Annotated in this window: 64 protein-coding genes and 2 pseudogenes; 50 read left to right on the plus strand and 16 right to left on the minus strand. The window is 71.5% G+C overall.

Going from position 1 to position 86,020, the window contains the following annotated elements; genetic code table 11:
- The 3 genes and pseudogenes from ACLQ24_RS05290 to ACLQ24_RS05300 all read left to right on the plus strand — a co-directional run.
- Positions 1-375 (plus strand): annotated as a pseudogene (locus ACLQ24_RS05290) (IS5/IS1182 family transposase); the annotation flags it as partial.
- Between the two features lie 33 nt (positions 376-408).
- Positions 409-729, plus strand: coding sequence for a hypothetical protein (locus ACLQ24_RS05295; protein WP_425889238.1), 321 nt, complete (start codon positions 409-411; stop codon positions 727-729).
- On the plus strand, positions 726-2,243 hold the full coding sequence (locus tag ACLQ24_RS05300) for an aldehyde dehydrogenase family protein (protein WP_425889239.1): 1,518 nt from the start codon (positions 726-728) through the stop codon (positions 2,241-2,243). Before ACLQ24_RS05295 ends, ACLQ24_RS05300 begins: the two co-directional genes overlap by 4 nt.
- A gap of 242 nt (positions 2,244-2,485) precedes the next feature.
- Here ACLQ24_RS05300 and ACLQ24_RS05305 read toward each other — a convergent pair whose 3' ends face one another.
- Complete coding sequence (locus tag ACLQ24_RS05305; protein ID WP_425889240.1) at positions 2,486-4,009, minus strand: alpha-N-arabinofuranosidase; 1,524 nt, start codon at positions 4,007-4,009, stop codon at positions 2,486-2,488.
- Between the two features lie 547 nt (positions 4,010-4,556).
- On the opposite strand from ACLQ24_RS05305, the gene ACLQ24_RS05310 reads away from it, so the two are divergent.
- From ACLQ24_RS05310 to ACLQ24_RS05335, 6 genes are all read left to right on the plus strand, one after another.
- Positions 4,557-5,552 carry a LacI family DNA-binding transcriptional regulator gene (locus tag ACLQ24_RS05310; protein ID WP_425889241.1) on the plus strand — a complete coding sequence of 332 codons (996 nt, stop codon included), beginning with the start codon at positions 4,557-4,559 and terminating at the stop codon, positions 5,550-5,552.
- A 231-nt stretch (positions 5,553-5,783) separates the two neighbouring features.
- Positions 5,784-7,124, plus strand: a complete 1,341-nt coding sequence (locus ACLQ24_RS05315; protein WP_425889242.1) for an ABC transporter substrate-binding protein — start codon at positions 5,784-5,786, stop codon at positions 7,122-7,124.
- A gap of 69 nt (positions 7,125-7,193) precedes the next feature.
- Positions 7,194-8,135: a carbohydrate ABC transporter permease gene (locus tag ACLQ24_RS05320; protein WP_425889244.1), complete on the plus strand. Its 942-nt coding sequence runs from the start codon at positions 7,194-7,196 to the stop codon at positions 8,133-8,135.
- Positions 8,136-9,020, plus strand: coding sequence for a carbohydrate ABC transporter permease (locus ACLQ24_RS05325; RefSeq protein ID WP_425889245.1), 885 nt, complete (start codon positions 8,136-8,138; stop codon positions 9,018-9,020).
- 42 nt (positions 9,021-9,062) lie between these two features.
- Entirely contained in the window at positions 9,063-10,790 is a 1,728-nt protein-coding gene (locus tag ACLQ24_RS05330; protein ID WP_425889246.1) for an IlvD/Edd family dehydratase, read from the plus strand.
- A gap of 90 nt (positions 10,791-10,880) precedes the next feature.
- Complete coding sequence (locus tag ACLQ24_RS05335) at positions 10,881-11,696, plus strand: substrate-binding domain-containing protein (RefSeq protein WP_425889248.1); 816 nt, start codon at positions 10,881-10,883, stop codon at positions 11,694-11,696.
- Between the two features lie 75 nt (positions 11,697-11,771).
- On the opposite strand, the gene ACLQ24_RS05340 is transcribed toward ACLQ24_RS05335, so the two are convergent.
- The 3 genes and pseudogenes from ACLQ24_RS05340 to ACLQ24_RS05350 form a co-directional block, all read right to left on the minus strand.
- Positions 11,772-13,106 (minus strand): ricin-type beta-trefoil lectin domain protein, encoded by a 1,335-nt coding sequence (locus ACLQ24_RS05340; RefSeq protein ID WP_425889250.1) that lies wholly within the window; start codon positions 13,104-13,106, stop codon positions 11,772-11,774.
- A gap of 202 nt (positions 13,107-13,308) precedes the next feature.
- Positions 13,309-13,401 (minus strand): annotated as a pseudogene (locus tag ACLQ24_RS05345) (non-reducing end alpha-L-arabinofuranosidase family hydrolase); the annotation flags it as partial.
- Positions 13,380-13,628 carry an RICIN domain-containing protein gene (locus ACLQ24_RS05350; protein WP_425889252.1) on the minus strand — a complete coding sequence of 83 codons (249 nt, stop codon included), beginning with the start codon at positions 13,626-13,628 and terminating at the stop codon, positions 13,380-13,382. The pseudogene ACLQ24_RS05345 and the gene ACLQ24_RS05350, both read right to left, overlap by 22 nt.
- Before the next feature lie 533 nt (positions 13,629-14,161).
- Here ACLQ24_RS05350 and ACLQ24_RS05355 point away from each other — a divergent pair.
- Complete coding sequence (locus tag ACLQ24_RS05355; protein ID WP_425889338.1) at positions 14,162-15,586, plus strand: class I adenylate-forming enzyme family protein; 1,425 nt, start codon at positions 14,162-14,164, stop codon at positions 15,584-15,586.
- A gap of 43 nt (positions 15,587-15,629) precedes the next feature.
- Here the strand turns inward: ACLQ24_RS05355 and ACLQ24_RS05360 are convergent, their stop codons facing one another.
- Positions 15,630-16,190 (minus strand): 4'-phosphopantetheinyl transferase family protein, encoded by a 561-nt coding sequence (locus tag ACLQ24_RS05360; RefSeq protein ID WP_425889254.1) that lies wholly within the window; start codon positions 16,188-16,190, stop codon positions 15,630-15,632.
- 84 nt (positions 16,191-16,274) lie between these two features.
- Here ACLQ24_RS05360 and ACLQ24_RS05365 point away from each other — a divergent pair, with 84 nt between their 5' ends.
- Genes ACLQ24_RS05365 through ACLQ24_RS05395 form a run of 7 tightly spaced genes read left to right on the plus strand, consistent with a single transcriptional unit; the run spans position 16,275 to position 21,747 of the window.
- Complete coding sequence (locus ACLQ24_RS05365) at positions 16,275-16,562, plus strand: acyl carrier protein (protein ID WP_425889255.1); 288 nt, start codon at positions 16,275-16,277, stop codon at positions 16,560-16,562.
- Entirely contained in the window at positions 16,559-16,807 is a 249-nt protein-coding gene (locus ACLQ24_RS05370) for a hypothetical protein (RefSeq protein WP_425889257.1), read from the plus strand. The genes ACLQ24_RS05365 and ACLQ24_RS05370 overlap by 4 nt, the downstream gene beginning before the upstream one ends.
- A complete protein-coding gene (locus ACLQ24_RS05375) occupies positions 16,804-17,919 on the plus strand; it encodes a beta-ketoacyl-[acyl-carrier-protein] synthase family protein (RefSeq protein ID WP_425889259.1) in 1,116 nt (371 codons plus the stop codon). Before ACLQ24_RS05370 ends, ACLQ24_RS05375 begins: the two co-directional genes overlap by 4 nt.
- Positions 17,916-18,473, plus strand: coding sequence for a beta-ketoacyl synthase chain length factor (locus ACLQ24_RS05380; RefSeq protein WP_425889261.1), 558 nt, complete (start codon positions 17,916-17,918; stop codon positions 18,471-18,473). Before ACLQ24_RS05375 ends, ACLQ24_RS05380 begins: the two co-directional genes overlap by 4 nt.
- Position 18,474: 1 nt before the next feature.
- On the plus strand, positions 18,475-19,776 hold the full coding sequence (locus ACLQ24_RS05385; protein WP_425889263.1) for a beta-ketoacyl-[acyl-carrier-protein] synthase family protein: 1,302 nt from the start codon (positions 18,475-18,477) through the stop codon (positions 19,774-19,776).
- A 10-nt stretch (positions 19,777-19,786) separates the two neighbouring features.
- The gene (locus ACLQ24_RS05390) at positions 19,787-20,716 is read left to right on the plus strand and encodes a phytanoyl-CoA dioxygenase family protein (protein WP_425889265.1); all 930 of its coding nucleotides are present in this window, start codon (positions 19,787-19,789) and stop codon (positions 20,714-20,716) included.
- Entirely contained in the window at positions 20,713-21,747 is a 1,035-nt protein-coding gene (locus ACLQ24_RS05395; protein WP_425889267.1) for a phosphatase PAP2 family protein, read from the plus strand. The genes ACLQ24_RS05390 and ACLQ24_RS05395 overlap by 4 nt, the downstream gene beginning before the upstream one ends.
- Here ACLQ24_RS05395 and ACLQ24_RS05400 read toward each other — a convergent pair.
- Entirely contained in the window at positions 21,668-22,507 is an 840-nt protein-coding gene (locus ACLQ24_RS05400; protein ID WP_425889269.1) for a thioesterase II family protein, read from the minus strand. The two genes, ACLQ24_RS05395 and ACLQ24_RS05400, sit on opposite strands and share 80 nt — an antisense overlap.
- Before the next feature lie 59 nt (positions 22,508-22,566).
- On the opposite strand from ACLQ24_RS05400, the gene ACLQ24_RS05405 reads away from it, so the two are divergent.
- The 6 genes from ACLQ24_RS05405 to ACLQ24_RS05430 are packed head-to-tail and all read left to right on the plus strand — an operon-like array spanning position 22,567 to position 44,368.
- Complete coding sequence (locus ACLQ24_RS05405) at positions 22,567-30,696, plus strand: type I polyketide synthase (protein ID WP_425889271.1); 8,130 nt, start codon at positions 22,567-22,569, stop codon at positions 30,694-30,696.
- A 1-nt stretch (position 30,697) separates the two neighbouring features.
- Complete coding sequence (locus tag ACLQ24_RS05410) at positions 30,698-37,393, plus strand: thioester reductase domain-containing protein (RefSeq protein WP_425889272.1); 6,696 nt, start codon at positions 30,698-30,700, stop codon at positions 37,391-37,393.
- A 5-nt stretch (positions 37,394-37,398) separates the two neighbouring features.
- A complete protein-coding gene (locus ACLQ24_RS05415) occupies positions 37,399-39,138 on the plus strand; it encodes an NAD(P)/FAD-dependent oxidoreductase (RefSeq protein ID WP_425889273.1) in 1,740 nt (579 codons plus the stop codon).
- A gap of 20 nt (positions 39,139-39,158) precedes the next feature.
- Positions 39,159-40,922, plus strand: coding sequence for an NAD(P)/FAD-dependent oxidoreductase (locus tag ACLQ24_RS05420; protein WP_425889275.1), 1,764 nt, complete (start codon positions 39,159-39,161; stop codon positions 40,920-40,922).
- A 21-nt stretch (positions 40,923-40,943) separates the two neighbouring features.
- Positions 40,944-42,611 (plus strand): NAD(P)/FAD-dependent oxidoreductase, encoded by a 1,668-nt coding sequence (locus ACLQ24_RS05425; RefSeq protein ID WP_425889277.1) that lies wholly within the window; start codon positions 40,944-40,946, stop codon positions 42,609-42,611.
- 8 nt (positions 42,612-42,619) lie between these two features.
- On the plus strand, positions 42,620-44,368 hold the full coding sequence (locus ACLQ24_RS05430; RefSeq protein WP_425889279.1) for an NAD(P)/FAD-dependent oxidoreductase: 1,749 nt from the start codon (positions 42,620-42,622) through the stop codon (positions 44,366-44,368).
- Here the strand turns inward: ACLQ24_RS05430 and ACLQ24_RS05435 are convergent.
- Positions 44,346-44,936, minus strand: a complete 591-nt coding sequence (locus ACLQ24_RS05435) for a TetR family transcriptional regulator (protein WP_425889280.1) — start codon at positions 44,934-44,936, stop codon at positions 44,346-44,348. The genes ACLQ24_RS05430 and ACLQ24_RS05435 overlap by 23 nt on opposite strands.
- A gap of 151 nt (positions 44,937-45,087) precedes the next feature.
- On the opposite strand from ACLQ24_RS05435, the gene ACLQ24_RS05440 reads away from it, so the two are divergent.
- From ACLQ24_RS05440 to ACLQ24_RS05460, 5 genes are all read left to right on the plus strand, one after another.
- Positions 45,088-46,224, plus strand: a complete 1,137-nt coding sequence (locus ACLQ24_RS05440; RefSeq protein WP_425889282.1) for an acyl-CoA dehydrogenase family protein — start codon at positions 45,088-45,090, stop codon at positions 46,222-46,224.
- Positions 46,225-46,255: 31 nt separating this feature from the next.
- Positions 46,256-47,815 (plus strand): amino acid adenylation domain-containing protein, encoded by a 1,560-nt coding sequence (locus ACLQ24_RS05445; RefSeq protein WP_425889284.1) that lies wholly within the window; start codon positions 46,256-46,258, stop codon positions 47,813-47,815.
- 5 nt (positions 47,816-47,820) lie between these two features.
- Positions 47,821-48,366, plus strand: coding sequence for a flavin reductase family protein (locus tag ACLQ24_RS05450; RefSeq protein ID WP_425889286.1), 546 nt, complete (start codon positions 47,821-47,823; stop codon positions 48,364-48,366).
- A 9-nt stretch (positions 48,367-48,375) separates the two neighbouring features.
- Positions 48,376-49,809: an MFS transporter gene (locus tag ACLQ24_RS05455; protein ID WP_425889288.1), complete on the plus strand. Its 1,434-nt coding sequence runs from the start codon at positions 48,376-48,378 to the stop codon at positions 49,807-49,809.
- A gap of 622 nt (positions 49,810-50,431) precedes the next feature.
- On the plus strand, positions 50,432-50,845 hold the full coding sequence (locus ACLQ24_RS05460; protein ID WP_425889290.1) for a hypothetical protein: 414 nt from the start codon (positions 50,432-50,434) through the stop codon (positions 50,843-50,845).
- Between the two features lie 123 nt (positions 50,846-50,968).
- Here the strand turns inward: ACLQ24_RS05460 and ACLQ24_RS05465 are convergent, their stop codons facing one another.
- Positions 50,969-51,487, minus strand: a complete 519-nt coding sequence (locus ACLQ24_RS05465; RefSeq protein WP_425889291.1) for a methyltransferase family protein — start codon at positions 51,485-51,487, stop codon at positions 50,969-50,971.
- A gap of 233 nt (positions 51,488-51,720) precedes the next feature.
- Between ACLQ24_RS05465 and ACLQ24_RS05470 the strand changes: the two genes are divergently transcribed.
- The 7 genes from ACLQ24_RS05470 to ACLQ24_RS05500 all read left to right on the plus strand — a co-directional run bounded on the left by ACLQ24_RS05470 (position 51,721) and on the right by ACLQ24_RS05500 (position 59,097).
- Complete coding sequence (locus tag ACLQ24_RS05470) at positions 51,721-52,275, plus strand: TetR family transcriptional regulator (protein WP_425889293.1); 555 nt, start codon at positions 51,721-51,723, stop codon at positions 52,273-52,275.
- A gap of 204 nt (positions 52,276-52,479) precedes the next feature.
- Positions 52,480-52,758 (plus strand): phosphopantetheine-binding protein, encoded by a 279-nt coding sequence (locus ACLQ24_RS05475; RefSeq protein ID WP_425889294.1) that lies wholly within the window; start codon positions 52,480-52,482, stop codon positions 52,756-52,758.
- Positions 52,759-52,779: 21 nt separating this feature from the next.
- A complete protein-coding gene (locus tag ACLQ24_RS05480; protein WP_425889295.1) occupies positions 52,780-54,135 on the plus strand; it encodes an NAD(P)/FAD-dependent oxidoreductase in 1,356 nt (451 codons plus the stop codon).
- Between the two features lie 45 nt (positions 54,136-54,180).
- Positions 54,181-55,260, plus strand: a complete 1,080-nt coding sequence (hppD, locus tag ACLQ24_RS05485; protein WP_425889297.1) for a 4-hydroxyphenylpyruvate dioxygenase — start codon at positions 54,181-54,183, stop codon at positions 55,258-55,260.
- 5 nt (positions 55,261-55,265) lie between these two features.
- Positions 55,266-56,429, plus strand: coding sequence for an alpha-hydroxy acid oxidase (locus tag ACLQ24_RS05490; protein WP_425889339.1), 1,164 nt, complete (start codon positions 55,266-55,268; stop codon positions 56,427-56,429).
- A complete protein-coding gene (locus ACLQ24_RS05495) occupies positions 56,417-57,748 on the plus strand; it encodes a PLP-dependent aminotransferase family protein (protein ID WP_425889298.1) in 1,332 nt (443 codons plus the stop codon). The genes ACLQ24_RS05490 and ACLQ24_RS05495 overlap by 13 nt, the downstream gene beginning before the upstream one ends.
- Complete coding sequence (locus ACLQ24_RS05500) at positions 57,745-59,097, plus strand: cation:proton antiporter (protein ID WP_425889300.1); 1,353 nt, start codon at positions 57,745-57,747, stop codon at positions 59,095-59,097. Before ACLQ24_RS05495 ends, ACLQ24_RS05500 begins: the two co-directional genes overlap by 4 nt.
- 30 nt (positions 59,098-59,127) lie before the next feature.
- Here the strand turns inward: ACLQ24_RS05500 and ACLQ24_RS05505 are convergent, their stop codons facing one another.
- The 3 genes from ACLQ24_RS05505 to larB are packed head-to-tail and all read right to left on the minus strand — an operon-like array spanning position 59,128 to position 62,421.
- Positions 59,128-60,414, minus strand: a complete 1,287-nt coding sequence (locus ACLQ24_RS05505) for a glycosyltransferase (RefSeq protein ID WP_425889301.1) — start codon at positions 60,412-60,414, stop codon at positions 59,128-59,130.
- A gap of 8 nt (positions 60,415-60,422) precedes the next feature.
- Entirely contained in the window at positions 60,423-61,733 is a 1,311-nt protein-coding gene (gene larC, locus ACLQ24_RS05510) for a nickel pincer cofactor biosynthesis protein LarC (RefSeq protein WP_425889303.1), read from the minus strand.
- Positions 61,726-62,421, minus strand: coding sequence for a nickel pincer cofactor biosynthesis protein LarB (gene larB, locus ACLQ24_RS05515; RefSeq protein ID WP_425889304.1), 696 nt, complete (start codon positions 62,419-62,421; stop codon positions 61,726-61,728). The genes larC and larB overlap by 8 nt, the downstream gene beginning before the upstream one ends.
- Between larB and larE the strand changes: the two genes are divergently transcribed.
- The 5 genes from larE (at position 62,402) to ACLQ24_RS05540 (ending at position 69,514) form a co-directional block, all read left to right on the plus strand.
- Positions 62,402-63,295, plus strand: coding sequence for an ATP-dependent sacrificial sulfur transferase LarE (gene larE / locus ACLQ24_RS05520; protein ID WP_425889305.1), 894 nt, complete (start codon positions 62,402-62,404; stop codon positions 63,293-63,295). The two genes, larB and larE, sit on opposite strands and share 20 nt — an antisense overlap.
- A 67-nt stretch (positions 63,296-63,362) precedes the next feature.
- Positions 63,363-65,687 (plus strand): HAD-IB family hydrolase, encoded by a 2,325-nt coding sequence (locus ACLQ24_RS05525; RefSeq protein ID WP_425889306.1) that lies wholly within the window; start codon positions 63,363-63,365, stop codon positions 65,685-65,687.
- Positions 65,684-66,946: a zinc-dependent alcohol dehydrogenase gene (locus ACLQ24_RS05530; RefSeq protein WP_425889307.1), complete on the plus strand. Its 1,263-nt coding sequence runs from the start codon at positions 65,684-65,686 to the stop codon at positions 66,944-66,946. Before ACLQ24_RS05525 ends, ACLQ24_RS05530 begins: the two co-directional genes overlap by 4 nt.
- 50 nt (positions 66,947-66,996) lie before the next feature.
- Entirely contained in the window at positions 66,997-68,574 is a 1,578-nt protein-coding gene (locus ACLQ24_RS05535; protein ID WP_425889309.1) for a lactate racemase domain-containing protein, read from the plus strand.
- Between the two features lie 13 nt (positions 68,575-68,587).
- Entirely contained in the window at positions 68,588-69,514 is a 927-nt protein-coding gene (locus ACLQ24_RS05540; RefSeq protein ID WP_425889310.1) for a lysophospholipid acyltransferase family protein, read from the plus strand.
- Positions 69,515-69,523: 9 nt separating this feature from the next.
- Here the strand turns inward: ACLQ24_RS05540 and ACLQ24_RS05545 are convergent, their stop codons facing one another.
- Complete coding sequence (locus tag ACLQ24_RS05545; RefSeq protein WP_425889311.1) at positions 69,524-69,976, minus strand: hypothetical protein; 453 nt, start codon at positions 69,974-69,976, stop codon at positions 69,524-69,526.
- 231 nt (positions 69,977-70,207) lie between these two features.
- Here ACLQ24_RS05545 and ACLQ24_RS05550 point away from each other — a divergent pair, with 231 nt between their 5' ends.
- From ACLQ24_RS05550 to ACLQ24_RS05580, 7 genes are read left to right on the plus strand one after another with little or no spacing between them, the layout of a single operon-like run.
- Positions 70,208-71,746 carry an aldehyde dehydrogenase family protein gene (locus ACLQ24_RS05550; RefSeq protein WP_425889313.1) on the plus strand — a complete coding sequence of 513 codons (1,539 nt, stop codon included), beginning with the start codon at positions 70,208-70,210 and terminating at the stop codon, positions 71,744-71,746.
- Positions 71,743-72,873: an acyl-CoA dehydrogenase family protein gene (locus tag ACLQ24_RS05555; protein WP_425889315.1), complete on the plus strand. Its 1,131-nt coding sequence runs from the start codon at positions 71,743-71,745 to the stop codon at positions 72,871-72,873. Before ACLQ24_RS05550 ends, ACLQ24_RS05555 begins: the two co-directional genes overlap by 4 nt.
- Before the next feature lie 9 nt (positions 72,874-72,882).
- Positions 72,883-74,163 carry an aspartate aminotransferase family protein gene (locus ACLQ24_RS05560; protein ID WP_425889316.1) on the plus strand — a complete coding sequence of 427 codons (1,281 nt, stop codon included), beginning with the start codon at positions 72,883-72,885 and terminating at the stop codon, positions 74,161-74,163.
- Position 74,164: 1 nt separating this feature from the next.
- Positions 74,165-74,653, plus strand: a complete 489-nt coding sequence (locus ACLQ24_RS05565; RefSeq protein ID WP_425889317.1) for a type II toxin-antitoxin system RatA family toxin — start codon at positions 74,165-74,167, stop codon at positions 74,651-74,653.
- 2 nt (positions 74,654-74,655) lie between these two features.
- Positions 74,656-75,186: a hypothetical protein gene (locus ACLQ24_RS05570; protein ID WP_425889319.1), complete on the plus strand. Its 531-nt coding sequence runs from the start codon at positions 74,656-74,658 to the stop codon at positions 75,184-75,186.
- The gene (locus ACLQ24_RS05575; protein ID WP_425889321.1) at positions 75,186-78,005 is read left to right on the plus strand and encodes an FAD-dependent oxidoreductase; all 2,820 of its coding nucleotides are present in this window, start codon (positions 75,186-75,188) and stop codon (positions 78,003-78,005) included. Before ACLQ24_RS05570 ends, ACLQ24_RS05575 begins: the two co-directional genes overlap by 1 nt.
- Positions 78,006-78,023: 18 nt before the next feature.
- Positions 78,024-79,019, plus strand: coding sequence for a bifunctional lysylphosphatidylglycerol flippase/synthetase MprF (locus tag ACLQ24_RS05580; protein ID WP_425889323.1), 996 nt, complete (start codon positions 78,024-78,026; stop codon positions 79,017-79,019).
- A gap of 156 nt (positions 79,020-79,175) precedes the next feature.
- Here the strand turns inward: ACLQ24_RS05580 and ACLQ24_RS05585 are convergent, their stop codons facing one another.
- Positions 79,176-80,672, minus strand: a complete 1,497-nt coding sequence (locus ACLQ24_RS05585; protein ID WP_425889324.1) for an FAD-dependent monooxygenase — start codon at positions 80,670-80,672, stop codon at positions 79,176-79,178.
- A gap of 121 nt (positions 80,673-80,793) precedes the next feature.
- Positions 80,794-81,414 carry a TetR family transcriptional regulator gene (locus tag ACLQ24_RS05590; RefSeq protein WP_425889326.1) on the minus strand — a complete coding sequence of 207 codons (621 nt, stop codon included), beginning with the start codon at positions 81,412-81,414 and terminating at the stop codon, positions 80,794-80,796.
- Between the two features lie 23 nt (positions 81,415-81,437).
- Between ACLQ24_RS05590 and ACLQ24_RS05595 the strand changes: the two genes are divergently transcribed.
- The gene (locus ACLQ24_RS05595) at positions 81,438-82,655 is read left to right on the plus strand and encodes a cyclase family protein (protein ID WP_425889328.1); all 1,218 of its coding nucleotides are present in this window, start codon (positions 81,438-81,440) and stop codon (positions 82,653-82,655) included.
- On the opposite strand, the gene ACLQ24_RS05600 is transcribed toward ACLQ24_RS05595, so the two are convergent.
- On the minus strand, positions 82,633-82,767 hold the full coding sequence (locus ACLQ24_RS05600; RefSeq protein ID WP_425889330.1) for a hypothetical protein: 135 nt from the start codon (positions 82,765-82,767) through the stop codon (positions 82,633-82,635). The genes ACLQ24_RS05595 and ACLQ24_RS05600 overlap by 23 nt on opposite strands.
- Positions 82,768-82,964: 197 nt before the next feature.
- Between ACLQ24_RS05600 and ACLQ24_RS05605 the strand changes: the two genes are divergently transcribed.
- Both ACLQ24_RS05605 and ACLQ24_RS05610 read left to right on the plus strand, forming a co-directional pair.
- Complete coding sequence (locus ACLQ24_RS05605; protein WP_425889332.1) at positions 82,965-83,675, plus strand: ThuA domain-containing protein; 711 nt, start codon at positions 82,965-82,967, stop codon at positions 83,673-83,675.
- Entirely contained in the window at positions 83,645-84,751 is a 1,107-nt protein-coding gene (locus ACLQ24_RS05610; RefSeq protein WP_425889334.1) for a Gfo/Idh/MocA family protein, read from the plus strand. The genes ACLQ24_RS05605 and ACLQ24_RS05610 overlap by 31 nt, the downstream gene beginning before the upstream one ends.
- A gap of 36 nt (positions 84,752-84,787) precedes the next feature.
- Here ACLQ24_RS05610 and ACLQ24_RS05615 read toward each other — a convergent pair whose 3' ends face one another.
- Positions 84,788-85,627, minus strand: a complete 840-nt coding sequence (locus ACLQ24_RS05615) for an IS5 family transposase (RefSeq protein WP_425889336.1) — start codon at positions 85,625-85,627, stop codon at positions 84,788-84,790.
- Positions 85,628-86,020 lie beyond the last annotated feature (393 nt).

Below are 86,020 nucleotides of genomic sequence, written 5' to 3' on the forward strand. Positions count from 1 at the left end.
CTGCTGCGCGACACCTTCGAGCAGTGCAGCGCCCAACTGCGCCATCACTGGCCGCAGCAAGTCACCGCCCACCTCGATCGCGGCTACGACAGCAACCGCACCCGCGAGTTGCTCGAGGAGATCGGCTTCGACGCCGAGATCGCCCGCAAGGGCGTACCCGCCCCGATCCAAGTCGGCAAGCGGTGGGTGGTCGAACGCACGAACTCGTGGATGAACGGCTTCGGCAAGATCCGCCGCTGCACCGACCGCAACGCCGCAATCATCGACTTCTACCTCTACCTGGCCGCCGCGATCGTCACCGTACGTCAACTCATCCACCGAGCCCGCACGCTCTATCGCTGGGACACCCGACCGACAACCCGCCGACTCAAGTGACGCCTATTGCCGGTCGCTCTAAAGGTCCACGGTGTGGACGGTTTCCGGCTGGAGGCGGTCTCGGAGATGACGCGGATGTCGCGCGACCCGGAGGACCTGGTGCGGCAGGTGATCGGCCCGCACCACCACTATCCCGACGGTGCCGCCCTGATGCTCGGCACCATGTTCGCGCCGGTCCAGGACCGGGGCCGCCCCGGCGAGGGCTTCACCCACAAGGTCGACGACGTGGTACGGATCAGCTGCCCGGCGCTCGGCACCCTGGTCAACCGGGTGCGGCACGCCCAGGAGTGCGAACCCTGGCACTTCGGCATCCGCGACCTGATGGGCAATCTGGCAAGGAGAGGACTGCTGTGAACGTGGTCAGCACCGTCGATCCGCGCGACGGCCAGCGTCGCGCGACGGATCTCACCGAGACCGACGAGTCCCGGCTGGACGTGGTCGCCGGCCAGGCGTCCCGGGCGACGCACTGGTTGGCGGGTCTGGGGAGGCTCGGCAGGGCGGAGCTGATGGACGCGGTCGCCGCCTCCCTCCAGGCCCGCCGGGTGGACCTGGTCGCGGCCGCCGAGGCAGAGACGGGGCTGGCCCACGCGCGGCTGGACTCCGAGCTCACCCGGGCCGCGGTCCAGTTCCGGATGTTCGGCGACGTGCTGCGCGACGGGGCGTACATCGAGGCGGCCATCGACCACGCCGCCGACACACCACTCGGACCCGGTCCGGACGTGCGGCGGATGCTCGTACCCCTCGGGCCGGTCGCCGTCTTCGGGGCCAGCAACTTCCCGTTCGCCTTCTCGGTCGCCGGCGGTGACACGGCCGCCGCGCTCGCCGCCGGCTGTCCCGCGGTCCTGAAGGCCCACCCGTCCCACCCGGTGACCTCGCACGCGTCCGCCGCCGCGATCTTCTCGGCCGTCCGGGACCTGGGCGGCCCCGAGGGCGTCATCGCGGCCGTGTACGGGGAGCAGGCCGGTCGCTCGCTGGTGCGGCACCCCGCTGTCCGTGCGGCCGCCCTCACGGGCTCGGTCAACGCCGCCCGCGCCATCCAGGCTGCCATCGACGAACGACCCGATCCCATTCCCCTGTACGCCGAACTGAGCAGCGTGAACCCGATCGTCGTCCTGCCCGGGGCGGCCGTCGACCGGGCCGAGGAGATCGCCGAGGGTCTGTTCGCCTCCTTCACGGCCTCCGGCGGTCAGCTCTGCACCAAGCCCGGCCTGGCGTTCGTCCCGGCTGGTCGGGGCGGTGACCAGTTGGTGGACGCCCTGCGGCAGAGGGTTGTCAGCTCGGGCGGCACGATCCTGCTCAACGAGCGCATCCGGGACGCGTTCGAGAGCCGGGCCACGGAGTTCGAGCGGGCCGGTGCTCGGGTCTCGGCGCGGGCCCAGGTCGACCCCGGAACGGGCTTCGCCGTCGCACCGAGGCTCCTGGAGGTCGAACTGCCGGGCCTGACCACCGAGATCGCCGACGAGTGCTTCGGTCCGCTTATGGTCGTGGTCCGGTATCCCGACGCTGCCGCACTGGACGCCGCGCTGGACGCCGTCCCGCCGTCGCTGACCGGTTCCGTCCACCGCGGTCCGGAGGACGACGGCGACGTCGTACGCCGGCTGGTCGACGTGCTCTCCGCCCGCGCGGGCCGCATCGTCTTCGACGGCTATCCCACCGGCGTCCGCGTGTCGTGGGCCCAGCACCATGGTGGACCCTGGCCGTCGACGAACGCCGTGCACACGTCGGTGGGGGCCACGTCGATCCGACGGTTCCTCCGGCCGTTGGCATGGCAGGACGCTCCGGCCTGGGTGCTTCCCGAGGAGTTGCGCGACGATTACACCGCCATTCCCCGGCGGGTCGACGGGAGGTTGACGCCCGCGGTCGAATAATTGCGTCCACCGCTCGCTCGGGTACGTTCTGACGCCACCTGCGGGTGACGCGCGAATTCCTCTGCGGAAATGACCCGGGAAGGAATTCGCGCGCCAGTTGCGCAGGTGCTCCCAGCGCCATTTTCCGACGCGATTAATCGGTCCTGGTCTGACCGTCGACGCGATTCGCCGTACTCCCTGTGGTGGGGAAAACCCCGGCCGCGCGCCCCCGGTTGTAGCCGGGGTCGCGCGGCCGGGGCGGCCTACGGGGTCGCGTCGGTGGCGCGCAGCCGCAGCATGGTCCAGGACGCGGGCGGCAGGGTCAGCCGGACGCTGGCGCCGCCCGCCTGGGCCGTGTCGTTGGGGCGCGGCTCGGCGTGGTCGGGACCGCCGGCGGTGTTCTTGGCACCGAGGTCGGCGCCGCCGACGGTGACGCACTCGATGATGCCGCCCACCTGGGCGCCGGCGAGGTCGATGGTCATCTCGGCCGGGGTGTCGACGACCCGGTTCACGAGGAACACGGTCATCTCTCCGGTGCTGTCGTCCCAGGTGGAGACCGCGTCGACCGCGTCGACCACTCCGTAGCGGTCGGTGGTCGTGGTGCTGCCGTCGCGCAGCACGTCCAGCACGACGCCCTGGGCGTGCCGGGCCGTCCGGGCGAAGGGGTGGAAGATGGTCTGCCGCCAGGCCGAGCCCCCCGGTTCGGTCATGATCGGCGCGATGACGTTGACCAGTTGGGCCTGGCACGCGGCGGTCACCCGGTCGCTGTGCCGCAGCAGGCTGATGAGCAGCCCACCGACGACAACGGCGTCGGCCACGCTGTAGTGGTCCTCCAGCAGAGGCGGTGCGACCGGCCAGTCCTCCCCGCTCGGCGGCGTGGACGGGGCCGCGGACTGGTACCAGACGTTCCACTCGTCGAACGCGATCATGATCTTCTTGGTGGACCGGCGGATCGCGCCCACCGAGTCCGCGATGGCGGTGACGGCGTCGATGTACGTGTCCATGTCCTCGGCCGAGGCGAGGAAGCTGGGCAGGTCGTCGTCGACCGGCTGGTAGTAGGCGTGCAGCGAGATCAGGTCGACGTCGTCGTACGCCTCGGTCAGCACGTCGCGCTCCCAGCTGCCGAAGGTCGGCATGCCGAGGTGGGACGAACCGCAGGCGACGAGTTCGAGATCGGGGTCGAAGCGGCGCATGGCCTTCGCGGTCTGCGCGGCGAGCCGCCCGTACTCGGTCGCGCTCCGCTGGCCCACCTGCCACGGGCCGTCCATCTCGTTGCCCAGGCACCACAGTTTGATCCCGTACGGGTCGACGGCGCCGTTGTCGCGGCGCTGGTCGGCGAGGTGGCTCCCCGCGCGGTGGTTGGCGTATTCCAGCAGGTCGACGGCCTCGGCGGTGCCGCGGGTGCCGAGGTTGACCGCCATGATCGGGTCGACGCCCGCCTTGCCGACCCAGCGCATGAACTCGTCCAGCCCGAACGCGTTGGTCTCCAGACTGTGCCAGGCGAGGTCGAGCCGGGCCGGTCGGCGGTCCACCGGACCGACGCCGTCCTCCCAGCGGTAGGAGGAGACGAAGTTGCCGCCCGGGTAGCGGACCGTGGTGATGCCCAGCTCACGGACGAGCGCGAGGACGTCGCCCCGGAAGCCGTCCGCGTCGGCGGTCGGGTGGCCGGGCTCGTAGATTCCGCTGTAGACGCACCGGCCCAGGTGCTCCACGAACGAGCCGAAGAGCCGGCGCGGCACTGGTGCGACGCGTCGGCGTGGGTCCAGGAGCAGGCGCGCGGTGTTCACGACTGCCCTCCCCGCCGGCTCTGACGGGACCGGACGGGCGAGGCGGCGCGGTGGGGGAGTGGGTGCGGCGCTGGGGCGAGGTGGGTGTTCAGGGCGGGCTCCCTTCGTGCGAGGCCTCCGACGTCGAGATCTGCGTCGCGGTGCCGGGGGCCGAGCGGTGGTGGGTCGGTACGACCTCTGGACATCGCCATGATCATCGATTACGTTCCCGATCTATGTAAACGTTACCGATCATGCTTGTGCGAGGGAACACCCGTCCCGGAATGGTGGCCTGACGGAGGGTGTCGTCCCGTTGTCAACGACTAGATCGATTGCGTGAAATGGCGATTCACTGAGGTTGCTGGTTGCGTTCTCGGCGCCGCTGCGAGAGGTGGGAAGTTCCCGGTGTGAACATCCCGTTAGGACCTTGCGTGCGGGACGGTGGTGAGGTGAAAGGCTCTTGTGTTCGCAATCGTGGTCGGTTACGTTGGCAACATCATGGAAACGTAACCGATAACGATTGCAGTCCAGAGAGAGCCGCATGATCGAAGCCAATGCGCCGGTAACAATGAGTGATGTCGCCCGGATCGCCGGCGTTTCCACCGCCACCGTCTCCCGCGTCGTCAACGGGCACTACGGCGTCAGCGCCCGCACGATCGCTCAGGTCCGCACCGCCATCCAACAACTCGGCTACGAGTCGAGCCTGGTGGCGTCGAGCCTCCGGCGCAGCCGCACCAACGTTCTAGGCCTCGTGGCGCACAGCTTCCAGTCGTACACGGCGGAGGTGCTCAAGGGCGTCATGAAGGCGCTGAGCCGCTCCGGCTTCGACCTCATCATCTACGCCAACAGCGACCTCTACGGGTCCTATTCGGAGGGCTGGGAGCAGCGGCACCTGACCCGCCTGTCGGGCACCCTCACCGACGGGTGCATCGTCGTCACGCCCTGGGGTGAGATGCACAGCCGTACGCCGGTCGTGGCCATCGACCCGGTGCGAGGCTCGACGGGGCCCTCGGTCATGGCCGACAACCTCGGCGGCGCCACCACCGCTGTCGCGCACCTGCTCGACCTGGGCCATCGACGCATCGGGTTCATCGCCGGGCGCGACAGCCTCGCCTCGGCATGGTCCCGGGAGGAGGGCTACCGGGCGGCGTTGACCGACGCCGGAGTCCCGGTCGACCCGACGTTGGTCGGCAGGGGGGACTTCAACCCCGAGTCGGCGGTTCCGTTGGCGCGTGCCCTGCTGCAACGGCCGGACCGGCCGTCGGCGATCTTCGCGGCGAGCGACGGAATGGCCCTCAAGGTGCTGGAGGTCGCCCGGGAGCTGGGGCTCGCCGTCCCCGGTGACCTGTCCGTCGTCGGCTTCGACAACATCCCCGAGGCGGCGTCGACCGAGCCGGGTCTGACCACCGTGGACCAGTCGATGTACCAGCTCGGGTACGAAGCCGCGCGGCTGCTCAAGTCGCTGGTGACCGGCGAGTGGGACGAGTCGAACCAGACAGTGCTCCCGACCAGCCTCGTGGTTCGCGGCTCGACCGCGGCACCGACGGGCGGGGCACGACCATGACACGGCACCGGAGCTGGATCGCTCTTGGCGGGCTGGCCACGGCGCGGACGCCGGTGGCAAGAGCTGGGAGGAGGTGAACACAACCTGCACGGCGAGATCCACCGATGGGTTGAGCTGGCCAGCGGGTCGCATCCGCTGCCGGCACAGGGAGCAGGACCGCCTGCCCCGGTGGCACCCGCCAGCGCATGGATGTCTGTGCACCGCCACCCTCCCCCGAAGGGAACCATCTCAATGAAGAGAAGACGCATACTCGCCACGGTGGCCCTGCTCGCGGCAGGAAGCGGCCTGGTCGCCTGCTCCTCGGACGACGGCGGCAGCGACGCGAGCAACTGCACGAACACCATCACCAAGCAGAACGTGCCGGTCGTGACGATGTGGGGCTGGTACCCCAACACCCAGCTCGTCGTCGACAACTTCAACAAGCTGCACGACGACGTGCAGGTCTGCTGGACCAACGTCGGGCAGGGCGGTGACGAGTACGACAAGTTCCAGACGGCCATCTCGGCGGGCACCGGCGCGCCCGACGTGATCATGGTCGAGGCGGACCGGATCCCGACCTTCCAGATCCAGGGCGCGCTCGTCGACATCAGGCAGTACGGCTACGACGCGGTCAAGGCCAACTACGGCGAGGGCGCCTGGAAGGACGTGTCGGTCGGCGACGCGGTCTACGGCGTCCCGGTCGACGGCGGCCCGATGGGCATGATCTACCGGAAGGACATCTTCGACAAGTACAAGATCACTCCGCCGAAGACCTGGGCCGAGTACGAGCAGGCCGCGCAGAAGGTGAAGGATGCCGGTGGCCCGCTGTTCGGGGATCTCGGCGCGAACGTCCCGGCGGTCCTGATGGCGCTGCAGATCCAGAAGGGCGCCTCGCCCTTCACCTTCGACCCGGCGCAGCCGAAGTCGATCGGCGTGAAGCTCAACGACCAGGCGTCCAAGGACGTGCTGGACTACTGGGGCGGCCTCGCCAAGAAAGGCCTGGTGGGTACGCAGGACCAGTTCACCCCGGAGTACATCTCCGGTGTGATCAACGGGAACTACGCGACGTACATCTCGGCGGCGTGGGCCCCGGGCTACCTCACCGGCGCGGGCGTCGGCAAGGGCCAGGACACCGGCAAGTTCGCGGTGGCGCCACTGCCGCAGTGGGATCCGGCCAACCCGGTGCAGGTGAACTGGGGTGGGTCGGCCTTCTCGGTGACCAAGCAGGCGAAGAAGCCGGAGCTGGCGGCGAAGGTCGCCTACGGGCTCTACGCCGACAAGGAGTCGCTCGCCGACGGCTGGACCAACCAGATCATCTTCCCGCTGAACCTCACGGCGCTCAAGGATCCTGCGTTCGTCGACCTGAAGGTGGCGTTCTTCGGCGGCCAGCAGGCCAACAAGGAGGTCTACCTTCCCGCAGCCGAGGCCTACAAGGGTGTCGCGTACGCGCCCTTCGGTCAGTACTACCTGGACGCCATGACGAAGCAGATCAGCGAGGTCATCAAGGGTTCCACCACCGGCTCGCAGGCTGCGGACAAGCTCCAGGAGGACGTGGCGAAGTACGCCAAGGATCAGGGCTTCACCGTCCAGTGACCGCTTCGGGTGGGCCGGTCCTGGCTGGCCCACCCTCCACCCCGCAGCGTCCATGTCCCGGAGACCGAGATGACAACCCTGACCGAGAAGCACACACGCCGTAGTCAGCATGAGAAGCGCAAGATCCGTGGCAAGGTGCACCTGCGTGAACACCTGATGGGGTGGCTCTTCGTCGGGCCGTTCGGGGTCGTCTTCGTGGCGTTCCTCATCGCGCCGCTGGCGTACGCGCTGTACCTCAGTCTCTTTCAGAAGAAGCTGATCGGCGGCACCAACTTCGTCCTCTTCGACAACTACGTGAAGGCGTTCACCGATCCGAGCTTCCTGTCCGGCGCGTGGCTCGTCATCCGCTTCTCGCTCGTCTCGATCCCGCTGCAGATCGTCCTCGCGCTCGCGCTGGCCCTCGTCCTGGACGCGGTGACCACCCTGTTCGCGCGCTTCTCCCGCCTCATGATCTTTCTTCCGTACGCGATCCCCACGGTCATCGGGGCCGTGATGTGGGGGTTCCTCTACAGCAAGGGCTTCGGGCCGCTCACCGACATCTTCGGGCTGTTCGGCGCCACCGCACCCGACTTCCTGGGCAGCGACCTGATCTTCTACGGCCTGCTCAACGTCGTCACCTGGCAGTGGGCCGGCTACTACATGATCATCTTGTCTGCGGCGTTGCAGGGCGTCGACCCGACGCTCTACGAGGCCGCCCGGATGGACGGCGCCGGACGGTGGCAGATCGCGACGCGTATCAAGATCCCGCTGATCGCGCCCGCGCTGATCCTGATCCTGGTCTTCTCGCTCATCGGCACCCTGCAGTTCTTCAACGAACCGCAGATCCTGCGCTACCTCGCCGCGGGCACGATCGGGTCCGACTTCACCCCCAACATGTACGCGTACCAGCAGGCGTTCTCGCTCGCCAACTTCAACTACGGGTCGGCGATCTCCTTCGCCCTCGGCGGCATCGTCTTCATCTGCGTGTACGCCTTTCTGTTCTTCACCCGCAAGCGGAGGAGCTTCCTGTAGATGACCGACCACACAAGCGTCCGCGCAGGCGCTCGCCGGCCGCAGCGCTACCTCCCTCTGCAGATCCTCCTCGGCTTCCTGGTGATCTACTTCCTCGTGCCGTTCTGGTGGGTCGTCGTCAACAGCTCCAAGGACGCGCCGGGTCTCTTCGGCGGCGGCAACACCCTCTGGTTCACCGACCAGGTCGACTACCTCGGCAACCTCAGGCAGCTCTTCACCTACGACGGTGGCATCTACCTACGGTGGATCCTCAACTCCACGCTGTACGCCATCGCCGGTGGAATCGGCGCCACGGTCCTGGCGGTCATGGCCGGCTACGGGTTCGCCAAGTACCGGTTCGCGGCGCGGGGCTTCAGCTTCGCCGTCGTGCTCGGCGCGCTGATGGTGCCCGCCACGGCGCTGGTCATCCCGACCTTCATCATGTTCTCCCGGCTCGGCCTGACGAACACGGTCTGGGCGGTGATCCTCCCCTCGCTGCTCAACCCGTTCGGCGTCTACCTGATGCACGTGTACGCCCGCGACGTGGTGCCCGACGAGCTGCTGGACGCGGCGCGGGTCGATGGCGCGGGGGAGATACGCACGTTCCTGCAGATCGCACTTCCGCTGATGCGGCCCGCGGTGGTCACCGTGCTGCTCCTGTCGGCCGTGGCGTCCTGGAACAACTACTTCCTGCCCCTGGCGATGCTCTCCGACAACCGGCTCTTCCCGGTGACCGTGGGCCTCGGCCTCTGGCAGGGGATCGCGTCGGCGAACAACTCGGGGGGCACCTCGCTGTGGAGCCTCATCATCCTGGGTTCGCTCGTGTCCGTGATCCCACTGGTCATCGCGTTCTTCAGCCTCCAACGACACTGGCGCGGCGGACTGTCCGTCGGAGGCCTTCGCTAGGTCGCGCCGCGCGACCTCCAGCAATGACAGAGAGGTGTGCTGATGTCGACGACAGATGGACCGCTGCGCAGCGGGCAGTGGTTCGGCGCGGAGGGCCGTAACGGGTTCATCCATCGGTCCTGGATGCGCAACCAGGGTTTCGCGGACGACGTCTTCGACGGTCGCCCGGTGATCGGCATCGCCACCACCTGGTCGGAGCTGACACCGTGCAACGCCCACCTGCGCGACCTGGCCGAATCGGTGAAGCGGGGTGTGTGGGAGAGCGGCGGCCTGCCGCTGGAGTTCCCGGCGATGAGCCTGGGCGAGCCGCTCATGCGACCCACGACCATGCTCTACCGCAACCTGCTGGCGATGGAGCTGGAGGAGTCGGTCCGCGCCAACCCCCTCGACGGGGTGGTCCTGCTCTCCGGCTGCGACAAGACCACTCCCGGTCTGCTGATGGGTGCGGCGAGCGTCGACCTGCCGACGCTGATGCTGACCGGCGGTCCGATGCTCAACGGCAAGTTCCGCGGCCAGGACATCGGCTCGGGGACGGTCGTCTGGCGCTTCACGGAGGAGATGCGGGCCGGCCGGATGACCGCCGCCGACTGCGCCGAGGCGGAGGTCGGCATGTCCCGCAGCCGGGGCCACTGCATGACCATGGGGACCGCCTCCACCATGGCCTGCGTGACCGAGGCGCTGGGCGTGCAGCTACCGGGGGCCGCCGCCGTGCCTGCCGTCGACTCCCGGCGGTACGCACTCGCGCAGGCGGCCGGACGTCGGATAGTCGCCATGGTGGGTGAGGAGCAGCGGCTGTCCTCGGTGCTCACCCGGGAGGCGTTCGAGAACGCCATCCGGGTCAACGCCGCGATCGGCGGTTCCACCAACGCCGTCGTGCACCTGCTCGCGATCGCCGGACGCCTTGGCGTGCCCCTCTCGTTGGAGGACTTCGACACCCTCACCGCCGACGTGCCCCTGCTCGTCAACCTCATGCCGTCCGGGGCGTACCTGATGGAGGACTTCGCCTACGCGGGCGGTCTGCCGGTGGTGATGAAGGAGCTCGCGCCGCTGCTGCACACGGACCACGTCACCGTCAGCGGCAGGAGCGTGGCCGAGAACGTCGACGGCGCCCAGTGCTGGAACCGGGAGGTCATCGCCACCCTGGAGGAGCCTTTCCAGGCCGCCGGCTCGGGGACCGTGGTGCTGCGCGGGTCGCTCGCGCCGTCCGGCGCGGTGCTGAAGGTCTCCGCCGCCTCACCCCACCTCCTCACGCACACCGGCCCGGCGCTCGTCTTCGACCGCATCGAGGAGTACGTCGTCGCCGCCGACGACCCGGACCTCGACGTCACCCCGGACACGGTGATCGTCGTCCGCAATGCCGGCCCGCGCGGCTACCCCGGCTTCCCGGAGGTGGGCAACGTGCCGATGCCCCGCCGGTTGCTCGCCGAGGGCATCACGGACATGGTGCGGATCTCGGACGCCCGCATGAGCGGCACCGGCTACGGCACGTGCGTCCTGCACGTGGCGCCGGAGGCGTCCGTGGGCGGACCCCTCGCGCTGGTGCGCACTGGCGACCTGGTCCAGGTCGACGTCGCCACGCGCCGCCTGGACCTCCTGGTCGACGAGGCGGAACTCGCCGAGCGCCGTTCCGGCTGGAAGCCACCGCCGCCGGTGGCCGAGCGGGGTTGGGTACGGCTGTACAGCGAGCACGTCCTCCAGGCCGACAGCGGCGCGGATCTCGATTTCCTCGTCGGTGGCAGCGGCAGCGCGGTGCCCCGCCACTCACACTGACGGCGGCGGAACGTACGAGGAACCCACCCATGGAAGCTCGACTACCGCCCCAACACCGCGGCCCGCGCGCTGGTCCGGGGACGTTCCGGGATGATCGGCATCATCGGCACGGCCAGGACGCTGTTCGGTCCGACGAGCATCCACCGCAGTGTCGAGGATGCCGCCCGCGCCGCCGGCTACTTCGCCACCTCGGTGAGCCTCTCGGAGGTGACGGTGCGGGCGCTCAGCGACGCCACCGAACACCTCATGCGCGTGGGCGTGGAAGGCGTCGTGACGATCGCCGGCAACGACGAGGCTCTCGAAGTGGTGCGGATGACCCGGTCCAGCGTCCCCTTCGTGGTGGTGGAGGGCGACCTGTCCAGGGCCCGCGTCACCGTCGGCGTCGACCAGGTGCTCGGTTCCCGGATGGCGACGGAGCACCTGCTCGCCCTCGGGCACACCGAGATCGTGCACGTGTCCGGCCCGCTCAACTGGGCCGAGGCGCGCGCCCGCCGCGACGGCTGGCGAGCGGCGATGCTGGCGGCGGGCATCCGGCCGCCCGAGCCGGTCGAGGGTGACTGGATGGCCCACAGCGGCTACCTGGCCGGGCTGCGGATCTGCGAGATGCGCGGCACCACGGCGGTCTTCGCCGCCAACGACCAGATGGCCATCGGTGTGCTGCGTGCGCTGCACGAGCGCGGGCGGCGGGTGCCGCAGGACATCTCCGTCGTCGGATTCGACGACGTCCCCGAGGCGGCATTTCTGATTCCACCGTTGACCACGATCCAGCAGGACTTCGGAGCTGTCGGTCGACGAGCGATCACGGCGGTCACCCAGGCCATCGACGACACGATGCCGCAGCCCCTGCCGCTCGTCGTCCCCACGCTCGTGGTGCGGGAGAGCACGGCGCCACTGAGCGGCAGGTGAGCCACGGTCACCGCCGCACGCACGGGCGGGCCCGGCGTGACGCCGAGCCCGCCCGTTTCCGGTCGGTCAGGACCGTCAGGTCAGGGCGGTGAGCCGGAACTGCTGGTTGGTCTGTCCGTGGCAGTCGTAGAGCTGGATCTGGGCGCCGTTGGCGGTGCTCCAGACGTCGAGGCAGCGTCCGGACTGCACGCTGCTGATGGTGCCGTTGGAGTTGATGTTCCACTGCTGGTTGGTCTGGCTGTGGCAGGTGTAGATCTGCACGGCGGCGCCGTTGCCGGAGCCTGCGGCGTCGAGGCACATGGTGCCGTACACCTGTAGTTGTTTGCCCGAGGTGTAGGTCCACTGCTGGTTGGTCTGCCTGTTGCAGTCGTAGAGGGTTACCCGCGTGCCGTTGGTGCGCGAGGCATTCGGCACGTCGATGCACCGGCCCGACTGCGTGCCGATGATCTGGCTGGGGGAGCCGGGCGGGGTGGTGGGCGTGACGGTGGGCGTCGGTGTCGGGCTGCTCGTCGGCGTGGTGGTCGGCGTGGTGGTCGGCGTCGGGCTGGTCGGCGTCGACGGCAGCAGTGGGCAGGTGCTGCGGTAGGTGACCACGCCGCTGTTGTCCAGCAGCGGGCAGAGGAACTGGCTGTACCGGGCGTCGTTGTCGACGAACATCTTGACGAACGGCAACATGGTCCGGACCAACACCGGGTTCGAGCGTCCGACCATGAACCCGTGATCCGCGCCGGCGACCTCCAGGTACGTGCTCTCGGTCGTGGTCGGGAGGCTGTTGTACAGGCCGGTGGCGTATGACGGGGTGACCACCGTGTCCGCCTGGCCGGCGAAGATCATGGTGGGTACCCGGTCGTTGGCCAGGTTCGACGACGGCGAGTACGGCGCGATGCCGACGACCGCCTTCAGCGACGGACGCCGGATCGCGGCACTCAGCGCCCCACCGCCGCCCATGGAGTGACCGGCGACGGCCAACCGGTTGGGGTCGACACGGTCGCGTACCGGGCTCTGCTGTGTCAGGTAGTCCAGCGCGGCGAGCAACTGGGTGCCTCGGGCCGTGTCGAAGTCGTTGCGGCTGTTGGTCTCGATGCCGATCACGACGAAGCCGTGGGAGGCCAGCCACGGTCCCATCCAGGCCAGTTCGGCGGAGAACAACGCGGTGTAACCCGGCGAGATCGCGATGGCCCCGAAGGTGCCCTGGCTGGTGTCGGTCGGGTAGTAGATCCGGCCGCCGTTGAAGCCGTACCCCGTCGGGACGCTGACCGACGTGTTGGCGAAGGGACCGTTCACGGCGGTGACGCTGGTCCGGGTGGGGTCCGGGCCGCGCTGGTACGGGTTGTCGGCGGCCGACGCCGACCCGGTCGCCAGGGTGATGGTGAGCAGTCCGACCGCGGCGGCGATCCCGGCCGCGGCCAACGTGAAAAGACGTCCCCGGATGCCCGGCGATCCCCGGTCGGCAGGGGTGTTCCCCGTGGACGGGGGGTGGTCTGCGGGTCCTCGCACTGGTGGTACCTCCTGGTGGTGGGGAGCGAGGGCGGGCGGGCTCGTCCTGTGCTGAGCCCGCCCCGCCCCGGCATTGTCCGAATTGTCAGCGTCGCAGCGTCGGCATGCCCGGCCGGTACCGGCTCTGGCCCTGCAGCTTGTAGACCTGGACCGCCTCGAACAGGTTGTTCGTTGAATCGATCATTATCATCGTGTAGTTCGATCCGAAGCGCCGCTGGACGAGTACCGGAACTGCTGGTTGGTCTGTCCGTGGCAGTCGTAGAGCTGGATCTGGGCGCCGTTGGCGGTGCTCCAGACGTCGAGGCAGCGTCCGGACTGCACGCTGCTGATGGTGCCGTTGGAGTTGATGTTCCACTGCTGGTTGGTCTGGCTGTGGCAGGTGTAGATCTGCACGGCGGCGCCGTTGCCGGAGCCTCCGTTGCAGGCAAGGATCATGTAACGTTCACGCCGATCGATGTCTCAGGCTCGCAGAGAATTCCGGCATTATCAACCGGTAGTTTCGGGGCTGTTACGGATCTCGGCGGCAGGCTCGCGTCCCAGTGGGCGCCTGATCGACCAACGTCCGGCCGGCCGGGAATCGGCCGCTACCAACAGGCGGCCGATCGGCTGGTCTGTTGCTCTGCGACGCGCAGGCGGAGACGTGACCCGGTGCGGGCCGGCGGCTCTCCGCCGGCCCGCACCGTCGGACAGAGCACGGTCTGCCGTCAGGGGGCCCAGGGGGCGGCGATGTTCCAGGTGCTGTCGGCCGCCCGGAGGGTGGGCCTGTCGTAGGCGTCACCGCCCGTGCCGTTGCTGAGCCAGACTCCGGGAGCGGGGCCGGTCGAGGTCGCTTGACGGCAGGGACCGCGCCGATATAATTCATCGAACCGGGATGTCATCAGCTGAGGAAACCCTCCGATCGGCGCGTACCCAGCCGTCGAGCCGAGCCGGGCCCGCCGTTCGAGCAGCGTGGAGGCTTTGTGTCCACTATAGATTCACCGCTGGCTGCCGCGCGGCATGGTTTGCCCGCACACGGCACGGGCTGGGTCGACGACGTCCTGCTGGCCGGTCCGGGCAACGAGACCTGCCTCGTCCTCGGCGCTCCGATCACGCGGGCGCAGCTGCGCGCCGAGGTGACCTCCCGGCAGGCCCGACTCACCGATGCCGGGCTGCGCCCGGGCGGCGCGATAGCGCTACGGCTGCCCTCCTCGCTGGCGTACGTGGCCAACCTGCTCGCCGCCTGGCGGATCGGGGCCCAGGTGACGCTGCTGGACCACCGCCTGTCGCGCGGTGAGGTCGAGCGGGCGCTCGAACGCGTCGGCGCGCAGTTCCTCGTGCAGCCCGTCGACTCCGTACTCCCACCGCTGCGCGGCTTCGTCACCGTCGACGAGACGGTCATCGCGCGCCCGGCCGGCCGACCGGCGTCGACACCGCACGCGCTCATCCAGCTGAGCTCCGGGTCCACCGGCCCGTCGAAGGTCATCGGACGCAGCGTCGACGACCTGGTCGCCGAGATCGAGCGCTACACGCTGACCGACGGCGTGCCCCGCCCCGGCGAGCGGCTCGTGCTGCTCGCCTCGATGGCGCACGTGCTCGGTCTGGTCGGCGGCCTGCTCTACGCCCTGCACGCCCGCGTCACGCTCACGCTGCCCGAGCGCATGACGGTGGGCGGGGTGCTGGGCGTCATCGCGGGAGACTCCACGCCGACCACGGTGATCGGCGTCCCGGTCCACCTCGAGATGCTGATGGCCGGTCGCCCCGCCAGCCCGCTGCCGCAGTTCGTGCGGATGACCACGGCGGGCGAGCTGGTCCGGCCCGGCGTTCCCGAGCGCTTCGCGGAGTGCTACGACACCGTCCTGGGCAACATGTACGGGATGACCGAGGTCGGCGTCATCGCCACCGACCTGTTCGGTGTGCACCGGCCCGAGGTGCACCCGGCGCCCGGAATCGACGTACGGGTCGTCGACGGTGAGCTTCAGGTGCGTCGGCCCGTCACACCGTACGTGGGGCTCGTCGACGAGAGCCGCTGGTCCGACGGCTGGCTGCGCACTCGCGACGCGGCCACGTTCGACCCCGTAACGGGCCTGGTCACGATCCGGGGCCGTCTCGACTCGCAGGTCTCCATCGGAGGCCTCAAGGTCGACCTGACCGAAGTCGAACAGGCCATCCTCGACCTGCCCGGTGTGACCGAGGCAGTGGTGACGTTCGACGGTGGCGCGATCGAGGCGTACACGGTCGTGGACAAGCCGTTGACCGGGCCCGAGCTGGACGCCGCCCTGGAGGACGTCCTGGCCCCGTACAAGCGGCCGTTGCGGTGGCAGCTCCTGGAGCGTCTTCCGCGTACGTCCAGCGGCAAACTGGTGCGTGACGTGGCCGTGTTGCGCCGTGCGTCGGCCGAGCCGACGCCGTCATGACGCGCCGACGCGGGACGTGTGTGGCACGGCTGCCGACAGGTCGTCACGGCGCGGTAGCCTCCGGTGGGCTGGTGAGCAGCCGGATGCCGTCGGCGGCGCCTGAGCGCGGCCGCTCCTGCCCGGCGACCGCCAGCACCAGGCCTCCGGAGAGCACGCCGCAGGCCACCCCGGCGCGGCTGTCAGGTACGGGGCGCAGCGGCAGCGAGCCCGGCGGGTCCGGCCAGACGGCAGGCAGCACCAGCGGCTGCCGTAGACCGCCGCCGCGCAGGCCGGTGCCGCGTGCCTTGCCGATGGCCTCCTTCTGCGTCCACAGCCACAGGAACGCGCTGGTGTGCAGCGGTGCCGGCCGGTCGGTCAGCCAGTCGGCGTCGGCCGGCGCCATCCAGCGTCGGGCCAACGCCGCACCGGGCAGCGCGCGATCGCGCTCGACGTCCACGCCGACCGGCGTCACCGCCGACACGGCCACCGCCACCACGCCACGTCCGTGGCTGATGCTCGCGTGCAACCCGCGCGCCGCGCCGGTGAACCTCGGCCGGCCAGTCTGGTCCCGCACCACGCCAATCTCGCCGGCCGGCGCGCCGAGCAGGTCGGCGGCGGTACTCACCAGATGCTCCGACGCCCGACCCCTGGGGTCGCCGGTGATCGTCGCAATCCGCACCACGACCCATTCCATGGGAGGAGTCAAGCAATGTCAGATGAGGTTCGCCAGTCCATCGTCGATGCGCTGGCCCAGATGAACTACGACGTCGACGACGTCACCGGCAACACGGTGCTCGGCCCCGCCGGGCTCGACCTGGAGTCGCTGGCCGTCGCCGAACTCGCCGTCCGCGTCGAGGACACGTTCGGCGTCAAGTTCACCGACGAGGAGTTGGAGAAGCTGGCCGACTACACGCTCGACCGGTTCGCCGCCGAGGTGGCCGGGCGCGCGGAGCCGGCGCGGCGCGCACCCGCCGCACCGGCCACCGTGGCGGAGTGACGGTGGGCGGCAGCGATCGCCGCGACGAGATCCTGTCGATCCTCGCCGACGTGGGCTACCGGACAGTCGACGCCTCGCGTGAGCGCATCGATTCGCTGGAGCTCGCCCGGCTGGTCTACGAGATAGAGCGGCGCTACAGCCTCGACCTCGACCTCGACGACGACGAGTTGGCAGCAATGTCCACAGTGACCGGTGCGGCGGAGATCCTCGACCGCCTCACCCTGACGGCGGCGGAGCCGGAGTGACCGGTTCGACTGTCGTGGTCACCGGACTGGGCCTCCTGACGGCCCACGGCCGCGGCCCCGCGCCGCTGCTGGCGGCGGTGTTGGCCGGCGAGCCCGCGTTCAGCGAGATCCGTCGCTTCGACCCGAGCCGCAGCCGGGTCCGCGCGGCGGCGACGCTGGCCGACACCGGCGACCTGACCGCCGAGGTGGTCGCCGTCCTGGCGGACGCCTGCGACGACGCCGGTCTGGCACACCGTCGTGTCCAGTGCCCGCTGTTCTTCGCCACCGGTACGGGGACCAGCGTGGTCCGCGCCGGCGGGTCGGGCAACGGGCCGGCCGAATTGGCCGCCGCCGTGGCCCGACGCGGCGGGCTCTCCGGCGTCGCGCGGGTCTACACGTCGGCGTGCGTGGCGGGCAGCACCGCGCTGGCCGAGGCCGCCTCGATGATCGCCCGGGGCCGGTGCGAACGCGCCGTGGTCGCCGGGGGCTTCCTCGTCGACGCCGACCACCAGGGCCTGTTCGACGCCGGACGGGCGCTGGCCGACGACGGCGCCGTACGCCCGTTCAGCAACGGCCGGCGCGGGATGCTGCTGGGCGACGCGATCGTCGCCGTGGTGCTGGAGTCGGCGGCCAGCGCCCAGGGGCGGGGCGGTCGAGTGCGGTCCCGGCTGGCCGGCTGGGCCCGGGCCGGCGACGCCTACCACGTCTGCCAACCCGATCCGGGTGGCGCCGGGATGGCGTCGGCCATCCGGGCCGCCCTGGGCCGGGCCGGGGCGACACCGGAGGAGGTGGCGTACGTCAACGCGAACGGCACCGGCACGACACGTGCCGACGCCGCCGAGAGCAGCGCGCTGCGCGTCGGCCTCGGCGCGGCGGGGGAGTCGGTGGCGGTGAGCTCGACCAAGTCCGTTCACGGGCACGCCCTGGAGGCGTCCGGCCTGCTGGAGTTCGCTGTCACCGCGCTGGCCCTCGACGCCGGCCGGCTGCCGGTCAACGCGGGCTTCCGGGAGCCGGATCCGCAGTGCCCGGTACGGGTCGTGCGCGAGCCCGGCCCACTGGCGGGCCGGTACGCCCTGAGCTGCAACCTCGCCTTCGGCGGCGCGAACACCGCACTGGTGTTGGGGGCGGTGTGACCGGCCTCGACACCGCCCCCGGCGCGATCCGCGAGCTTGCCCGCGCGGCGTGGCCCGAGCCCGGCGACGCCGGCCGGCCACCCGCGATCCGCAACTTCGTCGCCTCACCGTTCCCCCCGCTCGTCGTGGCCGTCGCCGGTCGCTGCCTACAGCGGCGCATGGGCGCCGGGCCTGCCGGGCCGACCGCCGTCGTGCTGGTCAGCGCGTACGCCGACCAGGCCACCGCGGCGGCCATCGTCGCGGAGGTGGACGGGGGCCGTCGGGTGTCGCCGATGTACTTCTTCCAGTCGGTGCCGAATTCGGTCCTCGGCCACGTCGCCACCGAATGGGCCCTGACCGGCCCGGTCGTGTGCCTGAGCCCGGCCGGTGATCCCTTCGGCGAGGGCCGGGCGGTCGCCGAGGGCCTGTTCGCCGACGGGGACGCGGCCGAGGCGCTGGTGATCATCGTCGAGTACGACGTCGACCCGGCCAAGCCCTCCGGCGCGACAGCCCTGCTGCTCACGCCGGACCACGAGACGACCAGGCCGCCGACCGGCGGCGGACAAGGCGGTTGACATGACCGGATCGACCCGACCCTCGGCCACCATCACCGGCATGGGGCTGGTGACGCCCGTCGGGCGGGGCGTGGCGGACTTCTTCGCGGCGATCTGCAACGGGCGCTCCGGGCTGGTGCGCCCGCCCGAGGGGCACGGCGCGGCCGCTGCCACGGAGGCGGTCGGGATCGCTCCGGACATCGACCCCACCACCGTGCTGCCGGCCAACGAGGTGCTGGTCGCCGACCGATTCCTGATCATGGCTCTGGCCGCCGCCGACGACGCGATGCGCGACGCCGGGCTGGAGGTCGGCCGCGACATCGACCCACTGCGGGTCGCCGTGGTCGTCTCCAGCGGCGCGGGTGGCCTCACCACGTACGAGGCGCAGGCGAAGGCCCGGGAGGCGCGCGGCCGCACCGCCGTCAGCGCGTACCTCTATCCGGGTTTCCTCCCCAACATGGCGGCCGCCCGGATCGCCATCAGGTATGGCATCCAGGGCTACAGCTCCTGCATCGCCACCGCCTGCGCGGCCAGCGCCCACGCGGTGGCGGAGGCGCTGCGGCTCATCCGGGCCGGCGACGCGGACGTGGTCGTGTGTGGTGGCGCCGAGTCACCGCTCGGGCCGACCGGCACCGCCGGTTTCGCCAACGCGCGGGCGCTCGCCACCGGCTGGTCGGACCCGACGCAGGCGAGCCGCCCGTTCGACCGGCGACGCAACGGCTTCGTGCTCGGCGAGGGCGCCGGGATCATCGTCGTCGAGCGCGCCGAGCACGCGGATGCGCGAGGGGCGGCCGGCTACGCCGACATCATCGGGTGGGGCGCCACCACCGACGCCCACCACCCCACCTCGCCGCGCGCGGACGGCGCCGGCGCCGCGCAGAGCATGCGCCGGGCAGTCGCCGACTCCGGCGTCGCGCCCACCGACGTCGACTACATCAACGCCCACGGTACGAGCACCAAGCTGGGCGACGTGGCCGAGAGCCGGGCCATCCACAGCGCATTCGGTACGCACGCCCCCGCGGTCAGCTCCACCAAGGGTGTGACCGGGCACCTGCTGGGCAGCGCCGGAGCCGTGGAGGCGGCGGCGACCGCCCTCACGATCACCCACGGGATGCTGCCGCCGACCCACAACCTGGACGAGCCGGACCCGGCCTGCGACCTCGACCACGTGCGGGGTCACACGCGAGCGGTCCGGCCCCGCGCGGTGCTGTCCAACTCCTTCGCGTTCGGCGGACACAACGTCAGCCTGATGTTCGGCCCGCCGTCGACGGCGCGGACCCGGGAGGCGGACGCGGGGGCGGTCACCACAAGGGATCAACCATGAGAGGAGCGCGATGACAACGACGGAATTCACGCTGACCGACGCGGAGCGGGCCGCGCTGCCCACCGACGAGGATGTCCGGTCGTACGCCGAGCGGGGCTGGTACCTCAGCCAGAAGCTGCTCACCGACGACGAGGTGGACACGCTCGTCGAGGCCAGCGAGCGGTTCTACGCGGGTCACCGTGACCGGCGGTTGCCCCGGCGGCCGGCGAAGCTGGCCTACTGGGAGCCCCAACACGGCGACGTGCAGCGGCACAACGACTACGTGCACTACGAGAGCGACGAGATCGCCGCGATCCTGCGCAAGCCGATCATCGGGGCGGTGGCGGCCCGGCTGGCGGAGGCGGCCGAGATTCGGGTGTTCCAGAGCACGCTGATCCTCAAGCCGCCGAGCCCCGGTGAGCCGACCAACATCGTGCCCTGGCACTTCGACCGCCACTACTGGCAGACCTGCACGTCCGAGCGGATGCTGACCGCGTTCATCCCGATGCACGGGTGCACCGATGAGATGGGCACGATCACGATGGTCGACGGCAGCAACAATTGGAAGGAGATCGGCGGCGACGACAAGACCACGAAGCACTTCGCCGAGCGCGACCGTTCCGAGCTGGAGGATCTGCTCGTCAGCAACGCCGAGTTCAACGGCGCTCAGGTCAACAAGATCCCCATGCACATCCCCAAGGGACACATGAGCTTCCACCACTGCCGCACCTACCACGGCAGCGGGGCCAACCGCAGTTCAGGTCCCCGGCGGGCCATCTCGCTGCATCTGCAGGACGGCGACAACCAGTACCGGCGGTTCCACCGTTCCGACGGCGACCTCGTCGTCTACAACCACGATTCCCTGGTACGTCGTGACGAGGCGGGTCTGCCCGACTACAGCGACCCGCAGTTCTGCCCGACCCTCTGGCGATCCTCACCCATCGAAGGTGAGAGCGCATGACCGTCGGCACGCCCCGGCCCGTGGCAGTCGCACGGGACCGGGGCGACGGCCGGCGCGACCCGTTGCTGTGGCCGGAGGAGTGCCTGTTCGCGGTGGCGCTCACGCTCGTCGCCGGGCTTGCACTGGTCACCGGGGCGCTCTCGTGGGCGGTGATCGCCGCGTCGGTCGTGCTGGTCGGCGCGCTGATCGCCGGGCTCGCGCTGTCGCGTCGTAGGCGTACCGCAGCGTCGGGCTCGGTGGCGCTCGACGCGGCGGCGCGGGCGGGCGGCGCGGCGAGGCTGGCCAGGACCGTGGGCGGGGTGGCCAGGACGGCGGTGCCGTTCCTGTCCTGCGTGGTGATCTACTCGAGTCTGCGCGACATCACCCCGGAGCTCGACTTCCCACTCGTCGATCCCGCGTTGATCGAGTTCGACCGGGCCGTCTTCGGCGGTGACGTCAGCCGTTGGCTCAACGACACCCTCGGCTCACCCGCGCTGACGTTGTTCATGGCGTTCTGCTACCTGAGCTACGGCCTGTCCCAGGCGGCGTGGGCCATCTCCTCGTACCTGCGGGGCCACGCGCGTGAATACCACGACTTCGCGCTCGCGATATCCATCACCGCGGTCGTCGGCTACTCCGGCTACGTGCTGGTGCCGGGGGTGGGTCCGCACATCTACCAGACCGACGTCTACGCCGACCCGCTCCCCGGTCACGACGGATCGATCGGAAGCGCGCTGGACGTCATCACCGCGGTCCAGGGTCCGGCACGGGATCTTTTCCCGAGCCTGCACACCGCCATGACGGTGGTGCTGATGGTCTACTTGTGGCGCGACGCCCGTCGGCTGTTCTGGTGGTACCTGCCGATCGGCCTGGGGCTGGTGTTGTCGACGCTGTACCTGCGCAAGCACTACGCCGTCGACCTGCTGGCCGGGACGGCTCTCGCGGTGCTCGCCGTGGTGGTGGCCGGCCGGGTCAACCGCTGGTGGTACCGGCCCCGGGCCGACCCTCCGGCCGGAGCAGCTCGGTCGTTCGCGCCGTCACCGCCGCGATGACCTGCGGATGGTCGAGGATGAAATGCCCCCCGTCGACAACGGTCAGGTCGAAGCGGTCGACCGTCTCCTGCTGCCAGGCCAGTGCGCCCGCCGCGTCGGCCATCCGGTCGTGCCGGCCCACCACGGCGGCGATCGGGCACGCCAACGCCGGCCGGGGTGGGCGGGCATAGGTCTCCGCCAGCCGCAGGTCGGTCCGCAGCACCGGCAGGGCGAGCCGCATCAGCGCCGGTTCGGCGAGGACGTTCGCCGGGGTGCCACCGAGGCGTCGCAGCGACTCGATCAGCCGGTCGTCGTCCAACGCGTGCAGGGGACGGTGGGCGAGACCGGCGGTGGGGCCATTACGCCCCGCGGCGATCAACAGCGCCGGGCCCGGGCCAGTGCGTGGCAGCGTCGCCGCCACCTCGTACGCCAGTAGCGCGCCGAAGCTGTGCCCGGCCAGAACGTACGGACCGGACACGCGGGCGCGCAACGTGTCGCACGTCGTGGCCACCAGCCGGGACCATTCGTCGATCGCCGGCTCCTGTCGGCGGGTGCCGTGCCCGGGCAGCTCCACCGGCTCGACTGTCACCCCGGCCGGAAGCCATCGCCTCCACCTGGTGAAATGCGCTGACGAGCCGCCGGCCGCCGGGAAGCCGAACACGGTCAGCGTCGGCGGAGCTGAGCTGCCGTTTCCTAGAGCTTTCTCCTCAACCGGGACGTGATCTATCAGCATTGACATCTCGCTTCTCGTCCGATGTACTTCAACGTACAGGGAAATCATCAGGCGGGGAATGGCCGCTGTGGTTCACCAAGACGGATGCGCGTGGGGGTGCCGTGGGGATGCGCCGCGACCGTCGCTCAGCCTCCAGGGCAGGCGTCACCGACATCGCGGTGGTGGGCGTCGGTTGCCGGTTCCCCGGCGACGTGGACGACCTCGACTCGCTGTGGCGCGTCCTGGAAGAGGGCCGCGACGTCACCGGTCGGGTGCCGGCCGGGCGTCCCGGCGCGGCCTCGCTCGACACGGTCGGCATCGGCGGGTTCCTGCCCGACATCGACCTGTTCGACGCGGAGTTCTTCGGTGTCTCGCCCCACGAGGCGCGCGAGATGGACCCGCAACAGCGCCTCCTCCTGACACTCGCCTGGCGCGCCATGGAGCACAGCGGCGTGCCGCTGCCGACCTGGTCCGGCAGCAACACCGGCGTCTACTTCGGCATCCTGGCCATGGACTACGCCGTCCTGCACGCCCGCACCCTCGGTGTCGACCACGTGGGAGCGCACTACGCGAGTGGCAAGGAATTCAGCTTCGGCTCGGGGCGGGTGGCGTACACGTTCGGCCTGAACGGGCCGTGCATGACCCTGACCGCCGCCTGCGCGTCCTCGCTGTTGGCGGTGCACCTCGCCGCGCGTGCCCTGGCGGCCGGCGACTGCGACACCGCGCTGGCCGGCGGGGTGAACCTGATGGTCGGTCCGGAGCTGACCCTCTACATGCGACGCATTCAGGCGCTGTCGCCGCAGGGGCTCTGCCGTCCGTTCGACGCGGCCGCCGACGGCGTGGTACGCGGCGAGGGCGGTGCCGTGGTCGTCCTCAAGAGGTACGCCGACGCCGTCGCCGACGGCGACCGGATCTGGGGCGTCATCAAGGGAAGCGCGACCAACCACGACGGCCGCAGCGCCGGTTTGACCGCGCCCAACGCCGTCGCCCAGGAGCAGCTGCTGCGCGCCGCGCTCCGCGATGCCAACGTGGCGCCCGCGGACGTCGGGTACGTCGAGGCACACAGCACCGGCACACCGCTGGGCGACCCGATCGAGCTCAGCGCGCTGGCGGCGGTCTTCGGTCCGGAGCGTGCACCGGAGCGCCCGCTGCTCATCGGCTCGCACAAGGCCAACTTCGGCCACCTCGACTCCGCCGCCGGCATCCTCGGCCTGCTCAAGGGCCTTCTCGTCGCGCGTACCGGCGTGGTGCCGCCGCAGATCAAGCTGGCGCAGCCGACGCCCCGGTTCGGCTGGTCCGGCTCGGGGCTGGCGGTCCCCACCACTCGTACGACGCTGCCAGACGCCCCGCAGCGCCTGACCGGCGTCAGCGCGTTCGGTCTGTCCGGCAGCAACGTCCACGTCGTGCTCGCGGCACCCGAGCAGGACCGCCCGGCGTCGGCCCCGGCACCTGTGTCCTGGCCGGTCCTGGTGCTGTCCGGTCCCACCGAGTCGGCACTGGCGGACCAGGTCACGCGGCACGCGGAGCTGCTCGACGATCCCGCCACGGCAGAGCCCGACCAGCTCGGCGACCTGCTGTTCAGCACCGGCGCCCGGCGTAGCCACCACACGCACCGGCTCGCGGTGACCGGCGCGACGGCCGCCGACCTGCGCGGTGCGTTGGCCGGTCACCAGCACGGCGAGAGATCCGCCAGCGCGGTCAGCGGGGAGCTGCTGCACGACGGGCCGGCGTACGTGGTGCAGGTGTTCTCCGGCCAGGGCTCGCAGTACCCGGGCATGGGCCTCGACCTCTACCGCGCCGACCCGACCATGCGCGCCACGCTCGACGAGTGCGATGCGCTGACGCGGCGGATCGCCGGGTGGTCACTGCTGGAGGAGCTGGGTCGTCGGACGGGCAGCCGGCTGTCCGACACCCGGCTCGCCCAGCCGGCGATCTTCGCGATCCAGATCGGGCTCTCCCGGCTCTGGGCGCGCTGGGGCGTTCCGCCGGATTCGGTCGTCGGCCACAGCATGGGCGAAGTCGCCGCGGCCTGCGCCGCCGGCGCGCTGTCGCTGGAGGACGCGCTGCGGGTCATCGTGCTGCGCGGAGAGTTGTTGCAGCCGGCCTCCGGCAGCGGGCGGATGGCCGCCGTCGCGCTGTCCGCCGACGAGGTCACCGCCGCCATCGAACGGCACGCCGAGGTCGTGATCGCCACGGTCAACGGGCCACGCTCGGTTGTGGTCGCCGGCCCGACCGCCGCCCTGGGTCGCCTCCTCGCCGACCTGACCGCCGCCGGGGCGCGGTGCGTGCCGCTGGCCGGCGACTACGCCTTTCACAGCCCGGCCGTCTCGGCGTACGGCGACGAGCTGGAGCGCCAGCTCGACGGGTTGACATCGACCACGCCGCGGGTGCCGATGCTGTCCAGCGTCGACCCGACCGATGTCGCACCGGAGTTCGGGCCGGCCTACTGGGGCCGCAACGTGCGTGACCCCGTGCTGTTCTGGCCGGCAATCGACCGGCTGCTGTCTCGGCGACCGGCGGTCTTCCTGGAGCTGGGCCCGCATCCGGTCCTGACCGGGCCGCTGACGGCGTCACTCGCGGCCCGCTCCCGTCGGGGTGCGGCGATCGGCAGCCTGGTCCGGGGGCGACCGCCGGTGGAGACCCTGACGCGAGCCCTCGCCGAGGCGTACACCGCTGGTGTCGCGGTGGACTGGGCGGCGGTGCACGGCGAGGGTCGGCGGTACAGTCCGCTGCCGCCGGTCCGGCTGAGCGGCGAGAGGTACTGGCTACCGAGCCCGGCGGTCCCGACTGCGGCGTCCGTCGCCCCGGCGTCACCGGAGACGGTGCGGGCGGGCTCCGCAGAGCATGCCGGCTCCGAGCATGCCCTGGCCGGGGTGGCACTGGGCGAGCTCCGAGCCGAGGTACGCCTCATCGCGCCGGACGGCACCGTCGTACAGATGCTGGCCGGGGTCGGAGTGCCGGCGGCCGCAAATAACGGGGGCGGTGGCCGGGACGGCAGAGCCCTCGGCGACGGACTCGGCACCGGCGCGGAGGCCAACGGCGTGCACGCCGACGGCGCGATTGCCGACGGCGCGGGTGCGACCGACGCGGAGACCAGTGGTGCGACGGCCAACGGTGCGACGGCCAACGGCGCGGTTGCGACAGGCGCGGGTGTCGGTGGCGGCGAGGTTGGTGGCGGGGTCGGCATCGGCGGCCGCGACGCCACCAACGCATCCGTCACCCGCGCCGGCAGGCAGTTGGAACGGGAGCGGATCGCGGCCCTGGTCAACGACGCGGCCGCCGAGGCTCTCGGCTATGAGCCCGGCCGGCGCCTAGCGCGCGGGCGTGGGTTCTTCGAGCTGGGCATGGACTCGCTCGCCCTGGTTACGCTCGTCAGCCGGCTCGAACGGGAGCTGGGGACCGTTCTCGGCGCTGCCGTCGGCATCGAGCACCCGACCATCGACGCCCTCACCGACCATCTCCTCGCCGAGGCGCTCCCGGCCGGGCCGCCGCGTCAGGCTGAGCCACCACTCCCGGCCGGGCCGCCGCGTCAGGCTGAGCCACCACTCCCGGCCGAGCCCCAGCGTCAGGCCGAGCCCCAGCGTCAGGGCGAGCCTTCGCGCGCTGTCGAGCCGCCGCGTCAGGGCGAGTCACGCTTCGCGGCGGGGTCGACGCTCCAGCCCGTACCGCCGTCGAGTTGCGACGCGGTCGCGCCGGTTGCCGGCGCACCCGTCGGCCACGGCACGGGGACGACTGCTTCGGTCGCCTCGCGGACGTCCGGGCCGGTCGCGTCGATCGCGCGTGGGCCGGCCGAGCCTATGGCGATCGTGGGCATCGGCTGCCGGCTGCCGCAGGCCGACGGCCCCGAGCAGTTCTGGCGGCTGTTGAGCGACGGCGTCGACGCCACCGGCGATGTCCCCGCGGACCGGTGGGACGCGGAGGCGCTGCTCGGCGCGGGGCCCGGGGCGCCCGGCACGGTGGTCACCCGCCGTGGCGGTTTCCTGGACCGGATCGACCTGTTCGACAACGCGTTCTTCCGGATCTCGGCCCGTGAGGCCCGCGCCATGGACCCGCAGCAGCGCCTCTTCCTCGAGGTGGCCTGGGAGGCGCTCGAGGACGCCGGGGTCACGCTCGAGCATCGGCGTTCCGCCCGCGTCGGCGTGTTCGTCGGCATGAACACCACCGACTACCAGCAGTTGCTCACCCGGCGTGCCCGGGACGTCGACCTCTACTACGGCACGGGTAACTCCTTCAGCGGGACGGCCGGGCGACTGTCGTACTTCCTGGACGTGCGCGGCCCGAGCCTGGCGATCGACACGGCGTGCTCGTCCTCGCTGGTCGCGGTGCACCTGGCCGTGCAGAGCCTGCGCGCGGGGGAAGCCGACATCGCGCTCGCCGGTGGGGTCAACGTGATGGTCAGGCCCACCGTGCACCTGGCCATGTCGGCGGCGGGCGCGCTGTCGCCCGACGGGCGCTGCAAGACCTTCGACGCCAGTGCCGACGGCTACGGTCGCGGTGAGGGCGCCGGGGTGGTGGTGCTCAAGCCGCTCGCACTGGCCGAGCGTGACGGTGACCGGGTGTACGCGGTGATACGCGGCAGCGCGGTCAACCACAACGGTGCGAGCGGCGGCCTGACGGTGCCCGGCGGCGAGGCACAGGAGGAGCTGATCCGGGCGGCGCTCGCCGTGGGCGGCGTCCCCGCGTCGGACGTGGACTACCTGGAGGCGCACGGCACCGGGACGGTGCTCGGCGACGCCGTGGAAGTGCGGGCGATCGCCCGTGCGCTCGGAGGCGGGCGTGAGCCGGACCGGCCGCTGCTGGTCGGGTCCGTCAAGACCAACATCGGTCACCTGGAAGCGGCCGCCGGTATCGCCGGGCTGATCAAGACCGCGCTGGCGCTACGCCACGGCGAGCTGCCCGCGCACCTGCACGTCTCCCAGCCCACGCGCCAGGTGGACTGGGCGCGGCTGCCGGTCCGGATCACCACGTCCACCACGGCGTGGCCGGCCACCGGTGGGCGGTCCCGGGTCGCCGGGGTGAGCGCGTTCGGGTTCACCGGGACCAACGCCCACGTGGTCCTCAGCGGGCCATCCACCCCAGCGTCGCCGCCGCAGGACGGTGCCGGGCACCTGACGCCGGGCGGCGGTCCCGCGTCGAGAGCCGGCGCGATCGTCTCCGGCCGGGCCCACCTCCTGGTCCTGTCGGCCGCCGGGGACAGCGCCCTGGCCGCCGCGCGCGACGGCTTCGCCCGGGCGCTCACCGCCGGGGCCAGCGGTGACCTCGGCGACATCTGCTACGCCGCGGCGGCCCGCCGGGCTCACCTGGAGCACCGGCTGGCGGTGGTGGGCCGTGGGCCCGTCGAGCTCGCCGCCGGACTGTCCGCTGGCGACGGCGCCCACCAGGGCGTGGCCTCCGGCGATGCCGAGCGCCTGGTGCTGGTGTACGGCGACCGCGTGGCGGTGGACTGGCGTGCCCTGGAGCGCGGCGAGTCCGCGTTCCGGGACACGGTGGACGCGCTCGACGACGGCGGCCTCGTGCGGGCCGCGCTGGTCGCCGGCGGCGCGGAGCGCGGCGAGCCCGCCGCCGTGCTGGCGGTCCAGCTCGCACTCGCCGCCGTGTGGGACGCGTACGGGCTGCGGCCCGACGTGGTCGTCGGTCGCGGCGTCGGCGAGTTGGCGGCGGCGTGCGCGGCCGGTGTGCTGGACCGGACCCGGGCGGTCCGCGCGGCGCTCGACGGCGCGACGGTCACCGTGGCGACGCCCGTCGACACGTCGGTGGCACCCGTGCTGTGGCTGGCCTCGGTGGGTGGGCCGGTGTCCGGTCCGCACCCGTTGACCGTGCGGACACCGGCGTCCGACTGGGACGGTGTGGCCGCGCCACTCGCGGCGGCGGGGGAGCGGGTGCTGCTCGCGGTCGACGCCGGGGCGGACGCCGCGACCATCGCGGCAGGACGAGAGCCGGGCGTCGTCGCGGTCGGGACGGACCTGAGCCGCGCCGACGGTTTCCTGGACGTCATCGCCCAGCTGCACGTGGCCGGCGTCGGCATCCGCTGGGAGACGCTGTTCGGCCACCGTCCCTACCGGGCGGTGCTGCCGCGCTACCCGTGGCAGCGACGCCGGCACTGGGCGGACACACCAGACCAGGCGACCGGCTCGGCGTCCGTCGCGGAGCGGCCGGCCCCCGCGACCGTGGCCGTCACGACCGGTGTGGCTGCCGCCGCAGTCTTACCCGACGCCGCCGCGAGCGTCATGCCCGAGGTGCAGGCCCGAGGTTCCGTCGGTGCCGCCCTGCCCGCCGACGTCCGGGACCGCTCTGCGGCGCGCACGTTCACCGTCCGCTGGCGTCGTGTCCCCGCGCCCCTCGCGGAGGCGACCGGACGGTGGCACGTCGTCCCACTCACGGGCGCGTCCGTCGAGGCGGGACAGCGGGTGGTCGACGGTCTGCGGCTCGCGGGCGTCGAGGCGACCTGGCGGCCATCGTCCGTCGGCTCGGCCCGCGACGACGACCGGGCCGGCACGCCGACCGACGGCGTACCGGAGGCCGACGCGCCGTGGGCCGATGTTCCGCCGGACCACGGGATCGTGCTGGTCGCGGCGGCCGCACCCGGCAGTGTGTCGGGCGACGTCCTGGTCGCGCGTGTGGTGCGGGCGGCCCGTCAGCTCCGCAACGGGCTCGACGTGGCACCCGGGCGGCTGCGCGTCGTCACCGCCGGGGCGTACCAGCCGACCGGCGCCGGCGAGGTCGACCCGGCGCAGGCTGCGGTCTGGGCGGCCGGGCGGGTGCTCGCGATGGAGGCGGCACCGGGGTGGGGCGGTCTGGTCGACATCGACCCGCGTGTACTCGGCACCGGCCCACGCGACGCGGACGGCGACTCCGGTCAGGCAGACGCCGGCTGGACTCCGGGCGACGCGGCCGGACTGGCCGGCGCGCTGACGGCACCGCGTGTGCCCCGCAGCGAGCCGGCCGAGGACGAGGTGTGCCTGCGCGACGGGATCTGGTACGCGTCCCGGCTGTCGTCGGCGGACCCGCTGCCCGCCGCGCTGCCCGAGTTCGACTGCGACCCGGACGCCTGGCACCTGGTGACCGACGCCCTGCGCCCGTCCAGCCGGCCGTTCGTCGACGTGCTCGTGCGCCGTGGCCTGCGCCGGCTGATCGTCGGGCAGACCACGCCGTCCGACATCGCGTCCCCCGGGGACGTCCGGCTCGGCGAGCTGACGGCGGCCGGCGTGGAGGTGCGACGCATCGACCTGACGGCGGCAGACCGTACGGCGGTCGATCTCGCGGCCGACCTGACACCGGAGGCGCTGGGCGCCCCGCTCGGCGGCGTGCTGATCATCGGGTTGCCCGCGCCGGCCGCCCCGCTCGACACCCTCGACGAGAACGCGGTGTCGAGGGCCCTGCGCTGGGCTGACGTCGTACACCGGCTGGACCTGGCGACCCGCGACCTGGCGCCGCCGCTGTTCTGCGTGACCGGCGCGGCGGCCGCGGTCTGGGGGGCCACCGGGATGGCCGCGCAGGCCGCCGCCGAGGGCGCGGTCGACGCGGTGACCACCGCCCGGGAGCGTGCCGGTCGACCCGTCCAGGTGGTCCGTTTCATGCCCGCCGACGACCCCGCGGAGCTGTCCCGGCGAGACCGGATGGTGATGGTCGACAGCGGCCTGCGGCCGCTGGCCGGCGCGGACGTGGGCGAGGCCTTCGAGGTGGCGCTCCGAGCGGGCCGGACCCGGGTCACGGTGGCGGACGTGGACGCTCCGCGGTACGCGCGGGTGTGCCGGGAGCGGGCCGACCGCGCGTTCCTCGCCGAGATCGGCGTCGAGCCCGTGGCGGGCGACAGCGGCGCGCCGGAGGCCGGGCCGTCCGCCGCGCCGCTGGCCGCCACCGTGCTGGCGCTGCCGGCCGAACGGCGGGCCGAGCACCTGCTGGAAGCGGTGCTCGACGCGGTGGCCGAGGTGCTGGGTGAGGCGTCCGGTGTGGACGTCCTGGCCCACCAGGGCTTCTTCGACCTCGGCATGGACTCGGTGATGTCGCTGAGCCTGCGCGGCTGGCTCGAACGCGCGCTGGGGGTCGACCTGCCGGCGACGCTCACGTTCGAGTTTCCCAACGCGTCGGCGCTCACCGATCACCTGCTGACGTTGCTCGATCCGGCTGCCGCCCCGGCCGGTGGCGCGCCGACCACCACGGCGCCCGGTCAGCTCGACGGGGCCGACGACGACCTGGCGGCGATGCCCGAGGACGAGCTGATCGCGCGGCTGTCGGCCGCGCTCGCGGAGGGAGGCTGAGATGACGACGACGGCTCCGCGTACCCCGGACAGCCGACGGCTGATGGCCGACGCGCTGCGCACCATCGAGGATCTGCGCCGCCGTCTGGCCGACAGCCGTGACGGCTGGCTCGACGAGCCGATCGCCATCGTCGGGATGGCCTGCCGCTTTCCCGGCGGCGTGCACTCGCCGGAGGAGTTCTGGACGCTGCTGCGCAACGGGGTGGACACGACCTCGGAGTTCCCGCCGGAGCGCGCCGACGCTCGGGCGTACCACCACCCGGACCCGGAGGAGCCGGGCAAGGCGTACACGATCCGGGGCGCCTTCCTCGACCAGGTCGACCGGTTCGAGCCGGAGGCGTTCGGCATCTCCCCGCGCGAGGCGCTGGGCATGGACCCACAGCACCGCATCGCGCTGGAGATCTGCTGGGAGGGGCTGGAGCGTGCCGGCTACGCGCCCGACCGGCTCGACGGTTCGCGCACCGGCGTCTACTTCGGGGTGAGCACGACCGACTACGTACGCGCCCGCCAGGCCGTCGGCGACATCAACGACGTGGACTTCTACCAGCTCACCGGCGAGCCCAGCTTCCTGGCCGGCCGCATCTCGTACCTGCTCGGGTTGCGGGGGCCGAGCAAGGTCGTCGACACCTCCTGCTCGTCGTCACTGGTCGCCCTGCACGAGGCGTGCCAGGCGCTGCGGCTGCGGGAGTGCGACCTGGCGCTGGCGGGCGGCGTGAACCTGCTGCTGTCCCCGTACGGCTTCGTGATGATGAGCAAGTTCCGTGGGCTGTCCGCCGACGGGAGGTGTAAGACGTTCGACGCGTCGGCCGACGGGTACGCCCGCGGGGAGGGCGCCGGTGTCGTGGTGCTCAAGCGGCTGTCCGCCGCGCTGGCCGACAACGACCCGATCGTCGCCGTCGTCCGCGGCTCGGCGGTCAACCACGACGGTCGTTCCAGCGGCCTCACCGTGCCGAACCCGCTCGCCCAGCAGGACGTCGTCGGCGCGGCCATGACCCAGGCCGGCGTCGGGCCAGACGGCGTGGACTACATCGAGGCGCACGGGACGGGCACCTCGCTCGGTGACCCCATCGAGCTGCGCTCGCTGGAAGCCGTCATCGGCCGGCACCGCCGCGTCGACGACCCGCTGCTGGTGGGCTCGGTCAAGACGAACATCGGGCACCTGGAGCCGGCCGCCGGCATCGCCGGCCTGTTCAAGGTCGTCCTGGCCATGTCGCACGGTGAGATCCCACCGCACCTGCACCTGAGCGAGCCGAACCCGAACCTGGACTGGTCCGGTCTGCACGTTCGGGTGCCCGTCGCGTGCACGCCGTGGCCGGACCGGGGCCACCCGCGTACCGGGGGAGTGAGCAGCTTCGGCGCCAGCGGGACCAACGCGCACGTCGTGGTCGTGGCACCGCCGGCCGGTGCCGACCGCACCGCCTCGCAGCCGCCGTACGGGCTGTTCCTGGCCTCCGCGCGCACCGAGGAGGCGCTGCGCGAGACGGCCGACCGGCACGCGCGGTGGCTGCGCGGTCCCCACGCCCCGTCCCTCGGGGACTCCTGCTACACCACGCACGTCGGCCGCGCGGTCCAGGTCCACGGCCTCGCGGTGACCGCGGCGGACACCGACGAACTGGCGGACGTCCTGTCGGCGTATGCCCAGGGCCGCCAACCGCGCGGGCTGACGGTCGCCGCGCTGCCCCGCCGCCGCAGTCGCAAGGTCGCGTGGCTGTTCACCGGCCAGGGCGCCCAGTACCAGGGCATGGCCCGGGGACTGCGCGGGCACGCCGCCTTCCGCTCCGCGTTCGACGAGGCCGCCGCGCTGTTCGACACCGGGTTGCCCCGGCCCCTGGCGGACGTGTTGTGGGCCGACGGCGCGACGCCGCTCGACGACACCCGGTACACCCAGCCGGCGCTGTTCGCGGTCGAGTACGCGCTGGCCCAGATGTGGCTCTCCTGGGGCCTGCGGCCGTCCGCGGTGGCCGGGCACAGCGTCGGCGAGCTGGTCGCCGCCTGCGTCGCCGGCGTGCTGGACCTGCCCGCCGCCGCGACCCTGGTGGCCGCGCGGTCGAGGTTGATGGCCGAGCTGCCGTCGGGTGGTGCGATGGCCGCCGCCGGCTGCGCCGAGGAGGTCGCCGTCGCGGCGATCGACGGGTACGCGGACACGGTCGCCGTCGCCGCGGTCAACGGGCCGACCGACGTCACCATCTCGGGGGACGCCGCACACCTGGGTACCGTCCTGGAGCGGCTGGCGACCGACGGCGTTCGCACCCGGCGGCTGACCGTGTCGCACGCGTTCCACTCGCCGCTGATCCGGCCCATGCTGGAGCCCTTCCGAGCGGTGCTGGCCGGGCTGTCGTTCCGCCCGCCGCGCATTCCGCTGGCGTCCAACGTCACCGGCCGGCTGTGGGGCGACGACGAGGTCGGCCCGGACTACTGGCTGCGGCACGCGGCCGGCGCGGTCCGCTTCCGCGACGGGGTGCGCGCGTTGCACGACGCGGGCGTCCGCACCTTCGTGGAGCTCGGGCCGGCGCCGGTGCTGACGGCCCTCGCCGCGCGCTCCCTCGCCGGTGAGCCGGAGTGCGCGTTCGTGCCGACGCTGCGGCGGGGCGGTGAGGACCTGCGTGAGGTGCTCGGCGCGGTCGGCACCGTGAGCCTGCGAGGTTCGCGTCCGGACTGGCGGGCCTTCCACGAGGGCGAAGAGGTCCGCACGGTACCGCTGCCGACGACGCCGTGGCGCGGCGCGCACTACTGGTTCCGCGAGGTCGGGCCGGTGGCCGTGCCGGTGCCTGCGGCGGACGCCAGCGAGGAGACCCGGGCCGCCGTCGTGGGCGGCGACATCCCGGGCGTCGGCCGCCGCCTACCGGGACCGGCGCCGGCGTACGAGGTGACGCCCGAGGCGCTGCCCGGCGAGTCGCCGGGCCTGGGCGCGGTCCTGGACGTGGCGGCCCGGGCCGCTGCGGACTGTCTGGGTGGCGTGTGGCGGTGCGCCGAGGATCTGACCGTCCACGCGTCCGTCCCGGCCGGCGATCGTGGTCACCTGCGGCTCACCGTCACGGCGCGGGACGACGGCTCGGCCGCCTGGGAGCTGGTCGGGGCCACGGCGGCACGCGAGGCGCTGGCCGCGCCGTGGATCCGCTACGCCAGCGGACTACTGCGTCGTCGGTGGCCGGCCGACCGCCCGTACCCCAACGCGGTGACCGCCGCCTCCATGCCGGAGATCTCGGTGCCGGACGGCGCGGGTTGGCACGAGGTGCTCGACGCCGCGCGCGTCGCGCTCACGGTGGCGGGCGTGGCGGAGCCGGAGGCCGGGTCGACGGTCGCCGGCTGCGGCGCGCTCGGCGCAGCGCCCACGGCGGTCAGTGGCCCCGTGGCGCCGGGCGGCGTACGGGCGGTGCGGGTCCGCGCCGGGTCCGTGCGCGCGGTCGGCGACACGGTGACCGGCGCGGTCGACCTGCTCGACGCCGACGGCGTCCCGATCGGCCACGCGCAGGACGTGATCGTCGCGCCGGTGCCCGCGCCGGCACAGTGGGAGGATCCGGCCGACCTGCTCTACGAGCAGACCTGGGTGCCCCTGCCCGGGCCGTCCCCGCAGCCCTCGACCGACCTGGCCGGACGGAGCTACCTGCTGGTGGCCGACCTGGCGGGTCGGGACGCCGCGCTGGTGACCGGGCTGGCCGCGCTGCTGCGCGAGCGGGACGCCGCGGTGACGGTGGCCGCGCCGCCGGTGGTGGGGGAGGGTCCGGACTGCCGGCCTGATCCCGACGCCGTCCGGGAGCTGGTGACCGCCTGGTCTGCCGGCCCGGGCCGCCCCTCGCTCGTGGTGGTCCTGACCGGGCTCGACGCGCCCACGTCGACGGACTGCGACGCGGGGCGCCTGGAGGAGTACGCCGGGCGCGCGGACCTGACGACCCTCGCACTCCTCGGCGCGATGCTCGACGACCCGGAGTGCGCCGGCTCCCGACTCACGCTGGTGACCCGGGCTGCCATGCGGGTGCCGACAGAGACCGCCGCCACCGCTCCGGACGCTGCCGCTCCGGACGCCGCCGCGCCGGTCGCCGGCACGCTGTGGGGTCTGGGTCGGGTGCTGGCGCTGGAGCACCCGGACCGGTGGGGCGGCGCGATCGACCTGGACCCGGACCGCTGGCCTGGCGAGGACCGGCTGCTGCTGGCCGCGCTGACCACGGGTGGGCTGATCACCGCCGATCCGTCCGGTGCCGACCCCGCCGACGGAGAGGACGGCTACGACGACCAGCAGGCGCTGCGCGCCGATCGTCGGTACGCGCTGCGCCTGGTGCCCGCACCGGTGCCACCCGAGGCGCTGCGCCGTCGGCCGCCGGTCCACGGCGAGGCCACGTACCTGATCACCGGAGCCTTCGGTGGGATCGGCCTGGCCGTCGCGGAGTGGCTGGCCCGCGCCGGCGCCGGTCGCCTGGTGCTGCTCGCCCGCACGCCGCTGCCGGGGCGGGACGGCTGGGCGGACGCGACCGGGGAGGCGGCGCGGCGGATCGGAGCCGTACGGCGACTGGAGCGGTTGGGAACCACTGTCGACGTGGTCGCCGCGGACGTGGTCGACGAGGCGGCGATGACGAGCGTGTTCGCCGCACTGGCGGGCAACCCCCTTTCGCTGCGCGGGGTCGTCCACGCGGCCGGTGTCTCCGAGCCCGAGTTCGCCCGTGCGGCCACCGCTGCGGCGTACCGGCGGGTGTGGCGGCCGAAGGTGATCGGCGGCTGGCTGCTGCACCAGCTCACGCGCGGCGCCCAGCTCGACTTCTTCATCGGTTTCTCGTCGATAGCCGCGACCTGGGGCTCGCAGCACCTGGCCAGCTACGCGGCCGGCAACGCGTTCCTCGACGCGCTAGCCGGGCACCGCGACGCCGCCGGACTGCCGGCCCTGTCCGTCGCGTGGGGTCCGTGGGACCTGCCCTCCGCGCTCTTCGGCGACGAGGTGATGGCGTTCCTGAGGGCCACCGGGCTGCGGCCGTTGCCGGCCGACCAGAGCATCCGGATGCTGACGGCGCTCGCGGCCGGCGACGCCTCGCAGCGGGTGGTGTGCGCGGTGGACTGGTCGGTGTTCAAGCCGGTCGTGCAGGCCCGCACGGAGCGGCCGATGCTGCGCGGCATCACCGCCGACGAACCGGTTGCGGACGACGTCGCGGAGGCGCCGCTGGTGGCCGGCCTGCGCGCCGAGCGCGATCCACGCCGGGTACGGGCGACGCTCGGGGCGTACGCGGTCGAGTTGGCGACGGACGTCCTGGGCGCCGGTTCGGACGCCCTCGACGAGGAGAGCGACGTGCTGGCCAGCGGCATGGACTCGCTCATGGTCATGGACGCGGTCCGTCGCTGTCGACGGGACCTCGGCCTCACCGTGCGCGCCGGTGACCTGCTCACGCTCGCCACCCCGGCACAGTGGGCGGACCTGTTCGTCGGGCTGCTGTCCGACGGGTCCGTCGGCGCGTCCGCCGACGGCGGCGAGCCCCTCGCCGACCCGACCGGCGACATCCTTGCGGCTGCCCAGGCGAGCGACCCGGCGTGGATCGCGGGAGACGTGACCCTCGCGCCGGACATCCGGGTGGTCGGCGACCCGCCGGCCCGTGTAAGCGATCCCCGGCACGTCCTGCTGACCGGCGCCACCGGCTTCGTCGGCGGCTATCTGCTGCACACCCTGCTGGAGACGACCACGGCCCGGGTGTGGTGCCTGGTGCGGTGCGCCGACGAGGAAACCGGTCTGCGACGGCTGCTGGACAACATCCAGCGCTACCTCCCCCTGCCGGCCACGGCGGTCGACCGGATCACCGTGCTGCCGGGCGACCTGGGGCAGCCCAGGCTGGGCCTGTCCGCCGACCGGTACGACGAACTCGCCGCGCAACTGGACGGGATCTACCACTGCGGCGCCCGGGTGCACTTCGGCTACAACTACCACCAACTCCGGCCGGACAACATCACGGGCACCGAGGAGATCCTGCGGTTGGCCGCGCGTGGCCGGCCGACCGCGGTCCACCACGTCTCGACGTACGGCATCTGGGGCCTGCCGGCTCCGGGCCGGGACGTCGTCGGTGAGGACGACGACATCGCCACGGCCGGTCGGCTGGTGACCGGCTACGTGCAGACCAAGTGGGCGGCGGAGCGGTTGGTCGAGCTGGCCCGCGCACGTGGCGTACCGGCGGACATCTACCGGCCGGGCCGGGTGCTGGGCGACTCACGCACCGGCGCGAGCCTGACCACCCACTTCACCACGCGGGTCATGAAGGGGTGCGTGCAGCTCGGGTTGGCTCCGGACATCGACATCAAGGTGGAGATGACACCTGTCGACTATGTGGTGAGCGCGCTGGTGCACATCTCCCGTTACGGCCCGGCCCTCGGTGGCACGTACCACCTGGTGAGCCCGTACAAGGCCCTGTTCGCCGATGTGGTGCGGGCGCTGCGCCGGCACGGCTTCGCGGTCGAGGTCGTGCCCGTCGAAGAGTGGTGGCAGGCGCTCAAGGCGACCTATGCCGTCGGCGCGAACGAGCTGCACCCGATCATGCCGGTGGTCCAGGAGTTCGTGGTCGGCGGCGAGGAGGCAGTCCACTACGCCGTCGGCAACACCGAGGAACAACTGCGGGGCACCGAGGTCCGGTGTCCGCCGTTGGATGACGACCTACTCGACACCTACCTGCGCTGGATGGTGCGGACCGGCTACCTGCCCGCTCCCGCAGCGGCCGATGAAGGAGCTTGAACGATATGACTGATCATCCGCGCAGCACGCCGGAGTACGACGTCGCGATCATCGGGTCCGGCCTGTCCGGCACGATGCTGGCCGCCTGCCTGGCCCGCAACGGTGCGAAGGTGCTGATCGTCGACGGCACGACCCATCCGCGGTTCGCCATCGGCGAGTCGACCATCCCGGCGACGTCGATGATGATGCGGCTGGTCAGCGAGCGGTACGGGGTCCCCGAGATCAAGTGGCTGTCCACCTTCGAGGGCGTCCAGTCCAAGATCAATACGACGTCCGGGGTCAAGCGCAACTTCGGGTTCGTCTACCACCGGCCGGGGGAGCGCCAGGACCCGCGCGAGACCCACATGTTTCCGATCCCGAAGGTTACCCACACCGAGAGTCACTTCTACCGCCAGGACATCGACAACTGGATGCTGACGGTCGCCGCCAAGTATGGCACCACGGTCCGCCAGCAGGTGCGGATCACCGGCGTGGAGATCGACGACGACGGCGCCACGCTCAATCACACCGGCGGCCACTTCCGGGCCAAGTTCGTGGTCGACGCCAGCGGTTTCCGCTCGGTGCTGGCCGAGCAGTTCGGCCTGCGGGAGGAACCGACCCGGTTCCGACACCAGTCGCGGTCGCTGTTCACCCACATGGTCGGCATCCGGCCGTACGACGAGTTGGCCCCCAAGTCCCGGTACGGGCACCCCAGCCCGTGGCACGACGGCACCCTGCACCACCTGTTCCGCGGCGGCTGGATGTGGGTCATCCCGTTCGACAACCACCTGCGGGGCACCAACGACCTGTGCAGCGTCGGCCTGCAGCTCGATCCGCGGATCCACCCGGTTCCGGACTGCTCACCGGAGGAGGAGTTCCGCCGGTTCATCGCGCAGTACCCGGACATCGAGCCGCAGTTCGCCGAGGCCCGGTCGGTGCGTGACTGGACCCGCACCGGCCGGCTGCAGTACTCGTCGCGGCAGACGGTCGGCTACCGGTGGTGCCTGACCTCCCACGCGGCGGGCTTCCTGGACCCGCTGTTCTCCCGGGGACTGTCGAACTCGCTGGAGACGATGCACGCGCTCGTGCACCGCCTGCTGTCCGCGATCGAGGACGACGACTTCTCGGTCGAGCGGTTCGAGTACATGCAGGAGTTCGAGCAGGGTCTGCTGGACTTCAACGACGACCTGGTCGCCAACGCCTACACGTCGTTCGGCGACTGGCGGCTGTGGGACGCCTGGTTCCGGATCTGGTCGCTCGGGCAGTTCATCGCCACCTTCGAGGTGAATCGGGCGTACGCCCGGTTCCTGGACACCCGTGACCCGGCGGTGCTGGCCCCGCTGGAGCGGCCGTGGTGGCGGGGTCGGGTCATCCCGCAGGACTCGCCGTACGGAGCGGTCATGGTCCTGTTGCAGCAGGTCAACGACATGACCCGGGCGGTGCAGGAGGGGCGGGCGGAGTCCGGGGCAACGGCGGCGGAGCTGCTGCGACTGCTGCGCGCGGCGGACTTCGTGCCGCCCGCGTGGGGCCTGGCCGACCCGGACAACCAGTGGACCGACGCCAACTTCTTCGAGATCGGCAAGACCCTGCGCTGGGCTCGCAAGAAGGCGCCGAAGGCCGTCGGTGACCTCACGTACGACGGCCTGACGCTCTTCATGAGGAAGCGCTTCTCGCCCGGCGAGTTCGCCGTGGGCGAGGAACTCAAGCACCTTATCGCGCGCTGGCCCGTGATCGGTAAGCGGCTCCGCGTCCCGACGCCGAAGTGAATCCGATGGATAGGGAGTCCATGATGGAAGGTGCTGCCGCGCACAACGGGATGTTCGACGTGGTGGTGATCGGCTCCGGGCTGGCCGGCTCGACCCTGGCGGCGTGCCTGGCCGCCAACGGCGCGCACACGCTGGTGATCGACGCCGGCACGCACCCCCGCTTCGCCATCGGCGAGTCGACCATCCCGTACACCTCCATGGCGATGCGGTTGATCAGCGAGCGGTACGGCGTGCCGGAGATCAAGTACCTGAGCACCTTCGAGTCGGTGTACGCGCACATCAACACCACCGGCGGCGTGAAGAGGAACTTCGGCTTCGTGTACCAGCGGCCGGGCGAGCAGCAGCGGCCCGAAGAGTCGAACATGTTCCAGATCCCGAAGATCCTGAACACCGAGAACCACTTCTTCCGGCAGGACATCGACAACTTCATGCTCACCGTCGCGGCGAAGCACGGCGCCGTGATCCGGCAGCAGACGCGGATCGCGGGTGTGCAGGTCGACGAGGACGGCGTGACGCTCGACGTCGGTCCCGGCGCGCCCGTGCGGGCTCGTTACGTGGTGGACGCCAGCGGTTTCCGCTCGGCGCTGGCCGAGCAGTTCGACCTGCGGGAGGAGCCGACCCGGCTGGAACACCACTCGCGGTCGCTGTTCACGCACATGGTCGGCGTGCGGCCGTTCGACGACTTCGCCCCGCGCGGCACGTACGGCAACCCGACCCGCTGGCACGAGGGGACGCTGCACCACATCTTCGAGGGCGGCTGGATGTGGGTGATCCCGTTCGACAACCACCCCCGGTCCACCAACGACCTGTGCAGCGTCGGCGTGCAGTTCGACCCGCGCATGTACCCGGTGCCGGACTGCTCGCCGGAGGACGAGTTCCGCCAGTTCCTCGACCGGTTCCCGGGCATCGCGCAGCAGTTCACCAACGCCACGCCGGTGCGCGAGTGGGTGCGGACGGGTCGCCTGCAGTACTCGCCGAAGCAGACGGTCGGGTACCGCTGGTGCCTCATGTCGCACGCGGCGGGCTTCGTCGACGCGCTGTTCTCGCGTGGCCTGTCGAACACGATGGAGATCATCAACGCGTTGACCCAGCGGCTGCTCGACGCGCTCAAGGACGACGACTTCGCCGTCGAGCGGTTCGAGTACGTGCAGGAGCTCGAGCAGGGCCAGCTCGACTTCAACGACGATCTGGTCAACAACGCGTACATCGCGTTCCGGGACTGGGACCTGTGGGACGCCTGGTTCCGGGTCTGGGCGTTGACCCAGATCCTCTCCACCTTCGAGATCAACCGGGGCTACGCGCTCTACTCCACGACCCGGGACCCCGCCGTGTTGCGGCGGATGGAACGGCCCTGGTGGCGGGTGGAACTGCGCGAGTTCGACAGGTCCAAGGTGGACGATCCGGACCACGCCGAGGTGCTCGAGTTCCTGGCTGGTGTCAGCCGGATGATGCGTGCCGTCGATGCGGGGGCGGCGAAGCCCAAGGACGTCGCCAACCAGATCCTCGACCAGCTCGCCCGCGCGCGGTTCGTGCCGCCGGCGTTCGGGCTGGCCGACCCGGCCATCCGGATCACCGGTGCCTCCGCCGCCAAGGTGCTCGGCACCCTGCGCTGGGCGAAGCGCGACGCGCCGCCGGCGATCGGCGAGCTGACCTACGAGGGTCTGACCCTCTTCATGCGCAAGCGCTTCGCCCGGGGCGAGTTCGAGCCGGTCGAGGAGATCAAGCAGAGGGTCGCCGGCTGGCCGGTGCTCGGCTCCCGGCTGCGCGTTCCCGAGCCGAAGTAAAACGAGGAATTGGAGTGCACGGTGAGTGAATTGATCGAGGCCGAGAAGGCCACATATGACGTCGCCATTCTCGGCGCGGGATTCGCCGGCTCGATGCTCGGTGCGATCCTGGCGCGCAACGGCGCGAAGGTGCTGCTGGTCGACGCCAAGGCGCACCCGAAGTTCGCCATCGGCGAGTCCACCATCCCCAACATGCTGGTGTCGCTGCGCACCATGTCCGAGCGGTACAAGGTGCCGGAGTTGATGACCCTGGCGACGCTGACCGCCTGCCAGAAGATCATTTCGCCCTGGCACGGAAAGAAGGACCACTTCGCCTTCCTCAACCACCAGGAGGGCAAGCCGCAGGACCCGAAGCAGGTCACGATGTTCAACTTCCCGAGCCTGCTGCACGAGACGCCGCACATGTACCGGCAGGACACCGACGCGTACCTGTTCCACGCGGCGATCAAGTACGGCTGCACGGCCCGGGTGAACTTCACGATCGCCGACGTCGACTTCGACGACTCCGGCGTGACGGTCAGCTCCACCCGAGGCGAGCAGTTCCGCAGCCGCTACGTGGTGGACGCCAGCGGCTACCGCTCGCCGCTGGCCGAGAAGTTCGGCCTGCGCGAGGACCCGTGCCGCTACAAGCACCACTCGCGGGCCGTCTGGAACCACATGATCGACCTCAAGACCACCGACGAGGTGTTCAAGCGCACCGGGGCCGACAAGCCGCCGGTGCCGTTCTACGAGGGCACTGTCCACCACCTGTTCCCGCGGGGCTGGTCGTGGGTGATCGCGTTCAACAACCACAAGGACTCGAGGAACCCGCTGTGCAGCGTCGGTCTGACGATGGACCCGCGCATGTACCCGAAGACGCCCGGCATGTCGCCGGAGGAGGACTTCTGGAAGCACATGCAGCGGTTCCCGGGCATGGCCGCGCAGTTCGAGGGCGCTCGGCCGATGCGGGAGTGGGTGGGCACCGACCGGGTGCAGTACTCGTCCAAGACCACCGTCGGCGACCGGTGGGTGCTGCTGGCCCACGCCGCGGCGTTCATCGACCCGCTGTTCTCCCGCGGCCTGTCCAACACCTGCGAAGCGGTCAACGTGCTGGCCTGGCGGATTCTGCGGGCGGTCGGCGACGACGACTTCTCGGCCGACCGGTTCGAGGGGGTCAACACCCGCCAGCAGGCACTGTTCGACGGCAACGACAAGCTGGTCAACGCCGCGTACGCCTCGTTCGAGCACTACTCGCTCTGGACGGCCGTCTTCCGGATCTGGGCGTGGGGCTCGAACGCCGGCACCTTCCGGGCCCACGAGGCGTACCGCCGCTGGCGCTCCACCGGCGACGACAGGCATCTGAACGAGCTGGAGGAGGTGAAGAACCCCGGCCTGCACTGGTCCGACCACGAGGGCTACGGCGAACTGTTCGAGGACATGGTCAAGCAGTGCGGCGACTTCGAGGCCGGGAAGATCACCGGCGACGAGGCGGCGGACGCTCTCTACGACCACCTCAACCGGGCGCCCTTCGTGCCGGACCACTGGGGCTGGAAGGACCGGAACCTGCGGTTCATCAACCCGACCCCGCTCAAGATCGGCCGGACCATGCTGTGGGCGGCGACCAAGGCGCCGCCGGACGTGCGGCGGCTGATGCTCGGCTTCCTGCGTGAGGCCGGCAAGGAGCAGCTCATGGGCCGGAAGATCTTCTAGGAGACCGAATGACCACCACCGAACCCGACGTCCCGGTGTCGTACGACGTTGTGATCCTGGGCAGCCATCTGGCGACCGGCCTGCTCGCCACGGTACTGGCCAAGCAGGACCTGCGGGTCCTGCTCGTCGGCTCGCCCGACGACACGGTCCTGCCGTCGGGCGACAGCACCGTGCCGTACACGACCGCCGTGCTGCACCTGCTGGCCGAGCGGTTCGACGTGCCGGAGATCGCCTCCTTCGCCCACTTCGAGGACCTGCCGGACCCGGTGCGCCGGAGCAGCGGGATCAAGAAGAGCCTCGCGTTCCTGCACCACACCGCGGGCCGCAGGCACGACCCGGCGCACGCGGTGCAGTTCCACGTGCCGGGGGAGCACAGCGAGTGGCACCTCTACCGGCCGGTCGTCGACGAGTACGCCCGGGAGTTGGCCGTCCGGTACGGCGCGTCGGTGCTGGCGGAGAGGGCGTCCACCACCGAGGTCCGGCTGGCGCCCGACGCCGTACACCTGACCTTCGCCTCGGGAGGGACGGCGACCGGGCGGTTCGTGGTGGACGCGTGCGGGGAGGAGTCACCGCTGCGGTCGGCGACCGCCGAGGGCGATCCGGGCACGTTGCTGTTGCGGTCCCGGATGATGCACGCCCACCTGCGCGGCGTCCGGAAGTTCGAGGAGTGCACCCGGCTCACCGACTACCACCGGGCGACGACCTGGTCGCGGGGGACCGTGCACCACCTCTTCAACGGCGGCTGGATCCAGGTGGTGGACTTTCGCAACCACGATGACGCGACCAGCGACCTGTGCAGCGTGACGGTGGGGTTGGACCACGACCGGTTCGACGACCTGCCGGCCGACCCGGACGCCGCGTTCCGGGCGCTGGTCGCGCCATTTCCGAGCCTGGCGGAGCAGTTCGCGTCCGCCACGGCGGAGGACGGCTGGACCACCTCGCCCCACTGGCAGCGCCGGGCGGCGGTGACCCACGGGCCGCGGTGGTTCGCCATGGAGCGCTCGGCCTGCCGTACCGACGAGTTCCTGTCCCGGGACGTGACGATGACGGCAGAGGTGGTCCACGCTCTCGGGGCCGCGTTACCGCGGGCGGTACGCGACGACCAGGCGTCGGGTGCCGTGCTGGCCGAGGTGGCGGCCTTCCAGGACGCCCTGATCGAGTTCAACGACAAGATGCTGGCCGCGGCGCGTACGGCCTCCGGCAGCTTCGCGTTGTGGAACGCGTACAGCCGGGTCTGGCTGCTCTGGCAGATCCTGGCCCACCTGTCGCTCAAGCGGGCCACCAACGATGCGCTCGCTGCCGGGACGTGGGATCCGGTGCAGCGGTTCGCGGACGGCGGGCTGTGGTTCCGCACCCCGGACGGCCTGCGCCAGATGTTGGACTGGTTCTTCGAGGTGTTCGTCCGGGTACGCGACGGTGGGCTGAGGCAGGCCCAGGCGGCTGACATCATCTTCCGTGAGCTGCGCCGAGCCCGGTTCGTGCCGCCGCTGTACCGCTTCGGCGACCCGAACGCGCGGTACTACCACTTCACGATGCCCCGTCGCCTCCTCATGGTGGCGTGGGTCATGACGGTGGCGCCCGCGGACTTCAAGCGGCTGCTGACCAAGGACAACGTGACCGGCCGGCGGGATGACGCGCCGTCGCCGGTCCGGGGGCGGGCGTCGGCCGACGACGGGCGGCTCGCCGCCCATGACGACGGGCGCGCGGACGGCTCGACCGCCGGCGCGCCCGGCGTCACTCAGCCAGGTCGGCGGTGAGGTAGTGCTGGATCGTGCGACCCATCATCCGGGCGAGATCGTCGCGGTCGTGCCGGGACAGCTCGGTGCCGTCGATCAGGTAGCGGCACAGGGCCAGCCCGATCACCTGGGACGCGGCGAGCGCCGCCCGCAGTTCGTGCCGGTCGGGGCTGACGCCCTCGGCCAACGTGCCGAAGAATGCCCGTACGAACTCGTCGCGCATCAGCTCGGCGATCTCGTCGCTGGTCAGCGAGGCGGACAGCCGAGCCCGGTACGAGATCGTCGTGCGAGGGCTGTCCCAGTGGGTGAGCAGGGCGGTCGCGGTGGCGCGGCCCAACCGGCGGCGGCTGCCACCCAGGAGCTGTTCGGCCAGCTCAACGGGGTTGCCGTCGACCTGCACCGCGTGGCGCAGAAGCTGCTCCTTGGAGCCGTAGTAGTGCCGGACGAGCCGCGGGTCGACACCTACGCGCCGGGCGACACTGCGGATGCTCACTCCGGTCAGGCCGCACTCGGAGATCTCCCGCCGGGTGACGTCGAGGATCGCCTGCCGGATGCCGCTGCCACCGTCGAATCCCTGCTGCGTCGTCAAGGCAACCTCTTACGAGTCTTCGTACGCCCGAGCGCACTGCCCGATCAAATGCCTAAGTCTAGACCTTTGAGGATATGTCAGTCCGGTCCGGGTTGCTCCTGCAAGCCGGTCATTCCGCCGCGCCGGCCCACCGCGCGGCCGAGGGGGCAGCGTGGACTTCGCCTGGACGCCTGAACAGCGGGACGCGTACGACGAGGTGCGCGCGAGCGTCGAGGAGACGTTCGCGCCCACCGCCGACGCCAGCCGGCTGCACGACCGTGACGCCTGGCGGGATCTCGGCCGGCTGGGGCTGCTCGGCCTGTGCATTCCCGCAGAGTACGGCGGCGGTGGGCTGGGCGCTCTGGACACCGCGCTGCGTGTCGAGGCGTTCGGTCGGGGGTGCGCGGACACCGGTCTGGTGTTCGCCGCCAGCGCACACCAGTTCGCCTGCGCGGTGCCGATCGCCGGGTTCGGCACGCCGGAGCTGAAGAAGGGCCTCCTGCGGCGGATCTGTTCGGGCGAGGTGGTGGCCGGCAACGCGATGACCGAGGCGGGCGCGGGCTCCGACGTCTCGCGGCTCGCCGTGACGGCGACGGAGACGGCGGACGGGTACCTGCTCAGCGGCGAGAAGACGTTCGTGACCAACGGACCGGTGGCCGACGTGCTGGTGACCTACGCGACCACCGATCCGGCGGCCGGCCATCTCGGTGTCACCGCGTTCGTGCTGGACCGGGACACTCCCGGCCTGACGGTCAGCGAGCCGTTCGACAAGATGGGTCTCGTGTCGGCGCCCGCCGGCCGGGTGTCCTTTCAGGACTGCCCGGTGCCGGCGCACCGGGTGCTCGGCGAGCCGGGCCAGGGCGCGGCCATCTTCCAACACTCCATGCGCTGGGAGCGCGCCTGCCTGTTCGCCGGATATGTCGGCCTGCTGGACCGCCTGATCGAGCGCTGCGTCGAGCACGCGACCTCGCGCCGACAGTTCGGCCGGCGCATCGGCGACTTCCAGGCGGTGGCGAACCGGATCGTGGAGATGAAGCTGCGTACGGAGTCGGCGCGGCTGTTGCTCTACCGCTGCTGCTGGGAGATGGACAACGGAGCCGGTTCGGAACTGAACGTGGCGTTGTCGAAGCTGGCCGTCTCCGAGGCGGCCGTCGCCGGCGCGCTGGACGCGGTGCGCCTGTTCGGAGGCCTCGGCTACCTGCGCGACGCCGGGATCGAGACCGTGCTCCGCGACGCCGTGCCCAGCACCATCTTCTCCGGCACGTCGGACGTCCAGCGGCTGCTGATCGCCCGCGAGCTGGGTCTGTGAGGGCTGCGGCTTGACCAGGGAGGTGCCGACCGTGCGGGACGCGGACCAGTCCGCCACGCCAGGTGGCGCGGGAATCCACGGCTACGTGGCCGCGTGGGCCCGGCGTACGCCGGATGCGCCGGCGGTGATCGCGGACGACGAGCAGATCACGTACGCGGAGCTGGCGGCGGCCGCGCGTCGCCTCGCGACCGGGCTGGCGCGCGCAGGGGTGTCCCCGGGCGACCGGGTGGTGCTGTGGTCCGACAAGCGGGCCGCCGCGGTGGCCGTCATGCAGGCGGCGCTCGCGCTGGGCGCGCCGTACGTGCCGGTGTCCGCGGCGAATCCACCCGCCCGCGTGTGGCGCATCGCGGCCGACTGCGCGGCGACGGTCGTCGTCGCGGACGGGCCGGCCGCGGAGCGGGTCGCGCGCGAGTGCGATGCCCCGGACGGGCCGCCGCTGGTGACGCTGGACGAGCTGGAGCGGCTGGGGGCCGAGGGCGACGCGCCACCGGTGCACCGACGGGACCCGGACGACCCCGCGTACATCCTCTACACCTCCGGGTCGACGGGATCGCCGAAGGGCGTCTGCCTGAGTCACCGCAACGCGGCCGCGTTCGTCGAATGGGCCGGTGACCTGCTCGCGGTGTCGCCACGGGATCGGCTGGCCAACCACGCCCCGTTCAACTTCGACCTGTCCGTCTTCGACCTCTATGCGGCGTTCCGCGCGGGCGCGTCGGTGCACCTGGTCCCGACCGAGCTGGCGTACGCGCCGGTGCAGTTGGCCCGGTTCGTGCGCGAGGAGGGCATCACCATCTGGTATTCGGTGCCGTCCGCGCTGACCCTGATGATCCGGGACGGTGAATTGCTGGAGGGCCCGCCGCCGCCGGCACTGCGGGCCTGCGTCTTCGCCGGCGAGGTGATGCCGATCCGGTACGTGCACGAGCTGCGTGCCGCCTGGCCGGGCGTACGGCTGCTCAACTGGTACGGGCCCACCGAGACCAACGTGTGTGCGTCGTACGAGGTGACCGACGCCGACACCGGGCGCGACCGTCCGCTGCCGATCGGCCGGCCGGCCAGCGGCGCGCTGTTGACTCTGGACCCGTCGAGCTCCACCGGCGCGGGCGGTGCTGGTGCCGGCGACTCACCCGAGGGCGAGATCGTGGCCGACGGGCCCATGGTGATGCTCGGCTACTGGGGCCGGGAGCCGCAGCGTGGACCGTACCGAACGGGTGATCTCGGGCGGCTGGCGTCCGACGGCACGCTGGAATATCTGGGCCGCCGCGACGACATGGCCAAGGTGCGCGGCAACCGGGTGGAGCCCGGGGAGATCGAGGCCGTCCTCGCCGCGCACCCGGACGTCGCGGCGGCCGCGGTGGTCGTCGCCGGCGTCGGGCTCGCCGCGCGGCTGCACGCGGTCGTGGTGCCGGCGGGCGACCGCCGCCCCGGCCTGCTGGAGATCAAGCGTTGGTGCGCCGGACAGCTGCCGACCTACATGATCGTCGACTCCGTCCAGGCGGCCGCGAGCCTACCGCTCACTCCGAACGGAAAGACCGATCGAGCCGCGCTTCTGGCGGCGATCGAAGGAGGTGGACCATTACTGGCACCGAACTAGTCAACGTGGAACCGAGTGCGTTCCTAGCGATCATGGGCTCGCTGGCCAGCGGCGTCAGCGTGGTGACCGCGCTCGACGCGTCCGGGCGGCCGCACGGCCTGACCTCGTCGTCGGTGTGCAGCGTCTCCAAGGACCCACCGCTGCTGCTGTTCTGCGTGCGGCAGGTGAGTTCCACTCTGGACGCGATCCGGGAGACCGGCGGGTTCGCCGTCAACTTCCTCGACGCGGACGGCCACGAGGTCTCCGACCTGTTCGCCAGCTGCAACAGCGACAAGTTCGCGAACGTGGCGTGGCGTCCCGGCGACGTCGCCGGCATGCCGCGGCTGGAACCCACCGTCGCCTTCACCGAGTGCGCGCTGCACGACGTGATCGCCGCCGGTGACCACGTCATCGTGCTCGGCCGCCTCGTCGGCGGCGCGACGGCGCCGGACCGATTCCCGCTGGGGTATTGGCGCGGGACATACGTCCGGGTCTCTCACCCCCAATACCGACGAGAGGAGCGCAACGGGCAGCGCCCCAGCGATCCTTCCCAGTCAATCCATCTCGAGTAGGGAAACAGAGTGGACAAGAACCAACCAGCGACCCACAGCACTGTATGGACATGGATCGCGGCCCTGGTCGCGGTGTTCATGGTCGCGATCGACACCCTCGTCGTCACGACGACGCTACCGGTCATCCGGACCGAGCTCAGCGCGAGCCTTGAAGATCTTGAATGGATCGTCAACGCCTACACGCTCACCTTCGCCGTCTTTCTGTTGACCGGCGCGGCGCTCGGTGACCGCTTCGGTCGACGAAAGATCTTCACCATCGCGTTGCTGGTCTTCACCCTCGCCTCCGCGATGGCGGGCCTCGCGGACAACATCGAATTCCTGATCGCCGCACGCGCGGTGCAGGGTCTGGGTGCCGCTGTTGTTCTCCCGCTCACCCTCACCCTGTTGGCCAGCGTGGTGCCGGCACGCCAGCGCGGCCACGCGTTCGGGTTGTGGGGCGCGATGGTGGGCCTCGGTATCGCCCTCGGACCGGTCATCGGCGGGGCGGTGACCGAAGCCTGGTCCTGGCAGTGGATCTTCTGGGTCAACGTGCCCATCGGCCTGCTGCTGCTGCCGGTGATGACGCGCGTCCGCGAGAGCCGCGGCGGTTACGGCCGCCTGGACCCGGTGGGCGTCGTTCTGATCACCGCCGGCATGCTCGGCATCGTGTCCAGCCTCGTGCGGGGCAACAGCGCCGGCTGGGACAGCCCCTCCATCCTGGCGGGGTTCATCATCGGCGGTCTCCTCGTGCTCGTGTTCATCTTCTGGCAGTCGCGGGCACGCACCCCGATGGTGCCGCTGTCGTTGTTCCGCAGCCGAGGCTTCAGCCTCACCATGGTGGCGACGATCATCATGCCGTTCGGTGTTTTCGGGGCCGTCTTCCTCGGCACCCAGTACCTGCAGAGCGTCCTCGGCTACTCACCACTGGAGGCCGGCCTTCGCACGTTGCCGTGGACGGCCATGCCGATGATCGCAGCACCGATCTCCGGCATCCTGACCGACAAGATCGGCGGCAAGCCGCTGGTGATCCTGGGCCTGACGATGCAGGCCATCGGCGTGGGCTGGATCGGCTCGGTCGTCGACGATTTGACGTACTCGAAGCTGGTGGTGCCGTTCGTGATCACCGGGCTCGGCCTGGGTATCTTCCTCGCGCCGATCGGCCGGTTGGCCTTCGGGTTCGCGCCCGCCGAGTTGGAGGGCGTCGCCTCCGGCGTGTCCAACGCGATCCGGCAGACCGGCACCGTGATGGGTGTGTCGGTGGGCGGTGCGATCCTCGGCGCGAACGGCGGCTACGAGTCCGTGGCCACGTTCGTCGACGGTCTGCAGGAGGCCCACCTGGTGGCTGCCTGCGCGCTCGCCGCGGGCGCGCTGATCGCGCTGTTCATCCCGCACCTGCGCACACAGGGTCACGGTCACGCCGTCGAGGAAGAGGAAGAGGTCCTCGCGGCGGGCGCCCCGACCTGAGTGGTCCCACCGGGCCGAGGCCCCGACCGTACGGTCGGGGCCTCAACCCGTGCCCGCTGAGGGTGGTGCCCGCGGCGAATTGAGCGATGGGCAGGGGGTGGGCCACCGGCACGGCGCCGACGTGGTCGGGACGCCGGCGCCCGGCTATGCCGGATGAGGGCCTGGGCGGGCGTCGGCGCTGTGTCGAGCGGTCCGGGGATGGGCCGCCGGCAGTTGGTGTCGGAATGCCGGCACGCCGCACGACGGGCGCACCCGGGTGCCGCGCCAGAGGTGCGGCGACGCCGGTCGGGCGCGTCCAGGCCGCGATGCCTCGGTGCGGTGTGCGATGCAAGTCGGGTCCGATATCGCGTTGTCCCACGTCAACGTGGCTGTCCTGCCGAGGCTGATTGCCGTGCTCGGATTCGTGTACGACACATCGACCCGGACACGTCATGCCCGATGAGACCTATTCGAGCCGGAACGGTCCGCAACCCGACCGTGCCGCGCGATGGCCTACCCAATTAGGGGGGGACAGCAAGGCCCTCGACAGGATAACATCCATCGATGAACTGGCGGTACGCTAATGGGGGATGGGGCCACCAGGGATATGAAAGCATCAGCGCTAGCTGCTACGGATGTCCAGGTGCTCTTCTACGAGCCGGAGGGGCTGTTATTGACAGCTGGGTTATTGCCGGCGGATGTAGGTGGGCGCGAATACCGCGTAATGTTTCAATTGAGTTACTTGGGCAGTGGTGAGATTACGGCGCACGTCGGCTTCGAGCAGTGCGACGGCACCGACAAGACGGCACCCGAGTTTGTCACAGTGGAATTGTTGGGAGCGGCACGACACCGCATGCCCATTATCTGGACGGCCTCGGCGTCGGTGCGCGCGGAGCAGGTGAACTGCCGGCTCATCATCTGGGGGGAACCGGCCGGGGACGACCTTTTGCGGGGCGAGTTGATCGCAGAGGTCTCCGGCCGGCTGCCGGTGTTGACCGCCACGTGCCAGGCGTCGGTGACGCAGGCGGAGTTGCCTACCCGGGAGCGGGTGTCCTAGAAGGCTGGTTGCCCCCCGTCGTGCGGCGGGGGTGGTCAGCCCTCGGGGATGACGGCATCGCGGTCCCTTCGCGGGTCGGCGGCTCGGTGGTCCGGCCGCACGTCGGGTGGTCTGGTGATCGGGTCACGTCTGCGGTGAGCTGGCACCCTGCCACGGGCGTAGCCGGGGAATCCACGCCGGAACCGCGGCGCGGTAGGTGTCGTACTCGGAGCCGTACCGCCGGCGCAGGCCGGGTTCCTCGTAGAACCGTACGAACGCCGCCTGGATGAGGGCGATGGCCAGCCCGTACCACAGCAGCGCGGCCTGGCCGAAGATCAGTGCCTGCCCGAGGATGGCCGTCACCACCGCGACGTACATCGGGTTGCGGACGAACCGGTAGGGCCCGCCGATCACCAGGTGCTCGGTCGGCGCCACCGGGGCCGGAGTGCCCAGGCCCTCCACGACGAACCGCACGAACGACTGAAGAAGAAACGCCACCGCGACAACCAGCATCAGTACGCCGAGGACTCGAACCGGCTGGTAGAAGGCGAACGGTGTTTCGATCTCCCAGTCGGATATCCACCACGGGCCGAGGCCCGCGACCACGCCCGGCGCGGCGCAAAAGAAGACAAGACTCCCGGCAACCGCCCGTGTTCGTAGCACTGCGCCATGCTACGGCGGGTGCGGGGCACCGTGTCAAGGCATCGTTACGTACTGTTGTCGTTGCCTCGCCGCAGATCCTCCGTATTTCCGCATGTGGGAAGGCGATACTATGGCGTTTGCCCCCATACGATGAATAGGGCATGCGATGAACTGGGAAAGGTGAACTTGTGGGCGCGGAGGTGTCCCCGAACGGTGCTCCACGACGACGGACGGGGCGACGTGTCGGGCCGACGGTGAGCCATCAGCTCATCCTCGGGATCGCTCGTGGCCAGTTCGCCGAGCGCGGCTACGAGGGCGCCACTGTGCGTACCATCGCCCAGGAGGCGGGGGTCGACAGCGCGCTGGTGCATCACTTCTTCCTCACCAAGGAGGGCCTGTTCGAGGCGGCGGTGCGCGGCGCCCTGCAGCCGCCCGAGCTGGTGGAGCGGGCGATGAAGGGTCCGCGCGGCCAGGTCGGCCGGCGCACCGTCGAGCTGTTCTTCGGCCACTGGGACGAGCCCGACACGGCGGCGCGGCTCGGGGGCATCCTGCGGTCGATGACGGCCAACGACATGGCGGCGGACGCCATCCGCAACTTCCTTGGCGACCAGGTGATCCTGCCGCTGACCCGGGCCCTGGGTCACTCCCAGCCGGAGCTGCGCGCCGCCATGGTCGGCTCGCACCTGATCGGTCTCGCCACCACCCGGTACGTCTTCCGCGTGCCGGCGATCGCCGAGCTCACCGCCGCCGGACTGGCCGCGCTAACGGGCAAGGCGATCCAGACCTACCTCACCGGCGTCCTGGCCTGATCCGCCCGCGCTGAACTGGCACGACCGTCGTCGTGCCAGTGGCCGGCGCCGATCCTTGCGCGGCATCCCCCTTGACGAACCCGCCTGGGCTCCTAGAATTCACCGAGTAGGGATGTCATCAAAGGGGGAAGGGTCGGCGGGTTGCGCGGCTTCCCGGGTGACAGCTCACGGGGGAGACCATGTCCGGTGACCTGGGAGGGGTTTGTGCCGACAGACCAACGCGACGAGATACTCGGCCAACTGATGGTGTACGTGCGCCACGAGCTGATCGGCGACCAGGGTGAGACGGTCACCGGAGTCGACCTGCGTCCCGACTCGCCACTGTTGGAGTGGGGCGTCCTGAACTCGTTGAACACGGCTCGGCTCATCGCGTTCGTCCGGGCGGAGCTCGACGTCGACGTGCCGCCTTCGCACATCACGGGACGACACTTCCGCAGTCTCGACACCATCACCGACCTGATCCTGTCGTTGCCCCGCGCCTGACAGGCATGCCGAGGAGGCGCCATGAACACCAAGCCAGCAGAGTGGGACATCGGCATCATCGGGGGTGGGCCCGCCGGGTCCACGGCCGCCGCTTACCTGGCCAAGGCGGGGCTGTCCGTCGTGGTCTTCGAGAGCGCGCACTTCCCCCGCGAACACGTGGGTGAGTCGTTGGTGCCGGCCACCACGCCGGTGCTGTTGGAGACCGGGGCGATGGCCGCCGTCGAGGCGGCCGGCTTCCCGCGCAAGTTCGGCGCGGCGTGGACGTCGGCCGAGTCGCGGCCGGTGAGCCACCTGGGCTTCTCCAACCTCACGCACGACTTCCGGCTCGCCGAGGTCATGTTCAACGAGCGGGATCAGGCCGGCGTCGACCGGGATTACACCTTCCACGTCGACCGGGGCAAGTTCGACCAGATCCTGCTGGAGAACGCGGCGAGTCTCGGCGCGGCGGTCCACCATGGCGTGCGGGTCAACCGCGTCGACTTCGACGGCGAGCACCCCGTGATGCACACCCGCTGCGCTGACGGGCAGCGCGAGGTGTCGGTGCGGATGGTGGTCGACGCCAGCGGTCGGAACACCGCCCTGGGCAGTCAGCTCAAGGTGAAGGTGGCCGACTCGGTCTTCAACCAGTACGCGATCCACACCTGGTTCGACGGCTTCGATCGACAGGCGCTGTCGGCGGAGCAGTCGAAGTCCGACTTCATCTTCATCCACTTCCTGCCGCTGACCGATACCTGGGTGTGGCAGATTCCCATCACCGAGACGATCACGTCGATCGGCGTCGTCACCCAGAAGAGCCGGTTCGCCGAGGCGGCCCGGGAAGATCTCGAAGCGTTCTTCTGGGAGTGCGTGGGCAGCCGGCCCGAGCTGGAGGCGGCCCTACGCAGCTCGGAGCAGGTGCGGCCGTTCAAGGCCGAGGGCGACTACAGCTACGCGATGAAGCAGATCTGCGGGGACAACTTCGTCATGATCGGCGACGCCGCCCGCTTCGTGGACCCCATTTTCTCCACCGGCGTCAGCATCGCCCTCAACAGCGCCCGGCTGGCCTGCAACGACATCATCGCCGCGGCCGAGGCGGGCGACTTCAAGCGCGAGCGCTTCACGACGTACGAGATGCTGCTGCGGCGCGGCGTACGTAACTGGTACGAATTCATCTCGGTCTACTACCGGCTCAACATCTTGTTCACCGCGTTCGTCCAGGACCCGCGGTATCGACTCGACGTGCTGAAGATGTTGCAGGGCAACATGTACGACGAGGCCGAGCCCAAGGCGCTCGTCGAGATGCGGAACGTCATCCGGGCCGTTGAGCAGGACCCCGAACATCTCTGGCATCCGTATCTCGGTGAGCTGTCGGCTCCGACGGCGGCTCCCATCTTCTGACCACAAGGGGGGCCGTGCGGCCCCGGTAGGGGGACATCAGTGAGCGTGGGCAGCAGTGTGTTCAGTGACCTGGCCGTGCACCACGTCGAATTCCACGTGACCGACGCGGTCTGGGCGGCACGCGAGCTCGCCGCCCAGTACGGCTTCGCCGTCGTCGGCTCGCGCAGCGCCGAGGACCACGTGTCGGTGGCGCTGCGGCAGGGTTCGACAGTTCTCGTGGCCACCGAAGGGCTCGTCGACGCGCACCCGGCCAGCCTGTACGTGCAGCAGCACGGCGACGGCGTCGCCGACCTGGCGATGCGTACCCCGGACGCGAGGGCGGCGTTCGAGGTCGCGGTGTCCCGCGGCGCGCGGGCGGTGGTCGAACCTGCCGCCCGCGACGGGTTCGTCACGGCCACGGTCGGCGGCTTCGGCGACGTGACGCACACCTTCGTCCAGCCACCCGAGGAGTCGGCCGGGCCTGTGCTGCCCGGCCTGACCCCCGGTCTGCCGGACGGGCACATGCCGGAGGCGGGCCCGGCACCGGGGCTGGGCGTGGTCGACCACCTCGCCGTCTGTCTCGAGGCGGGCACGCTTGAGGAGACCGTGGATTTCTACCGCACGGTGTTGGATTTCGACGTGACCTTCGAGGAGCACATCCGGGTCGGCAGCCAGGCGATGTTCTCCAAGGTGGTGCAGAGCCCGTCCCGGCTGGTCACGCTCACGCTCATCGAGCCGGACTCCTCCGCCGCCGCCGGCCAGATCGACGACTTCCTCAAGGGGCACGGTGGCCCCGGCGTGCAGCACGTGGCGATGTGCTCCACGGATATCGTCTCGGCGATCTCGGCGCTGACCGATCGCGGTGTGGAATTCCTGCGGACGCCGGACACCTACTATGACCTGCTCGGCCAGCGACTCGACCTCGCCAGGTACGACGTGGACCAGTTGCGGTCCCGCAACATCCTCGTCGACGAGGACCACGACGGGCAGCTGTTCCAGATCTTCGCCAGGTCCACCCACCCGCGCCGGACGTTCTTCTTCGAGGCCATCGAGCGGCTTGGTGCGCGCACGTTCGGCAGCGGAAACATCCGGGCGCTCTACGAGGCGGTCGAGGCGGAGCGGACCAAGACCCACGACGTCCTGTGACCACCATCGCGGATCGGGGAACCGACCTCGCCGCCCTGCTCTGCCTCGACGACGTGGCGTTGGCGGCGCGACGGGTGCTGGCCGAGCCGATCTGGGACTACGTGGCCGGGGGCAGCGGCACCGAGTCGACGTTGCGGGACAACCGGGACGCGTTCGACCGCGTGCACCTGGTCCCGCGGGTGCTGGTGGGCACGGATGCCTGCGACCTCGGCACGGAGCTGCTGGGTACGCAGATGGGCTTGCCCGTCGGGGTGGCGCCGATGGCCTACCAGCGGCTCCTGCATCCGGACGGCGAGGTGGCGCTCGCCGAGGCGGCCCGGGACGAGGGCGCGGTGTTCGTGGCCAGCATGCTCAGCAGCGAGCCGGTCGAGCGGATCGCCGCCACCGGGGCGGCGGTCTGGATGCAGCTCTACTGGTTGCGCGACCGCGGGTTGGTCGCCGACCTGGTGACCCGCGCCGAGGACGCCGGTTGCCGGGCTCTCATGCTGACGGTCGACGTGCCGCGGATGGGCCGCCGTCTGCGGGACATGCGATCCGGGTTCACGCTGCCGGCCGACGTGGTGGCCGCCAACCTGCCGTCGGAGGTCGGCGCGCCTGCGCACTCCAGCGGCACGCACAGTTCGGCGCTGATGGTGCACACCGGTCTCGCGTTCGACCCGAAGCTGTCCTGGCGAGACCTGGACTGGCTGCGTCGACGTACGCGCCTGCCGATCGTCGTGAAGGGCGTCCTGCACCCGGACGACGCGGCGCGCGCGGCGGACCTGGGAGTCGACGGGGTCGTGGTGTCCAACCACGGTGGCCGCCAGCTCGACGGCGCGGTGCCCAGCATCGCGGCGCTGGAGCCGGTGGTCGCGGCCGTGGCCGACCGGTGCGCGGTTCTCCTGGACAGCGGCGTCCGTGGCGGTGTGGACGTGGCACGTGCGCTGGCCCTCGGCGCGTCCGCCGTGCTGGTGGGCCGGCCTGCGCTCTGGGGGCTGGCCGTGGGTGGCCGGGCCGGCGCCCGCCGGGTGCTGTCGTTGCTGCGGGCCGAATTGGAGGATGCGATGGCGATGATGGGCTGTGCCGACCTGCGGGCACTGGGCCACGGCACCACCGTGGCCGCCGGCGGGTCCGGACCGACGATGCGGGGCCGAGCGCCCGGTGACGCCCTCGCGGGATGGTCCCCGTGACGGGCACGTCGGGGACGACCACGGTGGGCGCTCGCGCCCCGATCGCGCTGGCCGACCTGCACGGTTCGCTGGCCGACCCGGTGCTCGACTCGATGACCTTCCTCAACGAGATCGCCGGTCGCTTCCCGGACGCGGTGTCGTTCGCGGCGGGCCGGCCGTACGAGGAGTTCTTCGAGGTGGAGGCGGTGCACCGCTATCTGCGCCGCTACTGCGACCACCTGCGCGACGAGCAGGGGTTGAGTGAGCGTCAGGTCAACCGCGTCCTTCTGCAGTACGGCCGGACCAAGGGCATCGTGCACGACCTGGTGGCCACCAACCTGTCGGTCGACGAGGGGATGGACGTCGACCCGGAGGCCGTCGTGGTGACGGTGGGCGCGCAGGAGGCGATGTTCCTCGTGTTGCGGGCGTTGCGCACCGACCCTCGCGACGTGCTGCTGGCGGTCTCGCCCAACTACGTGGGAATTCGCGGGGCCGCGTCGCTCGTCGACATGACCACGCTGTCGGTGCGGGACGGTTCGCGGGGCATCGACCTGGCCGACCTCGCCCGGGTGGTGCGCTCCGCCCGGGCGGCGGGGCAGCGCCCCCGCGCGCTGTACCTGGTGCCCGACTTCGCCAATCCGGCCGGGGCGAGCCTGGACACCGAGACCCGCGTCGCGGTGCTGCGCGCGGCCGTCGAGCATGACCTGCTGATCCTGGAGGACAACCCGTACGGCCTGTTCCACGCGGGCGGCGACCGCCCGCCCACCCTGAAGGCCATGGACGACGAGCGTCGTGTGGTCTATCTCGGCTCGTTCGCCAAGACCGGGATGCCCGGCGCCCGGGTGGGTTACGTGGTCGCCGACCAGCCGGTGGCGGGACCCACGGGTACGGGTCTGCTGGCCGACGAGCTATCCAAGATCAAGAGCATGGTGACGGTCAACACCTCACCGCTGGCGCAGGCAGTCATCGCCGGCAAGCTGCTGGAGCACGACTGCAGCCTCGTACGCGCCAACGAGCGCGAAGCCCAGGCGTACCGGCGCAATCTGCGGCACGTGCTGGACGGCCTGGCCGCGCGCTTCGGGCAGGGTGCCGGCGTCTCCTGGAACACCCCCGGTGGCGGCTTCTTCCTCGTCGTGACGGTGCCGTTCGTGGTGGACGACGCGCTGCTGGAGCGCTCCGCCCGCGACTTCGGTGTGTTGTGGACGCCGATGCACCACTTCTACGCCGACGGGGGCGGACGTCATCAACTCCGCCTGTCGGTCAGCCTTCTGCAGCCACCGCAGATCGAGCAGGGGCTCGACCGACTGGCGGCCCTGATCACGGAGGTGAGGCCGGTATGAGCGCACCCATCATGCCGTTGGCGGGTGGACAGGTGGTGATCCTGCTCGTCCAGCTCGCGTCCCTGCTCCTGCTGGGCCTCGGCCTGGGGCGGTTGGTGGCGCGATTCGGGCTGCCGCCGATCGTCGGCGAGCTGATGGCCGGCGTGGTGCTCGGGCCGTCGCTGCTCGGCCACGCGGCGCCGGCGGTACACGACTGGCTGTTCCCCGCCGACGCGGCGCAGATGCACCTGCTGGACGCCGTCGCCCAGGTCGGCGTGCTGCTGCTGGTGGGGGTGGCCGGCATCGAGCTGGACACCCGGATCATCCGCCGCCGCGGCACGACGGCCGTCCGGGTCAGCCTCGGCGGTCTGCTCATACCGATCGGCTTCGGCATCCTCATCGGCTACCTGGCTCCGGCCGTCCTGGTGCCGGACACCACCGAACGCCCGGTGTTCGCGCTGTTCCTCGCCGTCGCCATGTGCGTGACGGCGATCCCCGTGATCGCCAAGACGCTGGCGGACATGAAGCTCATCCACCGCGACGTCGGGCAGTTGATCATGACGTCCGGCATGGTCGACGACGCGGTGGGCTGGTTCCTGCTCTCGGTCGTGTCGGCCATGGCGACCGTCGGCGTACGCGCCGGCCAGGTCGCGCTGTCGCTGCTGCTGCTGGTCGCGTTCGTGGTCGCCGCGATCGTCGTCGGCCGGCCACTGGTGCGCGGCGCGCTACGGCTGGCCGGCCGCTCCACGGAGACCGGACCGACCATCGTCACGGCTGTGGTGATCGTCCTGGCCGGCGCGGCGATCACCCAGTCGCTGCACATGGAGGCCGTGTTCGGCGCGTTCGTCGCCGGCATCCTCGTCGGGCAGGCGATCCGGGAGCGGCGGGCGTTGCTGGCCCCTCTGCGTACCGTGGTGCTCACCGTGCTGGCACCGATCTTCCTGGCCTCCGCTGGGTTGCGCATGGACCTCGGCGTGCTGCTCGATCGCGACGTCGCGTTGGCCGCTCTCGTGGTGTTGGCGGCAGCGATCCTGGGCAAGTTCACAGGTGCCTACCTGGGTGCGCGATCCAGTCGGCTCGGCCACTGGGAGTCCCTGGCCGTCGGCGCGGGCATGAACGCCCGTGGCGTGGTCGAGATCGTCGTCGCGATGGTGGGGCTGCGGCTCGGTGTCCTGGACATCGCCACCTTCACGATCATCGCGCTCGTCGCGATCGTCACGTCGATGATGGCGCCCCCGCTGCTGCGCCTGGCGATGTCCCGGGTGGCGCACAGCGCCGACGAACTCCTCCGCAAGGCCGACCACGAGGAACAGTGGTCGACCGGACCGGTCGTACGGCCGGCGGGGACGGGCGCCCCGCCGGCCGCATAGCGGGTCAACTCCGCCGGACGACCAGCGGGGTCAGCCGAGGGCGCCGGCGGGGCCGATGGTGTCGGTCTCGCCGACATCGTGCAGGGCCAGGATGGCCTCGGCCGCGTTCCCGGGCCCGTCGGTGGCGGCGTACCAGCGCTGGACCCGCTCCGCCGCTTCGCGGTACGACGGGTCGGCCAGCATCTCCCCGGCGAGCGGGGCCAGCCTCGCGCCCACGTGCCGCGGCGCCAGCAGGCGTGCCGCGCCGATCCGTTCCAGCAGCGCGAGGTTCAGGTCCTGCTCCGGTTGGAGCGGAAAGCCGAGCACCGGAGTGCCGCCGGCCAGCGCTGTCTGCACGCTGCCCTGCCCGCCAGCGGTGACCGCCAGGTCAACCTGCGGCATGATCAGGTGGCTCGGCAGCACACCGCCGACCATGACCCGGTCGCCGGCCATGTCGTGCAGGTCATGGTGGGTGCCGGCGACCAGCACGCGCACCGGCAGCGCGGCGATGGCCGTGACCACGCGCCGCACGAACCCGACCTCCGCCGAGTTGACCGCCACGTAGACGACGGGCCCCGGCTCGGCGAGGAAACGGGCGACCCGGTCCGGCAGCGGCAGGTCCAGCCGAGCGTAGAGCGGCCCGACGCAGCGCAGCCGTGTGCTCGCCCGGTAGCCGGACCGGCCGTCCGGCCGCCAGTCGGCCACCTCCGAGGCGGGCACGCCCAGCACCTCCGGCACCTCCGGGATGAGCGCCAGGTCGCCGAGGACGAGCGCGGCGAGGCTGGGCACGCGCGGAACGCCCAGCTCGGCGGCCAGTCGGTTGAACCCGCCGCAGTAGAAGCCGACCCGGGGTGGCAGAGAGTTCGACAGCCAACGCAGCAGGGGCGCCGGCAGCAGACCGAAGTGGGCCTGGCTCGGCGCCGGCAGCATCCCTCGCTCGAACAGCGGTGGCACCCAACTGCCGGCGTGCTCGGTGACCAACCTGGCGCCGGCCAGCCTGGTGGATAGCAGGGTGGTCAGGGTGAAGCCGGTGACCACCGTACGGATGTCGTATCGTCGGAAGTACTCGGTCTCCGCGGTGACGTAGTCCCGCATCTCCCGGTCGGTGTACATGCTCTGGCCGACGTACCCCATGCCGATCTCGTCGCGGATGAACCGTTCGCACCGCTGCGGCGTCATCCGTGGACCCACGATGTCGTACGGGACACCGACGTCGCGGAGCACGTGCTCGTAGGTGCCGCCGTGCGTCGCGATGCGGGCGGTCACCCCGCGCTGGCGCAGCGCGCGGTAGATCTCCAACATGCGCGAGGTGGCGGACAGGAAGCCGCAGTGCGGCATGAGACAGATCATGCGGGCGTCGATTCCGGGAGCGGACCGGCCTCCGGCGACGGGCCGGCGGCGCGGGCCACCGCGCGTACCTCGTCCAGCACCCGGGCGACCGGCACGTCCGCGCGCTGGGCGACCGCCAGGGCGTCGTCGTACTCCGGTTGCACGCTGACCAGGTGGTCACCGAGGTAACCGCGCTTGACCCGTACCGCCGTGTCGCCGTACGGCAGGGCGATCTGATCGCGGCGCAGCCGGCGACGCTGAACGGTGGATACCCGCACGCCGAGCGTGCCCGTGTAGGTGAACACCAGCCGGCAGACCAGGTCGAGTTGCGCCGGTGCGGCCAGCACGCTGAGCAGCTGCCCCGGTCGCCCCTTGCGCATCAGCACCGGCGTGCACCAGGCGTCCGCGGCGCCCACCGCCCGCAACTGCTCCAGCAGGTCCGGCCAGACCCGGGGGTCCACGTCGTCGATTGTGGTGTCGACCCGGTGTAGCGGCTCGCCGTGCCAGGGCGTGGCGTCGGCGTCCGAGGCCACCGACGTACCCACCAGCACCCGCAGGATGTTCGGGTGGCCGGCCGGGTCCCTGGTGCCGGCGCCGACCCCGACCGCGTGGGGCACCAGCGCCGGTGGCGGCCCCCAGCCGGTGGCGAGGGTGGCGAGCAGGGCGGCGCCCGACGGCGTGCACAGCTCCATCGCGGCCGGATGGGCGGCGATCGGGGCGCCCGCCGCGGTGAGGATCTCCAGGACGGCGGGCACGGGGACCGGCATCGGACCGTGCTCGGTGCGGGCGACGCCGGAGCCCACCGCGACCGGGCCGACCACCCGGGTGGGCGCGTCGAGCAGCCCCAGGTCGGCGAGCGCGAGGGCGCAACCGACCAGGTCGACCACCGCGTCGAGGGCGCCGACCTCGTGGAAGTGGATGTCCGCCAGGGGTACGCCGTGCACCCGCGCCTCGGCTCGGGCCAGCGTGGTGAAGGCGGCGACGGCGAACGCGTGCACCGCCGGCGGAAGTGCGGCGCGGGTGATGATGGCGGTCACCGCGGCCAGATCGCGGTGGGTGCCGCTGTCGGGCGCGGTGACGATCAGATGGGCGGCGCGCAGGCCGTGCCGGCGTACGCTCTCCAGCTCCAGTGCCACCGGCTCCACCGCGAGTCGCGCCACGCCCTGCTCCACGACGGACAGGCTCGCGCCCGCGTCCAGCAGCGCCGCGAGCAGCATGTCGCCGGCGGCCCCGTTGCTGGGGTCGACCCACAGGGCGGTCACCGGTTCTGCCGCCGCGCTCGCCTCGGCCATCGCCTGCGCCTCGGCCATCGCCTGCGGCTCAGCCATTCGCGTCTGCGCGGCTCGGCGTGCGGCGGGCGATCCTGGCGGCGGCGACGCCAGCGCCGAAGCCGTTGTCCACGTTGACGGTCAGCACGCCCGGCGCGCACGAGTTCAGCATGGCGAGCCACGCCGTGAGGCCGTCCAGGTGCCAGCCGTACCCGACGCTGGTGGGCACCGCGATGAGCGGGCTGCCGACCAGCCCACCGAGGACCGACGGCAACGCGGCCTCCATGCCGGCGATGGCCACCACCACGTCGGCGCGGGCGATGCGGTCCCGCTCGGCCAGCAGTCGGTGCAGACCGGCCACACCCACGTCCACCACGAGGTCCGCTCGGGCGCCGAAGACGGCCACGGTGGCCGCGCACTCGCGGGCGACCGGCAGGTCGCTCGTGCCGCCGCAGGCGATGGCGACCGTGCCCACGGGTGTCCGGGCGGGACCCACCACCGCGGTCCGGCACACCGGGTCCACCGCGTCGGCGCCGAACTCGTCGACGCACCGGGACATGGTGGCGTCGCTGAGCCGGGTGGCGAGGATCGGCGTGTCGGGGTGGGCGGCGCGTAACGCGTGCATCGCCCCGGTCACCTGTTCAGGGGTTTTGCCCGCGCCGTACACCACCTCGGGGTCGCCGGTGCGCGACAGACGGTCCACGTCCATCCGTGCGAATCCTAGGTCGATGAATTCCGGTGCGGACACCTCACGCTCCTTCCAGTACTGTCGAGCTGTGAGACCTGATGATTGGGCCTGGGGGGCCGCGGATCAGCTCGTCGCGGAATTCACACGATACGGCAAAACGCTCGTCGCATACTCCGGTGGCGTGGACTCGAGCGTCGCCCTCGCGGCGGCGGTACGGGCTCTGGCGCCGGCCGATGTCGCTGCGGTGACGGCGGTTTCGGCCGCGGTGCCCGCCGCGGAGGTGGCCGCGGCCCGCGACTTCTGCGCCGGGCTCGGCGTGGCGCACCACGTGCTCGGCACGCGCGAGTTGGAGGTCGAGGGCTACCGCGAGAACGGCCCGCGCCGCTGCTACTTCTGCAAGAGCACGCTCATCGACACGGTGCGCGAGCTCGCCGACCGGCTCGGCTTCCAGGCCGTGGTGACCGGCACCAACGCCTCGGACGTGGCGGCCGGCTTCCGACCCGGGATCGCCGCCGCCGCCGAGCGTGCCGCCCGGACGCCGCTGGCGGACCTCGCCCTGGACAAGCCGGCGGTACGCGCGATAGCGAGGCTCTGGGGGCTCGACACGGCCGCCAAGCCGGCCGCCGCGTGCCTGGCCAGTCGCATCGCGTACGGCGTGCCCATCTCACCGGCCCGGCTGGCCCGGGTGGAGCTGGCCGAGCTGGCCGCGCGCCGCGTGCTGGACCCGCACGGGGTGGTCGACCTGCGGGTCCGTGACCTGGGCGACGGCGTCCGCCTCGAGGTGGACGCGCCGGTCGTGGAGCAGGCCCGCGCCGATCGGCAGCTCGCCGCGGCCATCCGCGCGGCCGGGTTTCCTGACGTGCCGCTGACCGTGGAGGCGTTCCGCTCCGGATCGATGAACGAGCTGCTCGACGATCCGGATCGCTGGCGCTGAGCGACGGTGCGGTTTTTCCGCGAATCGGTGGGCTGACGCACGGCCCGAATGACGCTATCCTCATCTGGTGAATTACAGCCCGGGTGACCGACCCGCCACGCCGAACTGGTCTCTCGACGGTGCCCACGTCCTGCTCACCGGTGTGACTGGGTTCCTGGGGCAGGCGTCGTTGGAGCGGCTGCTCGCCGACCATCCCGGCACCCGGGTGACGGTGCTGGTGCGCGGGCGCGGCGCGACCTCGGGCGCCGACCGCGTCGCCGGGTTGGCGCGCAAGCCGGTGTTCCGCACACTGCGTCGCCGGATCGGCGGGCCGGCGCTCGCGCAGCTGCTGGCCGAGCGGGTCAGCGTCATCGAGGGTGACCTCACCGACTCGGTTCCGGCGCTGCCCGACGACCTGACCGCCGTCCTGCACTGTGCGTCCACCGTGTCCTTCGACCCGCCGATCGACGAGGCGTTCCAGGTCAATGTCGGCGGTCTGGTCAACCTCTACGACGCGGTCGTCGCGCTGCCGCGACGTCCGCACGTGGTCCACGTCTCCACGGCGTACGTGGCCGGCGCCCGCAAGGGCGTGGTGCCGGAGGCTCCGCTGGACCACGACGTCGACTGGCAGGCCGAGCTGACCGCAGCGCTGGCCGCCCGCGCCGAGGTGGAGCGCGCTTCCCGCCGTCCGGAGGCGCTGCGCACGCTGTTGGCCGAGGCCCGCGCCGAGCACGGCAAGGCCGGCCCGCAGGCGACGGCACGGGCCGCCGAGGAGGCACGGCGTCGCCGGGTGACCGAGCGGCTGGTCGACTACGGCCGGCTGCGGGCACACAGCGTCGGCTGGCCGGATGTCTACACGTTCACCAAGGCGCTGGGGGAGCGGGTCGCGGAGCAGTACGCCCGCGACGAGGGGTTGCGCCTCTCCGTGGTGCGCCCGGCGATCGTGCAGAGCGCCCTGCGTCATCCGTTCCCCGGGTGGTTCGACTCCTTCAAGATGGTGGATCCGATCATCCTGTCGTACGGGCGAGGCACGCTTCCGGACTTCCCGGGCCTGCCCGACGCGGTGGTGGACATCGTCCCCATCGACCTGGTCACCAACGCCCTGCTGGCGGTCGCGGCCGTCGAGCCGGAACCCGCCTCGCCGATCTACTACCACGTCGGCACCGGCGCGCGAAACCCGCTCACCCAGCGCCAGCTCGACGAGAACATCCGCAACTACTTCCGCCGTCATCCGCTGCCCGAGGCGGGTCGCGGCCACATCGCCGTGCCGACGTGGCGCTTCCCCGGCGCGAGCCAGATCGAGCGCAGGCTGCGTGCCGGCGAGCGCGCCGTCTCGTTCGCCGAACGGGCGCTGCTGCGGCTCCCCGCCTCGCCGCGCACCCGCGACTGGATGACGAAGGTGCACAAGGAGACCAAGAGGATCGAGTCGCTGCGCCGGCTGTCCGACCTCTACGGCGTCTACACCGAAGTCGAGGCGATCTACACCGACAGCAACGTGCTGGCGCTGCACCGCGAGTTGCCCGACGAGGTCGTCAGCCGGGGCAGCTTCGACGTCGCCGAGGTGGACTGGCCGCACTACCTCCAGGAGGTGCACTGCCCGGCCATCACCGCACTGCTGCGGCAGCAGGTGACCCGGCGTCCCCGCTCCAGCGGTCGTGGGCCGCTGCCCGAGGGCCGCGACACCGTGGCGGTCTTCGACCTGGAGGGCACGGTGGTGGCGTCGAACCTCATCGAGACCTTCCTGTGGGCCCGCCTGTCCGACCGGCCGAAGGGCGGCTGGGCCAGAGAGTTCGCCGCGCTCGCCGGCGCCGCGCCGCGCTATCTGCGCGCTGAGCAGCGCAGCCGCGGTGAGTTCATCCGGACCTTCATGCGGCGGTACGCCGGCGCCTCCGAGGAGGCCCTGCGCGACCTGATTCGGGAGCGGATGGGTGACGCGCTGCTGCGCCGGGCGCTGCCGGAGGCGATCCGGCAGATCCGCGCGCACCGGGCGGCCGGTCACCGCACCATCCTGATCACCGGTACCGCGGACATCCTCATCGAATCGCTGCGGCCGCTCTTCGACGACGTGGTCGCGAGCCGGCTGCACGTGCGCGACGGCGTACTGACCGGCTTCCTGGCCTCACCGCCGCTGGTGGGCGAGGCCCGACTGGCCTGGCTCCGCCACCATGCCGACGACATCGGCGCAGACCTGAGCAGCTCGTACGCGTACGGCGACAGCTTCTCCGACCGATCACTTCTTGAGGGGGTGGGCAACCCGGTGGCAGTCAACCCCGATCCCAAGCTGTACCGCCATGCGAAGCGCCAGAACTGGCGCATCGAGGAGTGGGGCGGGCACACGGTGGGGGCGGTCGAGACCATGGTCGAGCTGACCACCTCGGCTGCCGGCCCCGGCGCGCGGGGAGCGGCCCGATGATGCCGGCCCTGGAGTACCGCCAGTCGACTCCCCGTTTCCTCGCCGCCCGTGGCGCCAGCTCCACCAAACTCGGCGGTCGGATGTCCGGTGTGCTGGCCAGCAACGTGGCGCCGCTTCGCCTGGTGCACCGGGCCGAGCCCAGCCTGCCCTCCGGTGAGTGGGCCCGCCTGCGACCGCTGCTGTCCGGCATCTGCGGCTCGGACGTCAGCCTGCTGACGGGCCGCTCGTCGCCGTACTTCGGCGCGGTCGTGTCCATGCCGTTCGTGCCCGGGCACGAGGTCGTCGCGGAGACCCTGGACGACCTGCCCGGCCTGCCCAAGGGCAGCCGCGTGGTCGTCGACCCGGTGCTGTCCTGCGCGGTGCGCGGTGGGGAGCCCTGCCGCTGGTGCGTGGCTGGGCAGCACAGCCGGTGTGACCGGGTCACCGCTGGCCGCGTCTCGGCCGGCCTGCAGACCGGCTACTGCACCGACACCGGCGGTGGCTGGGGTCGACAGATGGTCGCCCACGCCGCCCAGCTGCACCCCGTTCCGGACATGCTGGACGACCGCCGCGCGGTGCTCGTCGAGCCGCTGGCCTGCGCGGTGCACTCGGTGCGCCGGGCGCAGGTGCCGGAGGGCGCGGCCGTGCTGATCGTCGGCGCCGGCACGGTCGGCCTGCTGACCCTGCTGGCGTTGCGCGCCCTGACCAAGGCCGGCCCCATCTACGTGGTCGCCAAGCACGCGCACCAGCACGCTCGGGCCCGCGAGCTCGGTGCCACCGAGGTGTTCCAGCCGTCCCGCGCGGCTCGTGCGGTGCGCCGCGCCTGTGGCGGCACACTGGAACAGCCCATGATCGGCGGTGACTTCCTCCTCGGCGGGGCGGATGTCGCGTTCGAGTGCACCGGCGCCGGGGCCGGTCTGGACATGGCGCTGCGGCTGGTCCGGGCGGGTGGCACGGTGCTGCTCTCCGGGATGCCCTCCGGCGGCGTGGACCTGACGCCCGTGTGGTTCCGGGAGTTGAACCTCGTGGGGTCGTACGCCTCCAGCGGTCGCCCCGCCGCCGAGCCCGCCGCCGCCGAGCAGGGGGCCGCCGAGCAGGGGGCCGACGAGCCCGCAGGCGGCACGTTCGCCGAGGCGATGGCGCTGGCCGCCGAGGCGCCCCTGGACGGCTACGTCGACGCGGTCTACCCGCTGTCGCGCTGGCGGGAGGCGCTCGGCCATGCCGCCAAGGCTGGGCAGTTGGGCGCCGTCAAGGTCGCCTTCGACCCCAGCCGCAACTGATCGACCAGCCCGACACACACGCACGAGCCGGAACGACGAGAGGACAATTCATGAGCAGACCTGGCTTCGTGCTCGAGGTCGACGAGCGTACGCCGCCGCTGCTCGTACACCAGGGGGAGGGTTTCCTCCTCGAGCGGTTCCCGCTCGGCACGCGGGTGGTGTACCCGCCGGACTCGCTTCCGCCCATCGCCAACGTCGACGCCGCCATCCAGCGTGCGCTGCTGCATCCGGTGGATTCCCCGCCGCTGCCCGACCTGCTGCGCCCCGGGATGCGACTGACGATCGTCTTCGACGACCTGTCGCTCCCGTTGCCGCAGATGCGCCCGCCGGACATCCGGCAGCGGGTGATCGAGAACGTGCTGGAACTCGCCGCCGAGGCCGGCGTGGACGACGTCGAGCTGATCGCGGCGAACTCACTGCACCGGCGGATGACGCCGGCCGAGCTGAAGCGGATCGTCGGCGAGCGGGTCTTCCGGGCGTTCTTCCCCAAGCACCTGCGTAACCATGACGCCGAGGACCCGGACGGTCTGGTCCACCTCGGCACCACGCCGCACGGCGAGGATGTGGAGATCAACCGGCGGGCGGCCGAGAGCGATCTCATCGTGTATGCCAACATCAACCTCACCGCGATGAGCGGCGGCAGCAAGTCGGTCACCGTGGGGCTCGGCTCCTACCGGAGTCTGCGGCACCACCACAACGTCCACACGCTGCGCCACTCGCGCTCCTTCAACGACCCGCCGAACTCGGCCATGCACCACTCGTACGACCGGATGGCCGAGGTGCTGGGCGAGGCGGTCAAGGTCTTCACGGTCGAGACCACGCTGAACCTCGACTCGTTCCCCAACCAGGTCGGCTTCCTCAACCGCCGGGAGTGGGAGTGGGGGGTCGGTGACCAACTCTCCTACCTGGCGACCAAGCGGGCCAACGACCTGACGCCGTCCAAGTTGCGCAGGCGCGTCTGGCAGAACAACGCCGCGCCGTACGGGGTGACCGGGGTCAACGCGGGCCGCCCGGACTCGGTCCACCCGCTCACCCTCGCCAACGTGCATCGTCAGCAGCTCACCGAGGTGCAGGGTCAGAGCGACATCGGCGTCTGGGGCCTGCCCTTCATCTGCCCGTACAACGTCAACTCGATCATGAATCCGATCCTGGTGATGTCGCTGGGCCTGGGCTACTTCTTCAACCTCTACCGCAACCAGCCCATCGTGCGGCGCGGCGGAGTCGGCATCTTCTACCATCCGATGCCGAAGGAGTTCCACCCGGTGCACCACCCCAGCTACATCGACTTCTTCGAGGAGGTCCTGCCGCAGACCACCGACCCGGCGGCGATCGAGGCGAAGTACGAGCAGCAGTTTGCGCAAGACCCCTGGTACCGGCACCTGTACCGGACCAGCTACGCGTACCACGGCGTGCACCCGTTCTACATGTGGTACTGGGGCGCCCACGCGATGGAGCACCTGGGCGACGTGATCTTTGTCGGCGCCGACCGGAAGACGGCCGCGGTGATGGGCTTCCGGGCGGCCTCCTCGCTCGCCGACGCGTTGGAGATGGCGCGCGACACCGTCGGGTCGAGCCCGAGCATCACCTACCTGCACGCCCCGCCGGTGACGCTGGCGGACGTCCGATGACCCGGGAGGCGACGTGCGCCTGATCGACGAGGTGAGGCTGCTGCGCGGTCGTCGCGACTGGCGTGGCCGGGCCACCACCCCGCGCTCCGCCGAGCCGTACGAGGTCCGCCGCGAGCGCTCCGAGTTCCCCACCGCCTGGGCCCGTACCCGGGCGGCGGGAGCGGTCCGTTTCGGCCTGCAGCGGGGCGTGCTCAAGTCGGTTGCCTGGACCCAGACCCACCCGGTCGTGCGCGGCACGGAATACCTGGACGGATTGCAGGGCCCCGCCGTCTTCGTCTCCAACCATGCGAGTCACCTGGACACGCCGCTGATCCTCGGCTCGGTGCCGCGGCGGTTCGCGCGGCGGCTGGCCGTCGGCGCGGCCGCCGACTACTTCTTCGACGCGCGCTGGCGCGCCGTCGTGACGTCGCTGGTGTTCAACGCCTTCCCCATCGAGCGCCAGGGCGATCGGCGGCTGCGCAGCCTCGCCACCAAGCTGCTCGGCGACGGCTGGAGCCTGCTGCTCTTCCCAGAGAGCAGTCGCTCCACCGACGGTTGGATGAGCGGGATGCGGCTGGGCGCGGCGCACCTGTGTTGCACGCACAACGTGCCGGCGGTGCCGGTCGCGCTGCGGGGCACGTTCGGTGCCATGCCGCGCGGACGGAACTGGCCGATGCCCGGCCGGCGCACGGTCGTGGTGCGCTACGGCCGGCCGCTGTGGCCCCGTGAGGGCGAGGGCGCACGGGCTTTCCACGAGCGCATGTCCGCCGCCATCGGCCGGTTGTGGGTGGAGGAGGAGGTCGGCTGGTACCGGTCGCTGCGTACTCCACCGGCCGCCGCGGTCGCCTCCACCACCGGGCCGCAGGCCGCCGAGTGGCGGCGGTTGTGGGAGTCGACGCGCCCGCTTCCCGCAGCCGATGGCCGGCCGGCGCGCCGGATCTGGCCGGCCAGCCGGTCCTGACCGCGTCGGCTAGGGCCGCTCGATCGGGAGATTGGCGCGTGCCTGGCCGGCGGCGGCGTTGCCGGCCGGGAGCCGGTAGGCGCCGAAGAAGACCGCCAGTCCCACCACGACGGTGATCGCCAGCAGGGCGTTCTCCGTGACGCTGTCGACGATCGGCAACGCCTCCGCGTGGGCCAGGTGGTACAGCAGGTGTGGCGTGTTCGCGACGACCGACGCGGCCGCTGCGGCGAGACACAACTCCCGCACCGGCCGTGCGGCCGCCCATCCGAGGACCACCGCCAACGCCAGGTAGGCGTAGCCCAGATCGGACAGCAGGTGTCCGTTGTACGGGCCACCGGCGGCCACCCACCCCGCGCCGAACGGGAACCAGTCGAAGAACCACTGCGGCGCCGCGGACGCCGGCACGCCGAGGGCGAGCATCTGCACGGCCAGTACCGCAGAGCCGATTCGAATCCACCGCATGGGGCTCCTCCTCTGCGCATCTGCTTCGTGTGTCGGCATCTTGCCTCTGCTCAAAGGTTCGTTGACACCCTTCAACGCGGGCATCTATGGTTCGACCGTTCCTCGGCTAATGAATTAGTAGCACAGACTCGCTCACGGGAGGGGGCTGAGACGTTGCGATCGTACGGGTCCTTCATCGCAGGTCAGGATGTTCCAGCGGACAAGTGGGTACATTGCCTGCGCGCCTCGGCGGTGCTCGACGACATGCTGCCCCAGCTTTCCCTCAAGCGTGACCTGGACCGCGGCCGTCGCCACGACGGCGACGACCACGCGAGCGTCCTGGCCCGCTGTGCGGTGGCCGACGACACCGTCGTCGAGCGGGCGATCCAGGCCGCCGCGGCGGCGGCGCCCGTGTGGGGCGCGATGCCGCTTCAGGTACGGCTCCAGGTGGTGCGCCGGCTCCACGAGGAGCTGCGCCGGCGGCACGACGAGGTGGTGGAGGTCCTCGTCCAGGAGGGCCACCCCCGCGCGCTCGCCGAGTGGGAGTTGGCCGGCTGCCTGCACGGCACCAGCCCGGAGACGATCGGGCTGTGCGCCGAGCAGATGCACCGGGAGTACGACGACGCGAACCGGCGGCTGCTGGTGATACGCAAGCCGGACGGCGTTGTCGCGCTGAGCCCACCGCAGAACGCGGCGGCGGTCAACTCGCTGCTCGGCGTGCCCGCGCTCGCGGCCGGCAACGCGCTCGTCGTCAAGGCGCCGCGCGGGAGCCCCTACGGTGTGATGTACGTGCTGCGCGAGATCGTGGCGCCGATCCTCGCCGAGGTCGGTGCCCCACCCGGCACCCTGAACGTCGTCTGCGGCCCGCCCAAGAGGATCCTCGACCAGTTCCTGGCCAGCCCGCTCGTCGACGACATCTTCTACTTCGGCAGCAGCGAGCTCGGCATCCCGCTCGGCGAGGAGGCGGTACGCCGAGGAAAGAAGCCGATTCTGGAGCTGGCCGGCAACGACGGCTGCGTGGTGTGGCACGACGCGGATCTCGACCGTGCCGCCGAGGCGCTCACCGAGAGCTTCTTCGGGTCCGGGCAGATCTGCATGGTGCCCAACTACGTGGTGGCCCACCCGGCCATCGCGGACCGTCTGCTGGCCCGCCTGATCAGCCACGCCCGCAAGATCCGGCCCGGCTATCCCGAGGACCCGGACGTCCTGCTGTCACCGGTGCTCAAGAGCGACCAGTTCGGCCGGTACGTCGAGCAGGCGACCGAGAACGGCGCGGAGGTGCTCGCCGGTGGGAACCGGATGGAGCTGGACGGCTCGATATCGTCCACCGGGCTGTTCGTCGAGCCGACCGTCATCCGGGTCAACGGCCTGGCCGACGCCCGGAGCGTGTGGGCGGTGGCCCGGGAGACCTTCTTCCCGCTGCTGCCGGTGGTGGTGCCCGAGACGGACCACGGCGACGGCCTGCTCGACGACGTCATCGATTTCCTCAACGCCAACGAGTACGCCCTGCGCAACTCCGTCTGGACCGGCGACGAATCCACCGTCGAGCAGTTCGTCGCCCGGGTGCACAACGGCGGCCTGCTCAAGATCAATGATTCGCACATCGGCTTCGTTCCGTACCTGTCCACCCACGGCGGCGCCGGGTTGACCGGCGGCCCGCTGGGCGAGAGCAACTATCCAATGCTGCGGACGTCGCACCTGCAGGGCATCAGCATCGGCCGCGACGTCCAACCACGGCGGGCGGCGCTCGCCTCCCCGCTACGTGCCGAGCAGGAGGGTCTGGCCGCATGAGTTTTCTCGACACCGAACGGGACACCTGCGAGGCGCTGCTACCGGGCCTGCTCAAGAGGCTCGGCGAGTTTCCGCTGATGGAGCTGGAACGTCGGGGAGGTCCGGGCGTCGCCCTCTTCCGGGACGCCGGGGGCGCGGGCCTGGTGGTGCCCAAGACGTACCACGGGCTCGGCGCGTCCGCTCTCCAGGCCGTGCGGGTCACCCGCGCCCTGGCCGCCCAGGCGCCGTCACTGGCGGTCGCCACCACGATGCACCAGTTCTCGGTCGCCGGCCTGGTGGCCCTGGCCAGGGCCAACGTCGGGTTCGAATGGATGCTGCTGGAGGCGGTCGCCACCGACCGCAGGCTGGTCGCGTCCGGCTTCGCCGAGGGGCACGCCGGTCGCGGCATCCTGACTCCCACCATGACGGCCCGACGCGACGGCACGAACTGGCGGGTCACCGGCGCGAAGCGCCCGTGCAGCCTCTCCGCCTCGATGGACCTGCTGACCGCGAGCGTCGCCGTGCCCACCGAGGACGGCGGGACCCGCCTGGGGGTGGCGCTCATCCCGGCCGAGTCGCCGGGCATCACGATCGAGCCGTTCTGGGCGTCGTCGGTGCTCACCGGCGCCGAGTCCGACGCCGTACTGCTCGATGACGTCGAGGTGCATCCGGACCTGTTCGTCTACCCGGAGATCGCGCTCGACGGCCAGCTCGACGACCTGCAGACCATCGGCTTCGTCTGGTTCCAACTCCTGGTGACCGCGTGTTACCTGGGGGTGGCGTCGGCGCTGGTGGAGCGCGCGATCACGAGCGGCCGGGGGCCGGTCACCGAACGGGCGGACGTCGCGACCGCCGTGCAGGGCGCGGCGATCATGTTGGACGGTGCGGCGCGGAGTCTCGACGACGGCGACGGCGGCAACGACGCCCTCGGTCGCGCGCTCGTGGTGCGGTTCGCCGCCGCCAACGCGATCGCCACCGCCGTACGGGGCGCGGTGGATCTGCTCGGTGGGATGGCGTTCATCTCCTCGCCCGAGGTGGCCTATCTCGCCGCCGCCTCGCACGCGGTCGCCTTCCACCCGCCGTCGCGCGTGAGCGCCGCCGCGGATCTGACGGCCTGGTTCGGCGGCCAGCCGCTCGTAATGAGCTAGGGGGAAGTGGTGACCAGCAGCGTAGAGACCGATCACCAGGTGCGGGACCAGGTCCGGAACAACTACCGACGGTTCCTGTCCCGGGGCCGCGCGAAGCTCGGCGACATGTTCGGCGGACACGTCGAGGTCGGTTCCGAGGGCGCGTGGGTGTACACGTCGGACGGCGACCGCTTCCTCAACGTCGGTGGGTACGGCGTGTTCCTGCACGGCGCCCGGCATCCGGCGGTGGTCGCCGCCGTCATCGCGCAGATCCAGAGCCATCCGATAGCGACCCGGATGATGCTGGAGCCGTCGGTGGCCGACGCCGCGGCGGCGCTCGTCGCGGTGGCGCCTCCCGGCCTCACCCGGGTGCACTTCGCGGGCTCCGGCGCGGAGGCCGTAGAGGCGGCCATCAAGATGGCCCGCGTCCAGGGCCGGCGCAGGCTCGTCTCGACCGTCGGCGGCTACCACGGCAAGACCATGGGCGCCCTGTCCGTCACCGGGCAGGATCTCTACCAGCGGCCCTTCCGCCCGCTGTTGCCGGACGCCACGCACATCCCGTACGGCGATCCCGAGGCGCTGGGCGCGGCGCTGGCCGGCGGGCCGCCGGCCTGCGTGATCCTGGAGCCGGTGCAGGGTGAGGGCGGGGTGGTGATCCCGCCGCCCGGTTACCTGCGTGAGGTGTCCCGACTGTGCCGGGAGCACGGCGCGTTCCTGGTGCTCGACGAGATCCTCACCGGTGTCGGCCGTCTCGGTCACTGGTGGGGCGCCCTCCGCGAGGGCGTGACACCGGACGTGCTGCTGGCCGGCAAGAGCCTGTCCGGCGGCATCGTGCCGGTCTCCGCCGTGGTCGCCACCGCCGAGGCTTTCCAGGCCTTCGACAAGGACCCGTTCCTGCACACGTCGACGTTCTCCGGCGCGCCGATCGCGATGGCCGCCACCCGCGCGGCGATCGCGGCCGTCACCGAGGAGGGGCTGGTCGACCGCGCGGCGACGCTCGGCGCCGAGTTGTTGACCCGCCTGCGGGCGGTGACCGCCGGGTACCCGCACCTGGTACGCGAGGTACGCGGCGTCGGGCTGCTGATCGGCGTGGAGTTCGCCGGTCCGGGGCTGGCGGGCGAGGCGATCCTCGAACTCCTCAATGCCCGGGTGATCGTGAACCACTCGCTGAACGCCAGCGCGGTGCTGCGCCTCACTCCACCCGCGGTGCTCTCCGGCGACGAGGTCGCCCTCCTGGTCGACGCGTTCGACGGCGCGCTGCGCACGCTCGGCCACCGCTATCCGACAGCAGAACGGCTGGGGGTCCACTGACATGCGACGGGTCGAGATTCAGGCGTTCCTACCTGGTGGGGACGGCTCCGCGGTGTTCGACCAACTGGTCGACTTCGAGCGTTATCCGCAACTGGTCGACGTGGTCCAGGCCGTGACCGTGCAGACGCCGGCCGACGCGCGACGGGTCGTCAGCTCGTGGGAGGTCCTGTTCCGCAACGGGATCCTCGCCTGGACCGAGGCCGACGACCTGGACCGTGACCGTCTCTCGATCGAGTTCGATCAGATCGACGGCGACTTCGACGAGTTCTCCGGCGCGTGGACGCTGCGCCAGGATCCGGACGGAGTGGCGATGACGTTCGTGGCGAGTTTCGACTTCGGCGTGCCCAGTCTCGCCAGCATCATCGAGCCGGTCGCCGAGCGGGTGCTCACCGAGACGATCCACCACGTTCTTCGTGGACTGTTCCCGACGGTGGTCATCCCGCACGGCGTCCTGGCGACCGCGGCGGCGGGCGTCAACGGGAAGGGCTGACGATGGACCAGCAGAACACGTTCGACACGCCTACGACCGCCCGACTGCACCGCGCGGAGTACTTCGCGGGGCTCGCGCTGGCGAGTGGCCTGTTCATCGTGCACTGGGACGAGATCCGGTGGCTGCCGGCGATCGGACTGTTCCTCTACATCGACCTGATCGGGTACATCCCCGGCGCGATCGCCTTCCACCGCAGCCCCGACGGGCGCATTCCGACGGCGTACTACGTTCTCTACAACAGCACGCACAGCCTGCTCAGCGCCGGCCTGGTGGTAGCGCTGTGGGCCTGGCTGATCGGGCCCGAGTGGGCGCTGCTGGCAGTGCCGATCCACCTCTTCGGTGACCGTTCGCTCTTCGGCAACCAGCTCAAGCCCTTCGGAGTGCCGTTCGAGCCGAAGCGCCTGCCCGCCTTCGACGCGCTGCTGCGCGAGGTGACCGGCCGTCCGCCGCCGGCGCGTGCCGGGCGGGCCACCGACCCGCCGTCCGGAGCGCCCGCCCCGGCGGCCACGTCGAGACCGACCTCGGTGGCCTGATGAGCCGGCCGGGCTCCGCGGCGAGCGGTTGGCAGCGCGACGACCCACGGGCCGCGCGACAACCCGCGCTGGCCGGCGACGACGAGGCGTCCGTCGCGATCGTCGGTGGTGGGCTGGCCGGGCTCGCGCTGGCGTACCACCTGACGCACCACCTGCCCGCGAGCGACATCCTGGTGCTGGAGGCCACCGAGGTCGGCGCCGGCGCCAGCGGGCACAGCACGGGCATCGTCGGCCCCGGGGTCGGCGGCCCGATCACCAAGCTGGTCAAACGGTACGGGCGGGACCAGGCCCGGAGCATGTTCGCCGCCACGCTCGACGGGATCGCCGCGCTGCGGCGGCTGGCCCGGGCACTGCCCGACGGCTGCGAGCTGACCGAGGGCTGCCAACTCGTCGCCGCGTCGGCGCCCGCACACGCCGGCTCGCTTCGTCGTCAGGCGCAGACCCTGGCCGATCTCGGCTTCGACGCCTCCTATCTGGACCGCGACGGCACCACCGAACGGTTGGGCAGCGCCCGCTACCACGGCGCGTTGTGCTATCCCGACGTGGCGCTGATCAACCCGTGGCTGCTGGTCCAGTCGCTCCGGGCCGCCCTGCTCGCGGCCGGGGTGCGCATCGCCGAGAACACGCCGGTCACCGCGGTCACCGGCGGCGACCCTGTCACGGTGACAGCCGGCGGACATCGGGTACGCGCCAGAAGGGTCGCCCTGACCACGGACGGCTTCACCACCGGGCTGGGACTGTTCACCCGCAACGTCGCGGTGATCCGTACCCATGTCCTGCGCACCGAACCCGTGCCTGCCCACCTGCTCGCGCGGACCGGCTGGGACGGACGCGGCGCCGCCATCGACAGCCGCTCGTTCTTCAACTACCTGCGGATGACCGCACGTGGCCGGCTGCTGTTCGGCGGTGGTCCCGCCCTGCTGGAGCTGCGCGTCGGCGAGCGCGGCGTCGCCGCGGTGCGAGACCGGCTGGTACGCGAGCTCGCGGCGACCTTCCCGGCGCTGGCGGACGTGCCGGTGACCGACTTCTGGTCCGGGGTCACGGCATCCACGTTCGACCGGCTGCCCATCGTCGGCCCGGTTCCGGGCCAGCCGGGCGTGTGGTTCGCCGGCGCGTGGTGCGGCCACGGCCTGGCTCTCTCCGCGTTGACGGCCGAGCTGCTCGCCCCCCGGCTGGCCGCAGTCGGCGGCTCGGGTCAGGCGACGGCCGATCGGACCTCCTCCATGCCCGAGCTGCCCTGGCTGCGCAGCACCGCGGGCCTCATGCCGACGGGCCGGGTCGGCAATCTGCTGCTGGCCGGCTACCTACGCGGGCTGGACGCGGCCGACAAGATCGCCCCCGCCCGCCCCTCGCCAACCCCACCCGCCCTCGCAACTCCCACCGGGACGACCGAGCCGACGCCGACCGCCGGGCCAAGCCGGCCGTCGGCCGCTGCGGCGACGGAGCTGCCGGCCCCGGTCTCGGGCCCGCCGGTGGCGGCGACGGGCGGCTCGGCCACGGGCGGGAGCCGCCCGGTGGAGCAGCAGGTCGACGTCGTGATCGTCGGCGCGCGGGTGGCGGGCGCGGCGCTGGCGGCCCGGCTCGCCGCGGCCGGTCTGTCGGTGGCGGTCTTCGACCGCGGCGACCTACCAGCGCCGACCCTGTCCACGCACATCCTGCACGGCACCGATGACCTGCGGATCGAGGGCGTGTACGACACCGTCGTCGCCCTCGGCGTACCTCCGCTGCACGACGTGCGGGTGCGGCTGGACGACGTGCGGTTGCACTTCCGCCATCCCGACGACCCCGGGTTGTGTCCGCCGCGGGACGTCCTCGATCAGGTCCTGCTGGACCGGGCGGTCGCCGCTGGCGCGAAGAGCGCCACCGGCACCGCCGTGGTCGGTCTGCGGCGCGGTGCCGACGGCACGGTGAGCGGCGTGACCGTCCAGCGTGCCGACGGGTCGGTGCGGGACGTGTCGGCGCGGCTGGTGGTCGGCGCGGACGGCCGCAACTCGTCGGTGGCCCGCTGGGTGGGTGCCCGGCAGTACCTCACCGCGCGCAGCGAACGAGCCCTGCTCTGGCGGTACTTCACCGGCGTCCGGATTCCGCCGGCGCTGCTGTGGCACCGCATCGGGGTGCACATAGTCTCGATCCTGCCGACCGGCCCCGAGGACTTCGTGGTCATCGCACAACCCCCGGAACGCCTGCAGGGCGAGCTCGCGGGTCGTGACGTGGCCGGGTTCCTGCGCCACGTGGAGTCGGTCAGCCCGGAGGTGGCCGACCTCGCCGCTGCCGCCGAGCCGGTGGGAAACCTCAACCGCGTGGTGCGCTACCCGTGCTTCTTCCGGCAGCCGTTCGGGCCGGGCTGGGCTCTGGTGGGCGACGCCGGGCACGCCAAGGACGCCACCCTGGGTCACGGGATCAACGACGCCCTGCGTAACGCGCGCGGACTCGCGGCGGTGCTCACGGCGCACTGGGAGCAGCCGGCGGCGCTGTCGTCGGGACTGGCCCGGTGGGCCCGCGACCGGGACCGGGCCGAGCTGCCGAACTACTGGTACGGCCAGGACATCGGCCGTGGCGGCACGGTCACCGCGATGGAGCACGCGTTCCTCGTCCGCATCCAGCGCGACTCCCGGGCCGTGGGCCGGCTCGACGACGTGATGGGCGACCGGCTCGACGCCGACCGGCTGCTCACCCTGCCCCGGCTGGTGGGTGCCGTCGCCCACCGGGTCACCGGCGGCGAACGCGCCTCGGCCGTCGGGCGCGAGGCCGTCGACCTTGTCCAGCTCGCGTGGGCGCGCCGGCGCGCGGCGACCCGTCATGCTCCGTCCGCTCCCTGACAGGTGGAGGTCGCTGCTGTGGAACCGTTGACCGCCCTGGCCGTCCTGCGCCGGCACGCGCACCACTCCAGCGCGGCGCTGGCGCTGAACAAGGACACCCGGCACTTCACCGTGCCCGGTCTCGACGGGTTCATCGCGTACCGGCCGGCCGGCCGGCGGCACGCCGTGCAACTGGGCAGCGTCTATGCCGACCCGGACGACCGCAAGCGGCTGCTCGGCGCCTTCCACGGCTGGGCACAGCAGGTGGGCCGGCGGCTGTGCGCGATCCAGCTCACCCCGGACGACATCGACCTGTACGCCGAGTTCGGTTACCAGCTCAGTCAACTCGGTGCCGCGTACTCGATCGACCTGGAGAGCTTCAGTCTGCGCGGCCGTAAGTTCGAGAAGGTCCGCAACAAGTTGGCCCGCTCCCGACGGGCCGGGGTCACCGTCGTGGAGGCCGGCCGGGACGTTCCGTACGACGCGGCGCTCGCGGTGCGGCTGGACGCCCTGGACGCCCGTTGGCTGGCGGACAAGGGCCGGCACGTCAAGCAGATCGAGTTCCTGGTCGGCGAACGCGCCGGTCACGACGACGGCGTACGCCGGCTGTTCCTCGCGTTGTCCGACGGTGAGCCGGTGGCGTACGTGTCGTACTCACCGGCGTTCGGTCGCGGGGGCGGATGGCTGTACGACATCACGCGCCGTGAGCCCGATGCGCCTCCCGGGGCGGTCGACCTGGCGTTCGTGGTCGCGTTGCAGCGCTTCCAGGCCGAGGGCGTGCGGTGGCTGCACCTGGGCCTCACGCCGTTCCGGGAGCTGTCGGCCCTGCACCAGCCGGCCTGCGGCAGTCACCGGGGCACCGACCGGTTGGTCAGGTTCATCGCCGAGCACGGTGACTGGATCTACCCGGCCCGCAGCCAGGCCGAGTTCAAGGAGAAGTGGCAGCCGAGGGTGACGCCCGAGTACGTCGGCTTCTATCCGAGCGTGTCACTGCGTACCGTCTGGCGCTTGCTGCGGCTGACCCGGGCGGTGTGACGGCTCGGGGCATCGTGCCTGGCGGTGAGCCAATTCTGCCGGCCGTGGTGCTGCCCTGCCGAGGTCGATCGTCAGATGTCGTTTCAACCGGCGGGGTGACCCTGCGCTGTCGACAGCCGGTGGCCGGGAGCGCGAGGCGCTGCCGGCCACCGGTGGTCAGAGCGGCCGGCCGAAGTGGCGGGTGAGCGCGGCGCGCAGCGTGTCGGCGTCCCCGGCGGACCAGGCGACGAAGCAGTCGGGGCGTACGAGCAGCGCGGTCGCGGGCGTGCCCTCCAGAGGGCCGGTGACCACGTCCACCCGGTCCCGCCACGGCGCGGCGACCGCGGCCCAGGTGCCCGTGGAGTCCAGCAGCAACGGCCGGGCGGTGCGGGTCAATTCGGCGAGGCGTACGGCGCCCCGATCGCCGTGCACGATCAGGTCGGGTGCGGACCGGCCGGCCAGCGGGTCGGCGGGGTCGGCGGGGTAGCGGACGTCCGCGCCGGACATCAGCGCCGCGACGTGCCCGGTCACCTCCGGTTTGCGCAGCAGTTCGGCGAAGAGTGCCCGCAGGCCGGTGATCTCCTCGCCGGGGCCGATGAGCGCCGACTGCGCCTGGGTGGACATGACGACCCGTTCGGCGACCGGCCGACGCTCGGTCTCGTACGTGTCGAGCAGCCCCGGCGGCGCCCACCCGCGCACCGTGGCGGCCAGCTTCCACCCCAGGTTGGCGGCGTCCTGGAGGCCCAGGTTGAGGCCGGGGCCACCGATCGCGGGGTGAACGTGCGCGGCGTCGCCGACCAGCAGCACCCTTGCGGCGCGGTAGCGGGCGGCGATCCGGGTGTTGCGACCGGTCAGCCGGCGTAGCAGGCCGGGGCCGTCCGGGGCACCGAGGGGGAGGTCGACGCCGAGCACCCGGGCGACGCTGGCGCGTAGCTCCGCCAGGGTCATCGGGGTCTCGTCGCTCGCTGCGTCGGGCCACTCCGTCGTGCTGACGAGCGCCGGGCGGCCGGGGAACGGAGCCCAGGCGATCAGGCCGCGCGGGGTGCGGGTGTGCTGGAACGGCGGCACGATCCCGTAGCCGGGGGCGAGCAGGCCGCCCGTCTCGGGGTCGAGGAACGACGCGGGGACGGTCACGGTGGCGGTACGGGAGACCGACCGGTCGTTGGTGACACCGGGGAACTCGATGCCGGCGATGCGGCGTACGACGCTGCGGCCGCCGTCCGCGCCGACGAGGAAGAGGGCGGTGAGCCGCGTACCGTCGGCGAGGTCGACCTCGACCGCGTCGGGCCGTTGGCGGAGGTGGACGACCTCGTGGCCGCGGCGCAGGTCGACGCCGAGCTCGGCGGCGCGGGCGGCGAGGGTGGCTTCGAGCTGTGCCTGCGGTACGCCGAGCACGTAGTGCGGGTTGTCCGCGAGCATCGTGAGATCCAGCGGGAACGCGCCGAAGGTGAAGGCGGGTTGCGGGGACGGCGGGGCACCGTCGCCGCTGAGGCGCGCGTAGAGGCCGCGTCGGTCGAGGAGACGGACGACCTGGCCGACGAGACCGTTGGCGCGGGGCTCGCCTCCGGGCGTGGGCTGGCGTTCGAGGACGACGGGGTGCACGCCGGCGAGGGCCAGTTCACAGGCGAGCATGAGGCCGTTCGGGCCGGCACCGACGATGAGGACATCGATCACGGTTGTGATCCCTTCGGGGTGTGCGTCATCGCCACGGCGGGCGCGGCGTACGACCGGCCCGCCGCGGGGTGTGACGCGGCTGAGGATGTGGGTGAGGCGGTGCCCTGGTGCGGGCCCGGGGTCAGTGGGGCGGCGCGGGAAGGCCGGCGGCGACCTGGGCGAAGGCGTCGGTGATGAGCAGTTCGATCGGGGTGGGTGGGTCGGGGCTGTCGAGGTAGTGCTGCATGGCGACGGCGACGGCCGCGCTCGCGGCGGCCGCGACGAGCCTCGGGTACATGTCGGTGGCGAGGTCGGTCCCGGTGCGCTCGGCGACCACGGCGGCCAACTCGGCCTCGGCGGTCGCCACGGCGCGTAGCCGCTCACCCTGTAGGGCGGGCTCGGCGAGCATCGTGCGGACGCCGGCCACCCACTGGGCGTGCGCGGGGGAGGGCATCGCCTCGACCTCGGGGCCGCGCGTGAACTGTTCCAGCGCGGCCTGGGTGAGCGCCTCCCACAGCGGCTCGTCGGCGGGACGTTCGCGCAGCGCGGCGGCGGTGCGCAGGCTGCGGTCGAGGTGGCGGGAGGCGATCGCCTCGGCCTTGCTGGAGAAGTAGTTGTTGAAGGTACGCGGGGAGACGCCGGCCGCCTCGGCGATGTCCTCGACGCGGACGTTGTCGTAGCCGCGCTCGGCGGTCAGGTGGATCGCGGCCCAGCCGAGCGCCGCCCGCGTCTCGGCCTTCTTGCGCTCCCGCAGCCCTGTCATGCCACCACACTAACACTTCTTGCGTGGACCGCAAAGATGCGTACCGCGCAAGAATTTGCCTCCGGGCTGCTGCCGGTTGCAACCGGCACATCGACTACGTCTACTTCTGGAAATGGCTGCCCGAGTACCAGCTCATGTGGATGACCGGCTACGACATCGTCGGTGGCACCGCGTCCGACCACAACGGCGTCGTCGCCACGTTCACCATCCACCTGACGCGTCAGCGAACCGCAGGCCACGGGATACCCTGCCCGCAGTGCCCCGAGCGCAAGACAGGAGATGCTGCGATGACGGCAGGGCGGACGACGCCGACGCGGGAGGACGTGCTCGGGTACTTCGACACGCTGTCGAACTGGGGCCGCTGGGGCGACGACGACGAGCGCGGCACGCTGAACCACATCACCGACGACGTCCGGCTGGCGGCGGCGCGGGCCGTGCGCCACGGCAGGAGTGTGTCCTGCGCGTGGGAGGTCGCCGTACCGGGGGAGCTGGAGCGGTCGACGACCACGTGCCCCTATGCCGTCGACATGCCGGGCGCCGAGAACATGCCGGCGGCCTTCCACGCCGACCGGCGCTGGGGCTTCTCGTCCGAGCGGCTGGGTATCACGTTCCACGGCAACACCATCACCCACCTCGATTCGCCGTGCCACATCTTCTGGGACGGCACGATGTACAACGGGCGGTCACACTCGTTGGTCGACGAGGCGACCGGCTCGGCGTGGGCGGCCGTCACGGCGGCGGCGAACGGCATCGTCACCCGCGGTGTCCTGCTGGACGTCGCCGGGGCACGCGACGTGCCGTGGTGGGAACCGGGGCAGGGCGTGTTCCCCGACGATCTCGAGGAGGCCGAGCGCCGCCAGGGCGTACAGGTGCGCGCCGGCGATGCGGTGCTCCTGCGTACCGGCCACGGCCGCTTCCGCCGCGAGGGTCGCGCGGCCAGCGGTTTCGCGCAGACCGGCTGGCACGCGTCCTGCCTGCCGTGGCTCCACGAGCGCGGCGTCGCGCTGATCGGCGCCGACTCCCCGCAGGACGTCCAGCCGTCGGGGTACGACGACGTGTTGATGCCCGTGCACGCCGTCGGTCTCGTCGCGATGGGTCTGTGGCTGCTCGACAACTGCGATCTGGAGGCGTGCGCGACGACCGCCGCCGAACTCGGTCAGTGGGAATTCCAGCTCGCCGTCGCTCCGGTCCGCTTCGCCGGCACGTCCGGCAGCCCGGTCAACCCGATCGCCACGTTCTGAGCAGCACGTCGGGAAAGTACGCGGCGACCCGGTGTGCCCAGTGCACCGCGAGCGCGGTCTTGCCCACCCCGGCGCTGCTGCGCCGAAGTTCCTGCACGGCCTCCCTGAACACGGGAATTACCGCATCGACGGCGCTCAGCATGGACAATCGGCCATCCGACGTACGTCGTCGAGGCGCCGCGGTAACACCCGCAGCGCCTTCGCGTTGTCACCTCCCGCCGCCTTGGACAGAATGGTGGTGATCACTGCGGCCGACCGCGGCAGCGCATGCGGCGGGCCCGGTGACGACGGACGGTGGGAGGAGCGACGGTGGCGCAGCCGAGAGCACTGGTGGTCCGCGGCGGATGGGAGGGGCACCAGCCGGTCAAGGCGACCGAGTTGTTCATCCCCTTCCTCGAACGAGGCGGCTACGCCGTACGGGTCGAGGAGTCGACCGAGATCTATTCCGACGCCGCCGAGCTGGCCGGGACCGACCTGATCGTGCAGTGCATGACGATGTCGGAGATCACCTCGACCCAGGTGGCGGGCCTCAGGGCGGCGGTCGTCGCCGGCACGGGCTTCACCGGCTGGCACGGCGGCATCGTTGACGCGTTCCGTGCCTCGTCCGACTACCTGCACCTGGTGGGCGGCCAGTTCGCCACCCACCCGGGCAAGGAGCCGTGCGAGCGGCACGGTGGGGAGGAGGACAACTTCCTGCCACACACGGTGCGCATCACCGACCTGGGCAAGGAGCACCCGATCACCGTGGGGATCGAGGACTTCGACCTGGTCACCGAGCAGTACTGGGTGCTGCACGACGACCTGGTCGACGTACTGGCCGTCACCACCCACCCCACCAAGGAGTGGCATCCGTGGCACCGACCGGTCACCTCGCCGGCGATCTGGACCCGACGCTGGGGCGCCGGCCGCATCGTCGTCACGACCCCGGGCCACAACCTCGACGTGCTGGAGCACCCGGCCGTGCGTACCGTGATCGAGAGGGGAATGGTGTGGGCGACCCGCACGGCGTCGGCATCGTAGGTCTCGGGGTCATCTCCCGCGCCTACCTGGACACCCTCGCGCACCACCCCGCGGTACGCATCGCCGCACTGGCCGACCTCGACGCGTCCCGGTCGGCCGCGGCGGCGGCCACGATCCCCGGCAGCGAGGCGGTGAGCGTCGAGCGACTGCTCGCGCACCCGGACGTGCAGACGGTCCTCAACCTCACGATCCCGGCCGCGCATTTCGACCTCTCGCGCGCCGCGATCGACGCCGGGAAGAACGTGTACGTCGAGAAGCCGCTCGCCGTGACGTTCGCGGACGGCCGCTCGATCCTGGAACGGGCCGCGTCGGCGGGCGTCCACGTCGGGTGCGCGCCGGACACCGTCCTCGGCACGGGTACGCAGACGGCGCGTGCGGCGATCGACGGTGGCCTCATCGGACGCCCGATGTCCGCGACAGCCGTCATGATCACGGCGGGTCACGAGCGCTGGCATCCGCATCCCGACTTCTACTACACCCCGGGCGGCGGTCCCCTGTTCGACATGGGGCCGTACTACATCTCGGCGCTGATCCACCTGCTCGGGCCGGTACGCGCCGTGGTCGGCGCCGCCAGCCGCCTGCGCTCCGAGCGCGTCATCGGTTCGGGCCCACGGACCGGCGAGCGCATACCGGTCGAGGTGGACACCCACGTCACCGGCGTCCTCGAGCACGTCGACGGCGCTCTGTCCACCATCACCACGAGCTTCGACGGCACCACCACGACGGCCGCGCCCATCGAGGTGCACGGGGAGACCGGCACGCTCGCCGTACCCGATCCGAACCACTTCGACGGCGAGGTCCGCCACTTCGCGCTCGGCGGCGCGGAGTGGCGGGCTCTTGAACCGCGGGCCGGGTACGCCGAGAGCGGCCGGGGCATCGGTCTGCTCGACTTCGTCCTGGCCGACGGTCAGCGTCCACCGCGCGCCGGTGGCGACGTCGCGTTGCACGTCCTCGAAACGATGACCGCGCTGCTGGAGTCGGCGGCGAAGGGCCAGCGGATCGAGCTGACGACGACGGCGCGGCGGCCCGACGCGGTGCCGCTCACTGCGGCCAAGGAGTGGAAGGGCGTCAGCTAGGCATGCTCAGAGGGCATTCGATTTATACTTGATCTACTAATATGTTCCTCTCCAGGTAGGTGTTGATTCGTCCGTTATGCGGCGGCTGACGTTGTCGATCATCGCGATGTGGATCATGGCTTCGGAGCTGTCTGGGCGGGTCTCGTAGTCGCGGGCGAGTCTGCGGTGCAGCATCAGCCAGCCCAGGCTCCTCTCCACCACCCAGCGCCGTTTCACCACGTGGAAGCCGCGGGTTTCGGTGTTGCGGGGTACGACCTCGGCGTCGATACCCAGTGTGGCGGCGTGTTCGATGAACTGGTTCTTGAAGCCGGCGTCCACCCAGGTCTTGGTGACGTTCGGGTAGGTGACTTTGAGCTGGTCCAGGACCTGGATTCCGGCGCGGTTCTCGGTCACGGACGCGGCCATGACGACGACCACGAGCAGGAGTCCCAGGGTGTCTGTGACTACGCTCCGTTTGCGGCCCACGATCTTCTTCGCGGCGTCGGTTCCTTGTGTCGCGGTCGGTGGGTTGGTGGACGTCTTCACGCTCTGTGTATCGATGACGGCGGCGGTGGGCTGCGGGTCGCGGCCGGCCTTGACCCGGGCCAGAGCGGTCATCTCGACGTTGAGCTGGGCGAAGATGCCCTCGTCGCGCCAGGCGGCATAGTAGTAGTACACCGTGGTGTGTGGCGGAAAGTCATGGGGAAGGTACTTCCAGGCGATCCCCGTCCGGTTGACGTAGAAAATGGCGTTCAGCACCTCCCGTACGTCGGTGCGGGCCGGCTCGCCGGTGGGCCGCCGGTCGAGGCGGGCCTGCTGCCAGGCGAGCAAGGCTGGTCCGATCAGCGCCCAGCGGGCGTCGGAGATGTCGCTGGGGTAGGCACGGCGAGCAGTCACGGTAGAGATCTACTCTGGACGAAGCCGGGAGAGCGGCAGCCGACATGAGCGGCGATTCACGGTCAGCTCTACGTCGGACGGAATCCGGAGCGCATATCAGGATGAAAGAGGCGTCCACCGACCCGCCAGGGCATGGCCAAATAGCCATTCGCCCGACAGGTGGCGCGTATCGGGCCCACCGCAAATAGATCACAATGGGACAGAGATTCATCGAATGCCCTCTAAGCTCACCCACGTCGACCTGCGCGTCGGCAAACACGGCTCCACCCTGGCCGGCCTCACCGAAGCGCTGTCCACGGCGATCACCACCGGCCTGCTAGTACTGCTACGGAGGTTCGTTACTTTTTATGGCTTCGAGTCGTTTGCGGTAGTGGCTGGCTTTCGCTTGGGCTT

It is taken from the genome of Micromonospora sp. DT4, assembly GCF_049841675.1.
In the GTDB taxonomy this organism is placed as follows: domain Bacteria; phylum Actinomycetota; class Actinomycetes; order Mycobacteriales; family Micromonosporaceae; genus Micromonospora.

Coding starts and splice junctions, on each gene's coding strand:
- ACLQ24_RS05535 (WP_425889309.1), top strand. CDS start 66,997: ATGAGCAGACCTGGCTTCGTGCTCGAGGTCGACGAGCGTACGCCGCCG.
- ACLQ24_RS05575 (WP_425889321.1), top strand. CDS start 75,186: ATGAGCCGGCCGGGCTCCGCGGCGAGCGGTTGGCAGCGCGACGACCCA.
- ACLQ24_RS05500 (WP_425889300.1), top strand. CDS start 57,745: ATGAGCGCACCCATCATGCCGTTGGCGGGTGGACAGGTGGTGATCCTG.
- ACLQ24_RS05310 (WP_425889241.1), top strand. CDS start 4,557: ATGAGTGATGTCGCCCGGATCGCCGGCGTTTCCACCGCCACCGTCTCC.
- larC (WP_425889303.1), bottom strand. CDS start 61,733: ATGGCTGAGCCGCAGGCGATGGCCGAGGCGCAGGCGATGGCCGAGGCG.
- ACLQ24_RS05335 (WP_425889248.1), top strand. CDS start 10,881: ATGATCGGCATCATCGGCACGGCCAGGACGCTGTTCGGTCCGACGAGC.
- ACLQ24_RS05400 (WP_425889269.1), bottom strand. CDS start 22,507: ATGATTTCCCTGTACGTTGAAGTACATCGGACGAGAAGCGAGATGTCA.
- ACLQ24_RS05330 (WP_425889246.1), top strand. CDS start 9,063: ATGTCGACGACAGATGGACCGCTGCGCAGCGGGCAGTGGTTCGGCGCG.
- ACLQ24_RS05505 (WP_425889301.1), bottom strand. CDS start 60,414: ATGCCGCACTGCGGCTTCCTGTCCGCCACCTCGCGCATGTTGGAGATC.
- ACLQ24_RS05590 (WP_425889326.1), bottom strand. CDS start 81,414: ATGACAGGGCTGCGGGAGCGCAAGAAGGCCGAGACGCGGGCGGCGCTC.
- ACLQ24_RS05565 (WP_425889317.1), top strand. CDS start 74,165: ATGCGACGGGTCGAGATTCAGGCGTTCCTACCTGGTGGGGACGGCTCC.
- ACLQ24_RS05570 (WP_425889319.1), top strand. CDS start 74,656: ATGGACCAGCAGAACACGTTCGACACGCCTACGACCGCCCGACTGCAC.
- ACLQ24_RS05555 (WP_425889315.1), top strand. CDS start 71,743: ATGAGTTTTCTCGACACCGAACGGGACACCTGCGAGGCGCTGCTACCG.
- ACLQ24_RS05365 (WP_425889255.1), top strand. CDS start 16,275: ATGTCAGATGAGGTTCGCCAGTCCATCGTCGATGCGCTGGCCCAGATG.
- ACLQ24_RS05320 (WP_425889244.1), top strand. CDS start 7,194: ATGACAACCCTGACCGAGAAGCACACACGCCGTAGTCAGCATGAGAAG.
- ACLQ24_RS05315 (WP_425889242.1), top strand. CDS start 5,784: ATGAAGAGAAGACGCATACTCGCCACGGTGGCCCTGCTCGCGGCAGGA.
- ACLQ24_RS05390 (WP_425889265.1), top strand. CDS start 19,787: ATGACAACGACGGAATTCACGCTGACCGACGCGGAGCGGGCCGCGCTG.
- ACLQ24_RS05350 (WP_425889252.1), bottom strand. CDS start 13,628: ATGATCCTTGCCTGCAACGGAGGCTCCGGCAACGGCGCCGCCGTGCAG.
- ACLQ24_RS05415 (WP_425889273.1), top strand. CDS start 37,399: ATGACTGATCATCCGCGCAGCACGCCGGAGTACGACGTCGCGATCATC.
- ACLQ24_RS05480 (WP_425889295.1), top strand. CDS start 52,780: ATGAACACCAAGCCAGCAGAGTGGGACATCGGCATCATCGGGGGTGGG.
- ACLQ24_RS05410 (WP_425889272.1), top strand. CDS start 30,698: ATGACGACGACGGCTCCGCGTACCCCGGACAGCCGACGGCTGATGGCC.
- ACLQ24_RS05395 (WP_425889267.1), top strand. CDS start 20,713: ATGACCGTCGGCACGCCCCGGCCCGTGGCAGTCGCACGGGACCGGGGC.
- ACLQ24_RS05545 (WP_425889311.1), bottom strand. CDS start 69,976: ATGCGGTGGATTCGAATCGGCTCTGCGGTACTGGCCGTGCAGATGCTC.
- ACLQ24_RS05385 (WP_425889263.1), top strand. CDS start 18,475: ATGACCGGATCGACCCGACCCTCGGCCACCATCACCGGCATGGGGCTG.
- ACLQ24_RS05530 (WP_425889307.1), top strand. CDS start 65,684: ATGATGCCGGCCCTGGAGTACCGCCAGTCGACTCCCCGTTTCCTCGCC.
- ACLQ24_RS05405 (WP_425889271.1), top strand. CDS start 22,567: ATGCGCCGCGACCGTCGCTCAGCCTCCAGGGCAGGCGTCACCGACATC.
- ACLQ24_RS05495 (WP_425889298.1), top strand. CDS start 56,417: ATGGTCCCCGTGACGGGCACGTCGGGGACGACCACGGTGGGCGCTCGC.
- larE (WP_425889305.1), top strand. CDS start 62,402: ATGAATTCCGGTGCGGACACCTCACGCTCCTTCCAGTACTGTCGAGCT.
- ACLQ24_RS05420 (WP_425889275.1), top strand. CDS start 39,159: ATGATGGAAGGTGCTGCCGCGCACAACGGGATGTTCGACGTGGTGGTG.
- ACLQ24_RS05430 (WP_425889279.1), top strand. CDS start 42,620: ATGACCACCACCGAACCCGACGTCCCGGTGTCGTACGACGTTGTGATC.
- ACLQ24_RS05325 (WP_425889245.1), top strand. CDS start 8,136: ATGACCGACCACACAAGCGTCCGCGCAGGCGCTCGCCGGCCGCAGCGC.